The sequence below is a fragment of the Paracandidimonas lactea genome, from assembly GCF_021653995.1.
Classification (GTDB): domain Bacteria; phylum Pseudomonadota; class Gammaproteobacteria; order Burkholderiales; family Burkholderiaceae_B; genus Allopusillimonas; species Allopusillimonas lactea.
In genome coordinates, this window is sequence record NZ_JAJJOZ010000007.1 from 1 (window position 1) to 114,099 (window position 114,099).

At 63.2% G+C, this 114,099-nt stretch carries 95 protein-coding genes, 7 tRNA genes, 1 other RNA gene and 1 pseudogene (1 of these 104 only partly in view); 51 read left to right on the forward strand and 53 right to left on the reverse strand.

All coding sequences use genetic code 11. From position 1 onward, the window contains the following. Positions 1–196 precede the first annotated feature (196 nt). The 11 genes from LOL23_RS12960 to miaB all read right to left on the reverse strand — a co-directional run bounded on the left by LOL23_RS12960 (position 197) and on the right by miaB (position 6,939). Positions 197–273, reverse strand: a tRNA-Asp gene (locus LOL23_RS12960). A 35-nt stretch (positions 274–308) separates the two neighbouring features. Continuing rightward, positions 309–384, reverse strand: a tRNA-Glu gene (locus tag LOL23_RS12965). Positions 385–410: 26 nt separating this feature from the next. Continuing rightward, positions 411–486: transfer RNA gene (locus LOL23_RS12970), tRNA-Ala, on the reverse strand. A 365-nt stretch (positions 487–851) separates the two neighbouring features. Further along, positions 852–928 (reverse strand) — tRNA-Asp (locus LOL23_RS12975). Between the two features lie 35 nt (positions 929–963). Further along, positions 964–1,039 (reverse strand) — tRNA-Glu (locus tag LOL23_RS12980). 79 nt (positions 1,040–1,118) lie between these two features. Next, positions 1,119–1,194: transfer RNA gene (locus LOL23_RS12985), tRNA-Ala, on the reverse strand. A 159-nt stretch (positions 1,195–1,353) separates the two neighbouring features. After that, complete coding sequence (gene lnt, locus LOL23_RS12990) at positions 1,354–2,991, reverse strand: apolipoprotein N-acyltransferase (protein WP_160978677.1); 1,638 nt, start codon at positions 2,989–2,991, stop codon at positions 1,354–1,356. A gap of 31 nt (positions 2,992–3,022) precedes the next feature. Further along, positions 3,023–3,907, reverse strand: coding sequence for a CorC family transporter (locus tag LOL23_RS12995; protein ID WP_160978688.1), 885 nt, complete (start codon positions 3,905–3,907; stop codon positions 3,023–3,025). Between the two features lie 116 nt (positions 3,908–4,023). Then, positions 4,024–4,503 carry an rRNA maturation RNase YbeY gene (gene ybeY, locus LOL23_RS13000; RefSeq protein ID WP_160978690.1) on the reverse strand — a complete coding sequence of 160 codons (480 nt, stop codon included), beginning with the start codon at positions 4,501–4,503 and terminating at the stop codon, positions 4,024–4,026. Then, complete coding sequence (locus LOL23_RS13005; protein ID WP_160978692.1) at positions 4,493–5,509, reverse strand: PhoH family protein; 1,017 nt, start codon at positions 5,507–5,509, stop codon at positions 4,493–4,495. The genes ybeY and LOL23_RS13005 overlap by 11 nt, the downstream gene beginning before the upstream one ends. Continuing rightward, positions 5,506–6,939 (reverse strand): tRNA (N6-isopentenyl adenosine(37)-C2)-methylthiotransferase MiaB, encoded by a 1,434-nt coding sequence (gene miaB, locus LOL23_RS13010; RefSeq protein WP_160978694.1) that lies wholly within the window; start codon positions 6,937–6,939, stop codon positions 5,506–5,508. Before miaB ends, LOL23_RS13005 begins: the two co-directional genes overlap by 4 nt. A 339-nt stretch (positions 6,940–7,278) precedes the next feature. Between miaB and sorT the strand changes: the two genes are divergently transcribed. Beyond that, a complete protein-coding gene (gene sorT, locus LOL23_RS13015) occupies positions 7,279–8,511 on the forward strand; it encodes a SorT family sulfite dehydrogenase catalytic subunit (RefSeq protein WP_160978696.1) in 1,233 nt (410 codons plus the stop codon). Between the two features lie 99 nt (positions 8,512–8,610). After that, the gene (gene sorU / locus LOL23_RS13020; RefSeq protein ID WP_160978698.1) at positions 8,611–8,955 is read left to right on the forward strand and encodes a SorU family sulfite dehydrogenase c-type cytochrome subunit; all 345 of its coding nucleotides are present in this window, start codon (positions 8,611–8,613) and stop codon (positions 8,953–8,955) included. Positions 8,956–9,135: 180 nt separating this feature from the next. Here sorU and secF read toward each other — a convergent pair whose 3' ends face one another. The 5 genes from secF to queA form a co-directional block, all read right to left on the reverse strand. After that, entirely contained in the window at positions 9,136–10,071 is a 936-nt protein-coding gene (secF, locus tag LOL23_RS13025; protein ID WP_160978700.1) for a protein translocase subunit SecF, read from the reverse strand. A 69-nt stretch (positions 10,072–10,140) separates the two neighbouring features. Beyond that, positions 10,141–12,015, reverse strand: a complete 1,875-nt coding sequence (gene secD, locus LOL23_RS13030) for a protein translocase subunit SecD (protein ID WP_160978702.1) — start codon at positions 12,013–12,015, stop codon at positions 10,141–10,143. A gap of 58 nt (positions 12,016–12,073) precedes the next feature. Then, complete coding sequence (gene yajC, locus LOL23_RS13035; protein WP_160978704.1) at positions 12,074–12,421, reverse strand: preprotein translocase subunit YajC; 348 nt, start codon at positions 12,419–12,421, stop codon at positions 12,074–12,076. 144 nt (positions 12,422–12,565) lie between these two features. Beyond that, a complete protein-coding gene (gene tgt / locus LOL23_RS13040; protein WP_160978706.1) occupies positions 12,566–13,702 on the reverse strand; it encodes a tRNA guanosine(34) transglycosylase Tgt in 1,137 nt (378 codons plus the stop codon). Then, positions 13,699–14,748 carry a tRNA preQ1(34) S-adenosylmethionine ribosyltransferase-isomerase QueA gene (gene queA, locus LOL23_RS13045; protein ID WP_160978708.1) on the reverse strand — a complete coding sequence of 350 codons (1,050 nt, stop codon included), beginning with the start codon at positions 14,746–14,748 and terminating at the stop codon, positions 13,699–13,701. The genes tgt and queA overlap by 4 nt, the downstream gene beginning before the upstream one ends. A gap of 386 nt (positions 14,749–15,134) precedes the next feature. Here queA and dacB point away from each other — a divergent pair, with 386 nt between their 5' ends. The 6 genes from dacB to LOL23_RS13075 all read left to right on the forward strand — a co-directional run bounded on the left by dacB (position 15,135) and on the right by LOL23_RS13075 (position 19,355). After that, positions 15,135–16,529, forward strand: a complete 1,395-nt coding sequence (gene dacB / locus LOL23_RS13050; RefSeq protein WP_237173773.1) for a D-alanyl-D-alanine carboxypeptidase/D-alanyl-D-alanine endopeptidase — start codon at positions 15,135–15,137, stop codon at positions 16,527–16,529. 91 nt (positions 16,530–16,620) lie between these two features. Further along, positions 16,621–17,262 (forward strand): uracil phosphoribosyltransferase, encoded by a 642-nt coding sequence (gene upp, locus LOL23_RS13055; protein WP_160978710.1) that lies wholly within the window; start codon positions 16,621–16,623, stop codon positions 17,260–17,262. A gap of 101 nt (positions 17,263–17,363) precedes the next feature. Beyond that, positions 17,364–18,086, forward strand: a complete 723-nt coding sequence (locus LOL23_RS13060; RefSeq protein ID WP_202411683.1) for a hypothetical protein — start codon at positions 17,364–17,366, stop codon at positions 18,084–18,086. A 61-nt stretch (positions 18,087–18,147) separates the two neighbouring features. Continuing rightward, positions 18,148–18,465, forward strand: a complete 318-nt coding sequence (locus tag LOL23_RS13065; protein WP_160978712.1) for an ElaB/YgaM/YqjD family protein — start codon at positions 18,148–18,150, stop codon at positions 18,463–18,465. Positions 18,466–18,528: 63 nt separating this feature from the next. Further along, positions 18,529–18,948, forward strand: coding sequence for a phage holin family protein (locus LOL23_RS13070; RefSeq protein ID WP_160978714.1), 420 nt, complete (start codon positions 18,529–18,531; stop codon positions 18,946–18,948). Beyond that, on the forward strand, positions 18,945–19,355 hold the full coding sequence (locus tag LOL23_RS13075; RefSeq protein WP_202411684.1) for a hypothetical protein: 411 nt from the start codon (positions 18,945–18,947) through the stop codon (positions 19,353–19,355). The genes LOL23_RS13070 and LOL23_RS13075 overlap by 4 nt, the downstream gene beginning before the upstream one ends. 143 nt (positions 19,356–19,498) lie before the next feature. On the opposite strand, the gene LOL23_RS13080 is transcribed toward LOL23_RS13075, so the two are convergent. Beyond that, positions 19,499–21,085: a UbiD family decarboxylase gene (locus LOL23_RS13080; protein ID WP_160978716.1), complete on the reverse strand. Its 1,587-nt coding sequence runs from the start codon at positions 21,083–21,085 to the stop codon at positions 19,499–19,501. Between the two features lie 719 nt (positions 21,086–21,804). Here LOL23_RS13080 and LOL23_RS13085 point away from each other — a divergent pair. Then, a pseudogene (locus LOL23_RS13085) lies at positions 21,805–22,260 on the forward strand (transglycosylase SLT domain-containing protein); the annotation flags it as partial. Positions 22,261–22,332: 72 nt separating this feature from the next. Here the strand turns inward: LOL23_RS13085 and LOL23_RS13090 are convergent. After that, on the reverse strand, positions 22,333–23,490 hold the full coding sequence (locus tag LOL23_RS13090; protein ID WP_237173726.1) for a pyridoxal phosphate-dependent aminotransferase: 1,158 nt from the start codon (positions 23,488–23,490) through the stop codon (positions 22,333–22,335). 207 nt (positions 23,491–23,697) lie between these two features. Between LOL23_RS13090 and LOL23_RS13095 the strand changes: the two genes are divergently transcribed. The 4 genes from LOL23_RS13095 (at position 23,698) to LOL23_RS13110 (ending at position 28,729) form a co-directional block, all read left to right on the forward strand. Next, complete coding sequence (locus LOL23_RS13095) at positions 23,698–24,624, forward strand: hypothetical protein (RefSeq protein WP_160978722.1); 927 nt, start codon at positions 23,698–23,700, stop codon at positions 24,622–24,624. 160 nt (positions 24,625–24,784) lie between these two features. Continuing rightward, positions 24,785–27,073: an NADP-dependent malic enzyme gene (locus tag LOL23_RS13100; protein WP_160978724.1), complete on the forward strand. Its 2,289-nt coding sequence runs from the start codon at positions 24,785–24,787 to the stop codon at positions 27,071–27,073. After that, entirely contained in the window at positions 27,054–28,268 is a 1,215-nt protein-coding gene (locus LOL23_RS13105; protein ID WP_160978726.1) for a patatin-like phospholipase family protein, read from the forward strand. Before LOL23_RS13100 ends, LOL23_RS13105 begins: the two co-directional genes overlap by 20 nt. Further along, positions 28,265–28,729: a barstar family protein gene (locus tag LOL23_RS13110; protein WP_160978728.1), complete on the forward strand. Its 465-nt coding sequence runs from the start codon at positions 28,265–28,267 to the stop codon at positions 28,727–28,729. Before LOL23_RS13105 ends, LOL23_RS13110 begins: the two co-directional genes overlap by 4 nt. Positions 28,730–28,740: 11 nt before the next feature. Here the strand turns inward: LOL23_RS13110 and LOL23_RS13115 are convergent, their stop codons facing one another. Continuing rightward, a complete protein-coding gene (locus LOL23_RS13115; protein WP_160978730.1) occupies positions 28,741–29,475 on the reverse strand; it encodes a 16S rRNA (uracil(1498)-N(3))-methyltransferase in 735 nt (244 codons plus the stop codon). Between the two features lie 239 nt (positions 29,476–29,714). Here LOL23_RS13115 and tkt point away from each other — a divergent pair, with 239 nt between their 5' ends. From tkt to LOL23_RS13170, 11 genes are all read left to right on the forward strand, one after another. Beyond that, positions 29,715–31,760 carry a transketolase gene (gene tkt / locus LOL23_RS13120; protein WP_160978732.1) on the forward strand — a complete coding sequence of 682 codons (2,046 nt, stop codon included), beginning with the start codon at positions 29,715–29,717 and terminating at the stop codon, positions 31,758–31,760. Between the two features lie 97 nt (positions 31,761–31,857). Beyond that, positions 31,858–32,868: a type I glyceraldehyde-3-phosphate dehydrogenase gene (gap, locus tag LOL23_RS13125; protein WP_160978734.1), complete on the forward strand. Its 1,011-nt coding sequence runs from the start codon at positions 31,858–31,860 to the stop codon at positions 32,866–32,868. A gap of 94 nt (positions 32,869–32,962) precedes the next feature. Continuing rightward, positions 32,963–34,162, forward strand: a complete 1,200-nt coding sequence (locus LOL23_RS13130; RefSeq protein WP_160978736.1) for a phosphoglycerate kinase — start codon at positions 32,963–32,965, stop codon at positions 34,160–34,162. A 110-nt stretch (positions 34,163–34,272) separates the two neighbouring features. Next, entirely contained in the window at positions 34,273–35,706 is a 1,434-nt protein-coding gene (locus LOL23_RS13135; RefSeq protein ID WP_160978738.1) for an aldehyde dehydrogenase family protein, read from the forward strand. A 78-nt stretch (positions 35,707–35,784) separates the two neighbouring features. Continuing rightward, on the forward strand, positions 35,785–36,420 hold the full coding sequence (mog, locus tag LOL23_RS13140; protein ID WP_202411685.1) for a molybdopterin adenylyltransferase: 636 nt from the start codon (positions 35,785–35,787) through the stop codon (positions 36,418–36,420). Between the two features lie 157 nt (positions 36,421–36,577). Then, the gene (gene fba / locus LOL23_RS13145; protein ID WP_160978740.1) at positions 36,578–37,642 is read left to right on the forward strand and encodes a class II fructose-bisphosphate aldolase; all 1,065 of its coding nucleotides are present in this window, start codon (positions 36,578–36,580) and stop codon (positions 37,640–37,642) included. Positions 37,643–37,746: 104 nt separating this feature from the next. Then, the gene (locus tag LOL23_RS13150; protein WP_160978742.1) at positions 37,747–38,631 is read left to right on the forward strand and encodes a phosphoribosylaminoimidazolesuccinocarboxamide synthase; all 885 of its coding nucleotides are present in this window, start codon (positions 37,747–37,749) and stop codon (positions 38,629–38,631) included. Positions 38,632–38,693: 62 nt separating this feature from the next. Continuing rightward, positions 38,694–39,233 (forward strand): 5-(carboxyamino)imidazole ribonucleotide mutase, encoded by a 540-nt coding sequence (purE, locus tag LOL23_RS13155; protein WP_160978744.1) that lies wholly within the window; start codon positions 38,694–38,696, stop codon positions 39,231–39,233. A 29-nt stretch (positions 39,234–39,262) separates the two neighbouring features. Then, the gene (locus tag LOL23_RS13160; protein ID WP_160978746.1) at positions 39,263–40,456 is read left to right on the forward strand and encodes a 5-(carboxyamino)imidazole ribonucleotide synthase; all 1,194 of its coding nucleotides are present in this window, start codon (positions 39,263–39,265) and stop codon (positions 40,454–40,456) included. 32 nt (positions 40,457–40,488) lie between these two features. Beyond that, positions 40,489–41,544: an L-threonylcarbamoyladenylate synthase gene (locus LOL23_RS13165; RefSeq protein ID WP_439652098.1), complete on the forward strand. Its 1,056-nt coding sequence runs from the start codon at positions 40,489–40,491 to the stop codon at positions 41,542–41,544. A 159-nt stretch (positions 41,545–41,703) separates the two neighbouring features. Then, positions 41,704–42,153 (forward strand): MaoC family dehydratase, encoded by a 450-nt coding sequence (locus LOL23_RS13170; RefSeq protein WP_160978748.1) that lies wholly within the window; start codon positions 41,704–41,706, stop codon positions 42,151–42,153. 69 nt (positions 42,154–42,222) lie between these two features. On the opposite strand, the gene LOL23_RS13175 is transcribed toward LOL23_RS13170, so the two are convergent. Continuing rightward, entirely contained in the window at positions 42,223–43,452 is a 1,230-nt protein-coding gene (locus tag LOL23_RS13175; RefSeq protein ID WP_160979308.1) for a nucleoside recognition domain-containing protein, read from the reverse strand. A 188-nt stretch (positions 43,453–43,640) separates the two neighbouring features. Between LOL23_RS13175 and LOL23_RS13180 the strand changes: the two genes are divergently transcribed. Continuing rightward, positions 43,641–45,857 carry an acyl-CoA dehydrogenase gene (locus LOL23_RS13180; protein WP_160978750.1) on the forward strand — a complete coding sequence of 739 codons (2,217 nt, stop codon included), beginning with the start codon at positions 43,641–43,643 and terminating at the stop codon, positions 45,855–45,857. Positions 45,858–45,958: 101 nt separating this feature from the next. On the opposite strand, the gene gloA is transcribed toward LOL23_RS13180, so the two are convergent. The 6 genes from gloA to glyQ all read right to left on the reverse strand — a co-directional run bounded on the left by gloA (position 45,959) and on the right by glyQ (position 51,759). Further along, a complete protein-coding gene (gene gloA / locus LOL23_RS13185; RefSeq protein ID WP_160978752.1) occupies positions 45,959–46,354 on the reverse strand; it encodes a lactoylglutathione lyase in 396 nt (131 codons plus the stop codon). A gap of 94 nt (positions 46,355–46,448) precedes the next feature. Next, complete coding sequence (locus tag LOL23_RS13190; protein WP_237173727.1) at positions 46,449–47,459, reverse strand: M48 family metallopeptidase; 1,011 nt, start codon at positions 47,457–47,459, stop codon at positions 46,449–46,451. Then, positions 47,446–48,177 (reverse strand): lysophospholipid acyltransferase family protein, encoded by a 732-nt coding sequence (locus tag LOL23_RS13195; RefSeq protein ID WP_255772764.1) that lies wholly within the window; start codon positions 48,175–48,177, stop codon positions 47,446–47,448. The genes LOL23_RS13190 and LOL23_RS13195 overlap by 14 nt, the downstream gene beginning before the upstream one ends. Beyond that, positions 48,174–48,719 carry a D-glycero-beta-D-manno-heptose 1,7-bisphosphate 7-phosphatase gene (gene gmhB, locus LOL23_RS13200; protein ID WP_160978756.1) on the reverse strand — a complete coding sequence of 182 codons (546 nt, stop codon included), beginning with the start codon at positions 48,717–48,719 and terminating at the stop codon, positions 48,174–48,176. The genes LOL23_RS13195 and gmhB overlap by 4 nt, the downstream gene beginning before the upstream one ends. Next, positions 48,716–50,854 (reverse strand): glycine--tRNA ligase subunit beta, encoded by a 2,139-nt coding sequence (gene glyS / locus LOL23_RS13205; protein ID WP_160978758.1) that lies wholly within the window; start codon positions 50,852–50,854, stop codon positions 48,716–48,718. The genes gmhB and glyS overlap by 4 nt, the downstream gene beginning before the upstream one ends. Beyond that, on the reverse strand, positions 50,851–51,759 hold the full coding sequence (gene glyQ / locus LOL23_RS13210) for a glycine--tRNA ligase subunit alpha (protein WP_160978760.1): 909 nt from the start codon (positions 51,757–51,759) through the stop codon (positions 50,851–50,853). The genes glyS and glyQ overlap by 4 nt, the downstream gene beginning before the upstream one ends. A gap of 104 nt (positions 51,760–51,863) precedes the next feature. On the opposite strand from glyQ, the gene LOL23_RS13215 reads away from it, so the two are divergent. The 4 genes from LOL23_RS13215 (at position 51,864) to LOL23_RS13230 (ending at position 56,625) form a co-directional block, all read left to right on the forward strand. Then, entirely contained in the window at positions 51,864–52,631 is a 768-nt protein-coding gene (locus LOL23_RS13215; RefSeq protein ID WP_160978762.1) for a crotonase/enoyl-CoA hydratase family protein, read from the forward strand. 68 nt (positions 52,632–52,699) lie between these two features. After that, entirely contained in the window at positions 52,700–54,226 is a 1,527-nt protein-coding gene (locus LOL23_RS13220) for a fumarate hydratase (protein ID WP_160978764.1), read from the forward strand. A 342-nt stretch (positions 54,227–54,568) separates the two neighbouring features. After that, complete coding sequence (locus tag LOL23_RS13225; protein WP_237173728.1) at positions 54,569–55,399, forward strand: HTD2 family dehydratase; 831 nt, start codon at positions 54,569–54,571, stop codon at positions 55,397–55,399. Continuing rightward, positions 55,396–56,625, forward strand: a complete 1,230-nt coding sequence (locus LOL23_RS13230; RefSeq protein WP_160978768.1) for a CaiB/BaiF CoA transferase family protein — start codon at positions 55,396–55,398, stop codon at positions 56,623–56,625. Before LOL23_RS13225 ends, LOL23_RS13230 begins: the two co-directional genes overlap by 4 nt. 84 nt (positions 56,626–56,709) lie before the next feature. Here LOL23_RS13230 and folK read toward each other — a convergent pair whose 3' ends face one another. From folK to hda, 4 genes are all read right to left on the reverse strand, one after another. Continuing rightward, positions 56,710–57,204: a 2-amino-4-hydroxy-6-hydroxymethyldihydropteridine diphosphokinase gene (gene folK / locus LOL23_RS13235; RefSeq protein WP_160978770.1), complete on the reverse strand. Its 495-nt coding sequence runs from the start codon at positions 57,202–57,204 to the stop codon at positions 56,710–56,712. Between the two features lie 89 nt (positions 57,205–57,293). Beyond that, on the reverse strand, positions 57,294–58,661 hold the full coding sequence (pcnB, locus tag LOL23_RS13240; protein WP_237173729.1) for a polynucleotide adenylyltransferase PcnB: 1,368 nt from the start codon (positions 58,659–58,661) through the stop codon (positions 57,294–57,296). Between the two features lie 9 nt (positions 58,662–58,670). Continuing rightward, a complete protein-coding gene (locus LOL23_RS13245) occupies positions 58,671–59,372 on the reverse strand; it encodes an HAD family hydrolase (protein ID WP_160978774.1) in 702 nt (233 codons plus the stop codon). A gap of 96 nt (positions 59,373–59,468) precedes the next feature. Next, on the reverse strand, positions 59,469–60,179 hold the full coding sequence (hda, locus tag LOL23_RS13250) for a DnaA regulatory inactivator Hda (RefSeq protein WP_160978776.1): 711 nt from the start codon (positions 60,177–60,179) through the stop codon (positions 59,469–59,471). A gap of 95 nt (positions 60,180–60,274) precedes the next feature. Here hda and purM point away from each other — a divergent pair, with 95 nt between their 5' ends. Further along, the gene (purM, locus tag LOL23_RS13255; RefSeq protein ID WP_160978778.1) at positions 60,275–61,327 is read left to right on the forward strand and encodes a phosphoribosylformylglycinamidine cyclo-ligase; all 1,053 of its coding nucleotides are present in this window, start codon (positions 60,275–60,277) and stop codon (positions 61,325–61,327) included. 34 nt (positions 61,328–61,361) lie between these two features. Here the strand turns inward: purM and miaA are convergent, their stop codons facing one another. Next, positions 61,362–62,303 (reverse strand): tRNA (adenosine(37)-N6)-dimethylallyltransferase MiaA, encoded by a 942-nt coding sequence (gene miaA, locus LOL23_RS13260; RefSeq protein WP_160979312.1) that lies wholly within the window; start codon positions 62,301–62,303, stop codon positions 61,362–61,364. Further along, positions 62,303–64,414 carry a DNA mismatch repair endonuclease MutL gene (mutL, locus tag LOL23_RS13265; RefSeq protein ID WP_160978780.1) on the reverse strand — a complete coding sequence of 704 codons (2,112 nt, stop codon included), beginning with the start codon at positions 64,412–64,414 and terminating at the stop codon, positions 62,303–62,305. Before mutL ends, miaA begins: the two co-directional genes overlap by 1 nt. Before the next feature lie 184 nt (positions 64,415–64,598). Here mutL and LOL23_RS13270 point away from each other — a divergent pair, with 184 nt between their 5' ends. Then, positions 64,599–65,252, forward strand: a complete 654-nt coding sequence (locus LOL23_RS13270) for a VTT domain-containing protein (protein ID WP_160978782.1) — start codon at positions 64,599–64,601, stop codon at positions 65,250–65,252. Positions 65,253–65,355: 103 nt separating this feature from the next. On the opposite strand, the gene LOL23_RS13275 is transcribed toward LOL23_RS13270, so the two are convergent. Both LOL23_RS13275 and LOL23_RS13280 read right to left on the reverse strand, forming a co-directional pair. Beyond that, positions 65,356–65,430, reverse strand: a tRNA-Arg gene (locus tag LOL23_RS13275). A gap of 124 nt (positions 65,431–65,554) precedes the next feature. Next, positions 65,555–66,544: a tripartite tricarboxylate transporter substrate binding protein BugE gene (locus LOL23_RS13280; RefSeq protein ID WP_160978784.1), complete on the reverse strand. Its 990-nt coding sequence runs from the start codon at positions 66,542–66,544 to the stop codon at positions 65,555–65,557. Positions 66,545–66,713: 169 nt separating this feature from the next. Here LOL23_RS13280 and LOL23_RS13285 point away from each other — a divergent pair, with 169 nt between their 5' ends. Genes LOL23_RS13285 through LOL23_RS13295 form a run of 3 tightly spaced genes read left to right on the forward strand, consistent with a single transcriptional unit; the run spans position 66,714 to position 69,494 of the window. After that, the gene (locus LOL23_RS13285) at positions 66,714–67,616 is read left to right on the forward strand and encodes an AEC family transporter (RefSeq protein ID WP_160978786.1); all 903 of its coding nucleotides are present in this window, start codon (positions 66,714–66,716) and stop codon (positions 67,614–67,616) included. Between the two features lie 19 nt (positions 67,617–67,635). Beyond that, positions 67,636–68,217, forward strand: a complete 582-nt coding sequence (tsaE, locus tag LOL23_RS13290; RefSeq protein ID WP_237173730.1) for a tRNA (adenosine(37)-N6)-threonylcarbamoyltransferase complex ATPase subunit type 1 TsaE — start codon at positions 67,636–67,638, stop codon at positions 68,215–68,217. Then, the gene (locus tag LOL23_RS13295) at positions 68,127–69,494 is read left to right on the forward strand and encodes an N-acetylmuramoyl-L-alanine amidase (RefSeq protein WP_237173731.1); all 1,368 of its coding nucleotides are present in this window, start codon (positions 68,127–68,129) and stop codon (positions 69,492–69,494) included. The genes tsaE and LOL23_RS13295 overlap by 91 nt, the downstream gene beginning before the upstream one ends. On the opposite strand, the gene LOL23_RS13300 is transcribed toward LOL23_RS13295, so the two are convergent. Genes LOL23_RS13300 through xerD form a run of 3 tightly spaced genes read right to left on the reverse strand, consistent with a single transcriptional unit; the run spans position 69,491 to position 71,547 of the window. After that, on the reverse strand, positions 69,491–70,096 hold the full coding sequence (locus LOL23_RS13300; RefSeq protein WP_160978792.1) for an NUDIX domain-containing protein: 606 nt from the start codon (positions 70,094–70,096) through the stop codon (positions 69,491–69,493). The two genes, LOL23_RS13295 and LOL23_RS13300, sit on opposite strands and share 4 nt — an antisense overlap. Then, on the reverse strand, positions 70,093–70,593 hold the full coding sequence (gene ybaK, locus LOL23_RS13305; protein ID WP_160978794.1) for a Cys-tRNA(Pro) deacylase: 501 nt from the start codon (positions 70,591–70,593) through the stop codon (positions 70,093–70,095). The genes LOL23_RS13300 and ybaK overlap by 4 nt, the downstream gene beginning before the upstream one ends. 18 nt (positions 70,594–70,611) lie before the next feature. After that, the gene (gene xerD / locus LOL23_RS13310) at positions 70,612–71,547 is read right to left on the reverse strand and encodes a site-specific tyrosine recombinase XerD (RefSeq protein WP_160978796.1); all 936 of its coding nucleotides are present in this window, start codon (positions 71,545–71,547) and stop codon (positions 70,612–70,614) included. Between the two features lie 270 nt (positions 71,548–71,817). On the opposite strand from xerD, the gene modA reads away from it, so the two are divergent. The 3 genes from modA to LOL23_RS13325 all read left to right on the forward strand — a co-directional run bounded on the left by modA (position 71,818) and on the right by LOL23_RS13325 (position 74,177). After that, the gene (gene modA, locus LOL23_RS13315) at positions 71,818–72,570 is read left to right on the forward strand and encodes a molybdate ABC transporter substrate-binding protein (RefSeq protein WP_160978798.1); all 753 of its coding nucleotides are present in this window, start codon (positions 71,818–71,820) and stop codon (positions 72,568–72,570) included. A gap of 174 nt (positions 72,571–72,744) precedes the next feature. Then, a complete protein-coding gene (gene modB / locus LOL23_RS13320; protein WP_160978800.1) occupies positions 72,745–73,434 on the forward strand; it encodes a molybdate ABC transporter permease subunit in 690 nt (229 codons plus the stop codon). Further along, positions 73,431–74,177 (forward strand): ATP-binding cassette domain-containing protein, encoded by a 747-nt coding sequence (locus LOL23_RS13325; RefSeq protein ID WP_160978802.1) that lies wholly within the window; start codon positions 73,431–73,433, stop codon positions 74,175–74,177. The genes modB and LOL23_RS13325 overlap by 4 nt, the downstream gene beginning before the upstream one ends. Before the next feature lie 116 nt (positions 74,178–74,293). Here the strand turns inward: LOL23_RS13325 and LOL23_RS13330 are convergent, their stop codons facing one another. Beyond that, positions 74,294–75,136 (reverse strand): TOBE domain-containing protein, encoded by an 843-nt coding sequence (locus LOL23_RS13330; protein WP_237173732.1) that lies wholly within the window; start codon positions 75,134–75,136, stop codon positions 74,294–74,296. A 196-nt stretch (positions 75,137–75,332) separates the two neighbouring features. Between LOL23_RS13330 and LOL23_RS13335 the strand changes: the two genes are divergently transcribed. Together LOL23_RS13335 and LOL23_RS13340 are read left to right on the forward strand one after the other, a co-directional pair. Next, the gene (locus LOL23_RS13335; RefSeq protein WP_160978806.1) at positions 75,333–77,981 is read left to right on the forward strand and encodes a PD-(D/E)XK nuclease family protein; all 2,649 of its coding nucleotides are present in this window, start codon (positions 75,333–75,335) and stop codon (positions 77,979–77,981) included. Position 77,982: 1 nt separating this feature from the next. Further along, positions 77,983–81,504 (forward strand): UvrD-helicase domain-containing protein, encoded by a 3,522-nt coding sequence (locus LOL23_RS13340; RefSeq protein ID WP_237173733.1) that lies wholly within the window; start codon positions 77,983–77,985, stop codon positions 81,502–81,504. 114 nt (positions 81,505–81,618) lie between these two features. Here LOL23_RS13340 and LOL23_RS13345 read toward each other — a convergent pair whose 3' ends face one another. The 8 genes from LOL23_RS13345 to tal all read right to left on the reverse strand — a co-directional run bounded on the left by LOL23_RS13345 (position 81,619) and on the right by tal (position 89,060). Then, a complete protein-coding gene (locus tag LOL23_RS13345) occupies positions 81,619–82,413 on the reverse strand; it encodes an ABC transporter permease (protein ID WP_160978810.1) in 795 nt (264 codons plus the stop codon). Between the two features lie 6 nt (positions 82,414–82,419). Further along, positions 82,420–83,229 carry an ABC transporter ATP-binding protein gene (locus LOL23_RS13350; protein ID WP_160978812.1) on the reverse strand — a complete coding sequence of 270 codons (810 nt, stop codon included), beginning with the start codon at positions 83,227–83,229 and terminating at the stop codon, positions 82,420–82,422. Beyond that, positions 83,222–84,262 (reverse strand): ABC transporter substrate-binding protein, encoded by a 1,041-nt coding sequence (locus tag LOL23_RS13355; RefSeq protein WP_160978814.1) that lies wholly within the window; start codon positions 84,260–84,262, stop codon positions 83,222–83,224. Before LOL23_RS13355 ends, LOL23_RS13350 begins: the two co-directional genes overlap by 8 nt. A 103-nt stretch (positions 84,263–84,365) precedes the next feature. After that, positions 84,366–84,974 carry a recombination mediator RecR gene (gene recR, locus LOL23_RS13360; protein ID WP_237173734.1) on the reverse strand — a complete coding sequence of 203 codons (609 nt, stop codon included), beginning with the start codon at positions 84,972–84,974 and terminating at the stop codon, positions 84,366–84,368. A gap of 13 nt (positions 84,975–84,987) precedes the next feature. After that, positions 84,988–85,314, reverse strand: a complete 327-nt coding sequence (locus LOL23_RS13365; RefSeq protein ID WP_160978818.1) for a YbaB/EbfC family nucleoid-associated protein — start codon at positions 85,312–85,314, stop codon at positions 84,988–84,990. Between the two features lie 163 nt (positions 85,315–85,477). Further along, on the reverse strand, positions 85,478–87,631 hold the full coding sequence (locus tag LOL23_RS13370) for a DNA polymerase III subunit gamma/tau (protein WP_237173735.1): 2,154 nt from the start codon (positions 87,629–87,631) through the stop codon (positions 85,478–85,480). Between the two features lie 214 nt (positions 87,632–87,845). Next, an RNA gene (gene ffs, locus LOL23_RS13375) (signal recognition particle sRNA small type) lies at positions 87,846–87,943 on the reverse strand. 160 nt (positions 87,944–88,103) lie between these two features. Beyond that, positions 88,104–89,060, reverse strand: a complete 957-nt coding sequence (tal, locus tag LOL23_RS13380) for a transaldolase (protein ID WP_160978822.1) — start codon at positions 89,058–89,060, stop codon at positions 88,104–88,106. A gap of 222 nt (positions 89,061–89,282) precedes the next feature. Here tal and carA point away from each other — a divergent pair, with 222 nt between their 5' ends. From carA to LOL23_RS13395, 3 genes are read left to right on the forward strand one after another with little or no spacing between them, the layout of a single operon-like run. Then, positions 89,283–90,437 carry a glutamine-hydrolyzing carbamoyl-phosphate synthase small subunit gene (gene carA / locus LOL23_RS13385; protein WP_160978824.1) on the forward strand — a complete coding sequence of 385 codons (1,155 nt, stop codon included), beginning with the start codon at positions 89,283–89,285 and terminating at the stop codon, positions 90,435–90,437. Positions 90,438–90,446: 9 nt separating this feature from the next. Beyond that, positions 90,447–93,686 (forward strand): carbamoyl-phosphate synthase large subunit, encoded by a 3,240-nt coding sequence (carB, locus tag LOL23_RS13390; RefSeq protein WP_160978826.1) that lies wholly within the window; start codon positions 90,447–90,449, stop codon positions 93,684–93,686. A gap of 13 nt (positions 93,687–93,699) precedes the next feature. Next, positions 93,700–94,587 (forward strand): SDR family oxidoreductase, encoded by an 888-nt coding sequence (locus LOL23_RS13395; RefSeq protein WP_160978828.1) that lies wholly within the window; start codon positions 93,700–93,702, stop codon positions 94,585–94,587. Between the two features lie 73 nt (positions 94,588–94,660). On the opposite strand, the gene LOL23_RS13400 is transcribed toward LOL23_RS13395, so the two are convergent. From LOL23_RS13400 to LOL23_RS13420, 5 genes are all read right to left on the reverse strand, one after another. Further along, the gene (locus LOL23_RS13400; RefSeq protein WP_160978830.1) at positions 94,661–95,302 is read right to left on the reverse strand and encodes a histidine phosphatase family protein; all 642 of its coding nucleotides are present in this window, start codon (positions 95,300–95,302) and stop codon (positions 94,661–94,663) included. Beyond that, positions 95,299–96,207: a LysR family transcriptional regulator gene (locus tag LOL23_RS13405; RefSeq protein ID WP_160978832.1), complete on the reverse strand. Its 909-nt coding sequence runs from the start codon at positions 96,205–96,207 to the stop codon at positions 95,299–95,301. The genes LOL23_RS13400 and LOL23_RS13405 overlap by 4 nt, the downstream gene beginning before the upstream one ends. Before the next feature lie 37 nt (positions 96,208–96,244). Next, the gene (locus LOL23_RS13410) at positions 96,245–97,330 is read right to left on the reverse strand and encodes an ABC transporter ATP-binding protein (RefSeq protein WP_160979314.1); all 1,086 of its coding nucleotides are present in this window, start codon (positions 97,328–97,330) and stop codon (positions 96,245–96,247) included. Continuing rightward, positions 97,330–99,066: an ABC transporter permease gene (locus LOL23_RS13415; RefSeq protein WP_160979316.1), complete on the reverse strand. Its 1,737-nt coding sequence runs from the start codon at positions 99,064–99,066 to the stop codon at positions 97,330–97,332. The genes LOL23_RS13410 and LOL23_RS13415 overlap by 1 nt, the downstream gene beginning before the upstream one ends. A gap of 144 nt (positions 99,067–99,210) precedes the next feature. Then, a complete protein-coding gene (locus LOL23_RS13420; RefSeq protein WP_160978834.1) occupies positions 99,211–100,530 on the reverse strand; it encodes an ABC transporter substrate-binding protein in 1,320 nt (439 codons plus the stop codon). A 315-nt stretch (positions 100,531–100,845) separates the two neighbouring features. Here LOL23_RS13420 and LOL23_RS13425 point away from each other — a divergent pair, with 315 nt between their 5' ends. Both LOL23_RS13425 and greA read left to right on the forward strand, forming a co-directional pair. Next, complete coding sequence (locus LOL23_RS13425) at positions 100,846–102,165, forward strand: solute carrier family 23 protein (RefSeq protein WP_160978836.1); 1,320 nt, start codon at positions 100,846–100,848, stop codon at positions 102,163–102,165. A 242-nt stretch (positions 102,166–102,407) separates the two neighbouring features. Further along, entirely contained in the window at positions 102,408–102,884 is a 477-nt protein-coding gene (gene greA, locus LOL23_RS13430) for a transcription elongation factor GreA (protein WP_160978838.1), read from the forward strand. A gap of 437 nt (positions 102,885–103,321) precedes the next feature. Here the strand turns inward: greA and LOL23_RS13435 are convergent, their stop codons facing one another. After that, on the reverse strand, positions 103,322–103,912 hold the full coding sequence (locus LOL23_RS13435; RefSeq protein ID WP_160978840.1) for a YhbY family RNA-binding protein: 591 nt from the start codon (positions 103,910–103,912) through the stop codon (positions 103,322–103,324). 17 nt (positions 103,913–103,929) lie between these two features. Here LOL23_RS13435 and LOL23_RS13440 point away from each other — a divergent pair, with 17 nt between their 5' ends. The 5 genes from LOL23_RS13440 to LOL23_RS13460 all read left to right on the forward strand — a co-directional run bounded on the left by LOL23_RS13440 (position 103,930) and on the right by LOL23_RS13460 (position 109,728). Beyond that, positions 103,930–104,565 (forward strand): RlmE family RNA methyltransferase, encoded by a 636-nt coding sequence (locus LOL23_RS13440; RefSeq protein ID WP_160978842.1) that lies wholly within the window; start codon positions 103,930–103,932, stop codon positions 104,563–104,565. A gap of 143 nt (positions 104,566–104,708) precedes the next feature. After that, positions 104,709–106,604, forward strand: coding sequence for an ATP-dependent zinc metalloprotease FtsH (gene ftsH / locus LOL23_RS13445; protein WP_160978844.1), 1,896 nt, complete (start codon positions 104,709–104,711; stop codon positions 106,602–106,604). A gap of 41 nt (positions 106,605–106,645) precedes the next feature. Beyond that, entirely contained in the window at positions 106,646–107,485 is an 840-nt protein-coding gene (folP, locus tag LOL23_RS13450; protein WP_237173736.1) for a dihydropteroate synthase, read from the forward strand. Between the two features lie 45 nt (positions 107,486–107,530). Next, complete coding sequence (gene glmM, locus LOL23_RS13455) at positions 107,531–108,880, forward strand: phosphoglucosamine mutase (RefSeq protein ID WP_160978848.1); 1,350 nt, start codon at positions 107,531–107,533, stop codon at positions 108,878–108,880. A 65-nt stretch (positions 108,881–108,945) separates the two neighbouring features. After that, positions 108,946–109,728, forward strand: coding sequence for a GNAT family N-acetyltransferase (locus LOL23_RS13460; RefSeq protein WP_160978850.1), 783 nt, complete (start codon positions 108,946–108,948; stop codon positions 109,726–109,728). Between the two features lie 107 nt (positions 109,729–109,835). On the opposite strand, the gene LOL23_RS13465 is transcribed toward LOL23_RS13460, so the two are convergent. After that, a complete protein-coding gene (locus LOL23_RS13465) occupies positions 109,836–111,326 on the reverse strand; it encodes a Ppx/GppA phosphatase family protein (RefSeq protein WP_160978852.1) in 1,491 nt (496 codons plus the stop codon). A gap of 215 nt (positions 111,327–111,541) precedes the next feature. Between LOL23_RS13465 and ppk1 the strand changes: the two genes are divergently transcribed. Together ppk1 and pstS are read left to right on the forward strand one after the other, a co-directional pair. Continuing rightward, a complete protein-coding gene (gene ppk1 / locus LOL23_RS13470) occupies positions 111,542–113,611 on the forward strand; it encodes a polyphosphate kinase 1 (RefSeq protein WP_160978854.1) in 2,070 nt (689 codons plus the stop codon). A 232-nt stretch (positions 113,612–113,843) separates the two neighbouring features. After that, a protein-coding gene (pstS, locus tag LOL23_RS13475; RefSeq protein ID WP_237173737.1) for a phosphate ABC transporter substrate-binding protein PstS crosses the window boundary here: on the forward strand, positions 113,844–114,099 show its beginning. The gene runs 788 nt beyond the window's last position; the window shows 256 of its 1,044 coding nt (coding positions 1–256); its start codon is at positions 113,844–113,846; its stop codon lies beyond the right edge, outside the window.

The window sequence follows — 114,099 nt, forward strand, 5'->3', positions numbered from 1 at the left end:
GAAAACTTGTTGTTCTTGCTCATGACTCCATTCTCTCAAGAATTGAAGCCTCCTCAAAACCCGGTTCGATTCAGTTCCGGCAATGTGGTGCATCGTAGTGCAATTTGAGTGCAGTGAAAGGCTATAATTCGCCTTGATTGGGTTATACCATCCACCCAATGCAATCACCTAAGTGCTTGATACTACTAGAGAAATGTGGCGGAGCGGACGGGACTCGAACCCGCGACCCCCGGCGTGACAGGCCGGTATTCTAACCAACTGAACTACCGCTCCGCAGCGGTGTGTACTGCAACTGTGCCAGAGAAAACTGGCGTCCCCTAGGGGATTCGAACCCCTGTACTCACCGTGAAAGGGTGATGTCCTAGGCCTCTAGACGAAGGGGACAGGACTTGCATAATCTGCCGTGGAACTGGTGGAGGTAAGCGGGATCGAACCGCTGACCTCTTGCATGCCATGCAAGCGCTCTCCCAGCTGAGCTATACCCCCTACGTGTGAACATAGTGTTGCCAGCGACAGGGCCGTAATTATGCACTATTTTTTTGTTTCTCGCTTTTGGCTGCGGCGGCAGTGGACTAGGCAGGAGGGGGTGAGGCCCTGTGTTGCGCCGTTGATGGTGCAAGGTACGGTGCGCGTCCACCGAAGCGACTCACAGCAGCCTTGCGCCGCTGTGAGCGCCGTAGGAATCCCTTTTCTTTAGGGAGGGGAGGATGTCAAGCGGCTGGAACGATATACCGTCTGGTAGTGCTCGCTAGCAGGTGTCAGTTGCAATGCAAGCATTCTGCATTTGGAATACAAATGGGGGCGAAAAAAAAGCGCTTACGGTAAGTAAGCGCTTTTTTTACTGAATTATTTGGCGGAGCGGACGGGACTCGAACCCGCGACCCCCGGCGTGACAGGCCGGTATTCTAACCAACTGAACTACCGCTCCGCAGCGGTGTGTACTGCAACTGTGCCAGAGAAAACTGGCGTCCCCTAGGGGATTCGAACCCCTGTACTCACCGTGAAAGGGTGATGTCCTAGGCCTCTAGACGAAGGGGACAGGACTTGAAACAAGCTGCGCATTTTAGCATATTAAACACGCGGTACTGCAGGTGCCCGAAGGCAGACTTCGTTAGAACTGGTGGAGGTAAGCGGGATCGAACCGCTGACCTCTTGCATGCCATGCAAGCGCTCTCCCAGCTGAGCTATACCCCCGAGGCTGCAAATTGCTGCTTCGTTCTCTAGCGAAGAAGCGAGATTATGCACGAATTTTTGAATCTGTGCAAGCCAAAGCCGCCGAGGGCGATATTTGGTTACGCAACCTGTCGTCAATGACATGGACGCTTTAAGGGGCGCTTAGGTCAAACCATTGGATTACGCGGGGCCAGCCGCGCGCGGGCGGCGCAGTAGGCCCAGGAGCAGGAACAGGGCGATCCACGCCAGTGCGGGGGCGTTGCCTAGCCGCACGTAAGGCGTAAGGCCGCTGCGACCCTGGACTTCGACGTCGAGTACACCCTTTCGCATGGGCTCGAGCACGCCGCGCACCACACCGTTTGCGTCGATGGCGGCCGTCATGCCAGTGTTGGTGGCCCGCAGCATGGGACGGGCGGTTTCCAGTGCCCGCATGCGTGATATCTGCAGGTGCTGGCGCAGCGCCCAGGAGTCGCCGAACCAGCCCAGGTTGCTCAGGTTCAGCAGGATGGTGGCGCCGGGGCCTTGGGTGGCGCTGTCGCGCACACTGCGGATGATTTCTTCGCCGAACACGTCTTCATAGCAGATATCAGGGGCGATGATTTGGTCGCCGATCTTGAACAGCGCTTGCCTTTCGGGGCCGCTGTTGAAGTCGCCCAGAGGGATGTGCATAGCGTCGACAAACCATCGGAAGCCAGGCGGTACGAACTCGCCAAAAGGCACCAGGTGGTGTTTGTCGTAGCGCATGGGCGGCTTGGCGGCGGCGATGGCGGCGGCGGTTGTCTCGCCGTTGAAGCCGATGGCGCTGTTGGTATAGCGATCGGCGCCGTTGGCGGCGTCGTGCAAGGGTGCGCCCATGATGACGTGCGCATTATGCTCACGCGCCACGTTCAGCCAGTGCTCCCACAGGTTGGGTGCGACATTGTCCTGAAACAGAGGGACGACGGTTTCCGGCATGACAACAAGGTCGGGCACAGCTTTCGGATCGCGCGGCGGCAAAGATGCGAGCTCCAAGTAGTCCATTTGCGCTTGTACAAACATCGACGCGTCGAATTTCTGTGATTGCGGGACATTGCCCTGTGTGAGCCGCACCAGCAGCGGCTCTCCGTGGGGCGAGGACCAGCTTACGTGGCCCAGGAAAATGCCGGCCAGGCCCGACAGGACGGCAAGCCCAACGCCTATCGCTGTCCGGGCATCGTTTTGCGTGTCTTTGGCGCAGGCCAGCAAGGCTATGGCCGCGGCGGCGAACGCCGCCAGCCACGCGATGCCATAGACGCCAACCACGGGTGCCCAGCCGGCCAGCATGCCTTCGACGTGTGCATAACCGATGTTGAGCCAGGGCAGCCCGGTGAACAGTGTGCCGCGCAGCCATTCGGCGCCGGCCCAGCATGAGGCCCATGCCGCGGCGGCGAGCAACTGGCGGCGGTAATGCGTGGCTTGCGGGAGGTAGCGCCCGCCAAGCAGGCTTGCTGCGCCGGTGGCCAGGCCTGTGTATAGGGCAAGAAATGCCGACAGCAGCAACACGGCCAGCACAGCGAGGGGCGCGGAGATGCCCCCGTACTCATGCATGCTGATGTACAACCAATACAGCCCCACCGCAAAATGGGCCAGGCCGAAGACAAAGCCGGTGAGTGCGGCCCGCCAGGCGGTGGCAGCGCGCATGGCGTGCCAGGCCAGCACCGCCAGCGCGAATAGCTGCACAAAAGGCAGCGACCAGTGCGGCAGCGGGCCCGGCGCGAATGACAATGCATGCACGGCGCCCAGCGCCAGCAGGGCGGCCAACGTCGTGGCGGGCAATGTGGCGCTGCGGGGTGTGGGCATATGCAAGTTGATGGCGTCCGGATACGTGTGGCTAGTTGCCGCCGTCGGGCAGGGGTGCCGGTGTGGTGGAGTCGTGTTGGATGTGCAGCCAGAGCGCCCGCTTGGCGTCGGCGCCAACAACGGTGATATTCAGGCCTTCGTAACTGATGCTGTCGCCTCGGCGCGGGATGCGGCCAAGTTCAGCGGCCAGCCAGCCACCCAGCGTGTCGTAGTCTTCGTGCGGCAAGTGGGTGCCGAAGCTTTCGTTGAACGCGACGATTTCGGTGATGCCCATGGCCCGCCAGCTATTGGTGCCGGTCTGGAAAATGGTTTTCTCGTCATCTTCATCGTATTCGTCTTCGATGTCGCCGACGATCTGTTCCAGCACGTCTTCCATCGAAACCAGCCCCGAAATGCCGCCGTGCTCATCGACGACGATCGCCAAGTGGTTGCGGCTCACGCGGAACTCGTGAAGCAGCACGTTCAGGCGTTTGGTTTCGGGGATGAACACGGCCGGCCGCACAAGGGGGCGCAGCGCGATCGAGGGGTTGCTGACCGAAAGCAGCAGGTCTTTGGCCAACAGGATGCCGACAATGTTGTCGCGGTCGTCTTCGTAGACGGGGAAGCGGGAGTGGCCAGTCTCGATGATCTCGGGCAGGATTTCGGCCAGTGGCTTGCCGATGTCGAGCATGTCGATCTTGGAGCGGGGCACCATGATATCGGCCACTGTTTGCTCGGCCATTTCGAGCGCGCCGGAGATCATGGTGTAGGCTTCGCTGTCTAGGATCTGGCGCCGGTGGGCGGCCTCGAGTACAGCCTTGATGTCGTCCCGGTTAGCGGGTTCGGAGGGCCGGATAAGCGAGGTAAGCCGTTCGAGCAGCGATCTGCCGTGTTTGGCCGGTTGAGGTTCGGGGTCGGTGGGGCTAGGGTCTGACATTGTCCGGAGACTGAATACACGAGTCCTTAGGATAACCGATAATCCACGGCGCGGCGTAGCGGCTGTTTGGCTGCCCGCACCGCGCCGATGCTGTCATCGGCGTGTCCTACTGTGTCCTACTGATAGGGGTTGGGCAGGCCCATGGCGGCCAGGATGGCGACTTCGAGCGCCTCCATTTCACGGGCCTCATCATCGTCCAGGTGATCGTAGCCAAGCGCATGCAGCACCCCATGCACTACCAGGTGCGCAGCATGATGCAGCAAGGGTTTGCCTTGTTCGGCAGCCTCGCGGCGCAATACAGGCATGCACAACACAATATCGCCGCTTGCCGTGCCGCCTTGGTCGGTGCCGTATTCGAAAGTCAGCACGTTGGTGGCGTAGTCTTTGCCGCGATAGGCGTGGTTGAGAGCGCGGCCTTCTTCGGCATCGACCAGCCGCAGGGTGAACGCTGCAGTGCTGAAGCCACCGTGCGCGCCACCTTGCGCTACACCCGCCACGGCCTGCGTAACCCAGCGGCGCAGCCGCCAGCGCGGCAGCTCGACGGCTTCGGTGCCATATTGCACAGACAGCGACAGGGCGGGCGCATCAGGCGACATGATCGCCCGCTTTTTCGTAGGCTTCGACGATGCGCGCCACAAGCGGGTGGCGCACCACGTCGCGGCTGGTGAACTGCGTGGTGGCGATGCCCTGAACATCACGCAGAACATCGACGGCATGCGCCAGCCCGCTGGCTTGGCCGCGTGGCAAGTCGACCTGTGAAGGGTCGCCGTTGATGACGGCCTTGCTGCCGAAGCCGATGCGCGTCAGAAACATCTTCATCTGCTCGGGCGTGGTGTTCTGGGCTTCGTCGAGGATGACGAAGGCGTGGTTCAGTGTGCGCCCGCGCATATAGGCCAACGGGGCGATCTCGATGGTTTGTTTTTCGAACAGGCGCTGTACGCGTTCGAAGCCCATGAGATCGTAAAGCGCGTCGTAGAGCGGGCGCAGATAAGGATCGACCTTCTGTACCAGGTCGCCCGGGAGAAAGCCCAGACGCTCGCCGGCTTCGACGGCCGGACGTGTGAGCACCAGCCGCTGCACACTCTCGCGCTCTAGTGCGTCGATGGCGCAGGCCACTGCCAGCCAGGTTTTGCCGGTGCCTGCGGGACCGATGCCGAAGGTGATGTCGTGGCGCAGAATATTGTTGAGATACTCGCGCTGCCGGGGGGTGCGGGGACGTAGGTCAGTGCGCCGGGTGCGCAGATTCAGGCTCAGGTCGTCGACCGGTGGCAGATCGGGCAGCGCGGCGTGGGCGGCGGGCGCTTGCATATGGGTTTCTTCTTGCGTGAGGCCTGCACCCATTTCGACCATGCCAAGCTGGATGTCTTCGACCGCCAGAGCCTTGTGTGTCGCACGGCGGTGAAACGTTTGCAGTGCCTTGGCGGCAGCCTTGGCCTGCTCTCCCTCTATGGTGACGCGGTCGCCGCGGCGGGCAATGCGTACGTTCCAGCCGTCTGCAATCTGGCGCAGGTTGGCGTCAAGCGGGCCGCAGAGATTGGCCAGGTGAGTATTGTCGCCCTCCAGGGTGAAGACGACTGGTTTTTTGCGCGTGGACGCTGTCATGCGGAGGTTTCCTGCGAGTCGTGGGTGACGATCTCGCCGCGCAGCGAATTGCTGAGAGACTGCGTGATGCGCACGTCCACCATTTGCCCGATCAGGCGCGGATTGCCCTGGAAGTTGACGGTGCGGTTGTTTTCGGTGCGGCCGGCGAGCTCACCTGGGTCGCGCCGCGAGGGCTTTTCGACAAGGATGCGCTGCACGGTACCGACCATGGCCTGGGCGACGGCGGCAGCCTGCTCGTTGATGAGTGTCTGCAATTTTTGCAGGCGCTCGAGCTTGATCTCTTTGGGGGTGTCGTCTTCCAGATCGGCGGCCGGGGTGCCGGGGCGACGTGAATAGACGAAGGAAAACGAGGTGTCAAAGCCCACGTCGCGAATAAGTTGCATCGTACGTTCGAAGTCGGCCTCGGTTTCGCCCGGAAAGCCGACGATGAAATCGGAAGAAAGCGTAAGCCCAGGGCGGGCCGCGCGCAGGCGACGTACGATGGATTTGAATTCGAGCGTGGTGTAGCCCCGCTTCATGGCCGCCAGGACGGGGTCGCTGCCAGCCTGCACGGGCAGGTGCAGGAAGGGCACCAGCTTGGGCAGTTTTCCATGGGCCTCGATCAGGCGCGTGGTCATTTCTTTGGGGTGCGAAGTGGTGTAGCGGATGCGTTCGATACCCGGGATGTCGTGCACGTATTCGAGCAACATCGCGAAGTCGGCGATCTCGCTGCTGCCTTCCAGAGGGCCGCGGTAGGCATTGACGTTCTGCCCCAGCAGGGTGACTTCTTTCACGCCCTGGTCGGCCAGGTCGGCGACTTCGGTGAGTACGTCTTCAAACGGGCGAGAAACCTCGGCACCCCGTGTATAGGGCACCACGCAGAAGCTGCAGTATTTGCTGCAGCCTTCCATGATGGACACAAAGGCGGTGGGGCCTTCGACGCGTGCCGGTGGCAGGGCGTCGAACTTTTCGATCTCGGGGAAGCTGATGTCGACCTGTGAGTGGCCCGATGCACGACGCCGGGCGATGAGATCGGGCAGGCGATGCAGGGTTTGCGGGCCAAACACGACGTCTACGTAGGGCGCGCGGCGAATGATGGCTTCGCCCTCCTGGCTGGCGACGCAGCCGCCCACGCCGATGATCAGGTCGGGCCTGGCCTGGCGCAGGTGCTGAACGCGGCCCAGGTCGGAGAACACCTTTTCCTGCGCCTTTTCGCGCACAGAACAGGTGTTGAAGAGGATGATGTCTGCCTCTTCGGGGTTCTGGGTGAGTTCTACGCCCTGGTCTTCGCGCAGGACGTCCGCCATTTTTTCGGAGTCGTATTCGTTCATCTGGCAGCCAAAGGTGCGGATGAACAGTTTACGGTGCGGGCCGGTCGCAGCGGCGGGCGAGGCAGAACTGGCGATGGCGGCAGGCGTGCCGGCTTCGCGCTTGAGGTTGATTTCTTGCATGTTTGGCCGTTACGGGTGTAGATCCCGGGGGCGTTGAATAAAACCAATATTGTACCGGGAAGGCGCCAGCCGCGTAGCCGCCTGCGGGATGGCGGAACGTCGGTTGTGAATTGGGCTCGCGTCTGGATGCATAGAAGTTTTAGATCTGGACTATATATACTTATATGTATTGTCGATATAATCGGCGCAAAATAAGGGCAGACGGCCCGCGCGGGCTTACGGGCTCGGGGCAACACGGCGCCAGCCGGGTGCCGTGCCGTTTGCCTACGATCGAGTGCGTGCGGTGCGTGGAAATTCCGCGGGGCATGCAGAGCAAACTACACGACAAAGGAGAACGATATGAGTGATTTGCAAAGCCTGGCTCGCCGCCGCATGCTGGCTTCCACAGGTGGTCTTGCCGCCTTGGCGGGCTTGGGTGGGCTGGCGCAGACGGCATCGGCGCAGGGTGCCGCCGCCGCGCCCCCCGCTGCAGCCAGTGGCGCCAAGCCGCTGCCAGATTATGCTGCATGGAAGGATGTGGACAGCATGATTGTCCACAGCAACAACACCATCGAACTCAAGCGTTGCGCCTTGGGCTCTGGCGGCATCACACCGCTTGATCGCCTGTTTGTGCGTAACAACGTATCGCCGCCTTCCGCCGACATCATGAAAGACCCCGATAGCTGGGCGGTGGCCATCGAGGGCGTAGCCAAGCCGCGCAGCTTCACTGTGGCCGAACTCAAGACGCTGGGCCTGGCTTCGGTGCCTATTGTGCTGCAGTGCTCGGGCAACGGTCGCGCCTGGTTCCCCAGCAAGCCCAGCGGCACCAAATGGACGGTCGGCGCGGCTGGCTGCGTGGTATTCAGCGGCGTGCCAGTCAAGGCCGTGCTGGAGGCTGTGGGCGGCATGTCCGACGGCATGGTCTACATGACCAGCACAGGGGGCGAGGAAATACCGGCGGGCATCGATCCCAACACGGTGATGGTCGAGCGCTCTGTGCCGCTGTCGGCAATTGAAGATGCCATCCTGGCCTGGGAGGTCAATGGCGAGCCGATTCCGTTGGCGCATGGCGGCCCTCTGCGCATGATCGTGCCGGGCTATACGGGTGTGAACAACGTCAAATACATCAAGCGGCTGGCCTTCACCAAAGAGCAGTCGCCGGCCAAGATCCAGCAGACTGGCTACCGCTTTGCCCCGTTGGGCGAGAAGGGCGCCCCGGTGCATAAGTCTATCTGGGAAATGCCGGTCAAGTCCTGGGTCACGCATCCTTGCGAGGATGGTGAAAAGCTCAAGGCTGGCAAAGTACAGATCCGTGGTGTCGCCATGGGCGGCATGACGGCGGCCAAGAAAGTGGAGGTGTCCGTCAACGGTGGCAAAGATTGGCAGGAGGCTACCCTGATCGGGCCCGACTTGGGCAAGTACGCTTGGCGCGAGTTTGTGCTGTCCACCACCTTGAAGCCGGGCACCTATGAAGTGACGAGCCGGGCAGTCAATGAGAAAGGCGATGCACAGCCCGAAGAGCGCCTGGAGAACAACCGCGGCTATTTGAACAATAGCTGGCGCGACCACATGGTGAAAGTTACGGTCGCCTGACGCGGCCCCAACATTCTGTTTTTACCCTGGCGGCGCCTGGCCCGGCTCGCACCGGAGCCAGGCGCCGTGTTGTTTGTTGTTCATTAAAAGGAAGTGAAGATGAAATACCCGGTTGCAGCACGAATTGCCGGAGCGATGATCCTGATGTGCGCGGCGGGCGCCAGTATGGCGGGCGGCCCCGATGCCGCCAAGCTGGAAAAGGGCAAGGAAGTGTTCCTCAAGCGTGCCACACCTGCCTGTGCCGTCTGCCATACCCTCCAGGACGCAGGCGCGGCTGGCACCATCGGCCCCAATCTCGACGAGCTCAAGCCCACCTACGATCAGGTTAAGTCCATGGTGATCGAAGGGGCGGGTGCCATGCCGGCTTTCGGCCAGATGCTGGACGAGGCCTCCATCGATGCCGTGGCGGCCTACGTGTCGCATATTACGGGCGGCGGTCAGTAACTCGTTGCCAAGCACCGCTCCGCATAAGCGAAGGCGTGTGCCCGCAAGAATGCTGCCCAGGGCGGCGTTTCGCTCGTACGCCGGGCGACGCGGGTCACACATGGATATGCAAAAAAGCCGCCCGGCTGCCCGCCTTGTACAGGACGGGCAGCCGGGCGGCTTTGTTTGAACGTCGTGGGATCAGTTGACCTCGGCGCCGGGGTCTTCCTTCTTGACCGGTTTGACCAGGTCTTCGCGTTTGACGCCCAGCCACATGGCTATGGCGGCGGCCACGAACACCGATGAATAGATGCCGAACCAGATGCCGATGGTGAGTGCCAGTGAGAAGTAGTGCAGCGTTGGGCCGCCGAAGAACAGCATGGCCAGCACCATCATTTGCGTAGACCCGTGGGTGATCACCGTGCGCGAAATGGTTTGTGTAATGGCACTGTTGATGATTTCTTGGACCGATGCTTTGCGTTGCTTGCGGAAGTTTTCGCGGATACGGTCCATGATGACGACCGATTCATTGACCGAATACCCTAGCACCGCAAGCACCCCGGCCAGCACCGAGAGTGAAAATTCCCACTGGAAGAAGGCAAAGAAGCCCAGGATGATGATTACGTCGTGCAGGTTGGCCACCACGCCCGCGACGGCGAATTTCCATTCGAAGCGGAGGCCCAGGTAGACCATGATGCCGATGATCACGCACAGCAGCGCCAGCAGACCGTTATGGACGAGCTCCTGGCCCACTTGCGGGCCTACGAATTCAACGCGGCGCAGCTCGACGCCCTTGTCCTGCGCCTGCAGCGCAGCAAGCACGGCATCGCTTTGGGCTGCGGAGCTTTCGCCCTCGCGCAGCGGCAGCCTGATCATCACGTCTTGCGAGGTGCCGAAGTTCTGTACCTGGAAATCGGAGTAACCCAGCCCGCCAATGGCGCCGCGGACTGTGTCGAGCTGCGCAGCCTGCTGATAATGCACTTCCATCACCGTGCCGCCAGTGAACTCGATCGACAGGTGAAAGCCCCGGGTGACGATGAAAAACACCGCCAGCACGAAAGTGATGAAACTGATGATGTTCAGCACCAGCGCATGGCGCATGAAGGGAATGGTGCGGTGTATGCGGAAAAATTCCATGTCTGAATCTTGCCTGTGTGTTGCCTGTTATCGGGAAGCCCTGCGCCGCGCGTGGGCGGCGGGCAGGGGTTATTCCTCGTTGGGTTTCCAGATCTGGCCGATGGAGACCGTGCGCAGCTTGCGCTGGCGGCCATACCAGAGGTTGACCAGTGCCCGCACACCTACGATGGACGAGAACATGGAGGTGAGGATGCCGATGCAGTGCACGACCGCAAAGCCGCGGATGGGGCCGGTACCAAAAGCCAGTAGCGCCAGCCCGACAATCAGCGTGGTGAGGTTGGAGTCGAGAATCGTGCCCCAGGCCCGTTCGAAGCCCAGGTGAATGGCCTGCTGCGGCGGCAGCCCCAGGCGCAGCTCTTCGCGGATACGTTCGTTGATGAGCACGTTGGAGTCGATGGCCATGCCTAGTGTGAGCGCAATGGCCGCAATGCCAGGCAGCGTGAGGGTAGCCTGCAGCATCGACAGCACCGCCAGCAGCAGGAGCACGTTGAAGGCTAGCCCCAGCGTGGAGAACATGCCGAACAAACGGTAGTACATGATGATGAAGATCGCGATGGCGATAAAGCCATACAGCGTGGAGTAAAAGCCCTTGGCGATGTTGTCGGCGCCCAGGCTGGGGCCGATGGTGCGCTCTTCGATGATTTCCATGGGCGCGGCCAGCGAGCCGGCGCGCAGGAGTAGCGCGATGTCGGCGGCGTCCTGCGCCGTCATGCTGCCGGATATCTGCACCTGCCCGCCCGGGATCTCGCTGCGGATGACCGGCGCGGTGACGACCTGGCCCTTGCCCTGCTCAAACAGAAGGATGGCCATGCGCTTGTTGATATTGTTGCGCGTGACGTCGCGGAAAATACGCGCGCCCTTGTCGTCGAGCGTGAGGTTGACGGTGGGCTGCTGCGTTTGTTGGTCGCGGCCCGGTTGTGCGTCTTTCAGGTTTTCGCCGGTGAGGATGACCTGGCGGCGCAGAAGCATGGGGCGACCGTCAGCGTCGGTATAGCGCTCAAGCCCGAAGGGCACGCGGCCGGCGGCCAGCGCCGCCTGGGCCGACGGCGAATCGTCGACCATGCGGATCTCGAGTGTGGCCGTGCGGCCCAGGATTTCTTTGGCCTTGGCGACGTCTTGTACGCCAGGCAACTGGACGACGATGCGGTCGGCGCCCTGCTGCTGGATGACAGGCTCGGCGACGCCAAGCTCGTTGATGCGATTGTGCAGCGTGGTGATGTTTTGCTTGAGTGCGTTGGTTTGCACTTGCGTGACTGCGGTTTCGGTGAGCTTGCCCGTGAGCATGAACTGGCCGCCGGTTTCGCCCGTGGCGGTGAATACCATTTCGGGCATGGCGCGGGTGAGTTCTGATGCGGCGGCCGAGCGGTCGGCCTCGCTGTTGAAACCGGAAACGATGGACAGGTTCTCGCGCTCGACACTGGCAGGGTTGATCTTGACGTTGCGCAGGGTATTGCGCACATCGTTGGCCATGGAGTCGTAGCGGCCGGTGAGGGCGCCCTGCATATCGACCTGCAGCAGGAAGTGCACGCCGCCGCGAAGATCGAGGCCCAGGTACATCGGGTGCGCACCCAGCGCGGACAGCCAGTTGGGCGAGGCCGGCAACAGGTTAAGCGCCACCGTGTAGGACGGGTCGGCTGGGTTGGTGTTCAGGGCCTTTTCGATAAGGTCCTTGGCCTTGAGCTGGACGTCTGTGTTTTCGAAGCGTACGCGCACCGTACCGACCGGGCCGTTCATGTCGAACCGGCTGCCGGTGTAGGCGAGGTTATTGCTGCGCAGGACGTCTTCGACCCGGCTCAAGGTGCCCGCATCGACCTTGACGGTAGACTTGGCGCCAGCGACCTGAACCGCGGGAGATTCACCAAAGAAATTGGGCAGTGTGTACAGCAGGCCGAGAATAAGGGCCACCAGTACGGTCAGGTATTTCCAGAGGGGATAGCGGTTCATGTCGGGGCGGGAGCTGATGCTGAAAAAGGCGCCGCGAGGCGCCTGGCGAGGCCGGGGATCAGAGCGACTTGATCGTGCCCTTGGGCAGCACGGTGGTGACTGAGGTGCGCTGCACCAGCACTTCGACCGGTTTTTCGGCCAGGGTGGCCACTTCGATGGTGACGTAGCTGTCGGTCAGCTTGGTGACCTTGCCCAGCATGCCGCCGCCGGTGATGACCTCATCGCCCTTGCCAAGGCCAGCGACCATGTTGCGGTGCTCTTTCTGGCGTTTCATCTGAGGACGGATCATCAGGAAGTAGAGGATCACGAACATCAGGATGATGGGCAGCATGCCCATCAGCGCGTTTTCGCCACCGGCGGGCGCGGCCTGGGCCATGATGAGGGGAAGGGTGTCGGTGACAGCCATGAATTCTCCTGGAGGATATTTTTGGTTAACTCTGTATTGTAGCGATATATTGCGTCACGGCCAGCGGGGGCCGCCGGGGCGGCCGGGTTGCCATCTTGCAGCGGTATCTCGCGACATGACTGGCATATGCCTGCCGGGGCGCACCTATTCGATGCCGCGCGCGCGGTCGCGATGGAACTGTTCGCGCCATTGCTCGAAGCGCCCCGCCTCGATGGCCGTGCGCATTTCCGCCATCAGGTTCAGATAGTAATGCAGGTTGTGCAGTGTGTTCAGCCGCGCGCCGGTGATTTCGTTGGCGCGCTGCAGGTGGTGAAGGTAGGCCCGGCTGAAATGCGCACAGGTGTGGCAGGTACAACTCGGATCCAGCGGCCGGGTGTCGTCGCGGTAGCGGGCGTTGCGGATCTTGATATCGCCATAGCGAGTGAATAGCCAGCCGTTGCGGGCATTGCGTGTGGGCATCACGCAATCGAACATGTCGACCCCGTTGGCTACGCCCTCGACCAGATCTTCGGGCGTGCCCACGCCCATCAGGTAGCGGGGCGCATGCTCGGGAAGCCGGGGCGCCACATGGCGCAGCACCCGGATCATGTCGTCTTTGGGTTCGCCCACCGACAAGCCGCCGATGGCATAGCCCTCGAAGCCGATGTCCAGCAGCCCGGCCAGGGATTCGTCGCGCAGGTGCTCAAACATGCCGCCCTGCACGATGCCGAACAGCGCATTGGGGTTCTCGAGTTGTTTGAAGGCCTCGCGCGAGCGTTTAGCCCAGCGCAGCGACATGCGCATGGACCGCGCCGCTTCTTCGGCGGTGGCAGGGCGGCCGTCGATGGCGTACGGCGTGCACTCATCGAACACCATGGCGATGTCGGAATTGAGCGAGCGCTGGATGCGCATGGACTCCTCAGGGGTGAGGAATTGACGTGAACCGTCGATAGGCGAGGCGAACTTGACGCCTTCTTCGGTGATTTTGCGCAAACCATTCAGGCTGAATACCTGGAAGCCGCCCGAGTCGGTGAGGATGGGCCGGCCCCATTGCATGAAGCCGTGCAGGCCCCCATGCTTGTCCAGCACCTCGGTGCCCGGGCGCAGCCATAGGTGAAAGGTATTGCCCAGGACGATCTGGGCGCCGATTTCGGTGAGCTCGTGCGGCAGCATGGCCTTGACGCTGCCGTAGGTGCCCACGGGCATGAAGATGGGTGTTTCGACCACGCCGTGGTTGAGCGTGACGCGGCCGCGGCGCGCGCGGCCGTCAGTGGCCAGGAGCTGAAACTGTAAACCGGTCATGGGTGGGAAGCGGGTTGGGCGGGTTCAATGAACATGGCGTCGCCGTAGCTGAAGAAGCGATACCGCGATTGGACGGCGTGCGCATAGGCGCGCCGAATGGGCTCCATGCCCGCCAGCGCCGATACCAGCATCAACAGCGTGGACTGCGGCAGGTGGAAATTGGTGATCAGGGCGTCGACCCAGGCAAAATGGTAGCCGGGCGTGATGAACAGGCGTGTATCGCCTTCGATGGTACCCGTCTGGTTAGGCTGGGTGGCGGCGGATTCGAGCGCGCGCACACTGGTGGTGCCCACGGCGATGACACGGCCGCCAGCGGCGCGCGCTGCGTGCACCTTTGCGACGGTGTCAGGGGGCACAGAATAGCGTTCGGCGTGCATGACGTGTTCGGACAGGTTCTCGACCCGAACAGGCTGGAAGGTGCCCGCGCCCACGTGCAGGGTGACGAAAGCTTGGGCGATACCCTGCTCGCCCAGGGTGCGCAGCATATTGTCGTCGAAGTGCAGCCCGGCGGTGGGCGCGGCCACGGCGCCCGGTTCGCGGGCATAGACCGTCTGGTAGCGGGCGTCGTCGTCGGCCCCGGCTGTGTGCGTGATATAGGGTGGCAGCGGCGTGGCGCCATGTGCGTCGAGCAGATCGAGCACCCGGCCCGGAAAGACAATGTCGAACAGATCGCCTTCGCGCGCGGCGACGGTGGCAGTGAAAGCGTCAGCCAAGTGCAGCTGCGCACCCGGTTTGGGAGACTTGCTGGCACGTACATGCGCCAGGGCCCGGTCGGGGCCGGTAATGCGCTCGACCAGCACCTCGACCTTGCCGCCGCTTTCTTTGTGCCCCGTGAGCCGCGCCTTGATGACGCGGGTGTCATTGAAGACCAGTAAATCATTGGGGCGCAACAGGCTGGGCAGGTCTTTGAACAGACGGTCGTGGAGTTCGCCACTGGCATCCAGATGCAGCAGCCGGCTGTCGACGCGGCGGGCGGCGGGGGATTGCGCGATGAGTTCGGGCGGCAGGTGGTAGTCGAATTGGGAAAGCGAGAGTGTCGGGTTCACTGAAAGTCTTCTCGGGCCGGCGCCGTGGTGGCGCGGCAGGGTGCGGAGTGGTGCGCGGTACAGGCATCAGCCAGGCGCGGCAGCGCCGGCTATCATGGCCAGGCGGTATTTTAAGCGTTTGCGGCGAAAAATTCCCCACGGCGGGTGCCGCGCACTGGCCAGGATTGTTTATGCTGATGTTTTTTGCGGGTGGGAGACGGGACATGTTTGCATGGTTGGGGCGGTTGGCCAAGGGTCTTAGCGCGGGGTTCGTCCTTCAGGGCCATGCCGGGCGCGGCCATTGCTTCGCCGGCGATGCTGGCGCGCGAGCTCGATGGCGGCATGTCCAGGCCGAAAGGCCGGGTGTCGTCCCGCCCGGCGGCAGCCGGTTGCGCACGGGCTTGGCGATGGCGCTACTTGCCTGTACAGTGCCCGCCTCTGCGCTTTCCCAGGCGCTGCCGCCCGAACTGGCCAAACTCTGGGGCGCAACTGGTATGCCCGATAGCGTTCTGTCTGTGCAGGTGCAGGAAATCGGCGGCCCCGCGCTGGTTTCCGTCAATAGCGACACGCCGCGCAACCCAGCCTCTGTCATGAAAATGGTGACAACCTGGGCGGGGCTGGCCGGCCTGGGGCCCGACTACACTTGGCGCACGACAGCGTTGGCCGAAGGCAAGGGGCGTATCGATGAGCAGGGCACGCTGGCCGGGCCGCTGTACCTGAAGGCAGGCGGCGACCCCTACTTTACCGTGCAGGATCTTTGGGCTTTGCTGCGCGAGCTGCGCCTGCGCGGCATCAAGAATCTGACTGAGGTGGTGGTCGACCGCTCGGTGTTCGGCGCGGTGGACATTGACCCAGGCGCCTTCGACGGGGCGCCGGAACGGCCCTACAACGCGAGCCCCGACGCCATGATGGTAGGGTTGGGCGCGATACGCCTGCTGTTTCAACCCGACATGGCCGCCCACAAATGGATCGGCGTGATCGACCCGCCGGTACGCGGTGTGCGTCTGGAAGGCGAGGTGAAATGGAGCGGCGCGACATGCCCCGGATCGCCTTCGATTTCCACCCAGGTGCTGCCGGTGCAGAACGAGTTCGTCGTGCGCATAGGCGGGACGGCGGCCGGATCGTGCGGCGAGTTCAGCATCTACCGGCTGGCCCTGCCGCAGGGCGAATACTTTGCGCAGTTGTTCACCATGCTGTGGCGCGAGCTGGGCGGCACCCTGGCGCGCGGTGTGCGCAGCGGCCGTGTACCCCGCAACGCCACGACGCTCGCTTGGCACGATTCCCAGACCCTGGCCGATACCATCCGCTATATCAACAAGCACAGTAACAATGTCATGGCGCGTACGCTGCTCCTGACGCTGGGGGCCGAGAAGTCCGGGCCCGGCGCGACGCCCGCCTCGGGTGCGACAGCCGCGCTTGGGATACTCGCGCGGCAGGGTGTAGATACGCGTGGTTGGGTGCTGGACAATGGTGCCGGGCTGTCGCGCAACGGCCGGGTGACGGCGGCGGGTATGGCTGGCATGCTGGACGCTGCCTGGCGTTCGCCCCTGATGCCTGAGTTCATGTCGTCGCTGGCGATTGCCGGGGTGGATGGCACCGTGCGGCGCCGCATGCGCGATGACGAGGTCAAGGGCATGGCGCACCTGAAGACTGGCAGCCTGCGCGACACCCGCGCGCTCGCGGGTTATGTGCTGGGGGCAAGCGGCAAGCGATACATACTGGTCAGCCTGGTCAACGATGATCGCGCGGCCGCCGTGCGGGCGTTCAACGATGGCTTGGTCGCCTGGCTGGCGGCACGCTGAATCGCCATGCGTGTCGCGTCATTGCTTCTACAATAATGGCATTGTCGATTACCGGCTTACCGAACGTCCGGGCCCTCCCCAAGGAAGCATCATGCCTATCCACGAAATCCGCCATCCCTTGATTCGCCACAAGCTGGGCCTGATGCGCCGGGCGGATCTCAGCACCAAGAATTTCCGCGAAATGTCGCAGGAAATCGCCGCGCTGCTTACGTACGAGGCCATGAAAGACATGCCACTCGAAACCGTGCGTATCGACGGTTGGGCTGGCCCGCTGGATGTGGAAAAGCTCGCGGGCAAGAAGGTAACAGTGGTGCCCATCCTGCGTGCGGGGATCGGCATGCTCGATGGGGTGCTCAGCCTCATCCCGGGGGCCAGGGTTAGCGCCGTGGGCATTGCCCGCAATGAAAAAACCTTGCAGGCTCATACCTACCTGGAGCGGCTGGCGGGCCAGATGGACCAGCGTGCCGCGCTGATCGTGGACCCGATGCTGGCCACTGGTGGCTCGATGGTAGCCACCATCGATCTGCTCAAGCGCGCCGGTTCACGGCATATCCAGGCGCTGGTGCTGGTGGCCGCGCCCGAGGGCATCAGGGCGGTGCAGGAGCGGCATCCCGATGTCGACATCTACACCGCCTCGATCGACAGCCATCTCAATGAAGACGGTTACATTATTCCCGGCTTGGGTGATGCGGGCGACCGCATTTTCGGTACACGCCAGAAAGAACCCTGCTGATGCGGCCAGTTAATATTTGCTAACCGATTCGACCAACTGGCGGCAGGCAGGCCTGCTTGGATCGGTTAGTATCTGGGCTGAAGCAATTTCATTGGACGGCTATGCGTATTATCTGGATTCATCGCATTGTCGCGTGTGCATTGGGGTTGGCCGCCCTGCCTGCCTTTGCGGGGATGTGCCAGACACCATTCATGCATGACGGCGGCAAGGTCAAGCTCAGTGGTTCGGGCCTGCTCGCGCTGGGGGCCGATCTTTCATTTTCCAATGTACGCAAGCAAGGTGGCGATGTCTGTGAGGCCCGGGTGCAAGGTACGGCCACTTACGGCTTGGCGGGATTGCCGGCGGGGCAGGCCGGGCTCGACTACCTGATGCGCATCAATCGCGGCGAAGCCCGCTTCGAGCGCGACGACGGCAGCGGCCGAAGGGTGCCGGTGCAAGGCAAGTTCGACCTGCGCGTGCTGGGGCTGTTTTCATATGGCACGCCTATTACGCAGGCGGGCCAGCGCTTTCCGGCCCAACGTTTCGAGATCAATGTCGACAAAAAGGCGGCTCAGGCCCAGCCCGTTGTCATCCAGACTGGTGAACGTACGGTGGGGCAGCGGCAGGATATCAATACAGCCGCAGGAAGCCTTTCGTGCTGGCCGGTGCGCTACACCCGCATCAGTGAGCCAACCCAGGCGTCATTCAATGGGCTGATGCTGCCGGTGCCGGGGATGACGGCCAGTGTCACGGACTGGTATTGTCCCGATGTCAGCATGGTTATGCGCCAGGACAGCGTCCAGAATGGCGTGACATCCACGGTAGAGGTCACTGAGCTGCGCTAGGCATGCAGGGTGCTGAAGTTTCGTTGTACTGTTTCTAAAACGTCTGATTGGGAGTGAAATTATGGCAACACGACAAAGCCTGCGCGAGAGCGAAGAGGATTTCATCGAAAGCCTCAAGGTCAGCCTGGACGAGGCGGAGAAGCTGATGCGCGAAGCCGCCGAGGCTACCGGCGACAAGGCCACCGAACTGCGTGAAAATGCACTGCGGTCGCTGCGGCGCACCCGAGAAGCCCTGTACGACACCCAGGATGACTTGATGGCGCGCGGCCGCCAGGCCTGCCGCGCAACCGACGATTACGTCCATGACAATCCCTGGCAGGCCATCGGTTTTGCCGGCTTGGCGGGTGTGCTGCTTGGTGCGTTGATCTGCCGCCGCTAGCCGCCGCTACCGCCGCCGCCAGCGTGGTTGCGCTGGCGGTGCGTCCAACCGGAAAGGGCCATCATGTCTCTTAGACAATCGGCCGGCGACTTGGCCGGCATGCTGCTGTCCATTTTGCGTACGCGCCTTGAACTGTTTTCGCTCGAGGCGTCCGAGCAGAAGGCGAGCGTGATCAGTCTGCTGGGGATGGCATTCGGCGCCTTGTTGTTTCTTACATTGGCGGTGCTGGTGTTTTCGATCGCCGTGGCGCTTTATTTCTGGCCGACCGAGCAGCGTTATCTTGCACTGGGGCTGTTGGCACTGATCTACGCGCTGATCGGCGCGGGCCTGTTCCTGGCCCTGCGGCGCAAGCTGGTGTACGGGCCAATGCCGTTTGCCGCTACGCTTGAGGAGCTTCAGCAGGATGTAGCGCTGGTAGAGCGGCTGCGCGGATCATCGACCCGTGCACATGACGGCCCTGCGCGGGACGAGGAGGCACGATGACCGCCGAACGACACTCAACGCGAAACACGGCAAGCGAACGCGCCGTGCGGATAGAGTTGGCGCGGATGCGTGCGGCGCTTGAGCGCGAGGCGGTGGCGCGCGATGCATGCAAGCTGGCCGGGGCGCTGCGGCCAAGCGCCATCCTGCACAGCATGGTGCCGCGGGCAGGCTCGCGTTCGGTGGTCGACTGGCTGCTGCGCGCGGTTGCGCTCACGCGTCGCTACCCCCTGCTCACGTCGGCCGCGTCAGCCCTTCTGTCAGGCGTGGGCCGTGGCAGGGGCCGTCAGCGCTGGCTCTGGCGGGTGGGCGCGGGCCTGCTGATCGCCTGGCAGGTGGCGCGCAAGCACGGCGAACACAATGCGCCGGGTCGCCACGATATTGACCTGCCCAAAGGGCGGGAGCGCTAGACGGCGGCTCGCACAGCCAGGCATGCACCTGCCGGTCTACGTCGATAACGAAGCGTCGCACCACATGCATCGCCCTTGATGCGTCGCTCCGAGGCATGGCCAACCCCGGTGGTGCCGCGCCTTGCATTGCGCATATCGGCGCGCTACAGGCCCAGTTCGCCCCAGATGGCATCCACACGGGCCTTCACCTGTGCATCCATTTCGATGGGGCGGCCCCATTCGCGCTGGGTTTCACCCGGCCATTTATTGGTGGCATCCAACCCCATCTTGCCACCCAGGCCCGATACGGGCGAGGCAAAATCAAGGTAATCAATGGGCGTGTTCTCGACCAGCACGGTATCGCGCACTGGATCCATGCGCGTGGTCATGGCCCAGATCACTTCCTTCCAGTCGCGTACGTCTACATCGTGGTCGACGACCACGATGAACTTGGTGTACATGAACTGGCGCAGTACGCTCCAGAGCCCGAACATGACACGCTTGGCATGGCCAGGATACTGCTTGCGCATCGACACGACGGCCATGCGGTAGCTGCACCCTTCGGGCGGCAGGTAGAAGTCGACAATCTCGGGTAACTGGCGCTTGAGCAGCGGCACGAATACTTCGTTGAGCGCGACGCCCAGCACAGCGGGTTCGTCGGGCGGTTTGCCGGTATAGGTGCTGTGGTAGATCGGGTTGCGGCGCATGGTAATGCGCTCTATCGTGAATACCGGGAACCAGTCCTGCTCGTTGTAATAGCCGGTATGGTCGCCGTAGGGGCCTTCGAGCGCCATTTCGTAGCCCGTGTCGGGCGCGGGCGGCGGCGCATGGATGGCGCCTGGCCCTGGTGTGGCGCTGTGCTCTCGCGAGGCCGGCGCCCGAGGCGGTAGGGCGCGCGGGTCGCTGGATGGCAGGATGTGCCCCTCAAGAACGATTTCGGCGAAGGCGGGTACCGACAGGTCGCTGTGCAGTGTCTTGGCCAGTTCGGTGCGCGAGCCGCGCAGCAGGCCCGCAAACTGGTATTCGGATAGGCTGTCGGGCACGGGGGTGACTGCGCCCAGAATGGTGGCCGGGTCGGCCCCCAGCGCCACGGCCATGGGAAAGGGCTTGCCCGGATGCGCCAGGCAGTGATCGCGGAAATCGAGCGCGCCGCCGCGGTGCGACAGCCAGCGCATGATGAGTTTGTTGCGCCCGATCAGCTGTTGGCGGTAGATGCCCAAGTTCTGGCGCCGCGCATTGGGGCCGCGCGTAACCACCAAGCCCCAGGTGAGCAGCGGTGCCACGTCGCCGGGCCAGCAGTGTTGCAGCGGGATAGCGTTCAGATCGACATCATTGCCTTCCAGTACGACCTCTTGGCACGGGGCCGCCTTGATCATGCGCGGGCTCATGTCCCAAAGCGCTGATTTGAGCTTGCCCACCGTGGCAATGGCATCGCGCAGGCCGCGAGGGGCTTCGGGTTCGCGCAGCGAGGCCAGCAGTTCGCCTACGTCGCGCAGGGCGCTGACGTCGTCGGCGCCCATACCCCAGGCGACGCGCTTGGGCGTGCCGAACAGGTTGGCCAGCACTGGCATGCGCGCGGGCGCGCCATTGTGCTGCGCATTTTCGAACAACAGGGCGGGGCCGCCCGCGCGCAGCACGCGGTCGCTGATATCCGTGATCTCGAGGTGAGTGGATATGGGCGCCTGGATGCGCTTGAGCTCGCCGTTGCGCTCAAGTTGGGCGATGAAGTCTCTCAGGTCACGATATTTCACAGATTTTTGCCGATCGGGTTACATTGGACAGTGGCCGGAGGTTAACATCGGCCCACTTCATTTTATCTGCAAGGGGCAGCATGGCAGTTGCGGCGTCCACCTTTTCGGGTGTGCTCGTGCGTTCGCTGCGCGGCATTTCCTACCGCCTGAGTGAAATCGTTCACGTATGTGCCATCTATTTGGGCATTACCGTGCTGGTCGCTGGTGTGCTGGCTTTTGTCGTGCCCTCGCTTCGCGAGCAAGTGCGCGAAGTCCACGAGGCACTGATTATCGCGCTTCAGCCCGACAGCGCCGGCAGTGAAATGCTGCATGCGCTGGCCGACCCGGATGGCAATCTGTATTTGCCAGGCCGGGAGCCGGGGCGTTTGCCCCCCGAAGATGCGCAAACCGCGGGGGGGGGGGGGGGGGGGGGCGCCCCCCCCCCCCCCCCCCCCCCCCCCCCCCCCCACCCCACCCCCCCCCCCCCCCCCGCGCCGCCCCCACCCCACCCCCACACGGGCGCCGCCCCTCACTCACGCTCACCCCGGGCGCCGCCCCCGCGGGCCCCTTTCTTTCGGCCGCGGGGGGGGGGGGGGGGGGGGCCCCCCCCCCCCCCCCCCCGGGGGGGGGGGGGGGGGGCCCCCCCCCCCCCCCCCCCCCCCCCCGCGGGTGCCCAACTCAGCTTCGCTCAGGCTTTGCGTGCTTCCGAGGCCGGTCGCCATGCTGTGGGGCTCACCCGCGCACAGGCCGAGGCGCTGCGCAGCTATATTTCGCGCAAATTCCGGATTGCCGGCACGGTGGCTGGCGCGCTGGTCAATACGGTATTTGTTGTTGCCCGCGAAAGGGGCCTGGACCCGCAACTGGTGCTGGCGGTCATCGCGATCGAGTCGCGCTACAACCCCTATGCCGAGAGCCATGTGGGGGCTCAAGGGCTGATGCAAGTGATGCCCAAAGTGCACAAAGACAAGTTTGAGGCATTTACTGACGGCCAGATCGCGGCACTCAACCCCATTGCCAATATCCGTGTGGGCACGCAAATCCTGTACGACTGCATCCGCCGACGCGGTTCAGTGGAAGGTGGCTTGGCGTGCTATGTGGGCGCGACAGGCCCCTCGGACGGCGGCTACGGCGCGAAAGTATTGGCCGAGCGGCGCCGCATCGCCCTGGCGTCGGGCATACGCGTGGCGGACCGTTGAGGGGTTGCTGCTGGATACTGATCGTGGGATGTCGATCTCTGTTGCCGATGATTGTTGGCGACGTCGCCCTGCCTAGCCCAGAAAGCTGCCGATGCGCCCGATGGCTTCTTGCAGCCTGTCCAGCCCGGTGGCGTACGACAGCCGTATGGTATGGCCTGCATGGGCAGGCCCAAAATCCAGCCCGGGCACGACGGCAACCCCCGCTTCGTGCAGCAGGCGGTGCGAAAACACGGTGCTTTCCTGGCCCAGGCCGCTGATGTCCGCATAAATATAGAACGCACCATCGGGCCTGACCGGTACGCGCAGGCCCAGGCGATCGAGTTCGGGGAGCAGGTAGTCGCGGCGCTGCCTGAACGACAGGCGGCGGTTTTCATAGATTTGCATCACCTCGGGCTCGAAACAGGTGATGGCTGCGTGCTGCGCCAGCGACGGCGCGCAGATGACGAGGCTGGCGGCTAGCTTCTCGATGGCTGGCACCATGTCCGCGGGTGTGATGAGCCAACCGAGGCGCCAGCCCGTCATGTGGAAGTATTTGGAGAAGCTATTGATGACGACAATGTCGTCGTCCAGGGTGAGTGCGCTGAGCGGGGCATCGTCGTAGTACAGGCCAAGGTAGATCTCGTCCATGATGATGAAACCGTCGTGTCGGCGTACTTCGGCGATGAGCGCGCGCAAGTCTTCGCGCGCCATGCTGGCCCCGGTGGGGTTGCTGGGCGAGGCGATCAGCACGCCGCGCGTGGCCGGCCCCCAGTGCCCGCGCACGTCTTGCGCGCTCAGGTGAAAGCGCTGCGCGGCGCTGGAGGGGATCAGGCGGGGCACGCCGCCGGCGGACATGATGAAGTTCTGGTTGGCCGGGTAGGACGGATCTGGCATGAGCACTTCGTCGCCGGGGTTGATCAGGGCCATGGCGGCCAACAGCAGGGCGCCAGACGCGCCGGACGTTACCACCACACGCGAGGGGTCGATGGATGCGCCGAATGTGGTGTCGTAATAGCGGGCGATAGCGTCGCGCAGCAGGGGCAGGCCTGCTGGTGAGGTGTAGCCGCTCAGCCCCGCTTCGGCCGCACGGTGCAGGGTTTCGAGCACCTGGGCGGGGGCGGTGAAGTCAGGCTCGCCAATGCCCAGGCTGATGATGTCCCGGCCTTGCGCCTGTAGCAAGCTGGCTTGTTTGAACAGTTCCACAGCGTAGAATGGCATGACTTGTTCAGTACGCTTGGCGAGGCGGGACATATCGCGGAAACCTTTGAGTCAAATGAGGTAGCCGCATTGTAGCCCTGGGGCATGGCCTTGGTGCTACATCATGTAGGCCCGCCGACCGGTGCCGCGGGCCCATGGCGCCGTATCGCACAATGCAATGTGCTGAATGCGTACCGAATTCGTACCAAATGTGCGTCGAATGCGTATCGGCCGCACATCGATTGTCGCCAGGAAGCCATCATGCAGTCATCCTCCCGCCGCGCCTTTCTTACCGGGCGGCGTGCCCTCAGCGACCCGTGGCAGGCGTTTTGCCAGGCCATGCGCCGCAATGTCGAAGGTTCGTTTTTCGAGCTGGACACGCATGGCGGCGCGCCTGCCGCGCGCCTTGTCCCCAAGCAACCTGGGGATGTGCGCAAGGCGCGCGCCTTGTGCGAGCGCCATGCCGTCATCCTGGCACTGGACGGCGTGCCGGGGGCGGCACGGCTAGACGACGAAGCTGTGCTTTGGGTCGATCCGGGCCGCGCGCTGGGGCGCTGCGAGCGGCTGGAGCCTGGCAGCCCGCAGTGGTTCGTGCAGCCGGGCTGCTTGTTGGGGGAGCTCGAGGCAGCCGGCCTCACCGCGTTTGCCGATCTTCCTTGTCATATTTCGGTCGCCGCATGGCTTGCCGATCGCACCCTGTGCGATTGGCCTTCCGGCCAGACGCATGAATCGGGCATCGTGCATGCATCTGTTCTGCTGGGTGACGGAGAGGTCGTCACCTTGGGGCCATTTGGCGAACACAACCGCAAGCCGCTCGACGGCATACGGTTGCAGCAGCTCATCCCGGCGCTGTTCCAGCTGTCCACACAAGCGGCGGGCCGTGCCTGTCGCGCGCAACCCGCGTGGCCGGCGCGCTACCGGCTGGATGCGCTTGCGCCTGTGGACGGCCAGGCGGTCAACCTGGCCCATCTGCTGTTGGGGCACGGGGGCGACCTCGGCTGGGTGGAGTGGCTGGTCATCGACGAGCGGCTGGCGCGCCCGCTCGCAGAGCAACCCTACGACGCCCGTTACGCCGCCGGCCGTGCCGTCGCGCTGGGCTTGGAAGCCGAGGCGGGAGAGCTTGATGCCGCCGTCAAATCATTGTTTGATCCCCATTGCCGCTTGTCGCATCCCGGGCAGTCTCTGTAAGAGCGGCGTATGATGGCGGCCTGTGGGTGAAGCTGCCGCGGCCTCGCCGAGGTCGGGGCGGCGGGGCGATGCGCCATGTGCCCCGGCCATGTCCCAAATCGGGGCAAAACGCTAGAATGGGCGTCACATACTTTTACTGTTGTCGGGGTTACACGTCATCATGGAAGAAAATCTTCGCAAAGCCGCGCTGGAATATCACGAATCGGGCCGCCCCGGCAAAATTGCCGTCACGCCCACCAAGCAGCTCTCCAATCAGCGCGATCTGGCGCTTGCGTATTCGCCTGGCGTCGCCGCGGCGTGCGAAGAAATCCAGATCGATCCCCAGAACGCCGTGCGCTACACCGGCCGCGGCAACCTGGTAGGGGTCATCACCAACGGCACCGCGGTGCTGGGCCTGGGCAACATCGGCGCACTGGCCTCCAAGCCGGTCATGGAAGGCAAGGCCGTGTTGTTCAAGAAATTCGCCGACATCGACGTCTTCGACATCGAAATCAACGAAACCGACCCGGACAAGCTGGTTGAAATCATTGCCGGCCTTGAGCCCACCTTCGGTGGCATCAACCTCGAAGACATCAAGGCGCCCGAATGCTTCATCGTCGAACGCAAGCTGCGCGAACGCATGAACATCCCCGTTTTTCACGACGACCAGCATGGTACGGCCATTTGCGTGGCTGCGGCCTTCCTCAACGGGCTTGAAGTCGTCGGCAAGCAGGTTGACAAGGTCAAGGTGGTGGTATCGGGCGCCGGCGCGGCCGCGCTGGCCTGCCTCGATCTCATGGTCGACATGGGCCTGCCGCTCCAGAACATCTGGGTGTCCGATATCGAAGGCGTCGTCTACAAGGGTCGCACCGTGCTCATGGACCCTGACAAGCAGCGTTTTGCGCAAGATACATCCGCGCGCACCCTGGGCGAAATCATCGGCGACGCCGACGTGTTCCTGGGCTTGTCGGCGGGCAATGTACTCAAGCCCGAAATGGTGGCCCGCATGGCGGCGCGCCCGCTTATCCTGGCGTTGGCCAACCCCAACCCCGAGATCCTGCCCGAGGCTGCGCACGCCGTGCGCGACGACATCGTTATGGCCACGGGGCGCTCCGATTATCCCAACCAGGTCAATAACGTTCTGTGCTTCCCGTACATCTTCCGGGGCGCACTCGACGTCGGGGCCACCACCATTACGCGCGGCATGGAAAAGGCCGCCGTCATGGCTATCTGCAAGCTGGCCCGCGAAGAGCAGAACGACATGGTCGCGGCTGCCTATGGCACTTACGGCGTTTCCTTCGGTCGCGAATATTTCATCCCTAAGCCCTTCGACCCACGCTTGATCGTTCGGTTGGGCGTCGCGGTAGCCAAGGCGGCCATGGAAGACGGCGTGGCCACGCGGCCGCTGTCCGATCTGGACAGCTACGCCGAACAGCTCCAACAGTTTGTCTATCGCTCAGGCTCCTTCATGAAGCCGTTGTTCTCGTCCGTCAAGCGGCTGGTACGCGAAGGCGGCAAGGCCCGCATCGTGTTCACAGAAGGCGAAGACGAGCGCGTGCTGCGCGCGGTGCAGATCATCGTCGACGAGAAGCTGGCCCGGCCTATCCTGGTTGGGCGCCCCTCGGTGCTGGCAGACCGCATCCAGCGCTTTGGCCTGCGTATCCGTCTGGGCGAAGATGTAGAGGTCACTAACCCCGACTACGACGAGCGCTTCCACCGCTACTGGACCACATACTGGGAAATCATGTGCCGGCGCGGTATCACCAAAGAAATGGCACGTGTCGAAATGCGCCGCCGCCTCACCCTGATCGGCGCCATGATGGTGCGGCTGGGCGAAGCCGACGGCATGGTATGCGGCACGGTGGGCAGCTACGCCAACCACCTGCAGTTCATTGATGAAGTGATCGGCAAGGCGCCGGGCGCGCGCACCTATGCAGCCATGAATATCCTGCTGCTGGCCGAGCGCACCATCGCCATTGCCGATACGCACATCAACGACAACCCCGACGCCCAACAGATCGCCGACATCACCCTGGCGGCGGCAGCTGAAATGCGCCGCCTCGACATCGAGCCGAAGGTGGCGCTGCTGTCGCGCTCCAACTTCGGCACCGGCAGCTCCTCTTCGGGCAGCAAGATGCAAGAAGCGCTGAGCATCATCCGCGAGCGCGAACCGGGGCTGGAAATCGACGGTGAAATGCACGGCGACTGCGCACTCGACGAGGCGCTGCGCCAGCGCATCCTGCCCTCGACCACGCTGCGCGGCGCAGCCAACCTATTAATCTGCCCCAACGTCGATGCAGGCAACATCGCTTATAACCTGCTCAAGACGGCTGCCGGCGGTAACGTGGCGGTGGGGCCGTTCCTGCTCGGGGCCAACGCGCCTGTCACGATCATGACATCCAGCTCCACCGTGCGGCGCATCGTCAACATGGCCGCTCTCACCGTGCTCGATGCCAATCGGCCTGTGTGAATCTCACAAAAGCGGTGCGGTCGGTCTTGTCCTGACCGGTGGCGGCGCGCGCGCCGCCTACCAGGTCGGGGTGCTGGCCGGCATCCTCGATGTACTTGATCCGGCCCGCTCCCGCGGGCTGCACAACCCTTTCGACATTATTTGCGGTTCATCGGCCGGTGCGGTCAACGCCGCGGCGCTGGGCTGCCGCGCCAACGATGTCTACCATGCGGTAGACCACCTGGTGCGGCTTTGGGGCGGCCTGCATACCGGCATGGTGTACCACGCCGACGCGCCGCGCCTGTTCCTGACAGGGCTGCGCTGGCTGCTGCTTATGGCGCTGGGCTGGGCGATGCCTGGCGCGCCCGGCGCGCAACCGCGCGCATTGCTCGACAACATGCCATTGCGAGGCCTGCTCGACGAGACGCTCGATTTCGAGCGCTTGCAGCACAATCTCGATCATGGCTGCCTGCGGTCACTGGCGATTACCGCCGCGGCCTACACTACCGGCGAGCATCTCACGTTCTACCAATCCACCGACACCATCGACCCCTGGAGCCGGCCGTTGCGCCACGCCGTCCCGTCCAACCTTACGGTCGAGCATCTGCTGGCCTCCAGCTCCATCCCTTTCATCTTTCCGGCACAATTGATCGACGTAAAAGGAAACGCGCACTGGTGCGGGGACGGCTCCATGCGCCAGCTTGCGCCCATGAGCCCCGCCATCCATCTTGGGGCTCAGAAGATCTGTGTCATCGGCACCGGCCACCGCGATGACATACACCCGGAAGTGCAGCAGAGCAACCCGCCTTACCCGTCCATTGCGCAGATCGGCGGCCACACCTTGTCCAACATTTTTGTCGACAGTCTTTCCATGGATGTGGAGCGTATGCAACGCATCAACGATCTGCTTGCACTTCTGCCGCCAAATGTATTAAAAAGCCAGTCGCTGCGACCCGTCAGCACATTAGTGATCACGCCCAGCCGCTCTCTCGATGACCTGGCACTGGCGCATATGGACAAGCTGCCGCGCGCTGCGCGCATCCTGTTCCGGGTTCTTGGTGTATCGTCGTCTTCCGGGCCCACAACCGGCGGTGCACTCATCTCATATTTGTTGTTCGAGGCCAGTTACACGCAAGCGCTCATTGACCTCGGTCGGTCCGACAGCATGAGCAGAAGTGAAGAAGTGAAAGCGTTTTTCAAGGAGACGCAGCAATGAGCCAGGCGCAGTCGTTGCAAAAGAAATTGCAAAAAGGCGGTTTGATCGATGTGTCTGCCGATACCCAGCAACAAGCCATACAGGCGGCTCGCGATGCGGGCATGACGGCCTATGTCGTCGAGTGTGATCGCGCGCGCAGCCGCTCCGCAGTGTTGCGCGCGGTGGTGAAAGCTGTGGATTTTCCCGAGTATTTCGGGGGTAATCTCGATGCGCTCTATGATTGCTTGTGCGATACCGTGCTCGACCACAAGAACGGCCTGTATCTGTGGTTCAGCAAACTGCATTCCGGTGATCCGGCCCTGGCCGAAGACGCCAAGGCAATCATCGCCGTTTGTGACGATGTCGCCGATTTTGCCGCTAATAACAGCCGGCACTTCTGCTACAGCGTCGAGCACGCGGGCAAGCATCCGGACCCTGAGCCAGGCAAAGCACCTTCGCCCTACGGCGAAGCCAGCGAATAACACCCTTGGTGTCAGGCCCAGCCCAGCAGCGCGCTGCTGGCTGCGATCAGCGCCAGGCCGGCGGTTTCGGTGCGCAGCACGCTGCGCCCGAAGCTTACCGGCGTCAGTTGGTGTGCCTGGGCCAGCGCCAGTTCTTCGTCAGACCACCCCCCCTCGGGGCCAACCATCAGGGCCAGGCTGCGCTGCACGCCGTCGAGCGCTTGGGGTAGTGTGCGCGCAGCGCCGGGGTGGCAGAACAGCGTGGGCGTGGATGCTGGTGTGCGCTGGGTGAGATAGTCGTGCAGCGTGGCGGGTGCCTGTATAACGGGCAGCCGGTTGCGCCCGCATTGTTCGGTGGCCGCCGAAGCTACGCGGCGCCAGTGCTCGAGCCGCTTGCGCAGACGCTCGCCCGACAACTGCAAGACACTGCGCTGCGCGAAGATAGGCGCGACCTCATTGGCGCCCAGTTCTACCGCCTTTTCGATGATCCAGTCCATTTTGTCGCCGGCGGCGATGCCTTGCACCAGGGTGATGTGGCCTGCGAGCTCTGCTTCGACGGGATCGTGGGCGCCCAACTCGGCGCTGGCCCGCTTGCCGTCGATGATGAGCCGGGCCGGATACTGGCCGCCGCGGCCGTCGAAAAGCACGATGGCTGCATCGGGCTTGAGCCGCAGTACGCGCACCGCGTGATGGGCCAGCGCCTCGGGCAGATCGATAATGGTGTTGGCCGCCAGGGGGCCTGGGTGAAGGAATCGGGGCAGCGACATGAGACGAACGGGTTTCAGAGGGGCGGGGTGGGGCCCGGGCGGGCTCGGGCCGGCCACAGGCAATGCGGGCCAGGACATCGAGCGGCAAACCCGAATCATACTGTAGCCATCCCGCCAGACGGTGTGTGTAGAGCGGTGCCCGGCGAGGCGCAGGCCGATGGTAAAATCGAATGCTTTGAAAACCATCCCAGCCGCAGGGCTGGCCCCTACCATGGGGCGATGCCCGCTACGAGTCCTTCATGAGCCTTACTCCCGCCCAAGATGCCTCCATGGCCAACGCTATTCGTGCGCTCGCCATGGATGCGGTACAACAAGCCAATTCGGGTCACCCCGGTGCCCCGATGGGCATGGCCGATATCGCCGAGGTGCTCTGGACGCGCTATCTGCGCCACAATCCGTCCAACCCCGCCTGGTTCGGCCGCGACCGCTTCGTGCTGTCCAACGGGCACGGGTCCATGCTGCTGTACGCGTTGCTGCATCTCACGGGGTACGACCTGCCCATCGAAGAGCTGCGCAACTTCCGCCAGCTGCATTCCAAAACGCCGGGCCACCCCGAAGTCGGCCTGACCGCCGGTGTCGAAACCACCACCGGCCCGCTGGGCCAGGGCATTGCCAACGGTGTGGGCATGGCGCTGGCCGAGGCACTGCTCGCGCAAGAATTCAACCGCGCCGGGCACGCCATCGTCGATCATTACACCTATGTGTTCCTGGGTGATGGCTGCCTGATGGAAGGGATCTCGCACGAGGCCTGCTCGCTGGCCGGCACGCTCAAGCTGTCCAAGCTCATCGCGTTCTACGACGACAACGGCATCTCGATCGACGGCGAGGTGCAACACTGGTTTGGCGACGACACGCCCAAGCGTTTTGCCGCTTATGGCTGGAACGTCATCCCGGGCGTGGATGGGCACGATGCCGAAGCCGTCAACGCCGCCATCCTGCAGGCGCATCAATACGCCGCCCAGGCCAATGGGCCTACGCTCATCTGTTGTCGCACCGTGATCGGCAAGGGCGCGCCCAATATGGCCGGCACTGAAAAGGTGCACGGCGCCGCGCTGGGCGAAAAAGAAGTCGCCGCTACCCGCGAAGCCCTGAACTGGCCCTACGCGCCGTTCGATATTCCCGCCGAAATCTACAGCTACTGGGACTGCCGCGAAAAAGGCGCTGCGCTGCAGACGCAATGGGAGGAAGGCTTCTCGGCCTACGCGCTTGAATACCCCCACGAGGCGGCCGAGTTCCAGCGCCGCATGCAGGGTGACCTGCCGGCCGATTTCTCCGAGCGTGTGCGTGCGTTCATCGACCAAACCAACGAAAAGGCGGAAACCGTTGCCACGCGCAAGGCGTCGCAGCTTGCCATCGCCGCATTGGTCGACATGCTGCCCGAAATGCTGGGCGGCTCGGCCGACCTCACTGGTTCCAACCTGACTGACTGGAAGGGGGCTGAACCCGTGCGCGCGGGCGAGCTGCACCTGCGTTTCGGCCGCCACGTCAACTACGGCGTGCGCGAGTTCGGCATGGCCGCCATCATGAACGGCATTGCGCTGCATGGCGGCTATTTGCCGTTTGGCGGCACCTTCCTCACGTTCTCCGATTACTCCCGCAATGCCATCCGTATGGCGGCGCTCATGAAGCAGCGTGTGGTGCACGTATTTACCCACGATTCCATCGGCTTGGGCGAAGACGGCCCCACGCACCAATCGGTCGAGCATGCAGCCAGCCTGCGGCTTATTCCCAACCTGCACGTCTGGCGGCCTTGCGACACCACCGAAACCGCAGTGGCGTGGGCGTACGCCTTGCGCCGCCCAGTCAGCGTCGGCGCCACCGTGCGCGACGGCGGGCCCAGCGCGTTGCTGTTGTCGCGCCAGAATCTGCCGTTCGTGGCGCGCGACGCGCAAACCACTGCCGACATCAATCGTGGCGGCTACATCCTGCGCGATGCCGACGGCGCCCGCGCAATCATCATCGCAACAGGCTCCGAAGTCGACCTGGCCCTGAAGGCCCAGTCTCAGCTTGCCGAAAAGGGTATCCCGGTGCGTGTGGTGTCCATGCCCTGCTGCAACGTCTTCGACGAGCAGGAGGCCGCCTGGCGCGAAAAAGTATTGCCCAAGGGGCTGCCGCGCGTGGCTGTCGAAGCGGGCGTGAGCTGGGGCTGGTATAAATACGTCGGCACCGACGGCGCGGTGGTCGGCCTGGATCGCTACGGCGAATCGGCACCTGGCGGCGCCCTGTTCAAGTTCTTCGGGTTCACGCCCGAACGCGTTGTCGAAGCGGTAGAAAACGTTTTGTAACGGCCGGGTTTTCCGGGCGTTGAAAAGGGGTTGTGGTTGTGCGGCGCCGAGGGCGCCGACAACCGGATAGGTTCCATGTAAAACAGGAGTTCATGCAATGACAATTCGCGTCGCGATCAACGGCTACGGCCGCATTGGCCGCAATATTCTGCGTGCCCACTACGAAGACGGCAAAAAGCACGATATCGAAATCGTGGCTATCAACGATCTGGGCGATCCCAAGACCAACGCGCACCTCACGCGCTACGACACCGCCCACGGCAAATTCCCCGGCACGGTAACGGTGGATGGCGACTACATGGTTGTCAATGGCGACCGCATCCGCGTGCTGGCCGAGCGCAACCCCGCCTCGCTGCCGTGGGGCGAGCTGGGTGTCGACGTCGTGCTCGAATGCACGGGCCTGTTCACCAGCAAAGAAAAGGCTGGCGCACACCTGAAGGGCGGCGCCAAGAAGGTCATCATCTCGGCCCCCGGCGGCAACGATGTGGACGCCACCATTGTGTACGGCGTCAACCATCAGGTGCTCAAGTCCAGCGACACAGTCATCTCCAACGCATCGTGCACCACCAACTGCCTGGCGCCGCTGGTCCTGCCGCTGCATCGTGAGCTGGGCCTGGTCAATGGCCTGATGACCACTGTGCACGCCTACACGAACGACCAAGTCCTTACGGACGTCTATCACTCCGACCTGCGCCGCGCCCGCTCGGCAACGCAAAGCATGATCCCCACCAAGACAGGCGCAGCCTCGGCCGTCGGCCTGGTGCTGCCCGAGCTGAACGGCAAGCTCGACGGCTACGCCATCCGCGTGCCGACGATCAACGTTTCCATCGTAGACCTGTCCTTCGTGGCCGCCCGCGAAACCTCGGTCGACGAAGTGAACAGCATCCTGAAGAAGGCGTCCCAGAACGAGCTCAAAGGCATTCTCAATTTCTGCGAAGAGCCTCTGGTATCGGTCGACTTCAATCACGACCCCGCATCCAGCACGGTAGACGCCGGCCTGACCAAGGTGTCCGGCACCCTGGTCAAGGTTTCGTCGTGGTATGACAACGAGTGGGGTTTCTCCAACCGCATGCTCGACACCACCGTTGCGCTGATGGCGGCCAAGTAAAGCGGCATTGTGGCGGCGGCAAGGGCGGGGTAACCCGCCCTTGTCATATCTGCCGTCCTGTAACAGGTTTTCTCATTTCCCGGCTCGAAACGTTATGTCCAAGAACACTGTCAACACTCTGTCCGCCCTCGTCAAGGCCGATGCGCTGGCGGGCAAGCGGGTATTCATCCGCTCCGATCTAAATGTACCCCTGAAAGACGGCCAGATCACCGAAGACACGCGTGTGCGCGCCTCCGTGCCCGCCATTCGAATGGCGCTGGATGCAGGTGCCGCCGTCATGGTCACATCGCACCTGGGCCGCCCCAAAGAGGGTGTGGTCGGCCCTGAAGACACACTCGCGCCGGTGGCGCACCGCCTCTCCGAACTGCTGGGCCAGCCGGTCAAGCTGATCGCTGGCTGGGTGGACGGCGTCGAGGTGGCGCCCGGCCAAGTGGTGCTGCTGGAAAACTGCCGCTGCAATGTGGGCGAAAAGAAAAACGACCCTGGGCTGGCCAAGAAAATGGCGGCACTGTGCGATGTGTATGTGAATGATGCTTTCGGTACGGCGCATCGTGCCGAAGCAACCACGCACGGCATGGCGCAATACGCGCCCGTCGCTTGTGCGGGTCCGCTGCTCGAGGCCGAGCTTGATGCGCTGGGCCGCGCCCTGCACGCCCCCAAGCGCCCACTGGTGGCGATTGTGGGTGGCGCCAAGGTGTCGACCAAGCTCTCCATTCTGCAGGCGCTGGCAGCCAAGGTAGACCAGCTGGTGGTGGGCGGCGGCATCGCCAATACCTTTATGCTGGCCGCAGGCCTGTCCATCGGCAAGTCGCTGGCCGAACCCGACCAGAAGAACGAAGCCAAGGCCGTCATCGACATCATGCGCCAGCGCGGCGCGGCGGTGCCAATTCCCGTGGATGTCGTATGCGCCAAGTCTTTCAGCGCCGACGCTGCAGCCACGGTGAAGGCGGCCGATCAGGTTGCGGAAGACGACATGATTCTGGATATCGGCCCCAAGACGGCGCAACAGCTTGCCGACATCCTGGCGCAGGCGGGTACCATTGTCTGGAATGGCCCGGTGGGCGTGTTCGAGTTCGATGCATTCGCCAATGGCACGAAGGTCGTGTCCGAAGCCATTGCCCAATCGGCGGGTTTTTCGATCGCGGGCGGCGGTGATACGCTGGCAGCAATTGCCAAGTATCATATCGACGACAAGATCGGTTATATATCGACAGGCGGCGGTGCTTTCCTCGAATTCCTGGAAGGCAAGACGTTGCCGGCAGTCGATATACTGCAACAACGCGCACAGGGCTGACAGCCTGGGCTTCGCCTTCATCCGGAAGGCGCCCGCAAGGCAGGGCGGGGCGCGGCAAAATCGCGCGCCCGCGCTGTCCTGTGCCGGGCGCATTCCAGGAGACAGGCGGCATGATTTACAAGAACTTCATCGGCAACCAGTGGCTCAGCGCACTGGCGGGGCAGACGCTTCCCGTCATCAATCCTTCTGACGGCCAGTTGTACGGCGAGATCGCTCGTTCGGGCGAGGCCGATATCGACACGGCAGTGCGTGCGGCGCGCACGGCGTTCAATGGCGAATGGGGCAAGATGGCCCCGGCAGCCCGCAGCCGCCTGCTCTGGCGCATCAGCGCCGCGCTGCTTGCGCACCAGCGCGAGCTGGCCGAGATCGAGTCGCGCGATACAGGCAAACCCATCCAGCAAGCCATGGCCGACGCAGGCGCCGTGGCGCGGTATTTCGAGTTCTACGCTGGCGCGGCCGACAAGCTGCACGGCGAAACCATCCCCTATCCCAGTAATTTCACGGTAATGACGGTGCGTGAGCCGCACGGTGTTACCGGGCATATCGTGCCCTGGAACTACCCGCTGCAGATTTTCGGCCGCAGCGTTGCTGCTTCGCTGGCGGTGGGCAATGCCTGCGTGATCAAGCCAGCCGAGGATGCCTGTGTATCGCTGCTGAAAGTGGCTGAAATCGCGATGGATGCAGGGCTGCCCGCAGGCGCGCTCAATATCGTGACAGGCCTGGGGGCCGAGGCGGGGGCGGCGTTGTCGGCGCATCCGGGCATCGATCATGTTTCGTTCACAGGTTCGCCGGCCACGGGCAAGGCGGTCGCCATGGCGGCTGCGGCGCATTTCGCGCCGGTCACGCTCGAGTTGGGCGGCAAGTCGCCGCAGATTGTGTTTTCGGACGCGGACATCGAGGCCGGGCTTCCGGTGTGGCTCAATGCCATCATCCAGAATGCGGGGCAGACATGTTCGGCGGGCAGCCGGCTGCTGGTGCAGCGGGCCATCTACGCCGATGTGGTGGCGCGGCTGTCTGAGCGTTTCGAGGCTACCCGCACCGGGGCGGCGGGCGATGATCCCGATTGCGGGCCGCTGATCAGTGCCCGCCAGCGCGAGCGCGTGGCAGGCTACCTGGGTATGGCTGATGAGGCGGGTATCACGGTGGCCGCGCGTGGCAAGCTCGATGCCAACGCACCCAAGGGTGGCTTTTACCAGGTGCCGACGCTGTTGAGCGATGTGCCGCCCGATCACGTGCTGGCACAAGAAGAAATTTTCGGGCCGGTGCTGGTGGCGATCCCGTTCGACACCGAGGAGCAGGCGTTGCGCATTGCGAACAGCACCGCATATGGGCTCGCGGCGGGCGTCTGGACGGCCGACGGCGCGCGCCAGATGCGCATGGCGCGCCATCTGCGCTCGGGCCAGGTGTTCGTCAACAATTACGGCGCCGCCGGCGGCGTAGAGCTGCCCTTCGGCGGTACGGGGCAGTCTGGCTACGGGCGCGAGAAGGGTTTCGAGGCGCTGTACGGGTTCACGACACTCAAGACGATCGCGATCAAGCATTGATTGCAGCGGTTGGCGCGTGGCCGCACAAGCGGTCTGTGGCTGCGCGGCGCCGCTGTATAGGTTTTGCAAGGAAAGAAAATGGCAGGAAGTATGGTGCGGTTGGTCCGCGAGCATCCCGATCAGTTGCTGGTGGGCCTGGTGTCGGTGTCGGACCGCGCGTCCAGCGGCGTCTATGAAGACCAGGGTCTGCCGGCGCTGCGCGAATGGCTGGATGGGGCCCTGACGGTGGCGCCGCAGTATGCGCAGCGGTTGATTCCGGATGACCCTGCGCGTATTTCCGCCGCGCTGATCGAGTTGGTGGATCAGGCGGGTTGCGATCTGGTGTTGACGACAGGCGGAACGGGGCCGGCCCGGCGCGACTTGACGCCGGAGGCGACACTGGCGGTGGCGACGAAAGAGATGCCTGGTTTTGGCGAGCAAATGCGGCAGATCAGCCTGAGGTTTGTGCCCACGGCTATTTTGTCGCGGCAGGTGGCGGTGGTCCGAGAGACGCCGTCGCACGCGGCGCTGATTATCAACCTGCCGGGGCAGCCGAAGGCGATACGGGAGACGCTGGAGGGGCTGAAGGATGTCGATGGCAAGGCGCTGGTGCCGGGGATTTTCGCGGCGGTGCCATACTGTATCGATTTGATCGGCGGGCCTTATGTGGAAACGCATGAGGCGGTGGTGAAGGCATTCCGGCCCAAGTCGGCTGTGCGGGCGGCGCGATCCTAGCCCCGGCGCCGTTGCTGGTGGCGGGTGGGCTGGCCGGTTACAGGTTGTCGCCGATCCCTTCATACGTTATCGCGCTGGCGGAAGCGCTGTTACGCATTTCCGTTAAAATGGGAAGATTCATCAATCCCACTAATATCAAGCTTTCAGGAGTCTAACCATGGCCCTCGTTTCCATGCGCCAACTACTCGACCATGCCGCCGAGAATGGCTATGGCATCCCCGCGTTCAACGTCAACAACCTCGAACAGGTGCAGGCCATCATGGAAGCCGCCGCTGAGACCGACAGCCCGGTGATCATGCAGGCGTCTGCCGGCGCGCGCAAATACGCCGGCGAAGGCTTTCTCAAGTACCTGATCCAGGCTGCGGTCGAATCCTACCCCCACATCCCCGTGGTGATGCACCAGGATCACGGCCAGTCGCCCGCCATCTGTCAGGGCGCCATTGATCTGGGCTTCTCCAGCGTCATGATGGATGGTTCGCTGAAAGAAGACGGCAAGACGATTGCCGATTACGAATACAACGTCGATGTCACCCGCCGCGTGGTCGACATGGCGCACAAGGTAGGCGTTACCGTCGAAGGCGAGCTGGGTTGCCTGGGCTCGCTCGAGACCATGAAGGGTGACAAAGAAGACGGCCACGGTGCCGAAGGCACCATGACGCGCGAGCAACTGCTCACCGATCCCGAGCAGGCCGCCGACTTCGTGCGCAAGACAGAACTCGACGCGCTGGCGATCGCCATCGGCACCAGCCATGGCGCTTACAAGTTCACCCGCAAGCCTACCGGCGATATCCTGTCCATCGAGCGCATCAAAGAAATCCACCGCCGCCTGCCCAACACCCACCTGGTGATGCATGGCAGCTCCAGCGTGCCCCAAGACCTGCTGGCCGAGATCCGTCAGTTTGGTGGTGACATGAAGGAAACCTACGGCGTGCCCGTCGAGGAAATCCAGGAAGCCATCAAGTTCGGCGTGCGCAAGGTCAACATCGACACCGATATCCGTCTTGCCATGACGGGTGCTATCCGCCGCTTCATGGCCGAAAACCCCGGCAAGTTCGATCCGCGCGAATACCTCAAGCCCGCGCGCGCCGCCGCCAAGGCGATCTGCGTGCAGCGCTATCAGCAGTTCGGTACCGCCGGTAACGCCAGCAAGATCAAGGCTATCCCCCTGAGCGAGATGGCTAGCCGCTATGCGGCCGGCAAGCTGGCGCAAATCGTCCAGTAAGCGAGTCGCGTGGCCCATGACCGTCTGCTCATGACTGCCTGCTCATGACCGTTGTCATCCCGCCTGTTCGCACAGGCGGGATGTTTCTTTTTCAAGGACACACCGTGGCGCAAGCCCTACACCAATCCACCATCAAGTCTCTGCCGCTGCTTGGCCGCGGCAAGGTGCGCGATATGTATGCCGTTGGCGACGACAAGCTGCTGATTGTCGCCTCCGACCGCATCTCCGCATTCGATGTCATCCTCGATGACCCGATCCCGGGCAAGGGCGAGGTGCTGACGAAGCTGACCGAGTTTTGGCTGGACAAGCTCTCGCACATCATGCCCAACCACCGCACCGGCATCAGGCCCGAAGACGTGGTGGCGCCCGATGAGCGCGATCAGGTGGCGGGCCGCGCCATGGTGGTCAAGCGCCTCAAGCCCATTCTGGTCGAGGCCGTGGCGCGTGGCTACCTCATCGGTTCGGGCTGGAGCGACTACCAGGCCACCGGCAGTGTCTGCGGCGTCAAGCTGCCTGCCGGCCTGAAGCAGGCCAGCCGCTTGCCGCAACCCATTTTCACGCCTGCCGCCAAGGCGGAGTTTGGCTCGCACGACGAAAATGTGGATTTCGACCACGTGGTGGCCCTGGTGGGGCTCGAGCTGGCCGGCCAGATCCGTGACGCCACGTTGCACCTGTATTCCGAGGCGGCTGCCTACGCGGCGACCAAGGGCATTATCATTGCCGACACCAAGTTCGAGTTCGGCCTGGACGACAACGGCACCTTGCACTTGATGGACGAAGTGCTGACACCCGATTCCTCGCGCTTCTGGCCGCAGGACCAATACGCCGAAGGCATCAGCCCGCCATCGTTCGACAAGCAGTTCGTGCGCGATTGGCTGGAAACCCAGCCTTGGGGCAAAACCCCGCCTGCACCGCGCCTGCCTGCTGACGTGCTGCAGAAAACCGCCGCCAAGTACCGTGAGGCGCTCGAGCGTCTCACGGCCAATTAAATAGTCCCTACTTGCCTAGCGCCTGGCAGCGCCGCGCAGCGACGGCCAGGCAACATCACACAATGAGCGAACTGCCTACCAATCCATCCCGGGGCGCCGCACCCGAGGCCCAGCCTGTCGCCGGCATCATCATGGGGTCGTCCAGCGACTGGGACATCATGAAGCACGCCGTGACGGTGCTGGAAGAATTCGGCATTGCCTACGACGTGCGCGTCGTCTCAGCGCACCGCATGCCGCTCGACATGGTCGAGTATGGCGCCCAAGCGGCCGCGCGGGGCTTGCGCGGCATTATCGCGGGCGCGGGCGGCGCCGCCCACCTGCCGGGGATGATGGCAGCGCTCACGCCGGTGCCGGTATTCGGCGTGCCAGTGCCGTCGCGCTATTTGCGCGGCGAAGACTCCTTGCTGTCTATTGTGCAGATGCCTCGTGGGGTGCCGGTGGCTACGTTCGCCATCGGCGAGGCCGGTGCCGCCAATGCCGCACTGCACCTGGTTGCCTGCCTGGCGACGACGGATGCCGCCCTGCAGCAGCGGCTTGTGGATTACCGCAGCCGCCAGACCGAAGCCGCGCGCGCAATGGTTGTGCCGCCGCCAGCGGCCTGATTTCTTGAATACACACAGGTTCTTGATCCATGACTGATGGCGATTCCGCCTTTTATCTTGCGCCCGGTAGTTGGCTGGGCATGATCGGCGGCGGCCAGCTTGGCCGCATGTTCTGCCAAGCGGCGCAGAGCATGGGCTACAAGGTAGCCGTGCTCGACCCCGACGTGCACAGCCCGGCGGGGGCGGTGGCCGAACTATATATCCGCGCGGGCTATGACGACCCAGGCGGCCTGGCGCAGCTTTCCCAGCGCTGCCCCGCCATCAGCACCGAATTCGAAAACGTGCCGGCCACCAGCCTGGATGTGCTGGCGCGTACAAGCAAGGTCAGCCCGGGAGCACATGCGGTCGCCGTCGCGCAGGATCGCATCACCGAAAAGGCTTTCATTCAGAAAGCCGGCGTGCCTGTGGCGCCGCATGCGGCGATTCGCGCCGAGTCCGATCTCGCTGCCGCGCCTGTCACGCTCTATCCCGGCATTCTCAAGGCTGCTCGCCTGGGCTACGACGGCAAGGGGCAGGCACGTGTGCGCAATCACGATGAAGCGCTGGCGGCCTTTCGCAGTTTCGGCGGCGTGCCCTGTGTGCTAGAGGCCATGCTGCCGCTGGCGAGCGAGCTGTCGGTCGTCATGGCGCGCGGCCACGATGGCCAGGTCGCGTTTTATCCGTGTGCGCGCAATGAACATCGCGATGGCATCCTGGCGGTATCCACCGTTGACGCCGGCCGTGCGGGCGAGGCGGGCGACGAGACGCTGGATGGCCGTGCTGCGCGTGCTGCTGTGGCGATCGCCGAGGCGTTGGGCTATGTCGGTGTCATGTGCGTAGAGTTCTTCGTGCTTCGGGACGGCTCGCTGGTGGCGAACGAAATCGCGCCCCGGCCGCACAACAGCGGGCACTACACCATGGATGCCTGTGCCTGCAGTCAATTCGAACAGCAGGCCCGGGTCATGGCTGGGCTGCCGCTGGGCGACACCCGCTGCCTGGTGTCATCGGTGATGTTGAACATTCTGGGTGATGTATGGTTCGATCCCGCCACGGGGGCGCAGCGCGAACCCGACTGGCGTGCTGTGCTGGCCGTGCCGGGTGCGCGCCTGCATCTGTATGGCAAGGCTGAGGCGCGCCGAGGGCGCAAGATGGGCCACGTGAATATCGTTGGCGCTACGCTGGCCGAGGCCCAGGCGCGTACCGCCCGCGTGGCACAGGCCTTGGGCATTGCCTATCAGGCCTGAGCGCGGCCCGCCGTTCGCAACAGAGACCTTCAATGCCCTCACACAACGCTAAATCCGACGCTGAGGCGGCCGACATGGCCGGCATGCTGGCCGAAGGCGCGCGGCGCCTCGCCCAGGGGCGTCTGGTGGCCTTTCCGACGGAAACGGTTTACGGGCTGGGCGCTGATGCGGAAAACCCCGCTGCCATTGCCGCCATTTATGCGGCCAAGGGCAGGCCGTCGAATCACCCTGTGATCGTGCACGTTTCGCCTGAAGCCGATCTCTCTTACTGGGCCTCGTCCATTCCTGCCCAGGCGCGCGCGCTTATCCAAGCTTTCTGGCCCGGGCCTTTGACATTGATACTGCCGCGTGCCGCGCATGTGCCGGCGGCCGTCAGCGGCGGCCAGGACAGCGTGGGCCTGCGCTGTCCGTCGCATCCCGTGGCCCAGGCGCTGCTGCGTGAATTCGCGCGGCTCAAACCCTCGGGGCAGGGTGGCGTGGCCGCCCCCTCGGCCAATAAATTCGGCCAGGTTTCGCCCACGCTCGCGGCGCACGTACGGGCTGAGTTCCCCGAACTGGACGACGAGGCGCTGTTGGTGCTGGAAGGTGGGCCATCGCGCGTGGGGATAGAGTCCACCATCGTTGATTTGTCGCGGCTGGGCCAAGGGATAGGCCCGGTTCTGCTGCGGCCGGGTGGCATCACGGCTGCACAGCTTGCCGAGGTGCTGGGCTGCGAGCCGATGCGGCCCGATGCCGCCGCGCCGCGGGTATCCGGCTCGCTCAAGGCGCATTATGCGCCGCGCACGCCGCTTTCCATCGTGACGCGCGAGGCCATTGAGCAAATGGCCCGGCGCGGCAGTGCGGGCCACGCAGTGGCAGTGGTGTTCGACTCGCCGCCTCAGGCGGGCGCACCCACCGCGGGCAAGCAGGCACTGTCGTGGCATGTGTGCCCGCGTGATCCGGAGACCTATGCGCGCAATCTATATGCCATGCTGCGCGAGCTGGACGCGCAGGGCTATCGCCACATTTATCTGGAAGCGCCACCCAGGGATGAGGCGTGGCGAGCCGTCAACGACCGCATCGGGCGGGCCGCCGCTGCGTTTGACTGAGCCGGGCGCCATAGGAATACAGCTGGCAGGCCGCTCGATTCAGCGGATAATGGCCAGGGCGCGATGTGCGGTAAGCCGTTGCCCATGGGGTGCCTGCGCGCGCCCCGCAGAGTATTGCTACACTGTTAGGTTTGCACAAACCCGGAAAACGGTAGCGCCATGAAATATCAGGACTTCAAAGTCGGGATGGTAATCAAGCACGGGCCTGTGACTGTGGCCGAGGAAGAAATGATTTCCTTTGCCAAGTCCTATGATCCTCAGTGGTTCCACGTTGACGCCCCGCGTGCGCAGGAAAGCAGATGGGGCGGCTTGATCGCCAGCGGCTGGTTTACTTGCGGCCTGGCTATGCGCATGGCTGTAGAGTCTGTGCTCGAGGGGTCGGAGTCGTTTGGCTCGCCGGGGCTGGAAAAACTGCGCTGGCTCAAACCCGTGCGTGCCGGCGATGCGCTGCGGCTGGAGTCCAGGGTGGATTCGCTGCGCCGTTCTGAATCACGCACCGAGCTCGGCATCATGCGTTGGTCGTGGCTGGTGTACAACCAGCACGACGAGCAGGTGCTGGACGTTCAGGTGACCAGCATGTTCGACCTGGGCGGCGAACAGCCCGCCTGAGCCTGGCGGGCGCATGGCTGCTAGGCCGTCATTTGCCCGGCCGTGCGCCACGCCCCAGCGGCGCCGCGTTTAGCCAAAAAACCAATAACACACGGCAATCGACGCCAACACGCCGGCGAGGTCGGCGACCACGGCGCAGCCCACGGCGTGGCGTGCGCGCTGTATGCCGACTGCGCCAAAATACACCGCCAACACATAAAACGTGGTTTCTGTGCTGCCCTGTACGGTGGCAGCCATCAGGGCGGGAAAGCTATCCACCCCGTAGTGCTGCATGGTTTCGATGAGCAGGGCGCGCGCGGCGCTGCCCGAAAATGGCTTGACCAGCGCAGTGGGCAGGGCATCGACAAACCGTGTATCCAGCCCCAGCGCGCTGACAGCCCAGCGCACTGCGTCCAGGAGGATGTCCAGCGCCCCGGAGGCACGCAGCACGCCGATGGCGCACAGCATGGCGACCAGGTAGGGCAGCAGGTCGCGCGCAATATTGAACCCATCTTTGGCGCCTTCGATGAAACACTCGTAGACGGCCACCTTTTTGCGCGCGCCGGCAAGCAGAAACAGCATGATGATGCCGAACAGGGTGAGATTGCCCAACAGCGACGACATGGCGGCGACTGCGGCACTGCTGAGCGAGGCCAGCACGGCCATCAAGCCGCCCAGCACCAGCGCCAGGCCGCCCAGCCACGCCAGTACGACTGGGTCGTACAGCCGCAAGCGCTGCATGAAGGCGACTGCAAGCAGCCCCGCCAATGTCGAGCAGGTGGTGGCCAGCAGAATTGGCAGGAACACCATGGCTGGGTCTGGCGCGCCTTGCTGGGCGCGGTACATGAAAATGGTGACCGGCAACAGCGTCAGCGACGAAGAGTTGAGCACCAGGAACAGAATTTGCGCATTGGTGGCGGTCTTGGGGTCGGGGTTGAGGGTTTGCAGCTCGCGCATGGCGCGCAGGCCTATCGGGGTGGCTGCATTGTCCAGACCCAGCCCGTTGGCAGCGAAGTTCAGCGTGATCAGGCCCAGTGCGGGGTGGCCGCGCGGCACCCCCGGCATCAGACGGGCGAACAGCGGCGCCAGGATGCGGCCGAGGCGTTCCACCAACCCAGCTGCTTCGGCGATGCGCAGAAACCCAAGCCAGAGGGTCAGCGTGCCGAACAACAGGATCATTACCTGAACCGACAGTTCGGCCATTTCGAACAGGCCCTGGACCAGGCGTGCGAAAACCTCGCCGTCGTGCAGGATGATCCACTGATATAGCCCCGCCAGCGAGGCGACAATGAAAAAGGCGAGCCAGAGCGTATTGAGCATGAGCGGTGGATGATGGGCGGAGCGCTTCATCGCAAAGCGCAAGGTGCGGCGGTATCCCGCCCCGCATGCTGCCAAGGCAGGAAGGAAGGCTTGATTGTCGCAGACAATCATGGGTGGCGTCTGCAGGTTCGCGCGGGCTGGGGATTCCGTGGATAATGAATATATCCGACGTTCGTTTCGAGGGCATTATGGATTGGAGAGCTTGGCGCAGGCGCTGGTTGACTGAACCCTTGTATCGCATGGGCCGCAAAGCCATGCCGACGCTATCGCCCACAGAACAAGCTGCTATTGATGCCGGTGATGTCTGGTGGGATGCGCAGTTGTTCTCGGGTGCGCCCGATTGGCACGCCATGCTCGATCTCCCGCCCGTGAGCCTCACCGAAGAAGAGCAGGCCTTCATGGATGGCCCGGTGGCGCAGGTGTGCCGGATGCTGGATGACTGGCGTATCACGTGGCACGACGCCGATCTGCCGCCGGAGGCCTGGGGCTTTCTGAAGGCGCACGGCTTCTTTGGCATGATCATTCCCAAAGAATACGGCGGCCTGGGTTTTTCGCCCTACGCGCATTCCGAAGTGGTGCGCCAGATCTCCGTGCGCTCGGTCACTGCCGCAGTCACCGTGATGGTGCCCAATTCGCTGGGCCCGGGCGAGCTGTTGATGCAGTTCGGCACCGACGCGCAGCGCAGGCACTGGTTGCCGCGCCTGGCCAGCGGCCAGGAAATCCCGTGCTTCGGCCTCACCAGCCCCGAGGCCGGCTCCGACGCCGCATCCATGGTGGATACCGGGGTTGTGTGCCGCAGGTTGGTGGATGGCGTCGATCAGCTCGGCATCCTGCTGAACTGGCGCAAACGCTACATTACGCTGGCGCCGGTTGCAACGGTGCTGGGGCTCGCTTTCAAGCTGCTTGATCCCGACCATCTGCTGGGCCCCGACGACGCCCCAGGTATTTCCGTGGCACTGGTGCCTACCAACCTGCCTGGCGTCACGATCGGCCGGCGCCACCTGCCGGCCATGCAGTCTTTCCAGAACGGTCCCACCGAAGGTCATGATGTGTTCGTACCCATCGACGCGCTGATCGGCGGGCCGGCACAGGCCGGCAAGGGCTGGCAAATGCTTATGAGCGCCCTGGCGGCCGGGCGCGGCATCTCACTGCCATCGCTGTCGGCGGCGGCTTGCGTGTTTGCCGCCCATACCGCGGGTGCCTACGCCCGCGTGCGCACGCAGTTCGGCATTCCCATCGGCAAGTTCGAGGGCGTTCAAGAAAAACTCGGCCATCTGGCAGCCAATGCTTATCTGGTCGAGGCCGCCCGGCGCTTTACCTGCGCCGGCCTGGCCACAGGCATCAAGCCTGCTGTGGTGTCCGCCATCATGAAGCTGCATGCCACTGAACGCATGCGCCAGTCTGTCAACGATGCCATGGATATCCATGCCGGCAAGGCGGTGATCGACGGCCCCAGCAATTACCTGGGGGGCTTGTACCGCGCGTTGCCTGTCGCCATTACTGTCGAGGGCGCCAACATCCTTACGCGCAACCTCATTGTGTTCGGGCAGGGGGCGATCCGCGCCCATCCCTATTTGATGCAAGAAATCGCGGCTCTCAACGACATCGATGAAGCGCGCGGTGAAGACGTCTTCGATGCAGTCATCTGGCGTCATCTGGCGCACAGCGCCCGTAATACGCTGCGCGCGGTCGGCACTGGCTGGACGGCCGGGCATTTCGCCTTCGCCCCCTCCGGGGTGGGCGCAGCGGCACCTTATTATCGCGGCTTGGCGCGCTGGACGGCCGCCTTCTCGCTGGTGTCTGAAGTAGCCTTGCTGACGCTGGGCGGCAGCCTCAAGCGCAAAGAAATGCTGTCTGCGCGCCTGGGCGACATTCTGGCCGAGCTGTTTCTGATTTCCGCCGTGCTCAAGCGCTGGCACGACGAAGGCAACCACGATGCCGACTTGCCTCTGGTGCGTCAGTGCACGTTGCAAGGCTTCTACGCGATTGACAGGCGCATGGACGAGCTGCTCGCCAACCTGCCGTCGCGCCCCGCGGCTTGGCTGCTGCGCATCTTGCTGCTGCCGCCCTGGTCGCGTGCCAAGCGGCCGACCGACGACACCACTGCGGCCTGCGCGCAGATCCTGCTTGAACCCTCCACTGCACGCGACCGTCTGGTGGGCGCCGTCTGGGAAGGGCATGACAGCGCCAGTGTCGAGCTGCTGGAGCGTGCCTTTGAACTGATGGTAGATGTGCGCCCCTTGCAGGATCGCCTGCGAGAGGCAGGCCTGTCCGATTGGCGGAAGGCCCGCGCGCATGGCGCCATCACCGAAGAGCAGGCGCACATGCTGGAGGCGGCCGAAGCAGCGGTTGCGGCGGTCATCGAGGTGGATGATTTCGACCCCGAAGCCTTGAAGCGGCCGTAGGCCTAGGCCTACGCTTAGGCGCCGGCGTACGGCCCGGCAGGCGGTGGGCGCCCGCAATCGCAGCGCGGGCAGGCCCGGTGTTGCGGGCCGTGTGCATCCGCTCAGTCGTTGCGGCCCTTGCGCTGGATCAGCTCGATCTTGTAGCCGTCGGGGTCTTCCACGAATGCGATCACCGTGGTGCCATGTTTCATGGGGCCCGCTTCGCGCACGACATTGCCGCCTTTTTCTTTGATGCGCGCACAGGCGTCATAGGCATTGTCTACCTCAAGGGCGATATGGCCGTATCCCGAGCCCAGGTCGTAGCTGTCTGTATCCCAGTTATGGGTCAGCTCGATGACCGCGCCGTGTTCTTCGTCCTGGTAGCCCACAAAGGCGAGTGTGAACTTGCCGTCGGGGTAGTCTTTGCGGCGCAGCAGGCGCATGCCCAGCACATCGGTGTAAAAAGCCAGCGAGCGGTCGAGGTTGCCCACGCGCAGCATGGTGTGAAGTAAGCGCATTGAATGCTCTCCTGATAAAACGTTATGAAGAACGAGAGCAGTGTATCAGGCTGGGTCAATTGACAGTGGCTGCGACTCGGACTTGCTCGGCCGATCAAATCAAGGGGAGCGACCCTGGATCGTGCTGGCGCAGCACGTCGCGCGATTTCTCGAAGCCGGGCAGGATGATGCCGACTTCGCGCCAAAAGGCAGGGCTGTGGTTGAGGTGGCGCAGGTGGGCAACTTCGTGGGCGATGACGTAGTCGATGACGTCGTGGCTGAAGTGAATCAGCCGCCAGTTGAGCATGATGTTGCCGTCGCTGCTGCATGAGCCCCAGCGTGTGGCGGCGGAGGACAGGCGCCATTTGCGGATGGCCAGGCCGTTGGTTTCAAGGAAATGTTGCAGGCGTGGGCCGAACCAGGTGCGCGCCTGGTGTTGCAGCCAGGCATGAGCGCTGTCGCGCACGCGGGATTGGTCTGCACCCGCGGGCAGCGGCAATGTCAGGGTGTCGCCCGCTTGCGGCAGGAAGGGGCTGCCACTGAAGTCGGCGGTGCGGCGGGCGCCGTCCAGTTGGAGCACAATACGGGCGCCCAGGTAGGGCAGGGTGCCGCCGTGCAGCCATTGGGTGTCGGCGGTGGCAAGCTGCGCTTTGCGTTGATGGCGGATGCGCAGCTTGCCGATGATCCAGCGCGATTTTTCGATGACAGCGGCATCCACTTGGGCCAGTGTGACCCAATTGGGCGCGATGACCTGCAGGCCGCTGTCGTCCACCGTAAGCCCGATGCTTTTGCGGCGCGAGCGGCGCAGCACAAAGCCAATCGTTTGTTCGGGGGTGGCGACTTCGCGCCAGCGCGCATTCATGGGCAGGCTGGCGGGTTGCGGCGTGGGCACTGCCAACCCTGGCGTTGTTGGGCGCGAAGGTGTTTTGACGGGAGGCGTAGCACGGGGCGGCGTGGGTGGGCCGCCCGGCGAGGCGTGCAGGCCCCGGGCTCCACGCGGCGGCAGCCGATAGGGCGAGGGAGACAGGGGCGGGGCCGCCTGCTCCGGCTCGATGGTTTCGCGCTGGCCTGCGCCAGCCGGCGCGCTCAGTGCGCCGAAAAGATCCAGTTGCTCATGTGCGTTCATAACGCTCGGGGTTGAGCACCCGCATTTCGCCTTCGATCCAGCCTTTCACCTTTTCGTTGAACTCGTCGGCCGTCAAACCGTCGGGATGGATCAAGGGGCCGAAAGAAATGGTGACGACGCCCGGCTTCTTGAGAAAGGCCCGGCGCGGCCATAATTCGCCGGCATTATGCGCAACGGGGATTACCGGGGTGCCCGTTCGTGTGGCCAGCAGCGCGCCCCCCAACTTATACCGGCCTGTTTTGCCCGGGGCGATGCGGGTGCCCTCGGGGAACAGAACAGGCCAGCGGCCGGCCCGGATGCGGTCCCCCCCGATACGGATGACTTGCTCGAAGGCATCGCGCCCCTTGGCGCGGTTGATGGGGATCATGCGCAACAGCGCCAGGCCCCAGCCAAAGAAGGGCACCAGGTGCAGTTCTCTCTTGTACACAAAGCACACTTCGCGCGGCATCATGGCAGGGAAAAACAAGGTTTCCCAGGCTGACTGATGCTTGGACAGAATAATGGCCGGGCCATCGGGCAGGTTTTCCCAGCCCTTGACCCGCCAGCGTATGCCCAGGATAAAGCGGGCGCCCCACAGCGCCAGGCGAGGCCAGCCTGCGGTAAGGCGGTAGCGCCACCGCAGCGGTAGCGGCGCCCACAGCACACAGGCGATGGCATAGGGGATGACGGTGATGATCAGGAAGGCCTGATAAAGTACTGCGCGCAGGATGCCGATCATGATGCCTCGCCATCCAGCCAGGCATCGACCACAGCCGCCAGGTTTTTGCCAACGTGGGTGCCGGCCGGTAGTTTGCCTTGAGCCTGGGTTTTGGCGCCCTTGCCGGTAAGCACCAGCCAAGGCGTGCAGCCTAAGGCTGCGGCGGCTTGCAGGTCGCGCAGTGAATCGCCCACGGCCGGGACGCCGGCCAGGTTGATTTCGTAGCGGTGGCTGATGTCTTCGAACAAGCCCGATTTCGGCTTACGGCAGGCGCAGCCGTCGTCGGGCCCGTGCGGGCACACGAAGATGGCGTCGATGGTGCCGCCGGCCATGGCAACTTCGCGCCGCATCTTGGCATGGATGGCGTTGAGCGTATCCATGCTGAACAGGCCGCGGGCAATGCCAGACTGGTTGCTGGCGACAACCACGCGCCAGCCCGCATTGGTCAGGCGTGCGATGGCCTCGAGGCTGCCGGGCACGGGTATCCATTCGTCCGGGCTTTTGATGAAGGCGTCGCTGTCTTCATTGATGACGCCGTCGCGGTCAAGGATGGCGAGCTTCACCGCGCGAGCCTCGATATATCGGCGACCTGGTTCATGAGGCCATGCAGGTTGGCCAGCAGGGCCAGCCGATTGGCGCGCACGGCAGGGTCGTCCGCCATGACCATGACACTGGTGAAGAAGTCATCGACGGCATCGCGCGCCTGGGCCATGGTGGCCAGGCTGGCCGCGAACTCGCCGTGTTCGAACTGTGCACGCGCCTGAGGTGCAAGCTTATCGATCACTGCGCCCAAGGCCTGTTCGGCCGGTTCGAGCAGGCGCACGGTGTCGACCGCGCCTGGCTCGGTATCAGCTTTTTTGAGCAGATTGGCGATGCGCTTGTTGGCGGCGGCCAGGCTTTCGGCCTCGGGGCGGCCGGCAAACTGGGCGCAGGCTTCGATGCGGGCGTGAACCTGATGCAGCGGCGGCGACAGGGCCAGCACGGCGTCGACCACATTGCGGTCGTGGTCGGTCGCAAGCTGATTACGGTAGCGTTCGTAGATGAAGGCTTCGATTTCATCGGTGGCGCTGGCGGCAATCACACCGTCGGGGAAGGTGGCGGCGCTGGCTCGCAGCAGGCCTGCCAGGGGCAGGGCCTGCCCGTCGGCCGGGTCCAGGTAGCCGCCCGCCAGCAATTGCTCGTAGGCGCTGATCAGGCCCAGCGCCGCACGGCGCAGGCCGAAGGGATCGCGCTCGCCCGTGGGCTGAAGGCCGATGCCCCAGATGCCCACCAGTGTTTCGACGCGGTCGGCAATGAACAGGGCAGCGCTGGTGAGCGTGTCTGGCGTGACGGGGGCGTCCATGCGAACGCGGTACTGATCGCCGATGGCGCGCACGACATCAGCCTGTTCGCCGTCGCCCGCCGCATAGTAGGCGCCCATGACACCCTGCAGCTCGGGGAATTCGCCCACCATGCTGGCGTTGAGATCGGCCTTGGCAAGCAGGGCGGCGCGATCCGCATGGGCGGCGTTGCTGCCCAACTGTTGCGCCACCTGGACGGCGACCTTGCGCACACGCGCTACGCGGTCGAGCTGCGAACCCAGCTTGTTGTGATAGACGCTGCCGGCCAGCGCCTGCACGCGGTCGGCCAGGCGTACTTTGCGGTCGGTGTCGAAGAAGAAGCGCGCGTCGGCCAGGCGGGGCCGCACCACGCGCTGGTTGCCTTCGATGATGTTGGCGGGGCTGGCCACCTGCATGTTGCTGACGATCAGGAAGCGGTTGGTAAGCCTGCCGCCTGCCGGCTCGAAGAGTGGGAAGTACTTTTGATTCAGCCGCATCGTGAGGATGAGGCATTCTTGAGGCACGTCGAGAAACTGGGCTTCGAACTCGCCAACGTAAACCGTGGGGTGCTCTACCAGGGCAGTGACTTCGTCGAGCAGGGCGTCGACCTCGGGGCCTTCACCCAGGGAGGCGCCCAACTCGCCCGCGCGGGCCAGCAACTGGTCAAGGATCTGCGCGCGACGCTCGGTGAACGAGGCCACCACCTTGCCTTCCTCAGCCAGTTGCGCTTCATACGCGGTGGCGTCGTGGAAGACGATGTCGTCGCTTGACATGAAGCGGTGGCCCAGCGTGCTGCGACCGGCTGACAAGCCCAGCGCTTCTACGGGCACCACGTGTTCGCCCCACAACGCAACCAAGCGGTGCGCCGGGCGCACAAACTTGACACTGGTGACGCCGTCGGCCAGTTGATAGCGCATCACCTTGGGGATGGGCAGGTTGGCCACTGCGTAGTCCAGGGCTTCTTGCAGGCCTTCGGCCAGGGTTTTGCCCTGCGCCACACCCTGCGCGTAAAGGTAGTCTTGCTTGCCGTCGGATTCGCGCACGAGCCCGCTGGCCGTGAGATGCCCCAGGCCTTTGGCGGCCAGCTTCTTGGCCAGCGCGGGCAGGATCTCGCCCGCTTCGGACAGGCCGATCTTGGCGGGCATGAGTTTTTCGGTATAGGGCTGGTCGGGTGCGCGTTCGCGCACGGCGCTCAGGCGCACGGCTAGGCGGCGCGGTGTGGCGAAGTCGGTGACCGTGGCGGTGTCTTCAAGCAGATGATGCTGGGCCAGCACCTTGCGCACGGCGTCGGCGAAGGCTTGCCCCAAGCGATTGAGTGCCTTGGGGGGGAGTTCTTCGGTGAACAGTTCAAGCAGCAGAGGGTGGACGGCGGCGCTCATTGTGCGGCCTCCGCCTGGGACTGGGCCAACATGGGAAATCCTAGGGTTTCGCGTGAATCGTAATAAGCCTGGGCCACCGCGCGCGACAGGTTGCGGATGCGGCCGATGTAGGCGGCGCGTTCGGTGACGCTGATGGCGCCGCGCGCGTCGAGCAGGTTGAAGGTGTGGGCGGCCTTGAGGGTTGCTTCGTAGGCCGGCAAGGCCAGTGGCACCGCAATCAAGCGCTGGGCTTCGGCTTCGTAGTCGTCGAAGTGCGCGAACAGCATGGTGGTGTTCGCATGCTCGAAGTTATACGTGGACTGTTCGACCTCGTTTTGATGGAAGACGTCGCGGTACAGCACAGCACGGCCATCGGGGGTGTGCGTCCAGATCAGGTCGTACACGCTTTCGACGCCCTGCAGGTACATGGCCAGGCGTTCGAGACCGTAGGTGATTTCGCCGGTGGTGGGGGTGCAGTCCAGCCCGCCCACTTGCTGGAAATAGGTGAATTGGGTGACTTCCATGCCGTTGAGCCAGACTTCCCACCCCAAGCCCCAGGCGCCCAGCGTGGGGTTTTCCCAGTCGTCTTCGACAAAGCGGATGTCGTGTTCGCGCGGGTTGATGCCCAGCGCCTCGAGCGAGCCGATGTACAGGTCGAGAATATTGGGCGGCGCAGGCTTGAGTACCACTTGGTACTGGTAATAATGCTGCAGGCGGTTGGGGTTTTCGCCGTATCGGCCGTCTTTGGGGCGGCGCGATGGCTGTACATAGGCGGCGCGCCAGGGCTCGGGCCCGATGGCGCGCAGGAAGGTGGCCGTGTGCGAGGTACCGGCGCCCACTTCCATGTCATAGGGCTGCAGCAGTGCGCAACCCTGGCGATCCCAATATTGCTGTAGCGTTAAAATGAGGTGCTGAAAAGTGAGCATGTACGAAGGCCGAAAGGCGAGAAGCCGCAAAAGGCTTCGATTTTAACTCACTCCCCTAGTAGCTCCATCGCCGCCCCCACGCGGCGGCCAACCGAGGATTGTTCATGTCTGACCTGGTCAAAACCGAAATTCGGGAAGGTGTCCTGATTATCACAATCAACCGCCCCGAGGCGCGCAATGCGATCAACTATGACACTGCGCAGCAACTGGCGGCGGCGTTTGATGCGCTGGATCAGGACGACAGCATTGTCATTGGCGTTCTGACCGGCGCCGAGGGTACTTTCTGTTCGGGCATGGATCTGAAGGCGTTCGCCAAGACGGGCCAACGCCCGTACGCGGGCGACCGAGGTTTTGCGGGCATTTGTGAGCGCCCGCCCAGCAAGCCCCTGATCGCCGCCATCGAAGGCTATGCGCTGGCAGGTGGTTTCGAGATTGCGCTGGCTTGCGACATGCTGGTGGCCGCTACCAACGCAAAATTCGGCCTGCCCGAAGTCAAGCGCGGTATTGTTCCGGGCTCTGGCGGCATGCTGCGCCTGCCCAGCCGCATGCCCTACCACATCGCGATGGAGGCGGTGCTGACCGGCGAAATGTTCTCCGCCGAACGCGCGCATGGCTACGGCCTGGTCAATCGCCTGGTCGAACCCGGTCAGGCGCTGGACGGCGCCCTTGATCTGGCGCGGTTGGTGGCGGCCAACGGCCCGTTGGCTGTGCGTACCGCCAAGTCCATCGTCACACAGTCGCGCGACTGGCGCCAGGCCGATATGTTCGACCTGCAGCGTCCCCGCATTGCGCATATTTTTACCTCGGCTGATGCAAAAGAAGGCGCGACCGCCTTTGCCGAGAAGCGCAAAGCTGTGTGGACGGGCAAGTAACAGACGTATTTCCACATCGACCCGGCGGGCTGCCTGCGGCCCGCCATTTTCACGATTGAGCCTGACCTATGACGACCATCATCAAAGAAGATGACCTGATCCAGTCCGTTGCCGACGCGGTGCAGTTCATCAGCTATTACCACCCTGCCGATTACATCCAGCACCTGGCGCGCGCCTACGAGCGCGAGCAGAGCCCAGCTGCCAAGGATGCGATCGCGCAGATCCTCACCAACTCGCGCATGTGCGCCGAAGGCAAGCGTCCCATCTGTCAGGACACCGGCGTGGTGAACGTGTTCCTGAAGATCGGCATGGACGTGCGCATCGACAGTAAGCGCGGCATGCAGGAATTGTGCGACGAAGGCGTGCGCCGGGGCTACCTAAACCCTGACAACCCGCTACGCGCCTCTATCCTCACTGATCCGCTCTTCACGCGCAAGAACACGCGCGACAACACGCCCTGTATTGTCTCGGTCGAGCTTGTCGAAGGCGACAAGGTCGACGTGCAGGTGGCTGCCAAGGGCGGCGGCTCCGAGAACAAATCCAAGTTCGTCATGCTCAACCCCAGCGATTCGCTGGTCGATTGGGTGCTCAAGACGGTGCCGACCATGGGCGCGGGCTGGTGCCCTCCCGGCATGCTGGGCATAGGCGTGGGCGGCACGGCCGAAAAAGCCATGCTGCTGGCCAAGCAGTCGCTGATGGAAGACATCGATATGTACGAGCTGCTGCAGCGCGGGCCGCAGAACAAGCTCGAAGAGCTGCGCATCGAGCTCTATGAAAAGGTCAATGCCTTGGGCATCGGCGCCCAGGGGCTGGGCGGCCTGACCACGGTGCTGGATATCAAGATCAACACCTTCCCGACCCACGCGGCCTCCAAGCCTGTGGCCATGATCCCCAACTGTGCCGCTACGCGTCACGTGCATTTCGTGCTGGACGGCTCCGGCCCAGCCGCGCTCACACCGCCCCCGCTGTCCACCTGGCCCGACGTGCATTGGGCGCCCGACTACAACAAGTCGCAGCAGGTCGACCTGAATACGCTTACCCCCGAGCAGGTGGCAAGCTGGAAACCCGGCCAGACGTTGCTGCTGTCAGGAAAGATGCTGACGGGCCGCGATGCGGCGCACAAGCGCATCCAGGACATGCTGGCCAATGGCGAGAAGCTGCCGGTGGACTTCACCAATCGCGTCATTTACTATGTCGGCCCGGTCGACCCGGTGCGCGAAGAAGTGGTGGGCCCCGCCGGCCCCACAACGGCCACCCGCATGGACAAGTTCACCGACATGATGCTCGAACAGACTGGCCTGATCGCCATGATCGGCAAGGCCGAGCGCGGCCCGGTTGCCGTCGAATCTATCCGCAAGCACAAGTCGGCTTACCTGATGGCAGTGGGCGGCTCGGCCTATCTGGTGTCCAAGGCCATTCGCGGCGCCAAGATCGTGGCTTTCGAAGACCTGGGCATGGAAGCTATCTACGAGTTCGACGTCAAGGACATGCCGGTGACGGTGGCCGTCGATTCGCAAGGCGTGTCGGTCCACGATACCGGCCCGCGCGAATGGAAAGCTCGAATCGCCGAGATTCCGTTGGTTCCGGTGGCCTGATCCAGGCAGTAAGCCCCCACAGGGGCTGTCAACGAGTCCGGGGGCGACCAGGCCGGGCAGGCGGGCCCCGCCCGGCCTGCCCGGTTCTCCGCTTTGGCCCCTCTCCTGGGCCTTTTCAGTTCTTCCTCCCCTTCCGCTTTTCCCCGTTTCCTTCTGTCCGCGCGCTGCGCGGTGGGGGCGTCCGTGCCTGCTGTAGGGGGGCGATGTGTGCGTCTCGCGGGCCAAAACCGTCGTTTCTTCGTTCGCTTTGGCGCCTTGAAACGCCCTGTTGCGCAAAACAAAATTCAAAAACCGGCCGGGAGCAGGCAAAGTGTCGGTTATAGACACTACATGGATAATCCGATGACGACTCCCAATCTTGATGCCTGGCTGGGACGCAGCGAAGCCTGCGACGACAGCCTCGACCTCAATCACGTCGAGCGGGTAGCGCTGGCGCTGGACGCCGCAGCCCCGGGCCAGGGCGAAGCACTGCCGCCGCTGTGGCAGTGGTGCTTTTTTATCAAGAGCGTGCCTTATGCCGAAACTGGTGCGGATGGCCACCCCGCGCGTGGCGGTTTCCTGCCGCCGGCAGACAACCGCAACCGTATGTGGGCGGGCGGCCGGGTGCGTTTTGTAGCGCCACTGCTTGCCGGTGTGCCCGCGCGCCGCACGTCCACCATCCTGAAGATTCAGGAAAAAGAAGGCCGTACCGGCAAGCTGCTGTTCGTTACCGTTGGCCACCGTTATACGCAGGACGGCAAGCTGTGCGTGGATGAGGAGCAAGACATCGTGTACCGCGAGCCTAGCCCGCCCAAGCTTCAGGGCACCATCGATGCGCCCGCCAGCCAGTGGTCCAGCGAGACTGTGCCGCATTCGCTCATGTTGTTCCGCTATTCCGCGGTCACTTACAACGGCCACCGCATCCATTACGATTACCCCTATGTGACGGAAGTCGAAGGCTATCCCGGCCTGGTTGTGCACGGCCCGCTGCTGGCCACCCAGATGTGCCGCGCGTTTGTCGAAGCCAATCCTGGCAAGGCCCCCGCCTTGCTGACATATCGGGGCTTGCGTCCACTGATTTCACCCAGGCCGTTCAAGGCAGCCGGCCGCATCGATGAGGACGGCAAGGCCAGCCTGTGGGTAGAGCAGGACGGCACCCTGGCGCATCAGGCAGAATTGGAGTTCAAACAATGACAGACACGCATCACGACGCGCACAGCGGCCACGCTGTGCCAGTAAGGCCCCGTCCCCTGGACGGCATCACGGTGATCAGCATGGAGCACGCCATTGCTGCGCCGTTCTGCACGCGCCAGCTGGCCGATCTTGGCGCGCGGGTCATCAAGATCGAGCGCCCCGGCGTGGGTGATTTCGCGCGCAAGTACGATGAGCGCGTGAAGGGGCTGTCCTCGCATTTTGTGTGGACCAACCGATCCAAAGAAAGCCTGACGCTGGATCTTAAGCGCCCCGAAGCGCGCGAGGTGCTGGACAAGCTGCTGGGCCACGCCGATGTGCTGGTGCAGAACCTCGCGCCTGGCGCCGCGGCGCGCCTGGGCCTGTCGTACGAGGCCTTGTCGCCCGACCATCCGCGGCTCATCGTCTGCGATATTTCGGGGTATGGGGATGGCGGTTCGTATCAGGACAAGAAGGCCTACGATCTACTGATCCAGAGCGAAGCAGGCTTTCTGTCCGTCACGGGCACGCCGGAAAGCCCGGCGAAAGCGGGCTGCTCGATTTCTGACATTGCCGCCGGCATGTACGCCTACAGCAGCATTTTGTCGGCCCTGCTGCTGCGCGAGCGCACCGGCCATGGCAGCCGGCTCGATGTGTCCATGCTTGAAAGCATGGTCGAGTGGATGGGCTTCCCGATGTACTACGCGTTTGACGGCGCGCCTCCGCCGCCGCGTGCCGGCGCCTTCCATGCCACGATCTACCCCTACGGTCCGTTTCCGGTGGGCGACGGTACCGAGGTTATGCTAGGCCTGCAGAACGAGCGTGAATGGGCAGCATTCTGCAAGACTGTGTTGGGCCAGCCCGAATTGGCGCAGGATGAACGTTTCAATTCCAATTCAAAGCGGGTCGCCAACAAAGAGGCGCTGCGGGTGCTGATCGTGACCGAGTTTGCGTCGCTCACGCGCCAGAAGGTGATCAGCTTGCTTGAAGAGGCCGCCATTGCCAACGCAGGCGTGAATACCATGGCCGATGTCTGGCACCACCCCCAGCTTGCCGAGCGCAATCGCTGGCGCCAGGTGGGTACCGAGAAGGGTGCCATCCCCGCCTTGATACCGCCGGCAAGCAGCAGCGCGTTTCAGGCCCGCATGGATGCCATTCCTGCGCTGGGCCAGCAGTCGCGCGGTATTCTGGCCGAGCTGGGCTATTCCGCTGCCCAGGTCGAGGATTACGCGAAGCAGGGGATTATCTGAAGCAGAGGGTGGGCGCCGGCCAGGCCGGTGCCTGCTTGTGCCGGCATGCATCAAAAGAAAAAGCGCCGCGGCGTTAGTTCCGGCTCAATCCATTTTTTCCACGGCTTGATCGGCGCACGCGGCCAGCAGGGCGCCGACGGCGCCTTGGGCCAGCGTCAGGGCCGGCGCCAGGTCGGCCAGCGGCTGCAGTACGAAGGCGCGCAGGTGCATGCGGGGGTGTGGCACGGTCAGCGTGGGCGTATGGATGCGCGCATCCCCATACAGCAGCAAATCCAGATCCAGCGTGCGCGGCGCATTGCGGTACGGCCGTGTGCGGCCGTGCGCATGTTCGATTTCTTGCAGCAATGCCAGCAAGTCGTGCGGCGAAAGCGTTGTGTGCAACTCGGCGACGGCGTTGATGTAATCGGGGCCTGACGACGCCACCGGCGCGGTGCGATAGAACGGCGACAGGCGCAGGCCGTCAATGCCCGGTGCCTGTGCCAGGCTTGCCGCAGCCTGCTCGAGCGCCGCCCTGGCATCGCCCAGATTGGCACCCAGGCCGATATAGCAGCGATTCGTGGATGTGTTCGGTGCGGACATGGCTGGCTGGGTAAGGGCGAATAGTTGTTGAGCGCAGTGGTGGTACGTGTACCGCTCAGAAGGCGGCGGGCGCAGGGCCCTTGCCGCGCTCAGCCTTGTGCTTCGGGTGCGCCGCTCGCCTGTGCGCTGCGCTTGCGGCCGCGCCCGCGGCGGCGGCGGGAGGCCCCGCCCGGGCGGGTGTGCTGCTCGGCCTGCCTGGCCTCGATCATGCTGGCGCGATCGGCGTCGTCGGCGTTGGCTAGGTCCATCCACCACTGCGCCATCACGCTGTCCACCTCGCGCGCCTCGGCTCGCAACTGCAGGAAGTCTACCGCCGCGCGGAAGCGCGGTTGTTCGAGCATGCGCCAGATGGTGCGTGGATTGGCGTGCTCGAAGCGCGCCTGCATGAACCAGATGTCGCGCATGTCGGCTTGGAAGCGGCGCTGGATGGCCAGCTTGCGCGTTTGGGCGTCGAGCACGTCGTCCGCGGCCTGGACCAGTGCCTGTGCCGCGTGTTCGCCGCCGGCTGTGAGTTGGCGCCAGCGCGCATACACCGGCTTCCATAACAGCGCGGCAAATAGAAAACTGGGGCTGACTGTCTTGCCCGAGCGCACCCGCATATCGGTGCGCGACAGCGCCAGTTCGATGAATGCCTCGCCACCTTCTTCTTGCAGCACGAGGTCGATCAGCGGCAGCAGGCTGCGGTGCAGGCCCGAGGTGCGCAGGTGCTGCAGGCACTGCATGGCGTGGCCACAAGTGAGCAGCTTGAGTGTTTCGTCGAACAGCCGCGATGCGGGCACGTTTTCGATCAGCCCCGCCATGCGCATGATGGGATCATTGGTGGCGGGGTCGATGGTGCCATCGAGCTTGGCCGCAAAGCGGATGGCGCGCAGCATGCGCACCGGATCTTCACGGTAGCGGGCCTCAGGCTGGCCGATCATGCGCACAACGCGGTTCTTCAGATCGGCTACGCCGCGGTGGTAATCGATGACCACTTCGCTGATCGGATCGTAATACAGAGCGTTGAGCGTGAAGTCGCGCCGCGCGGCATCTTCGGCTTGGGTGCCGAAGAGGTTGTCGCGGATGATGCGGCCGTGTTCGTCCGTGAACTCGTCGCCGTTTGCAGTGGCGCGGAAGGTGGATGTTTCGATGATTTCTTGCCCGAACACCACGTGTACGAGCTGGAAGCGCCGCCCAATGATGCGTGCGCGGCGAAACAGCGGGCGCACCTGTTCGGGCGTGGCGTTGGTGGCGACGTCGAAATCCTTGGGCATCAGGCCCACGATCAGGTCGCGTACCGCGCCGCCCACGATATAGGCCTCGTAGCCTGCGTTGCGCAGGACTTCGCAAACCTTGATGGCGTGGCGGGATACGTTGCGGCGGTCGATGCCGTGTTTTTCGCGGGGCAGCCTGATGGGGCCGCGGGTGGCCGGCGAAAACAGGCGCTCGACGAAGTTTTTTATTGTCTGCTTCAGCATGGCGGTATTTTATGACTTTGCGTCGCGCATGTCCTCGAAGAGGTCGATCACCCGCCAGCCGCGCTCGCGCGCCAGCTCACGCAGCACCGGGCTGGGATTGGTGGCGATGGGGTGGGAGACCACTTCAAGCAGAGGCAGGTCGTTGTGCGAATCGCTGTAGAAGTGGATGGACGTAAAGTCGTCCATCGTCTGGCCCATGCCGGCCAGCCATTGTTGTACACGTGTGATCTTGCCGGCCTGGAAGCTGGGGACGCCCGAAATACGGCCGGTGTAGCGGCCCTCGTGCATTTCGGGGATGGTGGCGATCAGGTGCGGGATATTGAAGGCGCGGGCGATGGGCGCGGTGACGAATTCGTTGGTGGCCGTGACAATGGCGCACAAGTCGCCCTGGCCCAGGTGCTGCTCGACCAGCGCGATTGCACTGGGCAGGATAGCCGGCAGGATGACTTGCGCCATGTACGCTTCATGCCATTCGTCCAGCTCCCGCAGTGTGCCGCGGGTGAGCAGGCCAAGCATGAACTCGGCGGACTGCTCCGCGGTCAGGCGCCCGGCGTTGTAGCGTTCCATCAGTTCTTCGTTGCGGCGCTGCGCCTCAATGGGATCACCTGCGCGGCCAGTGCGGGCCAGGAAGTCGGCCCATTGGTAGTCGCTGTCAAGCGGCAGCAGTGTGTGGTCGAGGTCGAAAAGCGCCAGGCGTTGGGTGGTAGTCATGGATATCCGGAAATAATGATGTTCTGTGCGTCGTGCCGCTGGGCCTTGCGTGTGGCGTTGCGCACTATGTTGCCTGCAGTGCGGCGTACGGGCCCGCTAGCCATGCTGCCCGGGCTCCGCGGCGGGCTGGCCCGACGCCAGCAAATCTTTTAGCAAGGGCAGGGTGATGGCCCGGTGTTTTTCGAGAGAGTAGCGGTCGAGCGCGTCGAGCAGCGCGCTGAGCAGCCGCATATCGCGCGAATAGTGCGTGAGGATCCACGCCACGACCTCGGGCGCCAGCCGTAGCCCGCGCTCGGCGGCGCGAGTTTCCAGCGCTTGGGCGCGGTCTTCGTCGGACAGCAGCTCGAGCCGATAGACCACGTCCCAGCCCAGCCGGGTGCGCAGGTCTTCGCGCAGCGGCATGGCCATGGGGGCGCGGTCGCCCGCCAGCACGATGGCAAACGCCTCGCCCGTGGCGGCCACTTCTCGCCAGCGATTGTACAGGGCGAACAGCGCCGCCTGCCCGTCCGTGCTCAGCCCCTCGATGTTGTCGATGGCGACCAGGCGCCAGGGCACGACGTCGGCTGTGGCGATGGCCGTGAGCTCGCGCGCAGCACTGGCGGGCTCGATGTAGCAGGCGTCGGCGCGCCCCGCGACAGCGCGCAGCAGATGTGTGCGGCCGGCGCCGGGTGCGCCCCACAGATAGATGGCGCGGCCGGCTTCGCAACGGGCCAGCGCGTCGAGCGCGGCCGCGTTGCGGCCCGCAACGAAATTCTCGAGCGAAGGCGGTGAAGGCGGCAGGAGGTCGAGGAGCAATTGCTGTGTCATGGCCCCCGGGGCGGCATGGTGCGCGCGTTCATCGTAAAATCCACATTCAGGTTCATACTAAACATGCAATTCTTGCACATCCCACGGCTTTTCTCATGACAAACAAACAATCCGCTTCCATGACCTACCGCGATGCCGGGGTCGATATCGACGCCGGCGACGCGCTGGTCGATCGCATCAAGCCTCTGGCGGCGCGTACCATGCGGCCCGGCGTCATGGCGGGCATTGGCGGTTTCGGTGCCCTGTTCGAGGTGCCGCGCCACCTGAAAGAGCCAGTGCTGGTGTCGGGTACCGACGGCGTGGGCACCAAGCTGCGCCTGGCGTTTGAGTGGGGCCGTCACGATACCGTGGGTATCGATCTGGTCGCCATGAGCGTCAACGATATTCTCGTTCAGGGCGCCGAGCCGCTGTATTTTCTCGACTACTTCGCATGCGGCAAGCTGGCGGTGGATACCGCCGCTGCGGTCGTGGGCGGCATCGCAAAGGGCTGTGAACTGGCCGGCTGTGCGCTGATCGGGGGCGAAACCGCCGAAATGCCCGGCATGTACCCCGACGGCGAGTACGATCTGGCCGGTTTTGCGGTAGGTGCGGTCGAGAAATCACGCATCATCGACGGCAAGTCCATCGCCGAGGGCGACGTGGTGTTGGGCCTGGCTTCCAGCGGCGCGCACTCCAACGGCTATTCGCTGGTGCGCCGCATTCTCAAGCATGCCAATGCTCGGCCCACGCAAGAGCTCGGCGGTCGCCCGCTGCAAGACGCGGTCATGGAACCCACCCGCATCTATGTCAAATCTGTGTTGGCCGCCTTGGCCGCGCACGGCACCGACATCAAAGGTCTGGCCCACATCACGGGCGGGGGCCTGCTCGAAAACGTACCACGTATCCTGCAGCCCGGCCTCACGGCCCGTTTGCACCGTGATGCCTGGCAAATGCCCGAGCTCTTTACCTGGCTGCAGCAAAATGGCGGGGTTGAAGACCGCGAAATGCACCGCGTTTTCAATTGCGGCATTGGCATGGTGATCGTGGTGCCCGCCGCTGCGGCCGATGCCGTGGCGGCTACCCTGTCGGCTCAGGGCGAGCAGGTCTATCGCGTGGGTGAAATTACTGCCCGCGAAAGCGCCGACGCGCCACAAACCGTCGTCGTCTGAGCCTGGGTCACGGCCCGCGCAGCGGGCTTCGTGGCTACTCCAGATAGGGGGCTGCAGCGTCGATCACCTGGGCGGCCGCATCGGCCGCCAGGCAGTCCACTACGGTTCTGTCGGGTTGGCTGCGCAGCCAGGTCAGTTGACGCTTGGCCAGTTGGCGCGTGGCGGCAATGGCGCGTTCCACGGCGGCTTCCAGGCTTGTTTCCCCGTCCAGGTAATCCCACAACTGCCGGTAACCAACACAGCGCACCGACGGCAGGCCGGTGTGTAGGTCGGGCCGCGCATGCAGTGCGGCGACTTCCTGTACCAGCCCTTGTTCGATCATGGCGTGGTAACGCTGCGCAATGCGCGCATGCAGGGCCAGCCGGTCAGAAGGCTCCAGGCTCAGTGTTACGTATCGGTCTTGCGTGGCGGGGCGCGGGCGCGCCTCGTTCAGCCAGGCTGACATGGGCTTGCCGCTGGCGCGATAGATTTCGATTGCGCGCTGCAGCCGCTGGCTATCGTTGGGCGACAGCCGGGCGGCGGTTTCAGGATCGTACCCGGCCAATTGGCGATGCAGGCCAGGCCAGCCTATCCGCGCGGCCTCCAGATCGATCTCCGCCCGTATGGTGGCATCCGCCGGCGGCAGGTCATTCAAACCTTCGCGCAATGCCTTGTAGTAGAGCATGGTGCCGCCGCACAGTAGCGGGATATTTCCGCGGCCTCGTATCTGGCGGATAAGCGCCTGGGTGTCAGCCACGAATTCGGCGGCAGAGTAGCTTTGCGCGGGGTCGCGGATGTCCAGCAGATGCTGCGGCACCTGCGCCCGCTCTTCAGCGGACGGCTTGGCAGTGCCGATATCCATGCCACGGTAGATCGTCGCTGAATCCACCGTAATGATCTCGAGCGGCCAGCGCTGTGCCAGCGCCAGCGTGGACGCCGATTTGCCGGCCGCAGTAGGGCCGGCCAGACACAGCACAGAAGGGACGGGTGGTTGCATCATTGGCCGCGCATGAACAGCCTGTCCAGCTCGCCGATACGCCACTGCACCCAGGTGGGCCGCCCGTGGTTGCATTGATCGGCGCGCTCGGTCTGCTCCATCTTGCGCAGCAGGGCGTTCATTTCGTCGATGCTCAGGCGCCGGTTGGCGCGTACGGAGCCGTGGCAGGCCATGGTGGACAGCAGTTCGTTGCGCTGCTCTGTCAGCCGGGGTGATGCCCCTACCTGAGCCAGGTCGCGCAGCACGCCACGGGCCAAGGATTCGATGTCGCCGCTGGCAAGCAGGGCAGGCACCGCGCGTACGGTAATAGACGCGGGGCCCGCTGGCCGCATGGAAAGGCCGAGGTCTGTCAGTGTGCCCTGGTATTCCTCGACCAGGCCAACATCTTTTTCGCTGGCCTGGAATACCACCGGCACCAGCAGTTCCTGGCGGGGCAGGTCGCGGGCGTCCATGGCGCGCTTGAGTTGCTCGTATACGACGCGTTCGTGCGCGGCATGCATATCCACGAGCACCAGGCCATGGCGGTTCTGGGCCAGGATGTAAATGCCGTGCAACTGCCCCAGGGCCATGCCCAAGGGGTAGTCGCCGCCCTCTGCGCCCAATGGTGTGGGCGCGGAGCGGGGCGCCGCGAAACGCGCGTTGTAGCCGGGGGCGACTGCGTCAGCGGGGTAGGCAGGGCCATCAGGGTAGACGGGGGCGTGTGAGACGCCCGGATGCCCAGGGTAGCCTGTGCGCGGCTGGCTGGTCGCGCTGTCACTCAGCGTGCTGGCCGCTTCAGCGTGTTCTGGATACGATGCGCTGCCTGTGCCTGTGCCTGTGCCTGTGCCTGTGCTGCCGGGCTCACCGGCGGCATCCAGCGGCCGGTACAACGCTTGCCACTCGACCCCCTCGCTGCCGCGCAGCCCTAAGGGCTGCTGGCCGCGATAAAGCATGCCGGACGAGCCGGGGCCGCTGGGTTGCCGCGCCCCTGGCTGCTGCCATGGCGCGCCGCTGGGCGCATAGGCGGGTGTGGCATCCACAGCCTGATGGCTGGCATCGAGCCCGCCGTGGCTCATGCCGCCAACACCCGCGGCAAGCCCATTGGCCGCGCCGGTTGCATGGCCGCCTGCCGCCGCCAAGGCCTGGGACAGCGTCTGGCTCACAAAGCGGTGCACCGCGCCGCTGTCCCGAAAGCGTACTTCGTGCTTGGCTGGATGCACATTGACATCCACCGTGGCTGGATCCACGGATAGAAACAGGATATACGCCGGCTGGCGGTCGCCATGCAGCACATCCGCATAGGCCTGCCGCACTGCATGCGACACGCTGCGGTCTTTGACAAAGCGCCCGTTCACGTATAGGTACTGGCGGTCGGCGCGGTTGCGTGACAACGTAGGGCGGCCGATCACGCCTTCGAGGGCGATCAAGCCATGCTCGCGCCCCACGGCAATGCATTGCTCGACGAATTCCAGCCCCAGCACATCGCGTACGCGCTGGGCTACGTCGCTGGCGCGCCAGTTGCGCTGCGGCTTGTCGTTATGGAAGAGGCGAAACGCAATATGCGGATGCGCCAGCGCAATGCGCTCGAAGGCATCGACGCAATGGCCATACTCGGTGGCTTCGGCGCGCAGAAACTTGCGCCGCGCCGGCACGTCGTCGAACAGTTGGCGCACGTCCACAGTCGTGCCCACTGAGCCCGACGCGGGTTGTGGCTCATCGTGCGGTGCGGTGATTTGCCAGGCGTGGGCGTCCGCCTGCGTGCGCGAGGTGAGCGTCAGGCGTGCCACAGACGCCACTGATGCCAGCGCTTCGCCACGAAAACCCATAGAGCCCACGGACTCCAGCTCGGAGAGGGACGTGATCTTGCTGGTGGCGTGGCGAGTGAGCGCCAACGCCAGTTCGCCGCGCGGGATACCGCAGCCGTCGTCGCTGATGGCGATACGGCGTATGCCGCCGCCATCGAGCCGCACCTCAATCGCACGCGCACCGGCATCGATGGCGTTTTCCATCAGCTCTTTGAGTACGGATGCGGGGCGCTCGATGACTTCGCCGGCGGCGATCTGGCTGATGAGCAGGTCGGGGAGCGGCGCAATCGGGCGCCGGGCGCCGGACGGTGAAAGCGGTACATTCATAGAGCAATTTTAGCCGCTGGCGGGCGGCGAGGTGTGTAGTGGCGCGAGGGGCGGAGCGTGGCCTTCGACACGAAGCCTCTTATTGTTTCTGGCCGACGTTGCAGCAGGGTGGTCAACACGGATAGGGTATACACTACAGCGCGGCCCCTGGGGCGCCATGCATCACGCAATTTACCGAGGAATTATGCTCGATCTATTCTCGATGATTCTCCACATCGACCAATATATGGGCCAGTGGGTCACGCAGTATGGAGACTGGGTTTACCTTGTTTTGTTTCTGATTGTTTTCTGCGAAACAGGGCTGGTTGTGCTGCCGTTCCTGCCGGGCGATTCGCTGCTATTTATTGCCGGGGCCTTTGGTGCCAGCCATATGCTCGACATCGCCACCCTGATCAGCCTGCTGGTTGCGGCGGGGGTGCTGGGTAATACGCTCAACTACCATATCGGCCGCTACATCGGCCCCAAGGTGTTTACCGGCGAACACCGTTTCCTGGACAAGCGCGCCTTGCTGCGCACGCATGTGTTCTATCAGAAGCATGGCGGCAAAACCATTATCCTGTCGCGTTTTCTGCCTGTCATCCGCACTTTCGCACCGTTCGTGGCGGGCGTGGGCATGATGAATGTCGTGCGCTTCCAGGCATTCAACGTCATTGGCGCGCTGCTGTGGGTGGGCAGCCTGGTGACACTGGGCTATTTTTTCGGCAACGTGCCCATCATTAAAGAGCACCTGAATACGATCGTGCTGGTTGGCGTAAGCGCGGCGGCAGTGCCGGTCGCCGGCGGCTTTCTCTGGAAGCTGATCAAAGGGCGCGGCAAGCGGGAAACCTCGCGGCCATGAACATGCTCAGGCCATGCGGCCGCCCGCGCCCAGCACCTCGCCCGGTGGCCACCTCTTGCTCCAAAAAAAAATAGACGCTGGCGGGCGTCTAGTTGCATGCTGATGGCGTCCCCGGCAGGAATCGAACCTGCAATCTTCCCTTAGGAGGGGAAAGTTATATCCATTTAACTACAGGGACGCGAAGGCCAAGCATTATAAAGCAAGCGGGCGCCGGAATCCCCAATAACGAGGATGTCCGAACGCCTGGGTGGCTGGACCCCGTCACTGCGCGGGGCCTGCCGCCTGGCATCAATCTTGAGCGATCAATTCAGCGTGATGTTGCGCTGCTTCACGACTTCATGCGCCCAATCGTATTGCTCTTTGATTTCCTTGGCGAACTCTTCGGGCGTGTTGCCGGACGGCGCTGCGCCTTGCTTCTCGAGTGCTTCGATGACCTTGGGATCCTTCAGGGCTTCGACGGCGGCGTCGCGCAGCTTGGTGATGACTTCTTTTGGCGTGCCAGCGGGCGCCAGCAGACCGTACCAGGCAGGTTGGTTGAGCTGCGGATAGCCTTCCTCGGCCAGCGTTGGCACATTAGGCAAGGATTTCAGGCGCTCTGGCCATGCGATCGCCAGGGGGCGCAGATTGCCGGCCTGGATCTGACCCATGGAAGAGGGCAGGTTGTCGAACATGCTGTCGATCTGGCCGCCAACCGCATCGGTGACAGCCGGGCCCGAACCTTTGTAGGGGACGTGGATGGCGTCAGTGCCGGTGGCCTGTTTGAAGGCTTCGCCGAACAGGTGCAGGATGGAACATGTGCCCGAGCTACCGTGCGTGTACTTGCCGGGGTTGTCTTTCAGTGCCTTGACGAATTCTTTGAAGTTCTTGGCGGGGAACTTGGGGTTGACCTCGATGACGTTGGGTACGTTGGCGAAGTTGGTGATCGGTGCGAAATCCTTCAGGGGATCGTAGGGCAGGTCTTTCGGACGGCAGGCGGCATTGACGGCCATGGTCGATACCGTGGCGATCGACAGCGTGTAGCCATCTGGCTTGGCGCGCGCGGCCTCGGAAGCGCCAATAGCGCCACCTGCGCCGCCCTTGTTTTCGACGACCATAGTCTGGCCAAGAATTTGCGACATGCGCTGCGTGACGATGCGGGCCACGATATCGGTGGAGCCGCCGGGGGCAAACGGAACAATGACGCGGATCGGTTGGCTGGGGTATGCGTCGGCCGCGGCTGCGGCGCCACCGAACATTGCAGATACGCCGGCCGCCAGGGTGAGGGCCGCGAACGTCTTATAGGCTTTGATCATTAATAGGTCTCCGTGGGTTATTCCAATAACGGCCGGGATCCGCCGGCCGTTACAGCCAGCCGCAGAATACCAGTAAACTACCGGTTTCGACTTGGCCGATGCTACAAGATTTTACAAGCTCGCGCGGCGACGCGTCAGCCATGGGCGGCCAGAACCACTATGTTGCGCTATGTCAGTCATCCCGCTCGTTTTGCCTGATTTCCTTTTGATTGCATTGGGTTGGGTGCTGTACAACAGGCTGCGGTATTCGGCCGAGTTCTTTCAATATGCGGAAAAGCTTGTTTATTTTGTGCTTTTTCCGGCGCTTTTGTTCCGTTCGATTATACAAACGCCACTCAGCCCCGCCTCTGCCTTGCAATTGCTTCAGGCCGTGGTGGCACTGCTTGTAGTCGGCTTGGTGGCCTTGTGGCTGGCCAAGCTGCTGCTGCGGCCCACGCCGCGCGACTACGGCTCGGTGGCGCAATGCGCGTATCGTTTCAATACCTATATTGGGCTGTCGCTGGCGCTGGCACTGGGCGGCGAACGCGGGCAGTCGGTGATGGCTGTGCTGGTGGGGCTGTCGGTGCCGTTGGTGAACGTCGCGGCGGTGCATGGCCTGGCCCGCCAGCAGCCGGGCGCGCGCCTGGTGCGCGAAATCGTGCGCAATCCGCTCATCATTGCCACTGTCCTTGCCCTCGTAGGCAACTTCTTGCATATCTCACTGCCCCAGGTGCTCGACGTTACGCTTGCACGCCTGGGGGCCTGTGCGCTGGCCGTTGGCCTGCTCTGTGTAGGGGCAACACTGGCGGTTGATGGCGGCCGCGGTGCCGAAAAACTGATGGGGGCGGTGGTGGCGATACGGCTGCTGTTGATGCCCCTGGCGGCCGTTGGTATTGGCTGGGCCCTGGGTCTGCCGGTGCTGGAGCGACAGATGTTGTTGTTATTTGGCGCCTTGCCTACAGCGTCGTCCGCCTATGTGTTGGCCGCCCGTATGGGCGGAAATGGCCCCTTGGTGGCGGTGACGATGTCCTTGTCCACGGTTCTGGCCATTGTCACGATACCGCTCTGGTTGATGGCCATGCCCAATCCATGAATGCCTTACGGTGAAAATCATGAGCCCACACGATGGTAAGCCATTAGGCGAAATTAATATGTTTTTGGCAGATGAAGCCGCAACAGAAGCCCTTGCTCAGGCTCTGGCGCCTATGCTTTGCGGCACTCACCCTGCGCTTGCGGGCGTGGCGCCGGGCGGGCGGATTCACCTTCGCGGCGACCTCGGTGCCGGCAAAACCAGCTTCGCCCGAGCCTTGCTGCGGGCCGCCGGAATCACCGGAAGAATCAAAAGTCCAAGCTACGCGCTGCTTGAAAGCTATAATCTTTCTAACTTATACTTCTATCACCTTGATTTTTATAGATTTAGCGATACGCGCGAATGGGTGGACGCAGGATTCAGGGAAATCCTGCGCGATGATGCGGTTGTTTTGATCGAGTGGCCTGAGCGGGCAGGGGGGCTGCTTCCACCGCCGGATCTCGATATCGCGCTCAGTTACGCTGAAAACGGGCGTAACGCACACCTGGCCGCCTATAGCAAGAAAGGACAAACATGGCTGACGATACTCGCCCCCGCAGCACCCGAAGCACCCCGGCAGACGTCTCCCGACGCCGAGTCCTGGCCGCCGCCGGATCGCTCCTGATCATCCCCGTCGTGCCCTCGCTCGCTCATGCCGCCACCATCGTGGCGGTACGTACGTGGCCGGCTGACGAATATACGCGCGTCACGCTCGAGATGGACAGCGAGTTGAAGGCCGAGCATTTCGTGCTCGATGGTCCGGATCGGCTCGTTGTCGATATCGATGGGCTGAGCATGAGTTCGGCCATCAACGAATTGGTGTCCAAGATACGGCCTAACGACCCTTACATTGCGTCGGTGCGTGTGGGCCAGAATCGGCCAGGCGTGGTGCGTCTGGTGATGGACCTCAAGCAGCCCGTTGCGCCGCAGGTTTTTACCCTGAAGCCAGTGGGCGAGTACAAGTACCGTCTGGTGCTCGACCTGTACCCCAAGGTGGCGCAAGATCCCTTGCTGGCCATCCTGAACAATGCGGACAAGGATCCCCTGGCCGATGTGCTGGAAGACCTTGCGCGCAATTCGCCATCCGCCGCGCCGGTGCCATCGATGCCGGGCCAACAACTGCCGCCTATGGCCACCAAGCCCCAAGCACCGGCCTTGCCGCCCATCGAGCCGCCCGGTACCCGGGCGCCTTCGCGCTCGCGGCCGTTGCTGGTTGCGCTCGATCCGGGTCATGGGGGTGAAGATCCGGGCGCAGTCGGCCGGGGCGGCACACGCGAAAAAGATGTGGTGCTCAGCATCGCGCGCAGGCTCAAAAAGCTGATCGACAGCCAGCCCAATATGCGCGCCTACCTCACGCGCGACAACGACTATTTTGTGCCTTTGCATGTGCGCGTGCAGAAGGCGCGTCGCGTCAAGGCCGATCTCTTCATCTCCATCCATGCCGATGCCTGGATCAAACCCAGTGCGCGCGGCTCTTCAGTGTTTGCGCTGTCGCAGAACGGCGCTACCAGCGCCGCGGCCCGTATCATGGCCAAGCGCGAAAACGACGCCGATCTGGTTGGTGGCGTAAATCTGGGCTCGCATGATGCGCAAGTCGCCAAGGTGCTGCTCGATCTGTCCACCACGGCGCAGATCAATGATTCAGTGCGCATCGGCTCCCGGGTGCTGGACGAGATCTCCAAGATCAATACCCTGCACAAGCGGGGTGTTGAACGAGCCGGTTTCGCGGTGCTCAAGGCGCCCGACATTCCGTCCATCCTGGTCGAAACGGCCTTCATCAGCAATCCCGAAGAAGAGCGCAAGCTGCGCAGCCACAAATACCAGGACGAGATGGCCAGTGCGCTGCTGACGGCTATCAGCGGTTACTTCAACGCCCGCCCTACGCTGGCGAGCAGAGGCTAAGTCGGCAGCCAGCGCAGCGGCCAGGCACCGGCGCGTATGTTCTGCAGCCAGAGCGTGCACGTCAGTGTCTTGGCATCCGTGACGCCGCCATCGCGGCACGCCGCGTACAGCGCCTCGTCCGACAGCGAGCAAACGTCCAGGAACTCATCCTCATCAAGCTTGCGCGTACCAGCCGTCAGGCCTCGCGCGACATAAATATGGATGATCTCGGTGGAATAGGCGATAGCCAGATGCATGGCACCCGCTTTGGCCCATTCCGCAGCGGTGTAGCCGGTTTCTTCGAGCAGTTCGCGTTGCGCACAGACTAGCGGGTCTTCGCCCGGGTCGAGCTTACCGGCCGGAAACTCCGTCATCACGCGGGCCACCGGGTAGCGGTATTGGCGCTCCAGCAGAACATGCCGGTCGTCCAGCAGCGGGATGACGACTACCGCGCCGGGGTGGACGATGTACTCGCGGCTGGATGTGCCGCCGTCGGGCATGCGCACCGTATCGCGGCGCGCCTTAAGGAAATTTCCGTCAAACAGCTGTTTGCTGTCGATCAGTGTTTCGACCAGATGGGCGTCCGGATGGTTGGAAGCGGAGTGATCCGGGGCGATCTTCATGATGCGTGTTTCTCCAGCGCGACGGTGACGGGTTTGGCGCCCAATAGGCGCACCAGCGTATCGGGGGCGAGCGCGATCAGGAAGCCGCGCCGCCCGCCATTCAGGTAGATAACCGGATAGTCGAGCAGGCCTGCTTCTATCCATACCGGCATTTTCTTGCGCGTGGCAAACGGTGAGGTGCCGCCCACCATGTAGCCTGAATTGCGCTGTGCCGTTTCGGGGGAGCAGGGGGCGATTTTCTTGGCGCCGGTCTGCCGTGCAAGGTTTTTGGTGGATACCTCCATGTCGCCGTGCATCACGATGACCAGCGGTTTGCCGTTTTCGTCTTCCATAATCAGCGTCTTGGCCACCTGGTGTGGATCGACGCCTAACTGGCGAGCGGATTCGCGCGCGCCGCCGTGCTCGACGTATTCGTAGGGGTGTTCGCTGAATGGCACCTTGTGCTTTTTGAGCAACTGAGTGGCGGGTGTTTCAGATATGTGTTTGTCTTTGCTCATGGCATGGGGCGGGCGCTGTCACGCCCGCGGGTGGTGTTTGGCGTGCAGCGCCTTCAGACGCTCGCGCGCAACGTGGGTATAGATCTGTGTCGTGGAAATGTCCGCGTGGCCGAGCAGCATCTGTACCACGCGCAGGTCTGCGCCGTGGTTCAGCAGATGGGTAGCGAAGGCATGGCGCAGCACGTGCGGCGAGAGCGGCACGTGTATATCCGCGAGCGCTGCGTATTTCTTGACGATGAGCCAGAACGACTGCCGGGTCATGGGCGCGGCGCGCGCGGTGACAAACAGGGCGTCGCTGCGGCGCGCGCCAAGCAGGGCTGGGCGCGATGAGGCCAGGTAACGGCTGATCCAGTCCAGGGCCTCTTCGCCCAGCGGCACCAAGCGGTCTTTGCCCCCCTTGCCTTGCAGCACGCGTACGACACCCTCAGTTTGGCTCACATCGAGCATACCCAGGCCCACCAGTTCGCTCACCCGCAAGCCGGTGGCGTAAAGCGTCTCCAGCATGGCGCGATCGCGCAGGCCCAGATTGTCGTCCGTGTCGGGCGCTTCCAACAGAGCCTCCACTTGCGCTTCAGACAGCGTCTTCGGAAAGCGCGCAGGCTGTTTGGCGGCGCGCAAGGTCAAGCAGGGGTCTTCCTGCACGTGCCCGTGGCGCAGCGCCCACAGGTAGTAGCGGCGCAGCGAGGCCAGGCGGCGATTGGCGGTGGTGGCTTTGCTGACGGCATGGCGGGCCGCGAACCATGTTTGTATGTCCGCTGCACCGGCTTGGTCCAGCCCTTTGCCCAGCTTGGCCTGCAGCCATTGCGCAAAGGCGGTCAGGTCGCGCCTATAGGCAGCCAGCGTATTGGCGGCCAAGCCATCTTCCAGCCAGGCGGCATCCAGAAAAGTGTCGATGGAGGCGGGCGGAGTAAAAGGCACGGTGCGGCGGCGCGGTGTTTGGTTGAACCACGCCATCTTAGCGCATCCATTTCCCGGGGCTCGGCGTCAGCGGCAAATGGTTGCAGACCGGGCAAGGCTTCCACGCCAAAGACCAAAACCAAGGCCAAGGCCAAGGCCACTTCTCTTGTCTTCGCCGCCCCTTCGGTGGAGGGCGTTGTTTGACGATCGGTATATACCTATATATATTACGAAACACATCTGGATAATTGTGATTCAACTGCCGCTGAAATCGCGGCGGCAGGGCTTGTTTATATGGCCTGCGCGTGAAAAATCAGAGGAAAACGCATGAAAATAAAACAAGGCCTGTTGTTATTGGCTGCCATGATGGCGGCGCAGGCGACCGCCAGCGCGCAGGATCTGGTGGTGGCGGCTGCGTCCAGCCTCACGAATGCCTTCACAGAGATCGGGCAGCAATTCGAACGTGCGCATCGAGGCGTCAAGGTACTGAACAGCTTTTCCGCGTCGGGCAAGCTTGCTGCCCAGGTGATCGAAGGCGCGCCCGTTGATGTCTTTGCGTCGGCCGATGCCACTGCGATGGACAAGGCAGAACAGCAAGGTTCGATTGACACCGCCACGCGGCGCGACTTCGTGCGCAACGAAGTCGTGCTGATCGTACCCGCCGACAACCCCAGAAGCATCCAGTCGGTGGCAGATCTGTCGCGGGCGGGCGTCACCCGCGTGGCGTTGGGCAATCCGGCATCAGTGCCGGTGGGCCGGTATGCCAAGGCGGCGCTCGAGAAAGACGGCAATTGGCCGGCGGTGGAAAAGGTCCAGGTGCTGGGCCAGAACGTACGGCAGGTGCTCGATTACGTGGCACGCGGCGAGGTGGACGCCGGTTTTGTGTTTGCGACCGACGCGGCCGTGCGACGCGACGCAGTCAAGGTGGTGCAAAAGCTCACCTCACCCGTCCCTGTGCTATACCCCATTGCCCTGGTCAGGCGCGAAGGACGCAATCCGCTGGCCGCCGATTACCTAGACTATGTGCAATCGCCGCAGGGCCATGAAATTCTTGCAAAATACGGCTTTTCCAAGCCCTAACAAGCATGGCTGGGCGGTTGCCGTACGGTGGGGTATTCGGTATGCGGGCACGCTGTCGCGTATGCGGCGGGCCGCCTGGCCAGGTATGCTTCAGGCCTGAACTGTCCGGGCAATCGCATGATGTAATCCGTGCGAATATGGCCGGGCCCCTCAAACTTCTCTATTAACCAAATAATGTCTGGTCTGGCTGTTCCACTGCTTCTGTCGTTGAAGGTTGCTGGCTGGGCGACGCTGCTGGCGGCTGTGCTGGGCATTGCGATCGCGTATGGCTTGTCGCGCTGGCAGTCGCGCTGGGGCGATCTGATCGATTCCATTCTGACCCTGCCGCTGGTGCTGCCGCCCACTGTCATGGGCTACTACCTGCTGGTCCTGCTGGGCCGGCGTGGCTGGCTAGGCCAATGGCTGAGCGGCGCGGGCATCGAATTGGTGTTCACCTGGCAGGGCGCGGTGATCGCCGCCACCATCGTCGCCTTCCCCATGGTGCTCAAGGCGGCGCGCGCCGCCTTCGAAGACGTGGACCACACGCTCGAGAGCGGCGCCCGTGTGCTCGGCCTGGGCAACTGGGCGATTTTCTTCAGGGTATCGCTGCCGCTGGCTATGCGCGGCATTGTCGCCGGTGTGCTGCTGGCGTTCGCGCGTGCCTTGGGTGAATTCGGCGCCACGCTCATGGTGGCCGGCAGTATCCCGGGGCGCACACAGACGCTGTCCATTGCCATCTACGAGGCCGTGCAGGCCGGTGATGATGCGCTGGCAAACACGCTGGTGCTGGTGACGGCGGGCACCTGCATTGCGGTGCTGCTGCTGGCCAGCGTGCTGGTGCCGCACCGCGCCCGCATGCGCGGTGTGCCAGGGGTACTGCGATGATCGAAATAGACATCTACCGCCGCATGCAGGCTGGCAACCGGTCGTTTACATTGGATGTGTCGCTGCGTTCGGGCGCCCGCCGGATCGCGCTCTATGGCCCTTCGGGCGCGGGCAAGTCGCTCACGATCCGCGCCCTGGCTGGGTTGATGCGGCCCGAGCGCGGGCGCATCGTGGTCAATGGCGTCATCCTCTATGACGATGTCAGCGGTGTCTTTCTGCCTCCGCAGGCGCGCCGCTTGGGTTACCTGCAGCAAGACTACGGGCTGTTCCCGCACCTGACTGTGGCTCAGAACATTGCCTTCGGGTTGAGCCGCGGATTGTTCAACCCACGCCGGCGTGCCACGCTGCCCGAACAGGCTATACGTTGGGTGCGGGCGTTCGAGCTGGCGCCGGTGCTGGGCAGCTACCCGGCCGAGCTGTCGGGCGGGCAGCGCCAGCGTGTTGCGCTGGCGCGGGCGCTGGCCGTGGGGCCGCGTGTACTGCTGCTGGACGAGCCGTTGGCCGCCCTGGATGTGGGGCTGCGTGTAAAAATGCGGCGTGAGTTGGCGGATCTACAGGCACAGTTGGACATCCCCACCATTCTCATCACGCACGATCCGCAGGATGCGATGGCGCTGGCAGATCAAGTCTTCAATCTTCACGAAGGCCGCATTGCGGGTAATTGCGCGCCCGCCGACCTGGTCGGTGCGCACGATGCGGCGGCAAACCCGCCTGTTTTGCATGCCGCCGCCAATGGTGGATAGGTAGTGTGCGTGGATCCTGCGTGTGCGCGGCATATGCACATGAATCTGCGCCGACCGGCACAATGGGTGCCGGGGTAAATCAGGCAGCCAATCAGCGGCCAGGGGCCGCCGGCGCATTATTCGGTTACGCCTATCATCACGCTGGAGGCCTTGAAAATGGCCAGTACAGGGTCGCCCGCTTTAAGCGCCATGTCATTCAGGCTGTCCAGGGTCAGCGTGGCGCCCAGCATATGGCCCGAGGGCAGTTCGATCCTCAGGTCGGCGTTGATGGAGCCCGGCGTGATTTCGCGGATATGTCCCGCCAGTTGGTTGCGTGCCGACAGCCGCATGCCCTCACCGGGCTGGCCGACGATGATGGAGGATGCCTTGATGAAGGCCAGCGCGCGCTTTCCTGGCGCCAGACCGAGGCTGTGCGTACTTTCGCTGGTAATGTTGGCGATGATGTCCAGCCCCTCTGCGGCGTGAAGGATAATTTCATCGTTGACGGCGCCATGTGTCACGCGCGTGATTGTGCCGGCCAGGCAATTGCGTGCCGAAGTCTGGATCATCATATTTTGGATCAATGCAAGGTTGGTATCGCCGGCGCCGGGCAGATTGCCGTTGCGCGCCAGTTGAGCCATGAACTCCCGATGTTGCCGTTCCAGGCGCTCGAACAGCGTCAGCAGCTTAACGCCGCGCTCGCTGAGCGTGGCGCCGCCGCCGTGGCGCCCGCCCGTGGTGCGCAGCACCAGGGGTTCGCCGGCCAGGTTGTTCATGGTGTCGACGGCGTCCCAGGCTGCCTTGTAGCTCAACCCTACCTTTCGGGCGGCAGCGCTGATAGAGCCTTCTTGGCCGATAGCTGCCAGCAGGGCCATGCGTCGCTGGCTGCCCCAGTTCTGATCGCCCGAACGAAACGAGATCGACCCGGCCAGTTCGATGACCGGCCTCGAGGAGGATGAGGACAATTGATCGTTCTGCATAACATCTAGTGTACGGCCAAGCGGCACGGACGGTGACAGGCCCGCTTCGGTGTTGCTTTCCTTGCCCGCGCGCGAGGGCGGGGCGGGCGCAAAATGGGAAAAAGGCGCGGCACAGGGGGAGGTACAGACCGAGGCATAAGCCGAACCGCCTCAGCCGGTAGAATGACTCCTTGTTATTCGCTTACGGTCATTGCCGATGCTTGATTTTCCCGAAATGGGGCTGCAAGCCCTGGGGGCCTTGCCTGCCGACGATGTGTTGGTGCTTACCGTCAACAACCGGTATGCGCGCCGCGTGCTGGCCGATCTGTCGGCTCAGTTGGATGCCGCGCGCAGTGTGATGGCCGTACCAGCCGTGGTGCCCCTGTCCGCCTGGCTGGGGAGGTTGGCGGATGATCTGGCCTTTCTGCCCCAATCGGGCCAAGCCATGCGTCAAGTCGACGCATTTGGCGCGCGGTTGCTTTGGCAGCGGGCTATCGAAGATGCCGAGCCCGAGTATCCCTTGCTGGATATCGCGCAGGCGGCGCGCCTGGCGGCCGACGCCGACCGCTTGATGGATGACTGGCGCATTACGGTGCGTCCGGGGCAGGAGACCCCAGACTACACAAGCTTTCTGCGTTGGCGGGCACGTTACCGCACGCTGTTGCGCGAGATGGATTTCGAAGACGGCAACCAGGCTGCGGAACGGGTGGCAGACAGCTTGTGCGACGGCATGCTGGCGCTGCCGGTGCGCACTATTGTGTTGGCCGGCTTCAATGAGTTGTCGCCACGCATGCGCGGCCTGTTGGATAGCCTGCGCGAGCGCGGGATTACTGTGGCCAGCCTTGCCCAGCCAGGGCAAACCGCGCAGCGCGTCTCGCGCGTGGCAGCCGCCGATCCGGATAGCGAATGGCGGCTGGCCGCTGCCTGGGCGGCGCGGCAACTGGCCGCCAATGCCAACGGCCGCTATGCCATTATCGCCGCCCGGCTCGAAGCCGACGTGGTGCTGGCCCATCGATGCCTGCGTGGGGTGCTGGGTGGCGCCTCTCCCTATAACGTTGCGGTGGCGCGCCCCCTTGCCGACTGGCCGCTGACACGGGCCGCCCTGGCGTGGCTTGCTGTGCTGGCCACGCGGGCGGTTGGCCGTGCGTGGGCGCCCACCGATCTGGGGGCGGCATTGTTGGCCGGTGGGTGTGCGGGTGGTGAGCGCGAGGCAGCCGGCCGTGCTGCGCTTGATGCCTGGTGGCGACGCCGTAAAATCGTGGCGGTGGGCCCCGACGCGCTCAGTGAACAACTGGCGCGGTATACGCCGCAGCTGGCCCAGGCCTGGCGCGCATGCACCGAGGCGCTTGCGAATGCCCATGATGCCGCAACGACAGACGTCTGGGCAACGCGTTTCCGTGGGTGGCTGGACACCCTTGGCTTTCCGGGCGGGGACACGCTCGACAGCCATGCCTACCAGGCGCTGGAGGCATTCGATCGCCTGCTCGACAGCATGGCCCGGCTTGCGCCGGTCATGGGGGTATTGTCGATGGGCCGCGCCGTCGCGCTGTTGCGCCAACTGGCTCGTGAAACGCCGTTTCAGCCCCAGCGCGATCCATCCTCGCGGCTCGACGTGCTGGGCTTTCTGGAGTCCGAAGGTGGGCGTTGGGATGCTGTGTGGGTGCTGGGGCTGACAGACGAAGCGCTGCCTGCGCCGGCCCGGCCCAATCCCTTCGTTCCTCTGGCGGCCCAGCGAGAGGCCGGTGCACCGCGCGCCACGCCGGAGCGTGAACTGCAATGGGCCAAGTCCCTTTATGCTTCCCTCCTCGAATGTGCGCCCGAGGTGGTGCTGTGCCATCCCCAGGCGGAGGGCGAGCGCATATTGCGGCCCAGCCCCTGCATTGCGGAGGTGCCGCTGGCCATCCAGCCGGCAAGCGCGCCTGCGAGTGCCGTGGCTACTTTCGGCAACGTCCTCGAATACGTCGTCGACGATCAAGGCCCGCCTTTGGATGAGGGTGCGCCGACGCGCGGCGGCATAGGCGTCATCGACACCCAGGCCCGCAATCCCCTCTGGGCGTACGCTAAATACCGTCTGGGGGCCAGCGAGCTCGCGCCCTATGCCGAGGTCTTCAACCAGAATAATCGCGGCGAGCTGCTGCACCGCGCGGTCGAACTGGTGTGGCGCATGCTGGGGGCCCAAGAGGCGCTGCACGAACGCACGCTTGAGGGCAGCCTGGACGAGCTCGTGGCCGAGTGCGTGGAGCAGGCCGCACAGGAGTTTTTGGCAAACTACGGCCATACGCTGCGCGCGCTCGAAACTGCCCGAGCCTGCGGGGTGGTGCGAGAATGGCTGGACGTCGAAATGCGTCGCCCGCCGTTCAGCGTCAAGGACGTGGAGCAGGAGTACGCCTGGCGGCACGGGCCGCTGGCGCTCTCGCTGCGCTTGGACCGCATCGACCTTCTGCACGACGGTCGCCTCGCGGTGATCGATTACAAATCGGGCGCGGGCAATATCGATCCGCGCGCAGACTGGATGCGGGCGCGTCCGGTCAATGTGCAATTGCCGTTCTACGCTGCTGTGCTTGCCGAGCACAGCAGCGAGGTCGGCGCTTTGGTGCTGGCGCGTCTGCACGCCAAAGAGATTCAGGCGCGCGGCCTTGAAGACGGCGATTACGGTTTCGAAGGCGTCGCAGGCCTGGATGACTGGCCTGCCTTCAAAGGCCTGGCCTGGCAGGATGTTATGCAGCGCTGGCGCACCACCATCGAAGCGCTTGCCGACGAGTACGCCCAGGGCGTGGCCCGCAATACCAGCCTGCGCGCCGATGACCTGCGCTATTGTGATGTCCGGCCGTTTCTGCGGCTGACCGAACAGTATCCGGAGGAATGACTTGAGCATTCGCCAACCCTCTGACAGCGCCGTGCGCGCTGCCGCGATCGACCCTTCGCAATCCTTCCTGATCCAGGCCCCAGCGGGCTCGGGCAAGACGGAGCTGCTCACCGACCGCATCCTGGCTTTGCTGGCCACTGTCAACAGGCCTGAAGAGATCGTGGCCATCACCTTCACCCGCAAGGCGGCCTCAGAGATGCACGAGCGGGTGTTGGCCAAGCTGCGCGCCGGGGCTGGCCCGGCACCGGGGGAGGCTTATAAGTTGCCGGGCTGGCGCTTGGCGCAACAGGCACTGGCGCGCGACAAGGATCTCGGATGGAGTCTGCTTGACTACCCCGCACGCTTGAGCATACGCACGATCGATTCCTTCTGCGCCTATTTGGTGCGGGCCATGCCTTGGCTCAGCGCCATGGGCGGCGTGCCCGCCATCACCGACCAGGCGCGCGAGCACTACGAAGCGGCCGCCCAGGCCACGCTCGATATGGCGGACGACAACCAGGCTGTAGCTGATTTCATCGCACATCTGGACGTGGACGTCCGCGCCGCGCGCGGCCTGATCGCCGACATGCTCGGCAGCCGCGACCAGTGGCTGCCATTATTGGGCCGAGGCGCCAACAACGAGCAGTTGCTCGAAAGCCTTGCTCGTGCGGTGGCGCAAGATTTGGAGCGTCTGGCCACCGCCATGCCGCCGGGTTGGGCCGACGGTCTGGCGCCAAGCCTGCGGCAGGCCGCCCAGACGCTGGCGGCCGCCGGCGACGACGATGCGAGCCCCTTGCTCGATTGGGACGGGGAACCCTTTGAACCGCATATAGATAGCCTCCCGCAGTGGCAGGCGCTGGCGCAGGCGCTGCTGACCGGCAAGGGCACGCTGCGGCGCACTGTGACCAAAAAACAAGGCTTTGAGCCCAAGACCGCGCACAAGGAAGCGTTTCTGGCCTGGTTGGGCGCGGTGCCCGACGACGAGCCCTGGGTGGGCATGCTCAATGACATCAAGATGGCGCCTCCGGGCGGCTATACCGCCGAGCAGGAGCGTGTGCTGGAAGTGCTGCTGGAGGTGTTATGGCTGGCTGCCGCCCAGCTCAAGCTGCGGTTTGCCGAGATGGCAGAGGTAGACTTCATCGAAATTTCGCAGCGTGCGCTGGAGGCGCTGGGTCGCATCGACGACCCAAGCGATCTGCTGCTGTCGCTGGACAGCAGCATCCGCCACATCCTGGTCGATGAATTCCAGGACACCAGCCAGACGCAGATCCGCTTGCTGGAGTTGTTGACGGCAGGCTGGATGCCGGATGACGGTCATACCCTGTTTCTGGTGGGGGATCCGATGCAATCCATCTATCGTTTTCGCAAGGCAGATGTGGGCGGCTTCTTGAACGTGCGCGACAACGGCTTGGGCACAGTCAGCCTGAAGGCGCTGAACTTGACTGAGAACTTCCGTTCGCAGGGCAACCTGGTGCAATGGGTGAACGACACATGCCTGCCCATTTTCCCGAGCAAGAATCATCCTGGCCTGGGGGCGATTACTTTTACGCGGTCTGTACCGTTCAATGAGCCGGCGCCCGGTCTGGGCGCGGTGTTTCATCCCATCTGGGTTGCGGCGCGGGATGATGATGACGACGACGCTGACGAAAGCGCGCCGCAGGCTGGCGAGGCTGAGGCGCTGGCCGTGTCGCTGGCGCGCCGGGCGCTCGAAAAATATGCGCATAAAGAAAAGCCGGTCGCCGTCCTGGTGCGGGCGCGCGGCCACCTCCAGGGCATGGTGCACCGCCTGGCACAGGAGGGTATCCCCTGCCGGGCGGTGGAACTGGTGACGTTGGAGTCGCGGCAGGTGGTGATAGACCTGGCGCAGCTGGCGCGCGCCCTGGCCCATCCGGCCGACCGCCTGGCCTGGCTGTCGGTCTTGCGGTCGCCGTTGTGCGGGCTGACGCTGGCGTCGCTCCATGCCTTGTTCGGGCACGATCTGAACACCCCGGTGCCGCGCCTGCTGGCGCAGTGGATAGCGGCTGCGGTCGCACCGCCGTCTTATCCGGCACAGTCGGCTCAAACGGCTCAAACGGCTCAAACGGTGACGGCGCACGCGGCGGACGAGGCAACGCAGCCCACTGCACAGCGCGTCGTCCTGCCGCCTGACGAGGCAATGCGGTTGCGGCTGGCTGCCGCTGTATTGCTGGATACGGGCAACGCAGCCGGCACGATTCCCTTTGCCGCTTGGCTGGAGGACTGCTGGGCGCGCCTGGGGGGGCCGGAGATTTACTACCGCAACCCGGGCGATTCCGCCGACGCCGAGCGGCTGTTTCGCCTGATCGAAGATATTGCGCCTTATGGCCAACTCGATCCCGTCGACCTGGAGGCACGTCTGGCACAGTTGTATGCCGCTCCCGAAAACAGCGGCCGCGCTGTGGATGTCATGACCATCCACAAGTCCAAGGGGCTGGAGTTCGAGACTGTGATCATGACCGGCCTGCATCGCCGCCCGCGTGGCGACGTGGCGCCGTTGATGTATTTCGAGCCGCATGGCGACGAAGTACTGCTGGGGCCCATCAAGCCCCGTGTGTCGGCGCAGGCGGACCCGGTGACGGCCTATCTCGCTGCGCGAGAGAAGAAGCGCGCAGCCTACGAAACAGACCGCCTGCTTTACGTGGGCCTGACGCGCGCACGATCCGAACTGCACCTGATCGGCGAAGTTGCCCTTGACGAAGGCGGCCAAGCAAAACGGCCCTCGGCCTCCTCGCTGTTGGGCCGGCTGTGGGATCAACTGGATGTGCCGCCGCCGCCCTCGGCGTTCGGCACACCCGAGGCTGCGCCGGGTGCGGCAAGCGATATGGCATCCCCAGCGCCCGCCGCGTCGCGCCAGCTTTCAACCCAACGCTATTTGGTGCGGCGCGCGCTGGATACGCTGGCCGATGCGCCGCCCGCACCCGCCGCCCGGGTTGGCGCCACCGCCATGCCGTGGAGCTGGCGTGAATCCGCAGGCGCCGAGGCGGTCATCGGCACCGTGGCACACGCCTGGCTGGAGCGCATCGGCAAAGGGGGCGCCGACACCTGGCCGGTCGAACGCGTACGCGAATGCCTGCCCGTCTTTCGCCGCCAGTTGGCACGCGCCGGTTTGCCCGATACCGGCTTGGATGACGCCGCCCAGGCGCTATGCGAAACCTTGATCGCCACGCTTACCAGCGAGCGTGGCCAATGGCTGCTGCGCGTCGCCCAGGCCTACCGCGAATGGTCTCTGCTCGACATCAGTGGACGCGTGTCCATTATTGACCTGGCGATTTCGCAGGAAAACGACTGGCTGGTGGTGGACTACAAGACTGGGGTGCCAAGGCCGGGCGAATCTGCGGCGCAGTACGCCGAGCGCATGCGCGAACGCTACCGCGACCAGATCGAGCGCTATTGCCGGCACGTTACCGCCCTGGATGGCCGTCCCGCGCGCGGAGCACTGTACTTCCCGCGCGCCGACATCTGGGTGGAATATCCGGCGGAGGCGTCGCACGCCGTCGGCGTGCAAGCCATGCTGCCCGGAATGTAGTTAAAGGCTGCCGATCGATTGCCGATCCGTAAGCACGAGGGCTGCTGTCAAGCCCTCAATGCAGGAATGCTGCCTGCCAGGCGCAACGACGGCAGGCAGCCGTCGCTGCACGCATCAGAGCTTTTCCGTCTGGCCCGCCTTGGGTTTCCAGGCCAGCAACCGGTCTTCAAACACGCTGACCAGGCCATCGAGCACCAGGGCGAACACAGTTAGCACCACAATGCCGGCAAACACGGTATTGACATCCAACGTGCCTTCGGCTTGCAGGATCAGGTAGCCTACGCCGCTGGCCGAGCCGAGATACTCGCCCACCACAGCGCCCACGAAAGCCAGGCCTACCGAAGTATGCAGGCTGGAGAATACCCAACTGGTTGCGGAGGGGATATAGACATGGCGCAGCAACTGCTTGCGGTTTGCGCCCAGCATGCGGGCGTTGTCCAGCAGGGTGGAGGGCACTTCGCGCACACCTTGGTACACATTGAAGAACACAATGAAGAACACCAGCGTTACCGCAAGCGCCACCTTGGACCAGATCCCCAGGCCAAACCACATGCCGAAGATCGGCGCCAGAATCACGCGCGGCATCGAGTTGAGCGCGGTGATGTAGGGGTCGAGCAGGGCGCTGGCGCCTGGGGACAGGCCCAGCCACAGGCCAATGGCCAGCCCGGCGATCGTGCCGATGGCAAACGCCAGCATGGTTTCGGCAAGGGTGACGCCCAAGTGCTGGTAAATATCGGCGTTGGTGACGAACCAGGCCCAAATCACTTTGGCGACTTCGACGGGTTGACCGAAGAAGAACGCGAAATTGTTGTTGCGCGATGCCAGGTGCCAGGAGACCAGCACGATAAGCAGCAACAGCACTTGCCAGAAGCGCAGGGACAGGTTGGTTGATTTTTTGGAGGAAGACATTGTTGTTCAGGCCCGTTTCTGCTGGGCGTAGCCCTTGAGTACTTCTTCGCGCAAAACATCCCAGATCGCCGTATGCAGTTCGATGAAACGCGGGTTGTTGCGCACTTCGGCCACATCGCGCGGACGCGGAATATCGATCTGGAACTCACCGATGGGGTGGGTGGCGGGGCCGGCCGACAGCACGACGACGCGGTCGCTCATGGCGATTGCTTCGTCCAGGTCGTGTGTGATGAACAGTACGGCCTTGCGTTTGGCCATCCAGATCTCGAGCACTTCGTTCTCCATCAACTGGCGGGTCTGGATGTCCAGCGCGGAGAACGGCTCGTCCATAAGGATAATGTCGGGGTCGCGAATCAGCGTTTGGGCCAGCATTGCGCGTTTGCGCATGCCGCCCGACATCTGGTGCGGATAGCGGTTTTCGAAGCCGCCCAGGCCGACGCGGCGCAGCCATTCGCGGCCGCGTTGGTCGGCCTCGGATGGCGCCACGCCCGCGAATTCCAGGCCAGCCACCACGTTCGAGAGTGCATCGCGCCAGGGCATGAGTGCTTCGCCCTGGAACATATAGCCGGCACGCGCATTCACACCCTTGAGCTCTTCACCGAATACGCGCACGCTGCCCGAGGAAGGGGCCAGCAGACCCGCCCCCACATTGAGCAGCGTGGACTTGCCGCACCCCGTGGGGCCCACCACTGACACGAACTCGCCCGGCGCGATCTTAATGGTTGCGTCCTTGACGGCGGTGTAGCTTTTTCCGCCGCCCTCATTGGACGCGAAAGTACAGGTTATGTTGTCGAGAGAAAGCGCTGCTTCAGGCATTGGGGTATTTCTTATTGGCCTTGATTACGAAGTCGTTCGTCCAAACCTTGGAGATATCGATCTTGTCGGCGGGGAAGTTGGGCACATAGGCAGCCAGGGCGTTCAAGGCGGTCTTGGGGCCGTCTTCGGGCACCATGCCGTCTGCGGAGAGGGCTTCCATATTGCCCTTGAGCGCCAGCTTGTACAGATCGATGTCGCCCAGCAGGTATTTTTCGGGCACTGTCTTGGCGATTACTTCGGGGCTGTTCGCATGGATCCACTTGTCGGCGCGCACGATGGCATTGGCCAGCGCTTGGGCGGTGTTGGGATGTTCGTCGATGAACTTCTGCGACGTGTACAGGCAGCCGGAGGGCATATTGCCGCCGAAAATCGCCTTGGTGTCTTTAATGGTGCGCGTGTCGGCGATGATAGTGATTGCGTCTTCTTTGAGCAGCGTGCTGATCACTGGGTCGAGGTTGGCAATGGCGTCGATCTGGCCCGTGCGCAGCGCGGTAATGGCACCAGCGCCGGCTCCGACGCCGATGTACGACACCTCGTTGGGCTTGACGCCGTGCTTGTCCAGGAAAAAGCTGGCCATCATGTTGGTGGAAGAGCCCGGTGCGGTCACACCGATTTTCTTGCCCTTCAGATCGGCGGGCGATTTGTAGCCTGCCATGGTCTTTTTGGAGATCGCCAGCACGATCATCGGTGCCGCGCCTTGCTGCGCGAAGGCACGGTAGGCCTGGCCCTTGGACTGCAGCGTGATGGTGTGCTCGAAGGCGCCTGAAACGACATCGGCGCTGCCGCCCACCACTGCCTGCAGGGCTTTTGAGCCGCCGGCAAAGTCGACAATCTTGGCGTCCAGGCCTTCGTCCTTGAAATAGCCGTTGATGTGTGCGATCGACAAAGGCAGGTAGTAGATCAGCGCCTGGCCGCCCACAGCGATGGTGACGTCTTTCTTTTCGAGTTGCTGGGCTTTTGCCATGGCTGGCGCGAACGTGGCTGCGCCGGCTACGCCTGCCATTTTGAGTAGGTCGCGACGGGTGATGGACATATCGGTATCTCCGGAATTGGTTTTTGTGCTTGTTATAGTACTGTAGAAACGACTGGTAACGTAAAGCCCGGCCGGGCATGCGCCCGCCTACCGCCGGGCGCACTTACGTGCTGCGCCGCTCCATCAGCGCCCAGGCGATGGTGCCTGCATCCACGTACTCAAGCTCGCTGCCGGCGGGTACGCCGCGCGCCAGCCGGCTCACCGACAGCCCTTGCTCGCGCAGCAGTTCGGCCAGGTAATGCGCGGTGGTTTCGCCTTCGGCCGTGAAGTTGGTGGCGAGGATGACTTCCTTGACCATGCCGTCGCCTGCGCGCTTGAGCAGGCGGTCAAATTGCAGCTCGCGCGGGCCCACGCCTTCCAGGGGGGCCAGGCGGCCCATCAGCACGTAGTACAGGCCACGGTAGCCGTGGCTGGACTCGATCATGTTTTGATCGGCCGGCGTTTCCACAATGCACAGCAGCGAGGCGTCGCGCTTCGGGTTGGCACAGGTAGGGCACACTTCATCTTCGGAAAAGCCATTGCAGCGCGTGCAATGGCGCAGGTCGTGTACCGCGGCCGCCAGGGCCCGGCTGAGCTGGTCCGCACCATTACGGTCGTGTTGCATCAAGTGGTAGGCCATGCGGCGCGCCGAACGCACGCCCACGCCAGGCAGGCAACGCAGCGATTCGATCAGGGCCTTGAGCGGTTCGGGCTCGGGCAATTGGGCGTCCATGCGACACCGCCTGTCAGAAGGGGAGCTTCATCCCGGGAGGCAGCGGCATACCAGCGGTGACGGCTGACATTTTTTCCTGAGCCGTTGCTTCTGCCTTGCGTAGGGCATCGTTGAATGCCGCCGCGACCAGGTCTTCGAGCATATCTTTGTCGTCGCCCAAAAGCGAAGGATCAATGGTGACGCGCTTGACGTCGTTGCGGCAGGTCATGGATACCTTGACCAGGCCGCCGCCGGCCGCGCCGTCTACAACGATGTCCGCCAGCGCTTCCTGCGCCTTTTTCATGTTTTCCTGCATTTGCTGCGCCTGGCGCATCAAGCCGGCAATCTGGCCTTTCATCATGATGAGTGCTTCCTGAGTAAAGAAAATTCGAAGGTTATATTTTGGTGACGTCTTTGACGCAACTGTCGTTAAACTGTAGTTAAACTGTAGCGAATTTCGCCGATACGTCTTGCTTGGGGCGCTACGGGCATGGTGCGCGGGCGGTGCCGCCATCGGCTACCGATCAGGCTGCTTTTTCCTCCGCAGCGCTGATCGACCCGGGCACGACTTGCGCGCCGAAATCGCTGATAAGCGACTGCACAAACGGGTCTTGCCCGACAGCCTGCTCCGCTTCCTTCTGCCGCTCCGCGCGCCGTGCCTGGGCTACCGCATGGGCGGTTTCGTCGCCCGTATGACCAAACACGACATCAAGTTGGACTGCCGTGCCGAAGTGTTCGGACAGCACTGTGCGCAGCCGCGCCTTGCCCTGGATCTCGGTGAGCGAGCGGATGGCGACCCGCAGGCGCACCGCGTCGCCCTGCGCACCCAGCCATTCGCTTTGGCGGGCGAGCTCTGCCGCGAGGCCCGACAGCGGCAATTGTGCCGCAAGGGCCGGCCATTCGCCGGATGTCATGCTGCTCAGCCGCGGCGTCTTGCTTTTCTTGCGCGCCGGGGGGGTGATGCCGGGCGGTAATACCGTTTCGCCGGCGGCCTCGCGCAAGGCAAACCCGCCGGGCATGTCATTGGCGCCGTCATCATCGTCGTCCATGCCGGCTGGTACGAAGCGCGCGTCGTCGTAGTACGACTCGTCTTCAGACCGCATGGTTTCAAAATCGTCGTTTCCCGCATCCACGCTTTGCACGGCTTCTATGCTGCTTGCGGCACCCGCGGGCGCCGTGGGAGAAACCGGGGGCCGAATGCGTGTGGCCGGCGTGGAGGTAGTGGCCGGCGTCACCGCCAGGGCGGCATTGGCGCCCTTGGCCTGCGGGTCGTCCTCCCATGCGGGGATGTCGTTCAGAGCTGGTACGGGCGTTTCGGACGCGGGTGCGCTTGCGTTGGTCTGCGAAGCATTCTGTGTGCTTGCCGAATGCTCGCCTTTGATGCTTGCAGGCGAGGCGGCAGCAGGTGGGGCGGCAGCATGTGCGGTTGCCGCCGTCGCGGGTGCGGCCGCGGAGAGGGGCGGTGGGACAGGCGCGGCCGAGGCTGTTGTGGCTGCCGTCGCTGATGTTGCGGCGGAGGCGCCAGTGCTTGCGCCTGGCGCCACGGTGGGCGGCGATGCAGGCTGCGGCTTGGCGCTGGCGGGCGGTGTTGTGCCGGCCGGGAGGAGCGACAGCATGCGCAGGCAGGCCATGACGAAGCCAGCGTACTCATCCGGTGCCAGCGACAGCTCGCCGCGGCTATGCACGGCGACCGCGTAGAACAACTGAAGCGCGTCGGCCTGCAGTAATGACGCCAAGCTGGCAATGTCGGCCGCGAGCGGGTCGTCGGCCGGCGTGGTGCCGGGCAGCCGTTGTTCGATTGCGACGCGCGACAGCAACACAGCCAGATCGCCCAGCGCGCCCGAGTAGGAGAGGCCGCGCACGGCGAGTTCGTCGGCGACCGCCAGCACCTGTGTGGCATCGCCTTGCGCCAGCGCCTGGAGCAGGGTGACGAGGTGGCGCTGATCTATCGTGCCCAACATACCCTGCACCGCGTCGCCCGTGAGGTTGCCGGCGCTGTACGCAATGGCTTGGTCGGTGAGGGATAGCGCGTCGCGCATTGAGCCCGCCGCCGCCTGCGCCAGCAGACGCAGGGCGGGGGTTTCGTACTGTATTTGTTCTTGGTCTAGCACGCCCTGAAGGTGGCCCACGATGGCTTCTGCCGTCATCTGCTTCAGGTTGAACTGCAGGCAGCGTGACAGCACCGTAACGGGGATCTTCTGCGGATCGGTGGTGGCAAGGATAAACTTGACGTGCGGTGGTGGCTCTTCCAGCGTCTTGAGCATGGCGTTGAACGCATGGCCCGTGAGCATGTGCACTTCGTCGATCATATAGACCTTGAAGCGCCCGCTTCCCGGCGCATAGACGGCCTGCTCCAGCAATTGAGTCATTTCGTCCACACCGCGGTTCGAGGCGGCGTCGAGCTCGACATAATCGACAAAGCGGCCGGCGTCGATCTCGGTGCAGGCCTGGCAGACGCCGCAGGGTGTTGCGGTAATACCGGTTTCGCAGTTGAGCGACTTGGCCAGGATGCGCGACAGCGTTGTCTTGCCGACGCCGCGCGTGCCGGTGAACAGCCAGGCGTGGTGCAGCCGCTGGGTGGACAATGCGTGCGTGAGGGCGCGCACGACGTGATCCTGACCGATCAGCGTGTCGAACGACCGAGGCCGCCATTTGCGCGCAAGTACCAGATATGTCATGCGAAAAAGCCGGTAACCCGAAAGGCAAACAGAAAGTGTACCTGATTGGTACCCGCCATGGCGCCTGGCGAGGCTGGGTGGCGTGGGTAGGGCACTTGCGTGCCTGAGCGGAGGGTGGGGGGGCGGGTAGGGCGCGTAGCGCGGCTGCCTGGGGCGCCTACTGATTTTAAGGGCCGCTGGGCTGGCCTGGCGGCTAGCCCCGACCCTAAAAATGAGAGGCGAGCCTTACTTCGGCACTGATTCTGAACGGCTGTGGCTGCTTCGTTCCCGACCTGACCAGATTCACCGTCGAACCATGCGAAGGGGCCCGCCAGATACATTCTAGCAGGTGTGCGGCCCGCGCGCTCGAAAGATCCGCGCGCAAAGCATTGGGTGCGTACCTGCAGGGGGCGAGCGGCGGGCGGGGAACGGTGGGCGGGGGCGAGCGGGCCAGGAAGGAGCCGGTGTAGCCAGGCCCCCGGGGCGCTTGTACTTACCCGCGCGCTTTGGCGATTAGTTGGTCGAGCTCTACCGCGTCGGCGGCGAACTTGCGGATACCTTCGGCCAGCTTTTCGGTGGCCATCGCATCCTGGTTCAACCCGGTACGGAAGGCCACTTCATTGCTGGCCTGCCATTCAGGTGCATTGTGACGGGCGCTGTCGGGGTCTAGCTGGCGCGTCAGGGGTTCGGTGCTGGCCGATAGCTCGCCCAGCAGCTCGGGGCTGATGGTGAGCAGGTCGCATCCAGCCAGGGCTCGGATCTGCCCGATATTGCGGAAACTGGCACCCATGATTTCGGTGCGGATGTCGTAAGCCTTGTAGTAATCGTAAATGCGGCGTACAGACTGCACGCCAGGATCATTGGCGCCGCTGGAAGCGGCTTCGTCCCATTTTGCGCCGGCGTCTTTCTTGTACCAATCGTAGATGCGGCCCACAAAGGGCGAAACCAGTTGCGCCTTGGCCTGCGCGCAGGCCAAGGCTTGAGGCAGGCAGAACAGCAGCGTCATGTTGCAGCGTATGCCTTCGGACTGCAGCACTTTGGCGGCCTGCACGCCTTCCCAGGTGGAAGCCAGCTTGATCAATACGCGCTCGCGGTCTATGCCTCGACGCTTGTACATGGCAACAATCTGGCGCGCGCGCTCAATGCTGGCCTGCGTATCGAAAGACAGCCTGGCATCCACTTCGGTGGACACGCGGCCCGGGATGATGTTCAGTATCTCGTGGCCGAAGGCGACCAGCACCTGGCTGGCCAGCTCGGGCAGCGAGACGCTCCGATGGTCGGTGATCACCTGTTGCACGAGCTCGCGGTTTTCTTCCTGCTTCACCGCCTTCAGGATCAAGGACGGGTTGGTGGTTGCGTCCGTGGGCCGGTAGGTGCGCATGGTAGCGAAATCACCGCTGTCGGCGACAACCGTGGTGAACTGGCGTAGGGTTTCAAGCTGGCTGGTCATTGCGGCGCACGGTCTCTGTTCAATAAGGTTGCTGAAAACCTTTACTGTAGAGCATTTTTCCGCGCGGGGTGTTATGGCTTGCGTCACGCGGGGGCTTCGCGAAACGGCTGAAAAAGGGCGCGGGGCAGGCACAGCAACGCTGCCCCGGGTTTTTTTGGAGGCGCAATCGCTCTCAAGTATAATAGGAAGGTTTAATTATTGACTTTATATCCGGGGTTTACAGTGCTGCCGTCACTCTTTTCCGAGGGGGCCAACGGGTCTCCTCCTGCAATTCTTGCTTTGGCCGACGGTACCATCTTCAGGGGTGTCTCGATCGGCGCCGATGGTCATTGCGTCGCCGAAATCGTCTTCAACACGTCCATGACGGGCTACCAGGAGATCCTTACCGATCCCAGCTACGACGGCCAGATCGTAACACTTACGTATCCACACATCGGCAATACCGGCGTCAACGAAGAAGACGTCGAATCCGCCAAAATCCACGCCGCGGGCCTGGTCGTGCGCGACTGCTCGCTGCGCGTCTCCAATTTCCGCGCTACCAAGTCGCTGCCCGAATACCTCAAGGCGCAGGGGGTGGTGGGCATTGCGGGTATCGATACCCGCAAGCTCACGCGCATTTTGCGCGACGGCGGGGCGCAGGGCGCCTGCATCCTGGTGGGCGACGACGCCAACCGCGCGCTTGAACTGGCCCGCAGCTTCCCCGGTATGTCGGGGCAGGATCTCGCCCGCAAGGTGTCCCTGAAGCAAAGCCGCAGCTGGGAAGAAGGCACATGGAAGCTCGGCGAAGGCTACACCAGGCCCGAAACCGGCGCGTACCATGTCGTGGCCTACGACTACGGCGTCAAGTCCAATATCCTGCGCCTGCTGGCCGACCGCGGCTGCCGCATCACGCTGGTGCCGGCTGAAACCCCCGTGGCTGACATCCTCGCCCTCAATCCCGATGGTCTGTTCCTGTCCAACGGCCCTGGCGACCCGGAGCCTTGCACCTACGCCATCGACACCGCCAAGGCCGCCATCGAGCGCAAGATACCGCTGTTCGGCATCTGCCTTGGCCAGCAGATCATGGGCCTGGCCATGCACGGCAAAACCATCAAGATGAAAACCGGTCATCACGGCGCCAACCACCCGGTGCAAGATCTGGACACCGGGCGCGTCTTCATCACCAGCCAGAACCACGGCTTCAATGTCGACCCGCAAACCCTGCCGGCCAATGTGCGCGTCACGCACGTCTCGCTCTTCGACGGCACGCTGCAGGGCTTCGAGCTTACCGACGCGCCCGCCTTCTGTTTCCAGGGGCACCCTGAAGCCAGCCCCGGCCCGCACGACATCGTTGTGCTCTTCGATAAATTCATCAGCCTCATGGCCGGTCAAAAATAATTCAGCAATATGCCCAAGCGTTCAGACATAAAAAGCATTCTCATCATCGGCGCCGGCCCCATCATCATCGGGCAGGCGTGCGAGTTCGACTATTCCGGGGCGCAGGCCTGCAAGGCGCTCAAGGCTGATGGTTTCCGCACCATCCTGGTCAACAGCAATCCGGCCACCATCATGACCGACCCGGATACGGCCGATGTCACCTACATCGAGCCCATCACCTGGGAAGCAGTCGAAAAAATCATCGAGCGCGAAAAGCCCGACGCGCTGCTGCCCACCATGGGCGGCCAGACGGCGCTCAATTGCGCGCTCGATCTTGCCCGCCACGGCGTGCTCGAGCGCCACGGCGTTGAGCTCATCGGCGCCAATGCGCACGCCATCGAAAAGGCCGAAGACCGCCAGAAATTCAAGCAGGCCATGACCGACATCGGCCTCGAGTCGGCCAAGTCTGGCGTCGCCCACAATATGGACGAAGCCTGGGCTGTTCAGCGCCGCATCGCCGAAGAAATCGGCTCGTCGGGCTTTCCGGTGGTTATCCGCCCCAGCTTTACGCTGGGCGGTACTGGCGGCGGCATAGCCTACAACAGCGAAGAGTTCGAAACCATCTGCCGCCGGGGCCTTGAAGCCTCGCCCACCAACGAACTGCTGATCGAAGAGTCGCTGCTGGGCTGGAAAGAATTCGAGATGGAAGTCGTGCGCGACAGCGCCGATAACTGCATCATTGTCTGCTCGATCGAAAACCTCGATCCCATGGGCGTGCACACCGGCGATTCCATCACTGTCGCGCCGGCGCAAACGCTCACAGACAAGGAATACCAGATCATGCGCAACGCCTCGATTGCGGTGCTGCGTGAAATCGGCGTGGATACCGGCGGCTCGAACGTGCAGTTCGCCGTCAATCCCAAGAACGGCCGCATGATCGTCATCGAAATGAATCCGCGCGTGTCGCGTTCTTCCGCGCTTGCCTCCAAGGCTACGGGCTTCCCCATCGCCAAGGTTGCCGCGCGCCTGGCCGTGGGCTACACGCTCGACGAACTGCGCAACGAAATCACCGGCGGCGCCACGCCCGCCTCGTTCGAGCCCACCATCGACTACGTGGTCACCAAGGTGCCCCGTTTCGCCTTCGAAAAATTCCCCCAGGCCGACTCACGCCTTACCACGCAGATGAAATCCGTGGGCGAGGTCATGGCCATCGGTCGCACTTTCCAGGAATCCTTCCAGAAAGCCCTGCGCGGCCTCGAAGTGGGTGTTGACGGCCTCAACCAAAAAACGACCGACCGCGAAAAGCTGCAGATCGAGCTGGGCGAGCCCGGCCCCGAGCGCATCTGGTACGTGGGCGACGCGTTCGCCCAAGGCTTCAGCCTCGACGAAGTGCACGCGCTCACCAGCATCGACCCATGGTTTCTCGCGCAAATCAAAGAAATCGTCGACATCGAGCTTGCGCTCGAGCAGCGTACACTGGGCGAGCTCGACGCCGACACCCTGCGCCAGCTCAAGCGTCGTGGTTTCTCCGATCGCCGCCTGGCCTTCCTGCTCGACACGACCGAAGCCGAGGTGCGCAAGCTGCGCCACCAATACGGCGTGCGGCCCGTCTATAAGCGTGTCGACACCTGCGCCGCCGAGTTCCCCACCCGCACCGCCTATATGTACTCCACCTACGAGGACGAGTGCGAGGCAGCGCCCACGGATCGCAAGAAGATCGTGGTGCTGGGCGGCGGGCCCAACCGTATCGGCCAGGGCATCGAGTTCGATTACTGCTGCGTGCACGCTGCGCTGGCGATGCGCGAAGATGGCTATGAAACCATCATGGTCAACTGCAACCCCGAAACCGTGTCCACCGACTACGACACGTCCGACCGCCTGTACTTCGAGCCACTCACGCTCGAAGACGTACTCGAGATCGTGCACAAGGAAAACCCGCTTGGCATGATCGTGCAGTACGGTGGCCAGACGCCGCTCAAGCTGGCGCGCGCGCTCGAGGCCAACGGTGTGCCCATCATCGGCACCAGCCCCGATTCCATCGACGTTGCCGAAGACCGCGAGCGTTTCCAGAAGCTGCTTAACAAGCTGGGCCTTCGCCAGCCGCCCAACCGCACCGCGCGCACCGAAGGCGAAGCCCTCTCGCTGGCGGCCGAAATTGGCTACCCGTTGGTGGTGCGCCCCAGCTACGTGCTGGGCGGGCGCGCCATGGAAATCGTGCACGAGCCGGCCGACCTCGAACGCTACATGCGCGAAGCCGTCAAGGTCAGCAATGATTCCCCCGTGCTGCTGGATCACTTCCTGAACAATGCCACCGAAGTCGACGTCGATTGCATCAGCGATGGCGAAACCGTCTTCATTGGCGGCGTCATGGAGCACATCGAACAGGCGGGCGTGCACTCGGGCGATTCGGCCTGCAGCCTGCCGCCGTACTCACTGCCTGCCGACATCGTTGCCGAGATCAAGCGGCAAACCGCCTTGATGGCTCGGGCGCTCAATGTCAAAGGCCTGATGAACGTACAGTTCGCGGTCCAGGACGGCGACGTCTATGTGCTCGAGGTCAATCCGCGCGCATCGCGCACGGTGCCTTTCGTTTCCAAGGCCACCGGCCTGCAGTTGGCCAAGATTGCCGCGCGCGCCATGGCGGGCAGAAGGCTGGCCGAGCAGGGCGTCCTTAAAGAAGTGGTGCCCGCGTATTACAGCGTCAAAGAAGCCGTCTTCCCTTTCGTCAAGTTCCCGGGCGTCGACACCATTCTCGGCCCTGAAATGAAATCCACGGGCGAAGTCATGGGCGTGGGCGAAAGCTTCGGTGAAGCCTTCGTCAAATCGCAGATGGGTGCAGGCGCGGCACTGCCAGAAAACGGCACTGCCTTCATCAGCGTGCGTGCGCAAGACAAGCCGCGTGCTGTCGAGGTGGCCCGCGGCCTGAGCGAGTTGGGCTTCAGTATCGTTGCCACGCGCGGCACAGCCGCCGCGATCGAGGCGGCAGGCCTGAAGGTTCAGGTGGTCAACAAGGTCACTGAAGGTCGCCCGAACATCGTCGATATGCTCAAAAACGGTGAAATTTCGATGGTGATCAACACTGTCGAAGAGCGCCGCAACGCCATTGCCGATTCACGCGCCATCCGCACCAATGCATTGTCCGAGCGGGTTGCATTCTTCACCACCATCGCCGCCGCGTTGGCGGCGGTCGAAGGCCTGCAATACATCCGCAAGGGCAACGGCCTGCGGGTCTATTCTCTGCAGGATCTGCATCACTCCTTGCCCGCATAGGCACGGCGCACGCATGCGGCGTGTTTTCATCACCGGGGCGAGCAGCGGCATAGGCGCCGCGCTCGCCCTTTTCTATGCCAGGCAGGGCGCCCAAGTGGCACTGGTGGGGCGCAGGGCCGAGGCGCTGCAGGGTGTGCTGGCACGGATGCGTGCCGTTGAGCCGCCATTATCGTCAGATCATGCCCGCACACCTGTGCCCGCGCCCCCACCGATATCTTCACCTGTTCCGGGCACCGCGGCGAAGTCCGCGCGAAGCGCTGGGGGCGCGCCAGCAATGCCGGGCTTTCACCGCATCTACGTGGCCGATGTGCGTGATCGTGCGGCCTTGCATGCTGCGGCGGCTGATTTCCTTTCGCAGGGGCCCGTCGATATTGTCATTGCCAGCGCCGGCATCAGCGCCGGCACGCTTACCGAAGCCCTGGAAGATTTTGATGTTTTCGATGCGATCCTGCGCACCAACGTACAGGGCACCGTGGCTACGTTCGAACCTTTTATCGCGTCCATGAAGCAGCGTGGCCAAGGCACACTGGTCGGCATCGCCAGTGTTGCCGGCGTGCGCGGCCTGCCTGGGGCCGGGGCATACAGCGCGTCCAAGGCCGCTGTGCGCACCTATTGCGAAAGCCTGCGTGTAGAGTTGCGCGGCACCGGCGTCAACGTCGTTACCATCGCGCCCGGCTTTATCCGCACCCCCATGACGGCGAACAACCCCTACCGCATGCCCTTCCTCATGCTTGTCGAGCGCTTCGCGGTCGGCGCCGCTCGGGCCATTGAACGCGGTGCGTCATACACGGTCATCCCATGGCAGATGGGCGTCGTCGCCAAGCTGCTGCGCCTCGTTCCCAACCGCCTGTACGACGCCGTCGCGGCCGGGCGCAAACGCAAGCCGCGTCAAACGCCATAAGGCGATTGACGGCGGTATCGATATGTCGGGCGGTAAGCGCGCATGGCGAGCGGTGGTCTTGTCGTACCGCCCGTCAGATTACGTCGTCCAGCGCTGCTTCGTTCAAATGGGCCACGCGGCCCCAGTCGAGCAGGGCCCAGGTGCTGTCGGCGTTGATGCTGAACTGATTGATGCTGGCATTCAAAATGGGCGCGGGGCGGCGGGCTTCCAGGCTGGCGCCGCTGGCGTGGCGCCAGACAATGTCGATCACGCCGCCGTGGGCGAAAACCAGCACGTTGCGCCCAGAGTGCGCATGGGCAAGGGTTTCGAAGGCCTGCACGATGCGGTCGTTGAACTGCAGGAGCGATTCACCCTGCTCGATCTGCCATTGCGGCGCGTGAAAATTCACGGCGGGCCCGTCCAGGGTTTCTAGGCTTGCCCAGTTTTTGCCCTCGTAGATGCCGTAGTTGCGTTCACGCAGCGGTATACAGGCTTCGATGCTCAGCGCCAGGTGGGCGCTGGCGATGCGTGCGGTATCGTGTGCCCGGCTCAGGTCGCTGCTGACGATCACGTCGATGGTATGCGTGAAGTGCGGCGGGCGCAGCACCTGGCCCAGTTGGCGTGCCTGGCGCAGGCCTGTTTCATTGAGTGGGATGTCGCGCCAGCCCTGGAGTCGGCGCTCGGCATTCCATTGGGTTTCGCCATGGCGTATAAGCCAGAATGTGGTCGTGCTCATGTCACGATGTCTTCCATCAGGTTGTCGATGTTCCAGATATCCTTGACCATCGAAATCAGCGCTACCAGTACCGGGTGCGCGGCGTTTTCGCTGGACATCACAAAGCCGAGTGTGGCGTCGATGCGGGCACGGTTCCAGATCGTGAAGTCGTCACGCCGAGCCCCGGCGAGCGCGGTTTCTTCGCGCAGCAGCGCGCAGCCTGCGCCCGCGCGTACCAGTGCGTCGATATTCGCTTGGTCTTCGCTGTTCATGACGACCCGTGGGGCCAGCCCATGCCGTTCGAACAGCTCGCGCAGCAGCAGATGCGTATGGCTGCCGTGCGGGCCATCGAGCCAAGGCAATGCGGCCAGCTCGGCCCAGCCGCCTTGCAGTGATTGTTCAGCCAGTGCGTTGGGAACCACCGCGCGGTAAGTGACGCTGCGCAGGGGCATCCACTGCACGTCGCGGGGCGGATAGGCTGCGATGCTCAACGCAGCCGACAGCCGCCCGGTGCTGACGTATTCTACCAGTTGAGTGGTGGGCAGCACCCGGGTCTGCAGCTCGATCAGTGGCAGGCTTGCGGTGACGCGCTGTGCAAGCTCGCCCAGGCGCAGAAAATCGACCTGTTCGCTCGGTACGCCTAGTTCGATGATGCCGTGCAGTTCGCCCTGCAGTTGCTGGGCTTTGGCGCGCAGTTGGCTGGCATGCGCCAGCAGCGTTTCAGCGGTGGGCAGCAGCGACTCACCAGCTTTGGCCAGCGCCATCTTGCCTGCGCCGCGCTCGAACAGGGCAACGCCCAAGCTTTGCTCAAGTGCTTTGATTTGCGCGGTGACGGCCGGCTGCGTCAGGTTCAGCGCCTGCGCCGCGCGGGTCAGGTTGCCGGCACGCGCGACGGTCACAAAGGCCCTGATCTGATAAATCTCCATGCTTGGATAATGACGTTCGATGCGCGGCCTGGCCGTCTCAGGCGGCCAGCAGGCGCACCTGGGTCGGCTCCAGGCCAATGGATACAGGCGCCCCGTGGCGGAACTGCTTGAGCCCGGCGTAGTGTGACTGGTCGGCCGTAAGGCGCTGCTCGCCAACGCGCACATCATAGCGTGTGAACTCGCCCAGAAACTCGCTGCGCTCAATGATGCCGGGCAGCCAGATGAAGCGGGCATCGCCGCGGCCGCCAGCGTTTTCGATCTGCACCGTGTGGGGGCGGAAGCTCGCGGCGATGCGCTCGCTGTCGGGCACATCGGTATGCACAGGCAGCGTGATTTCGCCGATACCGTCGATGTCTAGCATAAGCTGGGTGCTGCTGCGCTGGCGTATGCGGCCTTCCAGCATGTTCATCGTACCGACGAAATTGGCCACGAAGCGATTGCAGGGAAAATCGAACAGATTGGACGGGCTGCCCACCTGCTGCACCACGCCCAGGTCGAGCACGGCCATACGGTCGGCCGTGGTCATGGCTTCTTCCTGGTCATGGGTGACGAAGACCGTGGTGATGCCCAGCCTGCGCTGCAGCGCCAGTAGCTCCTGCCGCATCTGCACGCGTAGCTTCTTGTCCAGGTTGGACAGCGGCTCGTCCAGCAGCAGCACTTGGGGTTCAATGACGATGGTGCGGGCCAGTGCCACCCGTTGCTGCTGGCCGCCAGACAGTTCGTTGGGGCGCCTTTTGGCGTATTGCGACAAGCTGACCAATTCCAGCGCGGCGCCTACGCGCGCCTGGATGTCGGCGCGTTTCAGTTTGCGCTCGACGAGGCCAAAGGCCACGTTGTCCCAGACCGTCATGTGCGGCCACAGGGCATAGCTCTGGAATACCATGCCGATATTGCGCTTGTGCGGTGGCACATGGCCGATGTCTTTGCCGTCGATCAGCAGTTGGCCCGCGCTGGGCTGGTTGAAGCCTGCGATCATGCGCAGCAGTGTGGACTTGCCCGACCCCGAGGGCCCAAGCAAGGCAAAGAATTCCCCCGGTTCGATCAGGAGATTGATGTCCTTCAGGACTTCGTTGCCGCCGTAGGCGAGCCGGATATTGCGGCATTCGACGCTTGCCTTGTTCATCATGATTCCTGGTTGATCCGCGCGGGGCGCTGCTGCGCTGAAGCGCGCTCGACAATGATATGCGAAATATAGGTGCCGACCGCGACCGCGGCCACCGCCAGCACGCCTAGCGCGGCGCCCGGCCCGCGGCCCGATGCGCTCTGCATGTATAGATAGATCCCATAGCTCATGGGTGCATCGCTGTCCCGGGTGACCAGCATGATCGTGGCCGACAGTTCGACGGCCGCCGTGATGAAACTGGTGACAAAACCCGCCAGCATCCCGCCCGCCATGAGCGGGATGACGACGCGGCGTACCGTGCGCAGGCGATTGGCACCCACCGACGCCGCTGCCTCTTCGAGCGATACGTTGATCTGCTGGAGTGCGGCTACGCAGGAGCGCAGTGCGTAGGGCAGGCGCCGCACAGAGTAGGCGATCATGATCAATACCCACGTAGAGGTGAGCCCGACATCGGTGCCGGGTATCTCGATGTTGCGAAAGGTGCGCATGAATCCGATCGCGAGCACAATCCCGGGCACGGCCAGCGCGGCTGAGGCAATCCAGTCCAGCCAGTGGCGGGCGGGCAGGCGGGTACGCAGCATCAGGTAGGCGATGGCCGTGCCCAATACCACATCGATGCCCGCGGCCAGGCCGCAATAGAGCAGCGTGTTGCCGATCATGCTCTGCGACTCCTGGAATACAGACGCATAATGCGCAAGCGTGTAGCCGTCGGGAAGCGGCGCATAGCTCCATACCGTGGCCAGCGACAGCAGCAGCACACCGAGGTGCGGCGACAACACCAGCAGCAGCACAAAGACGATCCAGCCATAGGCGAGCAGGGCCTGGCCGCGCGACAGTACGCGCTTTTGCAGTGCATTGCCGCCTTTCTGCAGGGTGGAGTAGTCCCTGCCCTTGAGCGCGCGGGCGGACAACCACAGCGCCAGGATGGAAAAGCCAATCATGATCACGCTGATGACGTAGCCCAGTGGATCATCCAGGCCGACCTGCGTGATGCGCAGATAGGCCTGCGGCGCGAGCATATTGGTGGTGCCCAGCACCAGCGGGGTGCCCAGATCGTCGAACACCTTCACAAATACCAGTGACGCGCCTGCTACATAGCCCGGCAGGGCCAGCGGGAAGATGACGCGGCGGAACAAGCGCCAGCCGCGCGAACCGAGATTCAGCGCTGCTTCCTCCATGGCGCCATCAATGTTGCGCAGGGCCACGGTGAGGTTCATGAGAATAAACGGAAAGTAATGCAGCGTCTCGACAAAAATGATGCCGTTCAGCCCATCCATCAGGGGCAGTGTGATGCCGAACCATTCATCCAGCAGCAGGTTGATGCTGCCCGAACGGCCGAAAATCAGTTGCATGGCAACCGCGCCCACGAACGGCGGCATGATCAGTGGCAGTACGCCCAGGGTCTGGATGATCAGCGCGCCGCGGAACTGGAAGCGGATCGTAAGGTATGCCAACGGGATGGCAATCAGCGAGGCGAAAAACGTGGCCGCCAGCGCGACATACAAGCTGTTGAAGAACGATTCCTTCAACAGTGTCTGGTGAAAGAACGCAATGAAATGACCGAGGGTGAAGCTGCCGTCGGCGTTCACAAATGCGGTATAGAAGACGTTGCCGACGGGTATCACGAGAAACAGCGCCAGGAACGCCAGCACGAGCAGTGCGGCAAGCACGAAGCCGGATGGCTGTCGCAGCGTGTGGCGCCAGGTGTTCGGGCGTCGCAAGGTGAGAGATTGCATCATGAGCCGACAGTGAAAGTTTCCTGGCCTGCGCCGGTGGCGCAGGTTCGATGGCGAGGCGGAAGTACCGGGCCGGCGGCGGCCCGGTGACGGCTGCTTGCGGGGCCTGCCGCCGCGCGGAGGCAGGCGCTGCAGGCCTGCACGTTACAGGGAGGCCGCTTGCTGGGCCAGCTGCGCAGCTTTTTCGTAATTCGCCTTGGCCTGGCTGTTCCATTCACCCTGCAGCTTGGAGAGGCGCTGCGTGACCGCGGCGTCTTTCTTGTCGGCGTGAAAGAGCGCCAGCAAGTCTTTGGACTGCACGCCGGCTTGATCCAGCAGCGGGGCCCACGCCAGTTTTTTGGCTTCGTCCAGCAATTCCTTGGCCTTGCCTTGCGCCTTGCTGCCCAGCTTGGCCTCGGCGTCCAGGATGGCTTTGCTGGCACGCTGTAGATCCTGGTGCCGGAAGGTGATTGTCTGATCGAACAGCGACTGCACGATGTAGTAGCGATTCTGCGACACATTGACGTCGAACTTCACCTTGCTGCGGCCGGCGATTTCCTGCGGATCGGGATAGCCCTCGGGGATATTGCCCAGCTTGTCGTAAGGCAGCACAGGCAACCGGGAGATTTCGGGCTTGAGCAGCAGCGCCTGGCCTTCCTTGCTCAGGGTGTAAGCGATGAACTTCTTGCCCTCGTCGGGGTTGCGTGCGCCGTCGATGAGCGCGATATTGGCCGGCACAATCGCGGTTTCGTCGGGATAGACGAAGTCCACCGGGAACTTGGAGTACTTGCTCGACAGGCCAAAGAAATCGATCACGGGGCCCGCGCCGAACTGGCCGTTGTTAATGCCGTCGGGTACGCCGAATGAGCGATCCGTAATGGCGGCGCTATTGCCAGCCATGCGCAACAACGTGTTCCAGCCTTGCTCCCAGCCTTCTCCCTGGAGAATAGTTTCTACCGTCAGGTGCATGGTGCCCGAACGCGACGGCGAAGTGATGCCGACGTTGTTGTACCACTCGGGCTGCAGCAGATCCGACCAGGTCTTGGGTGGCGCAAGCTTCTTGGCCTTGATCAGCCGCGTGTTGTACATAATGCCGTAGCCGGCCAGCGCCTGGCCCATGAACAGGCCATCGGGGTCATTGATGGGAAAGCTGCCGATCTTCGCTGGCACATCTGGGTTGGCGATGCTGGTGGCATTGGCCAGCAGCTTGTTCTGTGCGAGCACTTCGAAGGCGTCGGGTGCACTTGCCCAGAATACTTCGGGGCGTTTTCCAGCATCGGTTTCCTTGACATAGGCGATGCCCGACACCGTATTTTTGTTGAGGATTTCCAGCTTGATGTCAGGGTTGGCCTTTTCAAAGGCCGCTTTATAAGCCTGGGTCAACTCTTTGGGGAACGAGGTAATCACTGTGACCGTCCCCGCCAGAGCGGGTGTGCAGCCGGCCAGTGCCAAGGCCGCCAGTACAGGTTTGATTCGGATAATCATGCCCATGCCTCCGTGTTTTATTGGTGTAATGAAACTGCAACATAGGCAATGCCTCAAGGGGCGTCCAATCATTATTTTTGATGCGCGCCATAACACCCCGAGGCGAGGCCTGCCGGTATTGGGGTTAACCCCGTCGGTGCGGTACAGCGCGCGCAACGCGATGCGGACGCAGCCGGGCACGAATTTCTTGCTGTGCGCGCCAGTGGCGACGTAAACTTCCGCCTCGAAGAAAAACACCCGCGGATGGCGCATGCGCGGCTGGCCCTCAGCCATTGGCATACGGAGGGCGTCGTCCGTCTCAGAAAAGGTACCCCAATGTCTTCAACCTATTTTCCCCGTTGGCGCCTGGTGCAGGGTGGGGCCAGCGGCACGGTGGTTCAACCCGATGAGCGCCTGGGTTGGCCGCAGAATATCGCCATGGGCGTGCAACACGTGGTGGCGATGTTCGGTTCAACCATCCTGGCGCCCATACTCATGGGCTTTGATCCCAATATTTCTATCCTCATGTCCGGCATCGGCACGCTGATTTTCTTCGTGTTCGTGGGCGGGCGGGTGCCCAGCTACCTGGGGTCGAGTTTTGCGTTCATTGGTGGCGTGATCGCAGTCACGGGCTACGCCGGCGCGGGGCCCAACGCCAATATCGGGGTGGCGCTGGGCGCCATCATTGCTTGCGGCCTGGCCTATACCTTGATTGGCTTGCTGGTGTGGTGGATGGACGCGCGCTCGGGTGGGGCGGCGGTGCGCATCAACAAGCTCATGCCGCCAGTTGTCACCGGCGCCATCGTGGCAGTGATCGGGCTGAACCTGGCACCCATTGCCGCCAAGGGGGCGATGGGCGGCTCCACATTCGAAGCGATCATGGCGCTGGTTACCGTGCTGTGTGTGGGCGGCATCGCCGTCTACGCGCGCGGCGCCATGCAGCGCCTGCTCATCCTGGTGGGGCTGTTGCTGGCTTGTATTATTTACGCTGTGCTTACCAATGGCCTGGGGATGGGCAAGCCCATCGATTTCTCCGCAGTGGCGGCCGCGCCTTGGTTGGGCCTGCCAACATTCCACGCCCCGGTTTTCCAACCGCATGCCATCAGCGTTATCGTGCCGGTTGCCATTATTCTCGTGGCAGAGAACCTCGGTCATATCAAGGCGGTGGCCGCCATGACAGGCCGCAACCTGGACAGCTATCTGGGGCGCGCGTTTGTCGGCGACGGCGTGGCAACCATGGTGTCGGGCGCGGTAGGCGGCACAGGTGTTACCACCTATGCCGAAAACATTGGCGTCATGACGGTTACCCGAATCTATTCCACACTGGTGTTCGTGATTGCCGCCGTCATCGCCATCGGTCTCGGCTTCTCACCCAAGTTCGGCGCGGTCATCCAGGCCATCCCAGGCCCGGTGCTGGGGGGCATGTCGGTCGTGGTATTTGGCCTGATCGCCATCGCGGGTGCGCGCATCTGGGTCGTCAATCAGGTTGATTTTGCCGATAACCGCAACCTTATTGTGGCTGCCGTGACGCTGGTGCTGGGCGCGGGCAATTTTTCAGTGCAACTGGGGCTGTTCAAGCTGGACGGCATTGGCACCGCCACCTTCGGCGCCATTATCTTGTATGCCCTGCTGAACCGGCGCGGCGCACCCGCCTGATCGCGCCCGCGCGAATCGGCCAGGGCTTGCTTTTTTCTCAAAACTTGCCGACAATGCATACATATCCCCGGTTTGGACCCAGGCCGGGGTTTTATTTTGAGTTGAACGCTGTTGCTACACCCATAAAAATCCAGCAACGATCTCGCTTCACTCTCCCAGCCGTCTGACGGCGGGCCCATTCACTCGATTGCTCAGGCGCTCCATGCCAGGGGCGTCTTTTACTTTTTTGAATCAGGATAACTATGTCTGCGATACCGTTGACAGCCCGCGGCGCTGAGCGCTTGCAAGCGGAACTGCACCGTCTCAAGACGGTCGAGCGGCCCGAAATCATCAATTCCATTGCCGAGGCGCGCGCGCAGGGCGACCTCTCCGAAAACGCCGAGTACGATGCCGCGCGTGAGCGCCAGGCTTTCGTCGAGGGCCGTATTCGCGAGCTCGAAGGCACCCTGTCCAATGCCCAGATCATTGATCCGAAAGCGCTCGACTCCGAAGGCAAGGCCGTGTTCGGCGCCACCGTCCAGATCGAGGATCTGGAGTCGGGCGAGCGCGTCACCTACCAGATTGTTGGCGACGTCGAGGCCGATATCCGTTCCAATCTCATTTCCGTCTCCAGCCCGGTGGCGCGCGCGCTGATCGGCAAGATGGAGGGCGATGTCGTTGAAGTGCAGGCGCCTGCTGGTGTGCGCGAGTACGAAGTGCTGGCGATCAGCTACCAGTAAACAGGCGCCGCGCGGCGTGCGGCCGCTCCGTGGGGGCGTCGGCCTGGCGCGGGATCCAGATCAGGGTTCGCCGCATCCGGATAAATATTCGGGGCCGTATCTACGGCATGAATACAAAGAGACCTCAGGTAGTTGAATGCCTGGGGTCTCTTGCCTTTTATGAAGGCATCTGTTTTTGGATTATTGGCGTGCTGAATGCTCAGGGTTAGTGCTGAGTGCTGAGTGCTGAGTGCTGAGTGCTGAGTGCTGAGTGCTGAGTGCTGAGTGCTGAGTGCTGGTGCGGCGGAGGGGCGGGCTGGCGTGGCGGCCAGGCAGCAAGGCCTCGCCGCGGCGCATGCCAAGGGCCCTGCGGTGCAGCACAAAACGGGTGCGGCGCGAAACGGCCGCCCAGGCGAGCAGGCGGCCGACGCGGTGCAGACGTTTGCTGCTTTTGCCGCTTAGCGTTTGCCGCGCACGCTGCGGCGGGCACCTGCGCGCAGCGACAGCGCGCTGCCACTGCGGCGCGGGACACCGTGCGCTGGTTTGGCTGCGCCAGCCGTACCCGTGCGCGAAGCGGCGCCGCGCGCGCGCGGGGCTGCAGTGGCGGCCGGCGTGGCGGGTTTCTCGGCACGGCTGACGGCGCGGCGCGCTTTTTCGGTTTTGCGTGTGCGTTTGCCACCTTCGGCGGCCTGTTTCTTGGGCGTGTAGGGGTCGGACGCCTTGCGCACCGCCCGGGTGGCGTTTTCGGCCGCGGCGCGGGCGCGCTGCACCTCTTCGTCGGGGCGGTAAAGCACCAGTATTTTGCCCAGGTGGTGCACGGGCGCACACGACAGCGCGTCGCAGATCGCATCATAGATGGCGACCCGCGCGTCACGGTCGTCGCCCGAGACGCGCACTTTGATGAGCTGATGGGCGTTAAGATTGACGTCTATTTCTTTCAGGACAGCATCGGTAAGGCCGCGATCCCCGATAAGGACCACCGGTTTTAAAGGATGTGCCGCGGCGCGCAAATTACTGCGCTGCTGGGGGGAAATGTCGAGTTTAGGCATGGTGGAATTGTACGGGAATGGCCAAGAAAAAATTCTCTAAAGACTGGATACAACAGCATATTAATGACCCTTACGTCAAAATGGCGCAACAAAAGGGTTACCGGGCGCGGGCGGCATTCAAGCTGCTGGAAATCGTCGACTCAGAGAAACTAATGAAACCGGGCGATATTGTGGTCGACCTGGGCTCGGCGCCCGGCAGTTGGTCGCAGGTGGCGCGCGAACGCCTGGTAGGGCCCGGCGGGGTGGTGCGAGGCCGTATTATCGCCCTGGATGTCCTGCCCATGGAACCAATCTCCGGCGTTGAGTTTATTCAGGGGGATTTCCGTGAAGATGAAGTATTGCAGCGGCTCCAGGATATTGTCGGCGACGAAAAAGTGGATCTTGTAATTTCCGACATGGCCCCCAATTTATCAGGTGTGGGGTCGGCCGATTCGGCCCGGATCCAGCATGTCTGTGATCTGGCGCTCGATTTTGCCAGCCAGCACCTAAAGCCCGAAGGCGCCTTGATTGTCAAAGCGTTTCACGGCAGCGGGTTTTCGCAGATTGTCGAATCCTTCAAACGCCAGTTTCAAAAGGTGGTTGAACGCAAACCAAAAGCATCGCGGGGCAAGTCTTCCGAAACTTTCCTCGTCGCGCGTAACCTGAAGAAATAAATGCCCAAATTCCTGGTCTCAGGGCCGGGTTGTTACCAACCACGATTCCTTCTATCAGGTAGAATGAATTTATTGACATACTTGTTTGGCTGCCGTAATGCGCGGGGCTGTGGCAAGCTGGAATTACAAGTAGGAGATTGGCTTTGAACAACTCTTTTTCCAAGGTGGCGATCTGGATGGTGATCGCGCTGGTGCTGTTCACTGTTTTCAAACAGTTCGACGGGCGCGCCACCACCACTGATACCGTTACCTACACCCAGTTCATGACTGACGCGCAGGCGGGGCGGATCAGTAAAGTTGATATTCAGGGCGACACCCTGTATGTCACGCCCGATAGTGGCCGGCCGTACAGCCTGACGTCGCCTGGCGACCTCTGGATGGTGCCTGAGCTCGTCAAATCCGGCGTGCAGGTGTCGGGCAAGGCGCGCGAAGAGCCTTCCTTCCTCACCAGCCTGTTTGTTTCCTGGTTCCCGATGCTGCTGTTGATCGGGGTGTGGATCTTCTTCATGCGCCAGATGCAGGGCGGCGGCAAGGGCGGTGCCTTCAGCTTCGGCAAGTCGCGCGCGCGCATGCTCGATGAAAACACCAACAACGTTACCTTCGCCGACGTCGCCGGCTGCGACGAAGCCAAAGAGGACGTCCAGGAGTTGGTCGATTTCCTGCGCGACCCCACGAAGTTCCAGCGCCTGGGTGGCCGTATTCCGCGCGGCGTGCTGATGGTGGGCTCGCCCGGTACCGGTAAGACCTTGCTGGCCAAGGCCATCGCGGGCGAAGCCAAGGTGCCTTTCTTCAGCATCTCTGGTTCCGACTTCGTTGAAATGTTCGTGGGTGTGGGTGCTGCCCGCGTGCGCGACATGTTCGAGAACGCCAAGAAGCAAGCACCTTGCATTATCTTCATTGATGAAATCGATGCGGTTGGCCGCCAACGCGGTGCTGGCCTGGGCGGCGGCAACGACGAACGCGAGCAAACCTTGAACCAGTTGCTGGTCGAGATGGACGGCTTCGAAACCGGCCAGGGTGTATTGGTGATCGCCGCCACCAACCGCCCCGATGTGCTCGACCCCGCGCTGCTGCGCCCGGGGCGCTTCGACCGCCAGGTTGTGGTATCGCTGCCCGATATCCGTGGCCGCGAGCAGATTCTCAAGGTGCACATGCGCAAGGTGCCACTGGCCACTAACGTTGATGCCATGGTGCTGGCGCGTGGTACGCCGGGCTTTTCTGGCGCCGATCTCGCCAACCTGGTCAACGAGGCTGCCTTGTTCGCCGCGCGCCGCAACGGCCGTACGGTCGACATGAGCGACTTCGAAAAGGCCAAGGACAAGATCATTATGGGCGCCGAGCGCCGCTCCATCGTCATGCCCGAGGAAGAGCGCCGCAACACGGCCTACCACGAGGCTGGCCACGCGCTTGTCGCACGCATGCTGCCCAAGACTGATCCTGTGCACAAGGTCACCATCATCCCGCGCGGCCGCGCGTTGGGCGTCACCATGCAGTTGCCCGAGGGTGATCGCTACAGCATGGATAAAGAACGCCTGCTCAACACCATTGCAGTGTTGTTCGGCGGCCGTATCGCCGAAGAGGTGTTCATGCACCAGATGACCACGGGTGCGTCTAACGACTTCGAGCGCGCGACGGCTATCGCCCGCGACATCGTTACACGTTACGGTATGACTGATTCGCTCGGTCCTGTTGTGTACGCCGAAAACGAGGGCGAGGTGTTCCTGGGCCGCAGCGTCACCAAGACCACGCACGTGTCCGAAGCCACCATGCAGAAGGTGGACCACGAGATCCGCAGCATCATCGACGAGCAGTACAACGTGGCGCGCAACATCATTGAGCAGAACCGCGACAAGATGGAAGCCATGGCCAAGGCGCTGCTCGAATGGGAAACCATTGATGCCGACCAGATCCAGGACATCATGGAAGGTCGTCCGCCGCGTGCGCCGCAGCCGCCTTCTTCGGGCAACGATACATCCGATCGCACGCCGCCCGCCGGCGTATCCTCGGCAGGTGGCGACACGGCGGCAACGCCGGTCTGACACCTGGGTTGGCGTTTCAAAAACAGTAAACACCTTCACGAATGAGTAACACCGTGCTTTGTGGGCGCTTCGAGCTTGGGCTCGAGCGCCCTTTGGTCATGGGGATCGTCAATGTCACCCCTGACTCCTTCTCCGATGGCAATGCCCATCCCGATCCCGACTCCGCCGTCCGGCATGCGTTCGACTTGATCGCGCAGGGGGCCGACATGCTCGATATCGGCGGCGAATCCACGCGCCCCGGCGCAGCGCCGGTCAGTGTGGCCGATGAGCTCGCGCGTGTTCTGCCGGTCATCAAGGCACTGCGTGACAGCGGCAAGCCGCTGTCGGTCGATACGTTCAAGCCTGAAGTCATGCGCGCCGTGCTTGATGCGGGTGCCGACATGATCAACGATGTCTATGGCTTCCGGCAGCCTGGCGCTATCGAGGCCGTGGCGGGCTCGCGTTGCGGCCTGTGCGTCATGCACATGCAGGGCGAGCCCAAGTCGATGCAGAACGCGCCACATTACGAAAACGTTGTACGCGAAGTACAACAATTTTTGCACGAGCGTGTGGCTACACTGTTGCTGGCCGGGATTGGGCGCGAGCGCATTGTGCTCGATCCGGGTTTTGGCTTTGGCAAGACAGCGGAACAGAACTACACCTTGATGCGCGAACTCGACGCCATTGATGCCCAGGGGCTGCCCTGGCTGATCGGCGTATCCCGAAAATCGATGATCGGCCATGTCGTTGGCCGTGAGCCTGCCGGCCGCGTGGCGGGCAGCATTGCCGCCGCGCTGGCCGGCGTGGCGCGCGGGGCGCGCATCGTGCGGGTGCACGATGTGGCGGCTACAGCCGATGCCCTCAAGGTGTGGCACGCTGTCCAAGCCGGCCTTTCTTCCTGATATTTCCTGCCCGGCCCCGCGGCCGCGGCTTACTGGAGCGATTTCATGACAGAGCGCAAGTATTTTGGCACCGATGGCGTACGCGGCGAAGTGGGCGGCCCGACAATCAATGCGGAATTTGCCCTGCGGCTGGGCTATGCCGCAGGCCGCGTGCTGGCTCGCAAGCACCCGAGTGAGCGCGGCCGGCCCACCTTGGTTATCGGCAAAGACACTCGCCTGTCGGGCTACATGCTTGAGTCCGCCCTCGAAGCTGGCCTTTCCGCGGCTGGCGTTGATGTGCTGCTGGCGGGTGTGGTCCCCACGCCCGCGGTCGCCTATCTTACGCGTGCCCTGCGCCTCACAGCGGGTATTGTTATCAGCGCTTCGCACAACCCTTTTCAGGACAACGGTATCAAGTTCTTTTCGGCGCGGGGCATGAAACTGCCCGACGAGATTGAGGCCGAGATTGAACAGGCCATCGACGAGCCGCTCAACTGCGTGAGTTCGGATGCACTGGGCCGCGCGCGTCGCCTGGAAGACGCGCAGGGCCGCTATATTGAGTTCTGCAAAAGCACCTTTCCCAACGAGCTCGATCTGTCAGGGCTGTCCATCGTGGTCGACGCTGCGCATGGGGCTGCCTACAACATCGCGCCTCACGTGTTCCGCGAGTTGGGCGCCGAAGTGCACGCCATAGGCTGCAAGCCGGATGGTTTCAACATCAACGACGGGGTAGGCGCCATGCACCCCGATCATTTGGCCGATGAAGTCCGGGCGCGCGGCGCAGACCTGGGTATTGCGCTGGACGGCGATGCCGATCGCCTGCAAATGGTCGACAGCGAGGGGCGTCTCTTCAATGGCGACGAACTGCTCTACGTGATTGTGCGCGATCGCATGACGCAGCGCCCGGTCGAAGGGGTGGTCGGCACACTGATGACCAACTTCGGCTTCGAAAAACAGATGAAGGATCTGGGCATCGGCTTCGACCGCGCCAAGGTGGGCGACCGCTATGTGCTCGAAAGCATGCAGCAGCGCGGTTGGCTGTACGGCGGCGAAAGTTCGGGCCATCTTCTGTGCCTCGATTGCCATACGACGGGCGACGGCATCATTGCCGCGCTGCAGGTGCTTACCGCCATGCGCCGCAGTGGCAAGGGCCTCGCCGAACTCTTGAATGACCTCAAGATGTATCCGCAAAAAATGGTCAACGTGCCGCTCACCCCAGGCATCGATTGGCAGCACCACGCCGGTCTGCGCGATGCGCGTGCCAAGGTGGAGGCCCAACTCGGAGAGCGGGGCAGGGTGCTGATCCGCGCATCGGGCACCGAGCCGAAATTGCGCCTGATGGTCGAAGCCGAAGACGCCGCACTGGCCGATAATGGCGTTCGGCAATTGCTTGCGGTGGATTTAACAAACGGGTAACGTAGCAGACAAATACCTGCAACATCATGCGTGCACACTGAGGGCCTCTTTCTGGAGCTACCCGCATGTTAGAACTTGATCGTTTTACTCCCGATGCCTCGCGCAACCCTGCGTGGGACAGCACGGCGCAATCGGCATTGACGGTGGGGCTCGCTCGCAATCCCGAAGAGCTCGAAGCCATACAACGGCTGCGGTTCCAGGTGTTTACCGAGGAAATGAACGCCGTGTTTCCAGAGGCCGCCAATGGTGTCGATGCCGACCGCTTCGATCCATGGTGCGACCACTTCATGGTGCGCGAAGAAACCACGGGCCGGGTGGTTGGCACCTACCGGCTGCTTACGCCCACTAACGCAGTCAAGGCGGGTGGCTACTACTCCGAGTCCGAATTCGATCTCTCCGGCCTGGGCAACCTGCGCCACAATCTGGTCGAGCTCGGCCGCTCATGTATCCACCCCGACTACCGCAACGGTACGGTCATTATGTTGTTGTGGTCGGGCATTGCCAGTGTGATGCGCCAGCACGGTTTTCGTCATCTGCTCGGTTGTGCCAGCGTCAGCCTGCGCGACGACGGCGTGACGGCGGCCGAAGTGTGGCGCCGCGCCAGCAAGGCCCTGGCCGCCAATAAAGATCTGCCGCGCGTGGTGCCGCTGCATCGCTATCCCGTTGAGCGCCTGGCTCATACGCTGCCTGCGCGGGTGCCGCCGCTCATCAAGGGGTATCTCAATGTAGGTGCCCAGATCTGCGGCGAGCCCGCCTGGGATCCAGACTTCAACACGGCGGATTTCCCGGTGCTGTTGGATATCGGCACTATGGACGACCGCTACCGCCGCCACTTCGGCATGTCCTGAAAGCAGTGCGCGGCACTGGCGTTGGCAAGGCCCACGCCATCACCATAACCGTTATCGTCAGGCTGTGGCGCGCGCCGCCTTCTTCGCCTGCTGCGCCCGTGTCGGCATCAGGCTGCAACGAGTTCGCACTTGAAGCCTTGCTTGGTCCATTCCTTGACCTCGTTCTGTAGCGCATACGCCGACAGCGGATGACGGGCCAGCCAATGCTTTTCTGTCATGATGCGTAATTGCTTGCCCTTTGCCGATAGGCTGACGGGGATGTCGTCGTGACGATCGCGGCGCCGCAGCAGCAATACCGCGATGCGCAGGCTGAACAGCGCCAGCCATCGGGCGCGCGTGGGTTCGAATTGCCGCATTTTGGAAAGCTTGCCCTGATGCCCCAGCGCCAGGCGTGACAGCACCATTTGGTCGTCGTTCGAAAAACCGGGCATGTCGGCGTGTTCGAGAATATAAGCAGAATGCCTGTGGTAGTCGGCAAACGTAATGCTGATGCCGATTTCGTGCAGCTCAGCCGCCCAGCCGACGAAGCGGGCGAGTTCTTGGTTTTCGGGCGTATCGGGCAGGTCGAGCTGGCGCAGCAGCGTAAGCGCCAGCGTTTTTACCCGTTGCGCCTGGCGTGTGTCGACGTGATAGCGCTTCATGAACTGGCGAACGGTTTCGTCGCGCTTGTCTTGCTGGGAGTCTCGGCCGACGAGATCGTACAGCACACCCATGCGCAGGGCGCCTTCGCCCGCCGCCATGCCTTTTATTTTTAGTTCGCGGAAGGCTGCCAGCATGATGACCAACCCGCCGGCGAGCACCAGCGAGCGGTCGTGCTTGAGGCCGGGCAGTTCTTCCATGATGACGCGACCGTCGCGGATGAGCTTTTCTTTGAGCAATTCCAGGCCGTCCTGGGTAATGCCCCGTCGTGACATCCCACCCTCTTCAAGCACTGCGATCAGGCCCTTGGCCGTGCCCGACGAACCGTATGCTTCTTCCCAGCCCGCTTGGCGGTACTGGCGGGAAATACGCTCGACCTCGCGCCGCGCAGCGAGCAGCGCCTCGTTCATGCGTGCCGCTGTGATGCGGCCGTCAGGGAAAAAGCGCTGCGTGAAGCTGACACAACCCATGCTGAGCGACGCCAGGTGGGTGGGCGTGAAGCCGCTGCCGATGATGAACTCGGTGGAGCCGCCGCCGATGTCTATCATGAGGCGCTGGTTGTCGGATGGCGGCAGCTCGTGGCTGATGCCGGAGTAGATCAGGCGGGCCTCTTCCTGGCCGGCGATGATTTCGATGGGGAAGCCCAGCGCCTGTTCGCAATGACGCACGACCTCTGCGGCGTTGCGGGCCACGCGGAAGGTATTGGTGGCGACTGCCCGCACACGGTTGGGATGAAAGCCCGCGAGGAGCTCGCCGAAACGCTTCAGGACGGTTACTGCGCGTTCGATGGCCGCGGTGTCGATGATATTGCGCTCGCCCAGGCCGGCTGCCAATCTGACCGACTCCTTCAGGCGGTCGGTTGCGTAGATCTGTGCGACGCCGTTCTGCTGGATGACGCGGCCAATGGAGAGCCGAAAGCTGTTCGAGCCCAGGTCAACGGCGGCAAGTAATTGATCCATCCGGTATGTGCCTGTGTGTGGTTACCCGGAGATTATAGTTGCCGCCGGGCGACACCGTGATTTTGTACTGCGGCCAATACTTATATAGTATCTGTGAGGTCGTTGGGTATTTATTTTTCAGCCGTCCGCGCCATGGTCATTGCTATGGTGTGTGCTGTCATTGAACCGTCATTTTATTGCAGTAAAAGTATCGCCTGTTTTATTCGGAATCTCCTATGCCTGCCGATGCGCCCACTCCATTGCTGCTGAATCGCGAACTTTCCCTGCTCAAATTCAACGAACGCGTATTGGCGATGGCGGAGCGTCCGGATACGCCTTTGCTCGAGCGGCTGCGCTACCTATGCATTGTTAGCGCCAACCTCGACGAATTCTTCGAGATCCGGATTTCGAGCTTGAAGGAACAGCAGCGCCAGACGCCGAATACAGTTGGGCAGGATGGCATGACGCCAGCCGAAGCCTTCGAATGCGTGCAGCAGGCCACGCATGAACTCGTTGAGCGCCAGAACGCGCTGCTCGTGCGGGATGTATTGCCCAGCCTGCGGGCGCAGGGCATTGACCTGATGGAGCCGGCTGCCTGGACGGAAGAGCTGTACGAGTGGGCGCATGAAGAATTCAACCGTTCGGTCATGCCCATGTTGACACCGATCGGGCTCGATCCGGCGCATCCGTTTCCGCGGGTGTTCAACAAAAGCCTCAATTTCATTGTGTCGCTGGCCGGGCAAGACGCCTTTGGGCGGCGCGCCTCGATCGCCATCGTGCAGGCACCGCGGGCTCTGCCGCGTATCACACGGGTGCCCAACGAGATTTCGGGCATTCCTCATGGCTATGTTCTGCTGTCTGCGCTGATCAACGCTTTTGTGGGCGATATTTTTCCCGGCCTGGATGTCAAGGGCGTCTACCAGTGGCGCGTCACCCGAAACAGCGATCTGTTCGTGGATGAGGAAGAAATTACCAATCTGCGCCAGGCGCTGCAGGGCGAGCTATCACAGCGCAACTTCGGCGCTGCGGTGCGGCTGGAGATCGACCACACCATGCCGGCCGACCTGGAAGCTTTCCTGCAGCAAGAGTTCCAGCTCAAGCCGCATGATACTTACCGGGTGCGCGGGCCTGTGAATCTATCGAGGCTGATGCAGTTGTGCAATGTGGTGGATCGGGCGGATCTGCTCTTTCCGCCACACCGCCCCCATATGCCCGCGCCGTTCGACGAAGTGGGCGACGATCCAGAGCAGTTGTTTGCCGCACTCAGCGAGCAGGACAGGCTGCTGCATCACCCTTATCAGTCGTTCCAGCCCGTGCTGAACTTCCTGACCGCCGCAGCCGCGGATCCCGCCGTAGTCGCCATCAAGCAGACCATTTACCGTACGGGTGAAGACTCCGAGCTGATGGCGCTCCTGCTCAGCGCCGCGCGGGCGGGCAAAGAGGTAACGGTGGTGGTAGAGCTCATGGCCCGCTTTGATGAGCAGACCAACATCAACTGGGCTGCCCGCCTTGAAGAAGTGGGCGCGCATGTCAGCTACGGTGTCGTCGGCCACAAGACCCACGCCAAGATGGCCTTGGTGCTGCGGCGTGAAAAAGGCTTGATCCGGCGCTATGGGCACTTGGGTACGGGCAATTACCACCCTCGCACTGCGCGCCTTTATACCGATTTTGGGCTGCTGACGGCGGATCAGCAGCTATGCGCAGACATGGACAAAGTATTCCATCTGCTCACCGGCCTGGGCGCGCGACGGCCACTAAAGCTGTTGCTGCAGTCGCCTTTCTCGCTGCATGAAACCATGATGGCCATGATCCAGGCCGAAATGAGCAATGTGAAGGCGGGCCGAAAGGGCCGCATCATGGCAAAGATGAACTCGCTGCTCGAGCCTGACATCATCTCGGCCCTATACCAGGCCAGCCAGGCGGGGGTGAGAATCGATCTCATCGTCCGTGGCGCCTGTGCCTTGCGGGCGGGGGTGCCCGGTTTGTCGGACAACATCCGCCTGCGGTCGATCGTGGGCCGTTTTCTGGAACACTCGCGGGTTTTCTACTTCTACGCCGACGGCGAGGAGCATGTGTATCTTTCTTCCGCCGACTGGATGGACCGTAATTTCTTCCGCCGTGTCGAAGTTGCGTTCCCGGTGCAGGACAAGGCACTCAAGCGCCGGGTGATCGCTGAATCGTTCACCATTGCGCTGCGCGACAATGTGCTGGCCTGGCGCGCATTGCCGGACGGCACTTATACGCGCGTTGTGGGGCGTGGGGCACACGTCAACCTGCACGACGAACTGGTGCGGCGCCTGGGTTGATGTCTGGGATGCCTCCGGTCTGGTGCTGTGTGCGTACAGCGCCGCCACAGGCCGTAAAACCGGGGCGGGGCAGGCCTGCGGCTTGCTGGCGGATGCGGCTGTCGCTAACCGGTAACGGTTGTATCGCAGACACAGCGTCGTCCTGTCACGAACATGTCATATTGCATGCTTAATATTTCGGCTGAGCAGGGCTTTCCTGTACCAGTCAGTTGCAAAATCAGAGGACTTTTCCATGTTCAAACGCGTTGTTGTTCAAGTTTCGCTCGGTGTTGCCTTCGCCGCGGCCTCGGTGGCCGCGCACGCTGCCGACATCACCGGCGCGGGCGCTTCGTTCCCGTATCCTATTTACGCCAAGTGGGCCGCTCAGTACCAGCAGGAAACCGGCAATCGCGTGAACTACCAATCCATCGGTTCGGGTGGCGGCCAGCAGCAGATCATCGCCAAGACGGTCGATTTCGGCGCGTCGGACGATCCGATGAAGGCCGATG

Bases quoted from the DNA above. Each gene is read 5' to 3' on its own strand.
- LOL23_RS13215 (WP_160978762.1), top strand. From the start codon at position 51,864: ATGTCTGACCTGGTCAAAACCGAAATTCGGGAAGGTGTCCTGATTATC.
- fba (WP_160978740.1), top strand. From the start codon at position 36,578: ATGGCCCTCGTTTCCATGCGCCAACTACTCGACCATGCCGCCGAGAAT.
- miaB (WP_160978694.1), bottom strand. From the start codon at position 6,939: ATGCAAGAAATCAACCTCAAGCGCGAAGCCGGCACGCCTGCCGCCATC.
- LOL23_RS13355 (WP_160978814.1), bottom strand. From the start codon at position 84,262: ATGTCCATCACCCGTCGCGACCTACTCAAAATGGCAGGCGTAGCCGGC.
- LOL23_RS13220 (WP_160978764.1), top strand. From the start codon at position 52,700: ATGACGACCATCATCAAAGAAGATGACCTGATCCAGTCCGTTGCCGAC.
- LOL23_RS13090 (WP_237173726.1), bottom strand. From the start codon at position 23,490: ATGTCCCGCCTCGCCAAGCGTACTGAACAAGTCATGCCATTCTACGCT.
- LOL23_RS13365 (WP_160978818.1), bottom strand. From the start codon at position 85,314: ATGATGAAAGGCCAGATTGCCGGCTTGATGCGCCAGGCGCAGCAAATG.
- mutL (WP_160978780.1), bottom strand. From the start codon at position 64,414: ATGAATGTACCGCTTTCACCGTCCGGCGCCCGGCGCCCGATTGCGCCG.
- pcnB (WP_237173729.1), bottom strand. From the start codon at position 58,661: ATGCTGAAGCAGACAATAAAAAACTTCGTCGAGCGCCTGTTTTCGCCG.
- LOL23_RS13400 (WP_160978830.1), bottom strand. From the start codon at position 95,302: ATGAGCACGACCACATTCTGGCTTATACGCCATGGCGAAACCCAATGG.
- LOL23_RS13070 (WP_160978714.1), top strand. From the start codon at position 18,529: ATGTCTCTTAGACAATCGGCCGGCGACTTGGCCGGCATGCTGCTGTCC.
- LOL23_RS13060 (WP_202411683.1), top strand. From the start codon at position 17,364: ATGCGTATTATCTGGATTCATCGCATTGTCGCGTGTGCATTGGGGTTG.
- dacB (WP_237173773.1), top strand. From the start codon at position 15,135: ATGGCGCTACTTGCCTGTACAGTGCCCGCCTCTGCGCTTTCCCAGGCG.
- yajC (WP_160978704.1), bottom strand. From the start codon at position 12,421: ATGGCTGTCACCGACACCCTTCCCCTCATCATGGCCCAGGCCGCGCCC.
- ppk1 (WP_160978854.1), top strand. From the start codon at position 111,542: ATGCCTGCCGATGCGCCCACTCCATTGCTGCTGAATCGCGAACTTTCC.
- LOL23_RS13110 (WP_160978728.1), top strand. From the start codon at position 28,265: ATGAGCCAGGCGCAGTCGTTGCAAAAGAAATTGCAAAAAGGCGGTTTG.
- LOL23_RS13285 (WP_160978786.1), top strand. From the start codon at position 66,714: ATGTCAGTCATCCCGCTCGTTTTGCCTGATTTCCTTTTGATTGCATTG.
- LOL23_RS13005 (WP_160978692.1), bottom strand. From the start codon at position 5,509: ATGACAGCGTCCACGCGCAAAAAACCAGTCGTCTTCACCCTGGAGGGC.
- LOL23_RS13165 (WP_439652098.1), top strand. From the start codon at position 40,489: ATGCCCTCACACAACGCTAAATCCGACGCTGAGGCGGCCGACATGGCC.
- LOL23_RS13100 (WP_160978724.1), top strand. From the start codon at position 24,785: ATGGAAGAAAATCTTCGCAAAGCCGCGCTGGAATATCACGAATCGGGC.
- hda (WP_160978776.1), bottom strand. From the start codon at position 60,179: ATGACACAGCAATTGCTCCTCGACCTCCTGCCGCCTTCACCGCCTTCG.
- LOL23_RS13230 (WP_160978768.1), top strand. From the start codon at position 55,396: ATGACAGACACGCATCACGACGCGCACAGCGGCCACGCTGTGCCAGTA.
- ybaK (WP_160978794.1), bottom strand. From the start codon at position 70,593: ATGAGCAAAGACAAACACATATCTGAAACACCCGCCACTCAGTTGCTC.
- LOL23_RS13170 (WP_160978748.1), top strand. From the start codon at position 41,704: ATGAAATATCAGGACTTCAAAGTCGGGATGGTAATCAAGCACGGGCCT.
- carB (WP_160978826.1), top strand. From the start codon at position 90,447: ATGCCCAAGCGTTCAGACATAAAAAGCATTCTCATCATCGGCGCCGGC.
- LOL23_RS13195 (WP_255772764.1), bottom strand. From the start codon at position 48,177: ATGATCGGCATCCTGCGCGCAGTACTTTATCAGGCCTTCCTGATCATC.
- LOL23_RS13160 (WP_160978746.1), top strand. From the start codon at position 39,263: ATGACTGATGGCGATTCCGCCTTTTATCTTGCGCCCGGTAGTTGGCTG.
- glyQ (WP_160978760.1), bottom strand. From the start codon at position 51,759: ATGCTCACTTTTCAGCACCTCATTTTAACGCTACAGCAATATTGGGAT.
- LOL23_RS13370 (WP_237173735.1), bottom strand. From the start codon at position 87,631: ATGACATATCTGGTACTTGCGCGCAAATGGCGGCCTCGGTCGTTCGAC.
- glyS (WP_160978758.1), bottom strand. From the start codon at position 50,854: ATGAGCGCCGCCGTCCACCCTCTGCTGCTTGAACTGTTCACCGAAGAA.
- LOL23_RS13075 (WP_202411684.1), top strand. From the start codon at position 18,945: ATGACCGCCGAACGACACTCAACGCGAAACACGGCAAGCGAACGCGCC.
- secF (WP_160978700.1), bottom strand. From the start codon at position 10,071: ATGGAATTTTTCCGCATACACCGCACCATTCCCTTCATGCGCCATGCG.
- recR (WP_237173734.1), bottom strand. From the start codon at position 84,974: ATGGACGCCCAATTGCCCGAGCCCGAACCGCTCAAGGCCCTGATCGAA.
- miaA (WP_160979312.1), bottom strand. From the start codon at position 62,303: ATGCAACCACCCGTCCCTTCTGTGCTGTGTCTGGCCGGCCCTACTGCG.
- LOL23_RS13065 (WP_160978712.1), top strand. From the start codon at position 18,148: ATGGCAACACGACAAAGCCTGCGCGAGAGCGAAGAGGATTTCATCGAA.
- LOL23_RS13295 (WP_237173731.1), top strand. From the start codon at position 68,127: ATGGCTGACGATACTCGCCCCCGCAGCACCCGAAGCACCCCGGCAGAC.
- sorU (WP_160978698.1), top strand. From the start codon at position 8,611: ATGAAATACCCGGTTGCAGCACGAATTGCCGGAGCGATGATCCTGATG.
- LOL23_RS13425 (WP_160978836.1), top strand. From the start codon at position 100,846: ATGTCTTCAACCTATTTTCCCCGTTGGCGCCTGGTGCAGGGTGGGGCC.
- greA (WP_160978838.1), top strand. From the start codon at position 102,408: ATGTCTGCGATACCGTTGACAGCCCGCGGCGCTGAGCGCTTGCAAGCG.
- LOL23_RS13225 (WP_237173728.1), top strand. From the start codon at position 54,569: ATGACGACTCCCAATCTTGATGCCTGGCTGGGACGCAGCGAAGCCTGC.
- LOL23_RS13410 (WP_160979314.1), bottom strand. From the start codon at position 97,330: ATGAACAAGGCAAGCGTCGAATGCCGCAATATCCGGCTCGCCTACGGC.
- LOL23_RS13325 (WP_160978802.1), top strand. From the start codon at position 73,431: ATGATCGAAATAGACATCTACCGCCGCATGCAGGCTGGCAACCGGTCG.
- LOL23_RS13350 (WP_160978812.1), bottom strand. From the start codon at position 83,229: ATGCCTGAAGCAGCGCTTTCTCTCGACAACATAACCTGTACTTTCGCG.
- mog (WP_202411685.1), top strand. From the start codon at position 35,785: ATGGCAGGAAGTATGGTGCGGTTGGTCCGCGAGCATCCCGATCAGTTG.
- LOL23_RS13440 (WP_160978842.1), top strand. From the start codon at position 103,930: ATGGCCAAGAAAAAATTCTCTAAAGACTGGATACAACAGCATATTAAT.
- tsaE (WP_237173730.1), top strand. From the start codon at position 67,636: ATGAGCCCACACGATGGTAAGCCATTAGGCGAAATTAATATGTTTTTG.
- LOL23_RS13190 (WP_237173727.1), bottom strand. From the start codon at position 47,459: ATGAACGCACATGAGCAACTGGATCTTTTCGGCGCACTGAGCGCGCCG.
- LOL23_RS13180 (WP_160978750.1), top strand. From the start codon at position 43,641: ATGGATTGGAGAGCTTGGCGCAGGCGCTGGTTGACTGAACCCTTGTAT.
- purM (WP_160978778.1), top strand. From the start codon at position 60,275: ATGACAAACAAACAATCCGCTTCCATGACCTACCGCGATGCCGGGGTC.
- LOL23_RS13270 (WP_160978782.1), top strand. From the start codon at position 64,599: ATGCTCGATCTATTCTCGATGATTCTCCACATCGACCAATATATGGGC.
- LOL23_RS13300 (WP_160978792.1), bottom strand. From the start codon at position 70,096: ATGAAGATCGCCCCGGATCACTCCGCTTCCAACCATCCGGACGCCCAT.
- modA (WP_160978798.1), top strand. From the start codon at position 71,818: ATGAAAATAAAACAAGGCCTGTTGTTATTGGCTGCCATGATGGCGGCG.
- folP (WP_237173736.1), top strand. From the start codon at position 106,646: ATGAGTAACACCGTGCTTTGTGGGCGCTTCGAGCTTGGGCTCGAGCGC.
- sorT (WP_160978696.1), top strand. From the start codon at position 7,279: ATGAGTGATTTGCAAAGCCTGGCTCGCCGCCGCATGCTGGCTTCCACA.
- LOL23_RS13175 (WP_160979308.1), bottom strand. From the start codon at position 43,452: ATGCTCAATACGCTCTGGCTCGCCTTTTTCATTGTCGCCTCGCTGGCG.
- gloA (WP_160978752.1), bottom strand. From the start codon at position 46,354: ATGCGCTTACTTCACACCATGCTGCGCGTGGGCAACCTCGACCGCTCG.
- LOL23_RS13345 (WP_160978810.1), bottom strand. From the start codon at position 82,413: ATGTCTTCCTCCAAAAAATCAACCAACCTGTCCCTGCGCTTCTGGCAA.
- secD (WP_160978702.1), bottom strand. From the start codon at position 12,015: ATGAACCGCTATCCCCTCTGGAAATACCTGACCGTACTGGTGGCCCTT.
- LOL23_RS13420 (WP_160978834.1), bottom strand. From the start codon at position 100,530: ATGATTATCCGAATCAAACCTGTACTGGCGGCCTTGGCACTGGCCGGC.
- modB (WP_160978800.1), top strand. From the start codon at position 72,745: ATGTCTGGTCTGGCTGTTCCACTGCTTCTGTCGTTGAAGGTTGCTGGC.
- LOL23_RS13330 (WP_237173732.1), bottom strand. From the start codon at position 75,136: ATGCAGAACGATCAATTGTCCTCATCCTCCTCGAGGCCGGTCATCGAA.
- LOL23_RS13245 (WP_160978774.1), bottom strand. From the start codon at position 59,372: ATGACTACCACCCAACGCCTGGCGCTTTTCGACCTCGACCACACACTG.
- tgt (WP_160978706.1), bottom strand. From the start codon at position 13,702: ATGACCGGTTTACAGTTTCAGCTCCTGGCCACTGACGGCCGCGCGCGC.
- LOL23_RS13115 (WP_160978730.1), bottom strand. From the start codon at position 29,475: ATGTCGCTGCCCCGATTCCTTCACCCAGGCCCCCTGGCGGCCAACACC.
- tkt (WP_160978732.1), top strand. From the start codon at position 29,715: ATGAGCCTTACTCCCGCCCAAGATGCCTCCATGGCCAACGCTATTCGT.
- LOL23_RS13465 (WP_160978852.1), bottom strand. From the start codon at position 111,326: ATGGATCAATTACTTGCCGCCGTTGACCTGGGCTCGAACAGCTTTCGG.
- LOL23_RS13335 (WP_160978806.1), top strand. From the start codon at position 75,333: ATGCTTGATTTTCCCGAAATGGGGCTGCAAGCCCTGGGGGCCTTGCCT.
- LOL23_RS13105 (WP_160978726.1), top strand. From the start codon at position 27,054: ATGCCAATCGGCCTGTGTGAATCTCACAAAAGCGGTGCGGTCGGTCTT.
- LOL23_RS13405 (WP_160978832.1), bottom strand. From the start codon at position 96,207: ATGGAGATTTATCAGATCAGGGCCTTTGTGACCGTCGCGCGTGCCGGC.
- LOL23_RS12995 (WP_160978688.1), bottom strand. From the start codon at position 3,907: ATGTCAGACCCTAGCCCCACCGACCCCGAACCTCAACCGGCCAAACAC.
- xerD (WP_160978796.1), bottom strand. From the start codon at position 71,547: ATGGCGTGGTTCAACCAAACACCGCGCCGCCGCACCGTGCCTTTTACT.
- LOL23_RS13130 (WP_160978736.1), top strand. From the start codon at position 32,963: ATGTCCAAGAACACTGTCAACACTCTGTCCGCCCTCGTCAAGGCCGAT.
- gap (WP_160978734.1), top strand. From the start codon at position 31,858: ATGACAATTCGCGTCGCGATCAACGGCTACGGCCGCATTGGCCGCAAT.
- lnt (WP_160978677.1), bottom strand. From the start codon at position 2,991: ATGCCCACACCCCGCAGCGCCACATTGCCCGCCACGACGTTGGCCGCC.
- upp (WP_160978710.1), top strand. From the start codon at position 16,621: ATGCCTATCCACGAAATCCGCCATCCCTTGATTCGCCACAAGCTGGGC.
- LOL23_RS13415 (WP_160979316.1), bottom strand. From the start codon at position 99,066: ATGCAATCTCTCACCTTGCGACGCCCGAACACCTGGCGCCACACGCTG.
- LOL23_RS13280 (WP_160978784.1), bottom strand. From the start codon at position 66,544: ATGATCAAAGCCTATAAGACGTTCGCGGCCCTCACCCTGGCGGCCGGC.
- LOL23_RS13095 (WP_160978722.1), top strand. From the start codon at position 23,698: ATGCAGTCATCCTCCCGCCGCGCCTTTCTTACCGGGCGGCGTGCCCTC.
- folK (WP_160978770.1), bottom strand. From the start codon at position 57,204: ATGTCCGCACCGAACACATCCACGAATCGCTGCTATATCGGCCTGGGT.
- LOL23_RS13135 (WP_160978738.1), top strand. From the start codon at position 34,273: ATGATTTACAAGAACTTCATCGGCAACCAGTGGCTCAGCGCACTGGCG.
- tal (WP_160978822.1), bottom strand. From the start codon at position 89,060: ATGACCAGCCAGCTTGAAACCCTACGCCAGTTCACCACGGTTGTCGCC.
- ybeY (WP_160978690.1), bottom strand. From the start codon at position 4,503: ATGTCGCCTGATGCGCCCGCCCTGTCGCTGTCTGTGCAATATGGCACC.
- purE (WP_160978744.1), top strand. From the start codon at position 38,694: ATGAGCGAACTGCCTACCAATCCATCCCGGGGCGCCGCACCCGAGGCC.
- LOL23_RS13395 (WP_160978828.1), top strand. From the start codon at position 93,700: ATGCGGCGTGTTTTCATCACCGGGGCGAGCAGCGGCATAGGCGCCGCG.
- LOL23_RS13460 (WP_160978850.1), top strand. From the start codon at position 108,946: ATGTTAGAACTTGATCGTTTTACTCCCGATGCCTCGCGCAACCCTGCG.
- LOL23_RS13435 (WP_160978840.1), bottom strand. From the start codon at position 103,912: ATGCCTAAACTCGACATTTCCCCCCAGCAGCGCAGTAATTTGCGCGCC.
- glmM (WP_160978848.1), top strand. From the start codon at position 107,531: ATGACAGAGCGCAAGTATTTTGGCACCGATGGCGTACGCGGCGAAGTG.